Source organism: Brevundimonas sp. NPDC090276 (genome assembly GCF_044772165.1).
In the GTDB taxonomy this organism is placed as follows: Bacteria; Pseudomonadota; Alphaproteobacteria; order Caulobacterales; family Caulobacteraceae; genus Brevundimonas.
In genome coordinates this window covers 390,060-500,677 of sequence record NZ_JBIVYK010000001.1, presented here as the reverse complement: position 1 = coordinate 500,677, position 110,618 = coordinate 390,060, and the positions used below count along the sequence as shown (strand labels likewise).

Below are 110,618 nucleotides of genomic sequence, written 5' to 3'. Positions count from 1 at the left end.
CGGTCGGACTTGACTTCGCCTCCAATGACTATCTGGGACTGGCCGGGTCCAACCTGCTGAGACAGGCCGCGCTCGACGCCCTGAACCGGGGCGTGCCGGTGGGCTCGTCGGGGTCGCGGCTGCTGCGCGGCAACCACCCGGAACACGAAGCCCTCGAGCGCGAAGCCGCAGCCGTCTTCGGCGCCGAGGCCGCCCTCTTCATCGGCGGCGGCTTTCAGGGCAATCACGCCCTCTTCTCGGCTCTCCCCATGCAGGGCGATCTGGTCCTGTATGACGCCCTGATCCACGCCAGCGCCCACGACGGAATGCGGCTGGGCCGGGCCGAAACACGCGCCTTCATCCACAACGACGTCGCCGCCGCTGAGGCTGAAATCCTCTGCTGGCGCGCCGGAGGCGGAACGGGCCGCGTCTGGCTGGCGGTCGAGAGCCTCTATTCCATGGAAGGCGATCTCGCCCCGCTTGAGCAATTCTCAGAACTGGCTCGTCGCCACGACGCCGTCCTCGTGGTGGACGAGGCCCACGCCACCGGCCTGTTCGGCCGCATGGGCGCAGGCCGCGCGCTGAGCCAGTCGCACGACCCGAACCTTCTGACCCTGCACACCTGCGGCAAGGGACTGGGCGCGGTCGGCGCCCTGATCTGCGGCGACGCCGTGTTGATCGAGACCCTGGTCAACAAGGCTCGCCCCTTCATCTTCGCCACCGCCCCCTCGCCGCTGGACGCCGCCATCGTGCGCGCCGCTCTGGCGGCCCTGCGCCATCACCCCAGCATCCGCGAACGCGCCTGGGCCCGCATCGCCCACGCCCATGCCGAGGCCCGCCGCCTGTGCGGTCTGGAGGGCTTCAAAAGCCAGATACTGCCTGTGCGCATCGGCGCAGACGGCGAGGCCCTGGCCCTGGCCCGGGCGCTGCAATCGCGCGGCTATGACGTGCGCGCCGTGCGCCCGCCCACGGTGCCCAAGGGCACGGCGCGCCTGCGCATCTCGCTCACCGGCGCCGCGGATCAGGCCGCTGTCACGGGCCTGTTTGAAACCCTGTCAGACGTCGGATCCGCCTACCTATGAACACTGTCATCGTCACCGGCACCGACACCGGCATCGGCAAGACCGTCTTCAGCGCCGGACTGACCCGCGCGCTCGGCGCCACCTACTGGAAGCCGGTCCAGTCCGGGCTGGAAGAAGCCACTGACAGCGCGACCGTGGCGCACCTGTCGGGTCGACCGGTCCTGCCCGAGGCCTATCGCCTGCAACTGCCCGCCTCACCCCACCTGTCGGCGGAGGCTGAGGGTGTCGAGATCGACATCGCCCGCCTGACCCCGCCCCCGGTCGAGGGGCCGCTGGTCATCGAGGGCGCCGGCGGGCTGATGGTGCCGCTGACCCGTCAGCACCTCTTTCTCGATGTCATCGCCGGATGGACGGCTCCCGTGGTTCTGGTGGCGCGCACCAGCCTGGGCACCATCAACCACAGCCTGCTGTCATTGGCGGCTCTGCGAAGCATGGGCTGCACGGTGGCGGGCGTCGCCTTCGTCGGCGACGAGATGGCCGACAGCCGCCGCGCCATCACCGAGATGGGCCAGGTGCGCGATCTGGGCCGACTACCCTTCCTCGCCGACCTGACCCCTGGCGCCCTGGCCGCCGCCTTCGGCGCCATCGACATAGCTGCCATCCGCGAGACCCTGTGATGGACGACGCCATCACCTTCGACCGTCGCCACCTTTGGCGCCCCTACGCCGGGATGCGCGAGCCCGGCCCGGTCCATCACGTGGTCGAAGCCGAGGGCGTCTGGCTGAGCCTGGCCGATGGCGCCCGCATGATCGACGCCATGTCCTCCTGGTGGTGCGCCGCTCACGGCCATCGCCACCCGCAGATCGTCGCCGCCATGACGGCCCAGTTGAACCGCATGCCGCACGTCATGTTCGGCGGCCTGACCCACGATCCGGCCATCGATCTGGGGCGACGGCTGGTCGCGATGTTGCCCGAGGGGCTGAACCGCATCTTCTATTCCGACAGCGGCTCTGTCGCCGTCGAGGTGGCGCTGAAGATGGCGCTGCAGGCCCAGGTGGCGCGCGGCTTTTCCGCCCGCACCGCCTTCGCCACCGTGCGCGGCGGCTATCACGGCGACACCTGGAAGGCGATGAGCCTGTGCGACCCCGACACCGGCATGCATGGCCAGTACGGCCGGGCCCTGCAGATCGAGCACTTCGTCGCCGCCCCGCCGATCCCCTTCGACGCCGACTGGGACGAGGACCCGGGCCGCAATGGCCTGTCCGAGGTGGCGCAGCTGTTTCAGGACCACGGCGACCGGATCGCCGCCTTCATCCTCGAGCCCGTGGTTCAGGGCGCGGGCGGCATGCGTTTCTATCACCCCGCCTATCTGACCGGCCTGCGCGCCATGTGCGATGCACACGGCGTCCTGCTGATCTTCGACGAGATCGCCACGGGCTTTGGCCGCACCGGCCGGATGTTCGCCATGGATTTCGTCGACGTCGTTCCCGACATCCTCTGTCTCGGCAAGGCCCTGACTGGCGGCCACATCACCTTCGCCGCCACCGTGGCGCACGAAGCGGTGGCCGAGGCCATCTCGGCCGGATCGCCGGGCGTGCTGATGCACGGGCCCACCTTTATGGCCAATCCCCTGGCCTGCGCCGCGGCCAGCGCCAGCCTGGACCTGCTGCAAGACGACGCTTGGCGGGAGAACGTCCGCCGCATCGAGGCTCAGCTTCAGACCGAACTGGCCCCGGCCCGGTCGCTGGCCGGAGTGCAAGACGTCCGCGTCCTCGGCGCCATCGGGGTGATCGAGATGAAGGCTCCACTGGACACGGCCCGCGTTCACGCCTTCGCCCGAACCTCCGGCGTCTTTCTGCGCCCCTTCGGTCGGCTGCTCTACGCCATGCCGCCCTATGTGACCCGAGCCAACGAGCTGACGTGCATCACCACCGCCATGCGCGACATCGCCGGGTGGAGCGTATGAAGCCCCAATGGCTGCAACGCGACGGCGCCGACGCGTTGATCCTGGTCTTCGGCGGCTGGGCCCTGGGCGCCGCCCCCTTCGCCCATCTCAGCGGATCAGCGGACGTGCTGCTGCTAAGCGACCATCGCAACCTGGACTTCGACCTTGAACCGTTGCGCCCCTACGCCCGGCGCAGCCTGATCGCCTATTCCTTCGGCGTCGCCGCGGCGGGACACGTACTGGCCGCGACGACGCTCGACTTCGACCGAAAGGTCGCCGCCTGCGGCTCGCTACATCCCGCCGACGAGCGCCTCGGCATCCCGCCCGAGCGGGTGCGCCAGACCGCCGACCAGTTGGCCGAAACGAGCCTGCGCCAGTTCGTCCGCCGCGCCGGCAGTCCCCCGCCCGAAGACTGCGACCTCCCCGCCCTGCAAGAAGAACTCCTTGCCGTCATCGCGCGCGGTCCTGCTCCCGATCCCGGCTTCGACCGCGTCTGGCTGGGCCGCAACGATCGCATCTTCCCACCCGAGAACCTCACGGAGGCCTGGCGCAAGCAGGCGGATCAGGTGCGCTGGCTCGAGACCGGCCACAATCCCTTCCCCGCCTTCGCCGACTGGCGCGACCTCCTGGCATGAGCGCCGCCGCCCGCGTTCAGCGCAGCTTTCGCCGCGGATTCGCCACCTATGACGACAGCGCCCTGGTCCAGAAGCTGATCGCCCGAGGCCTGATTCGTCGCCTGCAGCGTCACGCCGTCGGCGCCCGCCTCGCCCACGTCTTCGAAGCGGGCTACGGCACCGGCCAGCTTACTCGCCTTCTATTGCAACGCCTGCCGATCGAGGCCCTGCACCTGAATGATCTGGCTGCCGAGCCTTTGGCCTTTGCGCCGGAGGCCGACTATCGCCCAGGCGACATCGAGTTCCTGTCCCTGCCAGAAGATCTCGACCTGGCCATCTCGGCCTCGATGATCCAGTGGATCGCCGATCCGCAGACCCTGATCCGCCGCCTGTGCGACGCCGTCCGACCCGGTGGCTGGCTGGCCCTGTCCGGCTTCGGCCCCGATCATTTCCCCGAGCTTCAGGCCCTGGGCAGTCAAGCCGCCGCCCCCTCGTTGCTGTCGGCTGACGCCATGGCCGGCCTTCTGCCGACCGGCTGGACCTTGCAGGAAAAGGGATCGCGCGCGCGATCTTTATGCTTCGCCTCGCCATGCGAGGCGCTGCGCCATCTACGCGACACCGGCGTCAACGGCCGCGCCAGCCGTCCCTGGACCCGCCGCGACCTCGACGCCTTCTGCCATGACTATGACGCGCAGTTCGGAAAGGCAGGGCGCGTCCCCCTGACCTATCAGCCCGTCTGGCTGATCGCGCAAAAGGCCTAGACCGCCCGTCCCAGATGGCGCTCGGCCGTGGCCAAAGCCGCCTTGACGTCGCGCGTGCGGATCGCCGCCATCAGGGCGCGATGGTCGGCGTCGGGTCGCGGCCTCCATCGGTCCTTGTATTGAACCAGCATATAGCGCGAGCCGTGCAGCTGCAGATTGCCGACGTCTTCGAGCAGCCTCGGCATCCCGCACGCCGCCATGGTCCCCAGATGGAAGGCGCGGTTGGCCGCCTCCCAGTCATGGATGTCAGCCGCCGCGTCACAGGCCAGCCGCAGGGCCTCCAGCCGCCCGATCTCATCCTGCGTCAGATTGGGCACTGAATGCATCAGGGCCAACGGCTCCAGCGCCGCGCGCATCAGCTTCACCTCGCGCTGCGCCGCCTGATCCAGCGGCGCGACCCTAACCCCGACATTTGGCTTGCTGACGGCCAGCCCCCTGGCGACCAGGCGCAGAAACGCCTCGCGCACCGGGACATGGCTGACCTGAAACTCTTCCGCGACATGGTCCTGCCGCAGCTTGGCGTCCGGCGCGAGATCTCCACGCACGATCCGAACCGTGAGCGCATCGGCGATAGCGTCAGGCGACAGGCCCGGAGTCTTTATGGTCACGCTGCTCAGCACCAAGGATTATCTATAATACAGACCCATCATTTATCGGCGATCGCACAAGTCACGCAAGACACCGATCGGGGAGCGGATCCCACGCCACTGACGGCGCGGCCTGGGATGAGCCGCGGCAAGCCCACGATCCCATTATCGAACACCCGGCGCGCCCGACCCTAACACGCGGACACCCCCGCCCCAGCCGCAGATGGTTAAGAAAACATTAATTTCACTTGATTTGAAAAGCCAAATTCGATCAACGGTGTCCCAAAATGGAATGGCTCAGCTTTTGAAAGCGTCATTTCTGAGATGTTCGCCGTGGGGGCGTTCGGTTGATTTGGGGAACAGGGCTTGTTCGCACGCTTCTGTAAATTGGCGACAATGTGCGTCGCCGCGTCGGCCTTCGCCGGAATCGCCTGCGCCCAGTCGACGGGCGGCGTCGAGATCGCGGTGAGCGCGACCGTGGCGGAGCGCTGCGGCTTTGCGCCGGGCGCCGCCTCGACGCTGGACGTCTCCGCCGACCTCGAAGGCGCACACTCCCAAAGCCTGGCTCTACGCCTCGACTGCAACACCCCCTTCCGGATCACCGCCAGATCCGAAGACGGCCACCTGACCAACCGCTCGGCCTCGGACGATCTGTCGGGCTACGCCTTCGCCAAGGTTTACGGCTTCAGCCTCGAACTCGACACCGACGCCGGCAAGGTCCGCAGCGGGCGCTGCCTGTCCTCCACGCTGATGGACGGCGGGAACTGCGTCCTTGCCCAGCCCGGCGGCCTCGGCTCCGGCGACGGCGTGGCCATCGGCCGCGACGCCACCCTGACGGTGGACTGGCCGTCCCAGACCTCGCTCGGACGCCGTCTGGCCGCCGGTGACTACAGCGACACCATCACCATCACCATCGCGGCGCGCTCTTGATGACGCCGCGGCCTCTCCATTCGCGCTGACGCCCCGGCGTCAGTCGAACCCTTCGGGACAGACCTGGCGTCTGGCTCGAGTATCCCGCCGGCCAAGGCCGGCTCTTATGTTCAGGATCCTACAATGAACCGCATCGCTTTCGTCGCCGCTTCGGCTGCCGCTCTCCTCGTCGCCGGCGCCGCTTCGGCCCAGGACTCGCAATCGGTCGCCATCAACGCTTCGGTCGCTCCGAAGTGCGGCGTCTCGGCCCAGCAAACCACCGTCACCCTGGCCGCCGACCTGACCGACGCTGACGCCAAGGTCCGCAGCGGCGTCACCACCGAAATCGCCAACGCCCTGAACGGCGCCCGCATCATCGCCTTCTGCAACGGCGTGAACAACAGCGTCGAAGTGAAGCGCGCCGTCCTGGCTCGCACCGGCGCCACCGGCAACGGCCTGGCCGACGGCGGCTTCGCCCAGTTCATCCGCTACAACCTGGACGCCTCGCTGAACGGCGTGGCCCTGGACTCGACCAGCACGGAGGGCGCCTCGACCGTCGCTTCGCGCTTTGGCGGCCACATCAGCCTGTCTGACTCCAACACGCACGTCCGCTTCGCCCAGGCCGCCAGCAGCGGCGCTCCGGTCGCCTCGTCGAACGGCTCGACCCCGACCGCCACGAACTGGTCGTCGCTGACCGACCGTCGTCTGGCCGCCGGCGCCTACACCGGCTCGGTCGAAGTGATCGTGACGCCGGGCGCCTGATCCAGGCCCGTTAATCCCGGTTTCACATGACCGGGATATCGCCGGACCGGCCAAGCTTGGCCGGTCCGGCGTCTTCTTTAGCCTTCAGTATGATTAGGAATGCCATGTTCGGTGGTGCGTTGCGGTCTGTAAAAGCCCTGTGTCTGGCCGGAGTCGCGCTTCTCGCCTCGGGCATTCCCGCCGCCGCGCTGAACGTGCAGCCGGTGGTTCTGGATCTACTGTCGTCGGGACGACGCAGCTCCGCAGTCGTCACCCTGCAGAACACCTTTACCACGACGGTCCCGGTCGAGCTGGTGGCCCGCCCTGTCGAACTGGTCGACGGCGAGTTCCGTGAAACCGAAGAAGAGAGCGAAGACCTGATGGTCTTCCCCGCCACCGCAACGGTCGAGCCCGGACAGTCCCAGGCCTTCCGCGTCCAGTGGGTCGGCGATCCGGCGCCCGCCGCCAGCCGCCACTACTACGTCTCGGTGGCGCAACTGCCCGTGCAACTGCCCGAGAACGAGAACGCCGTGCAGGTGCTCTACAATTTCAAGGTTCTGGTCAGCGTCGGCGCCAATGGCGCCAAGTCGGCCCTCAGCGTCGCCTCGGCGGCGGTTGAAACCGACAAGGACGGGCGCGCCTTCCCCGTGATCCACGTCAACAACAGCGGCGACACCTACGGCTATGTCGGCCGGGGCCGCCTGACCGTCACCCAGCGCGACGCCGCCGGCGCCGTCATCTTCCGCGAGTCGTTCGAGCCCGATGAAATCCAGCGCCGCATGGGCCTGGGCCTGATCCCGTCGGGGGCGACCCGCCGTCTGCCCATCAACCTGGACCTGCCGAGCGCCGAGGGTTCGGTCGTCGTGGATATCGCCCCGGTCGAAGGGCGCTGATCCGATGAAGCTCTGGCCCTTGGCCGTCGTCACCGCGGCGGCCGGCTCCATGACCCCGGCGTGGGCGGTGAGCTACGACGACGTCATCCAGACCGCCCCGGCGCCCCTGCCGGAGCGCCTCAATCCGTCCGGCCGCGACATTCCGCTGGGCGGCCCTCTGCGCGACGGTCCCTTCGTGCTGGGCGAGGTCGACTACATCCTGACGGCCGACGACCGCATTCTAATCCAGCTCGACACCCTGATGCCGCTCATCGAGCCGCGCGTGTCCGCCGAGGACCTGGCGCGCATCCGTCAGGCCATCGAGGGCCAGGACCGGCTGTCGACCGGGGACCTCGCGGCCCTGGGCCTGCCGCTGACCTATGATCCCGCAACCTTCGGCCTGGTGCTGACGCTGGACCCCGCCATGCGACCGCGTCAGGCGATCAGCATCGCCGGATCGAGCTACGGCATGATCGGACGCCTGGCCGAGCCGGCGCGCCTGTCGGCCTATGTCACGGCCTTCGCCACCGCCGACTATGTCCATCAGGGCCTGAGCGACGACACCGGCTTCGACACCCCGACCATCCTGCTGGACAGCGCCGTGCGCTATCGCGGTTTCGTCCTCGAGAACGAAGCCACCATCAGCAACAACTTCAGTCGCGACGGCACGCGGCTGGTCTATGACGATATGGCGCGCACCGCCCGCTATACGGCGGGTGATCTGGAGCCTGCGTCGCGCGGCTTTTCGGGCGCGACCTCGATGGCCGGCCTCTCGATCGTGCGCTCCTATGCTGAACTGGAGCCCCAGCGAAACGTCCAGCCGCGCGGCCAACGCACCTTCACGCTGGAGCGCCCGTCGACGGTCGAGACCTTCATCAACGGGCGTTCGGTCCAGCAGACGCGCCTGAACCCCGGCACCTACGACATTCGCGACTTTCCCTTCGCCCAGGGTGCCAACGACGTGCGCCTGGTGATCCGCGATGACACGGGCCGCGAGAACGTCATCAATTTCTCGCTGAACTTCGACCGCAGCCTGCTGGCGCGCGGCCTGACCGAGTTCGGCTTCTTCGGCGGCCTGGAAAGCAATCCGGGCGGCGACGGCATCGACTATTCCGACATCCTCGGGGCGTCCGGCTTCTATCGCCGGGGCCTGAGCGACGAACTGACGGCGGGCGGCAATTTCCGCGTCAACGAGAACGGCGGCGTCCTGGGCGCCGAAATGGTCTGGGCCTCGCCGATCGGCACCCTGGGCGGAGACGTCGCCGCCTCGTCGATCAACGGCATCGGCGAAGGTTACGCCGTCAACGCCAGCTTCGAACGCACCTTCGGCGACGGCTTCAGCGCCGCGCGCACCCTCACGGCCACCTTCCAGACGGTCAGCAAGGACTTCGCCACGCCGGGCACCCTCAGCGCCGACAACCGCTACGCCTGGGAAGCGGGCCTGACCTACGCCCACACCATCGGCGCCACCCAGTACATCACCACCGACGCCTTCTATTCGGCCGGCCGGGGCGCGGAGCCCGACCAACGCACGCTGCGCGCCACCTACGGCTGGCGGGCCAGCCCGCGCCTGATGTGGAGCCTGGAGGGGGTCTATGAGGATCGCCGCAACCAGGAAGAATACGGCGTCCGCCTGGCCCTGACCTATCGCTTCAGCCAGTTCTCCAGCGGCACGGCCGAGGTCGACACCCGTCGCGATCGGGCGCGCGTGGGGTATCAGACCTCGCGCGGACGCGGCGTTCATTCGTGGAGCGCGGCGGCCAATATCGATCGCTCGGAAACGGCGACCGGGGTCAACGCCTCGATCACCAATGTCCTCAACCGCGTCGAGATCGGCGGCAGCCACCAGACCTTCTTCGACTCGGACAGCGGCGACATCACCGACCAGCGCACCTCGCTGCGGGCCGGCGCCTCGCTGGCCTTCGCCGACGGCGCCTTCGGCGTCTCGCGCCCCATCTACGACAGCTTCGCCCTGGTGCGCTCGCACCGCTCGCTGAATGGCGCCGAGGTCTATGTCGAGCCGCGCGAAGAGTTCTTCTCGGCGCGCTCGGGCCCCTTGGGCGGGGCGGTCTCGCCCGAGCTCAGCGCCTATTCGCCGCGCGTCCTGACCTTCGACGTGCCGGAAGCGCCGCCCGGGTACGACCTGGGCGCGGGTTCGGCCCAGGTCCTGCCCCCCTATCGCTCCGGCTATCTGATCACCGTCGGCTCGGACTATTTCGTCTCGGCGGTCGGCCAGTTGCACGACGCAACAGGACAGCCGCTCAAGCTGTGGGTCGGTCAGGCCATCGAGCTGGCCCACCCCGAGCGTCCGCCGGTGCGGATGTTCACCAACGCCTCGGGTCGCTTCTCGATGCAGGGCCTGCGGCCCGGCCGCTGGCGGATCGAAGGCGCGTCCGCCTCCTCCGCCGTCTATATTCTCGACGTTCCCGCCGAGGCCGAGGGCCTGGTGCGGGTCGGTGTCCTTCGCCCGGAGAACCGCTGATGAAAACGCTTCTGCTCGCCGCCACCGCCGTTCTGGCCCTGGCCGCGCCCCATGTCGCCGCCGCCGGCTGCGCCGAATTCCAGATCACGGGCACGGATCTGTCGCTGTCCTACGATCCCTTCTCGGCGGCGCCGGTCGAGCGCAACTTCACCCTGCGGGTGCGCCGGATCGACAGTTCGGCCACGGCCGTCCGCTTCCTGCTGGCCGATACGGACTCCCCGGCAGCGGCCCCGCGCATCGGCACGGGTCCGGGCGGCTACGACATTCGCTGGAACCGCGACGCCTCGCGTCAGGTCTTCGTCGGCGGCGCGGAGCAGCCCAACGCCACCAACGGCGCTCTGGTCCACTTCGGCCAGGGCCCGTCCGGCGACGTCGTGACCGAGACCCTGCGCTTCAGCCTGCCCGCCGGTCAGGACGCCGCGGCCGGCGACTACTACGAGGCGCTGGAAGCGCGCTTCGTCTGCTATTCCGGCGATCAGATGCTGGGTTCGCCCGACTTTCAGCAGGGCGCCGGCCTGGCCGTTGACCTGAACGTGCCCGAGCGTATCTCGACCTACGTCGGCGCCGCGGGCATCCGGCGCGGCGAGATCGCCTTTGGGCCGCTGGACACCGCCGGCGGCGTAGCCACACGCGGGCTGGTCGTGACGACGCAATCCACCGTGCCCTATGACATCAACGTCGCGACCAAATGGGGACGGCTGCAGCGGCGCGAGGGCGATGCCTACGGCCTGAACTATGGAATGCGTCTGTCGGGCGTGCCGGTGCAGGCGGGTTCGGCCCTCAGCTGCACGCGCACCCCGGCGCCGTCGGGCCGCGCCCATCCCTTCCAGGTCGACCTGGCCCAGGCGCAAGCCGCCAGGGTTCCGGCGGGCGGCTACTCGGACGTGGTGACGCTGACCTTCACGCCGCGCGCCGGTCTGTCGTCGCCAGAAGGCTGCTCGAGCCGCCTCTAGGGTCGCCTCTGGATCAGAAGATCATGCCCTTGGGCTGGGCCTCGATGTTGACGGCCACCGGCTCGGCCCCTTCGGCCAGAACCAGGGTCAGATCACGCTCGCGATAGGCTGGACGATTGCTGTCGACGATGACCGTTCGGGTCGCATCGGCCGCGATCGGAATGCGCTCGCCGTCGAGGACCACGAAGGCGTCCTCCAGACCGGCGGGATGCAGCAGCACCAGGCGATAGCCGTCGACATTGTTGCACAGCTCGGTCAGGCGCCCGAGCATCTGCTCGCCCGGCTCGACCGTCGACGCACCGCCACCGGCGAGGGACACTCGGCAGACCGTGGCCACCCGGCCCATGATGTTGATCACCGGTCCCGCGGCAGCCGGCTCCGCCAGCAGCATGATCGCCGCCAGGGAAAACAGTACGCCTTTGGTTCGGTTGGCCGTCATCAGAACACCCTCATCTAGAAAACCGAAGCTAGACGATGAGTTTCAAGGGCCCTTTAAGCAGGATGGTGAACAGCGGTTATCCAATCGCGGCGGCCATCCGCAATCGGCCAGCCTACCCAACACGCCTTGTGTTTCACCCATGGCCGAAATGGCTTCGATGAAGCTGCGGTGGTTGGCGGAAAATCTCCCTTAGACCCACACCGGAGCGTGCCGCGGAGATTGCCGTACAAGGGCGTATTCTGGCGCGCGGCACAGTGTCCGCGTTCGACCCCATGCGGACGTTCAGTGGGCGCGTTCGCGGGCAAAGGCCAGAATGGCCAGCTTCCGGCAGTAAGGCGATGACCGCTATGAACCCCTAACTGATCTTAAGAGGGGCTAGATCATAGGGGATGGATGTGGCCGTCGATGTTTGTCTCGCACCGATTAGTCGACGCTGACCCCGACGCCGTACGTCCCTCGGATGCCGTCCAGGACCAAAACCCGATCGACGAACAGTTTGTTGCCCGTCATTCCCGCCATGCCGGATGCCTCCATAGCCCGGACCTGGGCGTCGCTCACCCCTTCCATGTAACTGACCTCTCCGAGCGGGATTTCCACCTCGCCGAACCGGACGACACTGTCCGTCGCGGTCGTGTGGGCGGTCAGAGTCCGGCCCCAGGAGTTCACGGAGAAGGTTGTCTCAGCCGCACCAGGTCGCGCCTTGGCCGCCCAGTCCGCCTGGCTCGTCAACAGGGAAAAGGCGCTGGAGCCTGTGTCCAGCATGATGTTCTTCGTCTGATTGTCGATGGCGACCCCGGTCAAGATCACTCCGGCCGGCGTCAGCATCAGCGGTTTCATGGCAAGGCCGGCCTGGGCGGCGGGCACCTCGCTGCCCACGAAGATCCGTTCACGCGGAAAGTCGATCACCAGCACCCGGTCTTTCAAAAGATCGGCTCCGATGGTCCCGATGATGTCGCGACGGTCGGGCTGGTCGCACGCCACCGTCGCTTCCGAGCCCGTGTCGACCAGACGGACGGGCCCGGCGACGGCGGGCACTTCGCCCATCATGAAGGTCAAGGACGGCACAGCGCCGTCCGGCTGGATCGTCAGGGCGGGCGTCTGCACCGCCAGACCTTCGGCCATGTTGCGCAACAGGACCGTGGAGGGCGCCCCCAGGTCGAACTGCATGAAGAGCTCCTTGCCGCAGCCCTCGATCCGCACCGGAATCAGCATGGCGGCATGCGGCTCCTCCCGATCGCCAAACCGGGCGGGTTCCCAATCGAAATCGAACGCCCGATCGGCGTTGGACAGGATCAGCGGACCGCTTTGCGCCGCCGCGAGAGAGGGCAAGGCCATAGCGCAGATGGCGATCGATAGGTTACGGATCATAAGGGCCCCTCCAGAGCCCCGACCTATACGGAGCGCCACGACCGCCCTCAAGCGCCAACGAGGGATGTGAAATAAAGACGCTCTGATAGGAGCAACCTTCGACTTGGGCAGCTTCGCCAGACTAGCAGGCGGAGGGACAAACGAGAGGCCGCTTGCCACCCATAGCGGACATTCCACGGGCCATGGCTGGAGCCCAGATCACTGTCAGTTCCAGGCAGTCGACGCTGCGCACAGACGTAGGGAAACCATCTGACGCTCCCTCGCCAAACGTCAAACAGTTGCTACAGCGCAGGAAAATCCGTGGTGGTTGGAGGCGGGATCGAACCGCCGACCTGTGGGTTATGAATCCACCGCTCTAACCATCTGAGCTACCCAACCCCTTACGGGACCTCGCGAAAGATCATGACGACCGTGCAGCGCGAGAGGCGTGCGTATATCGCCGCCTTCCCTCGGGTTCAAGCCGCTTCGACAGCTAAATCGCACGGGACGATCGGTCGCGGGCGGTTTCGGCTCGCGTAGGGAACTATGAGGCCTCATTCTGACGACAAACCTTTGCTGATCAGGAGAGCCCCATGCGTCCGATTATCCTCGCCGCGTCCGCCTCGCTTCTTGTTCTCGCCGCCGCCTGCGGGGCCAACGGTCAGGACGCGCCCGCCGCCTCCGGCGCCCCGGTCGAGACCCGTCCCGCCAACAACCCGGACCAGAAGCCGGCTTTCGAAGGCCAGACCCGCGCGCCGGGCGTCCGCACCGAGGCGGCGCTGAGCCACAGCGTCGTGGCGACCGGACTGGTCCATCCCTGGGGCCTGGCCCTGCTGCCGGACGGCGAGTGGCTGGCGACCGAGCGCCCCGGCCAGATGCGAGTGGTCAGCGCCCAGGGCCAGATCGGCGCCCCTATCGCCGGCCTGCCGCCCGTCGCCGCACGCGGCCAGGGCGGGCTGCTGGACGTCATTGTCGGGCCGACGTTCGGACAGGACCGACTGATCTACTGGTCCTATGCCGAGCCCCGTGACGGCGGCAACGGCACCGCCGTGGCGCGCGGCCGCCTGTCCGACGACCTGTCGAAGGTCGAGAACGTGCAGGTCATCTTCCACGCCCAGCCCACCTATGACGGCGACAAGCATTTCGGCTCGTCCCTGGCCTTTGCGCCGGACGGCAAGCTGTTCATCACGCTCGGCGAGCGTTCCGACAAACCGATGCGGCCGCAAGCCCAGGACCTGGGCTCGCATATGGGCAAGACCATCCGCATCAACGCCGACGGCAGCGTGCCCGCCGACAATCCCTTCGTCGGCCAGGCAGGGGCCCGGCCGGAAATCTGGTCGCTGGGCCACCGCAACATGCAGGGCATCGCCGTCCAGCCGGGCACAGGCGCCATCTGGACCGTCGAGCACGGCACGCGCGGCGGCGACGAGATCAATCTGGATCAGGCCGGCAAGAACTACGGCTGGCCCGGCGTCGCCTACGGCATCGAATACAACGGCCAGGCCATCCCCGACGCCGTCACGGCCAGGGAAGGCACGGAACAGCCGGTCTACTACTGGGACCCGGTCATCGCCCCGGGCGGTATGACCTTCTACAGCGGCGCCATGTTCCCCGGCTGGAACGGCAACCTGCTGGTCACCGGCATGGGCGGCAAGCAGCTGGCGCGACTGGTGATCGAGAACAACCGCGTCGTCGGCGAGGAGCGCCTGCTGACCGACCTGAACGCCCGCATCCGCGACGTCGCGATCGCCGCTGACGGCGCCGTCTGGGTCATCACTGACGAGGACGACGGCAAGCTGGTTCGACTGGCGAAACAGTAGAGGCTGAACGGCGGACGGAGGCCTCGCTTCCGTCCGCCAAGGGCCTCACGCGCCTTGTTACTTGACGTTGACGTAAACGTCGGGTTTCTACGCACCAAGTTTCAATTCCAGACCCGTCCCTCAAGCAGCGAGGCGCCGCGCGCCAAGCGACAGGGACCCTAGAAAATTCGATCTGTCCCTCATGCAGTGATCCGCCGTGCGGTGAGCGGTAGGGACCCAACAAAGAGAGATCTTTCATGGCCGACGCCTACATCTACGACGCCGTGCGCACCCCGCGCGGCAAGGGCAAGAAGGACGGCTCTCTGCACGAGATCACCGCCCTGTCGCTGGCCAGCCAGGTGCTGCAGGCCCTGCGCGACCGGAACGGTCTGGACACGTCCAAGGTCGACGACGTCATCCTCGGCTGCGTCTCGCCGGTGGGCGAGCAGGGCGCCGACATCGCCCGCACCGCCGTGCTGAACGCCGGCTGGGCCCAGACCACGGCGGGCGTGCAGATCAACCGCTTCTGCGCCTCAGGCCTGGAAGCCGTGAACATGGCGGCCGCCAAGGTGAAATCCGGCGAGGCCGACTTCGCCGTCGGCGGCGGCGTCGAGGCCATGAGCCGCGTGCCGATGGGTTCAGACGGCGGCGCCTGGCCGGTGGACCCGTCCTCGGCCTTCGCCACCTACTTCGTGCCGCAGGGCGTCTCGGCCGACATGATCGCCACCAAGTGGGGCTTCAGCCGCGCCGACGTGGACGCCTATTCGGTCGAGAGCCACAAGCGTTCGGCCAAGTCCTGGGCCGAGGGCCGCTTCAAGAAGTCGGTCATCCCGGTTCTCGACCAGCTGGGTCTGGTCCGCCTGGACCATGACGAGACCATTCGTCCGAACACGGACATGCAGACGCTCGGCGCGCTGAACGCCTCCTTCGCCATGATGGGCGAGATGGCCTTCGACAGCGTGATCAACCAGCGCTACCCCGAGGTCGAGCGCGTCAACCACGTCCACACGCCGGGCAACTCGTCGGGCATCGTCGACGGTTCGGCGGGCGTCCTGATCGGCTCGCTGGAGGCCGGCAAGGCCCTGGGCCTGAAGCCGCGCGCCAAGATCCGCGGCGCCGCCTCGATCGGCTCGGAGCCGTCGATCATGCTGACCGGCCCTGAGTTCGTGACCAACAAGCTGCTGGGTCGTCTGGGCATGAAGTCCACCGACATCGATCTCTATGAGCTGAACGAGGCCTTCGCCGCCGTCGTCCTGCGCTACATGCAGGCGCTCGACATTCCGCACGACAAGATCAACGTCTGCGGCGGCGCCATCGCCATGGGCCACCCGCTGGGCGCCACGGGCGCCATGATCACCGGCGTGGTGCTGGACGAGCTGGAACGCTCGGACAAGGAAACCGCCCTCATCACCCTGTGCATCGGCGGCGGCATGGGCACCGCCACCGTCATCGAACGCGTCTGATCGGGAGCGACTGACCATGGAAAACTTCAAGATCGACGTCGATGCCGACGGTATCGCCCTCATCACCTTCGACGTCCCCGGACGCTCGATGAACACCCTGACCTCGTCCGTCATGGCCGAGATTCCGCAGCTGGTGGAACGCATCAAGACCGACGACGCCATCAAGGGCGCGGTCCTGACCTCGGGCAAGACCTCGGGCTTCTGCGCCGGCGCCGACCTCGGCGACATCGCTGGCGGCATGATCGGCGGGGCCAGCCTGCAGGACGCCTATGACGCCGGCTGGAAGATGAACGGCGCCCTGCGCGCGCTGGAAACCTGCGGCAAGCCGGTGGCCGCGGCCATCAACGGCCTGGCGCTCGGCGGCGGTCTGGAACTGACGCTGGCCTGCCACTATCGCGTGGTCGAGAACGACAACAAGATCCAGCTGGGCCTGCCCGAGATCAAGGTCGGCCTCTTCCCCGGCGGCGGCGGCACCCAGCGCCTGACGCGCCTGATCGGCGTCCAGCCCGCCATGATGGCCATGACCGAGGGCAAGTCCTTCCGTCCCAACGACGCCAAGAGCGCGGGCATCGTCCACGAGATCGCCGAAAAGGGTCAGTCGGTCGAGGCCGCCAAGGCCTGGATCAGGAACGGCGGCAAGGCCGTGCAGCCGTGGGACGACAAGTCGTTCAAACTACCCGGCGGCGGCCCCTACCACCCGGCGGGCATCCAGAACTTCCTGGTCGGCAATGCGATGATCCGCAAGCAGACCTACGGCAACTATCCCGCCGCGACCAACCTGATGAAGGCCGTCTATGAGGGCGTTCAGGTGCCGATGGACGCGGCCCTGCGCATCGAGACCCGCTACTTCATCAAGACCCTGATGACGCCGCAGGCCCAGGCCATGATCCGCAGCCTCTTCCTGTCCAAGCAGGAACTGGACAAGGGCGCCGTGCGTCCGGCGGGCGTGCCGAAGTCGGATGCGAAAAAGGTCACCGTGCTGGGCGCCGGCATGATGGGCGCGGGCGTGGCCTATGTGCAGGTCATGGCCGGCATCGAGACCGTCCTGATCGACCAGACCCAGGAAGCCGCCGACAAGGGCAAGGCCCACGTCGAGGAACTGCTGAAGAAGCGTCTGTCGCGCGGTCAGATGACCCAGGAGAAGTTCGACGCCACCCTGGCCCTCGTCACCGCCACCACCGACTATGATCACATCAAGGGTTCGGACCTGGTCATCGAGGCCGTGTTCGAAAACCGCGAGATCAAGGCCGACGTGACCAAGCGCGCCGAGGCGCAACTGGCTGAAGGCGCCGTCTTCGGCTCCAACACCTCGACCCTGCCGATCACCGGCCTGGCCGAGGCCTCGGTCCGCCCCGAGGACTTCATCGGCATCCACTTCTTCTCGCCCGTCGATAAGATGATGCTGGTCGAGATCATCCTCGGCGAGAAGACCGGCCCGGCCGCCATCGCCAAGGCCATCGACTACGTCCTGAAGATCAAGAAGACCCCGATCGTCGTCAACGACAGCCGCGGCTTCTACACCTCGCGCTGCTTCTCCACCTTCCTGATGGAAGGCATGGCCATGCTCGAAGAGGGCTATGCCCCCGCCCTGATCGACAACGTCGGGCGCATGACCGGCATGCCGCGCGGCCCGCTGGAGATGCACGACGACGTCGCCCTGGACCTGTCCTACAAGATCGCCAAGCAGACGGCGATCGACCTGGGCGACGCCTATGTCCCGTCCGAGGGCGCCGACATCGTCGCCAGGATGGTCGAGGGCGGTCGCTATGGCCGCAAGAACGGCAAGGGCTTCTACGACTACGCTGCCAAGCCCAAGACCCTGTGGGCGGGCCTGTCGGAGCTGGCCCCGGTCAAGTTCGACGACTCGACCCCGGAACTGGTTGATGAACTGAAGACGCGCCTGCTCTATCGTCAGGCCGTCGAGGTCGCCCGCTGCTGGGCCGAGGGCGTCATCGACGACCCGCGTGAAGCCGACCTGGGCGCCATTCTGGGCTGGGGCTTCGCCCCCTGGTCAGGCGGCCCGATCACCCTGATCGACCAGACCGGCCTGAAAGCCTTCGTCGAGACCGCCGACCGTCTGACGGCGACCTACGGCGACCGCTTCAAGGTGCCGGAACTGCTGCGCGAGATGGCCGCCAAGGGCGAGACCTTCTACGGCCGTTTCGCCCCGGAGAAGAAGGCGGCCTGATCTTCATGACGGGCTGAAACGGAAAGGGCGGCTCCTCGGAGCCGCCCTTTTTCTTAGACACCACGGCGCTCAGGCAGCGAGCCGCCGCGTGGCGAGCGATAGCGCCCTAAAGCGCCCTACCTGCTCCTGAACACCCGCGACGCCGCATAGCCCGTCACAGCCGCAAGGATGACGCACAGCACGCCGTAGGACCACGGTCGACGATGGGCGAACTCATAGATGTCGCGCTCCAGCCCGACCTTCTCGACCGTCAGGGTCAGGTTGGACACCGAGACCGGCGCCCCTTCCTGAAACAGCCAGACCTCGGCGTAGTATTTGCCGGTCGGCGCCACGGTCGGCAGTTCGACCTCGGCGCGGAACAGGCCCTTGTCGACGAACTGGACCCCGTCGGGATCGGTGTTGTAGAGGGCCGCCGCCTCCTTCAACCGGATCACAGCGCGGCGCCAGTCGAGGTAGTTCTCGCCCAGACGGCTGACCACCACGTCGCGCACGCCGTAGCGGGTGACGGTGCGGCTTTCCTGCGGGGCGTCGATGCGCAGGTGATCGACGCCGACGCCGAGGCGGCGCAACTGACCAAAGTCGGCCACGTCCGACAGGGACCGGGTCGAGGCGGTCATGTAGAAGCCCGGCGCGCCCTCGAACAGGACCGGGCGGCTGTTCAGCCAGACGCCCATGTTTCGGGTCTTCTTGACCAGACGCACCGGGGCGTCGGGGCCGCGCACCACCACCACCACATCGGCAGGGATGTCGGTGGGATTGAACACCGCCCCATACAGAACGATGGAGGCGCCGCGGAAGCTGGAATCGACCTCGACCTGGGCGTCGGTCAGGGCGGCCGCGACGCGCACCTCGCCCTCGGTGGCGACCGAGCGCTCTATGACCCCCGGCGCAGTGGCGGGCGGCGCGGGCACGATGACGGGCGCGGGTTCGGGCGGCAGGGTCTGGAACATCAGTCCCCCACCCCCGGCGCCAGCAGGAAGAGGTCGCTGGGCCGCACGAAAAGCTCCAGCCCCATCTGGATGCCGACCAACAGGACGATCAGGCCGAGCGCCGCGCGCATCTCCTCGGCGCGGAAGCGACCCGAGAGTTTGGCTCCGAACTGGGCCCCCACGACCCCGCCCAGCAGCAGGATGGTCGACAGGACGATGTCCACCGTCTGGTTGCGCCCGGCCTGCAGGATGGTGGTGATAGCCGTGGTGATGATGATCTGGAACAGGCTGGTGCCGACCACGACGCCGGCCCGCATCCGCAGCACATAGAGCATGGCCGGGACCAGGATGAAGCCGCCGCCCACCCCCATGATGGCCGACAGGACGCCCGCAAAGACGCCCAGGCCGAAGGGCGGAATGGCGCTGATGTAGAGACCCGAACGTGGAAAGCGCATGCGGAAGGGCAGGCCGTACAGCCACAGCGGGCGGCGGCGCTCCTTGCGCGGCGGCGTCTCGCCGCGCACCCGGTGCAGGATCTGCGTCAGGCTTTCGTACAGCATCATGCTGCCGATCGAGCCGAGGAAGATCAGATAAGAGACAGCCACGACCAGATCGGCCTGACCCAGCAGGCGCAGGTAGCGGAACAGCTCGACCCCGACCAGCGCGCCCAGGCCCCCCCCCACGGCCATGATGCCGCCGATGCGGTAGTCGACCGCCTTCATGCCCGAGTAGCGGATGACCCCCGAGGTCGAGGAGGCGACGACGTGGCTGGCCTGGCTGGCGACGGCCACGGTCGGGGGGATGCCCATGAAGACGAGAACGGGCGCCATCAGGAAGCCGCCCCCGATGCCGAACAGGCCCGAGACAAAGCCTACCAGCGCCCCCAGCATCACCAGGAGCGGCCAGTTCACCGAAACCTCGGCGATCGGCAGGTAAATATCCACGGCACGCGCCTTCGGCTGGAAGGGAACGCAGAACAGCGCCGGAAAGGCGACTAGGCTTCTGGTCTTAGCGAGCGCCGCGACGAACCGCCACCCCCGCCGCCGCTTCGACGCGCTTCGTCAGGCGACCGGCTCGACCGTGAAGGCGTCGGCGGCCTCGCGCGCGACGCGGCGCGTCTCCGCCGAAGTCAGGGGCGTCAGCCGCTGCACCGCCGCCAGAGCCTGCTGGTCGCCGCGGCGAGCCGCGATCATGTACCACTTGAAGGCCTCGGTCGCATTGGCGGCCACGCCTACGTCGCCCTTCTCGTAGAGGTAGGCGACGTTGTACTGGCTGTCGACGCGGCCGGCCTCGGCCGCCTTCTTGAGCCAGGTCAGGGCCTCGGCGCGATTGCGCGCCCCGCCTTCGCCGTCGAATAACTGCATGGCGTAATAGTGCATGGCCCGGGGCTCGCCGCCCTCGGCCGCGCGTCGGGCCCAGACCCGCGCCTCCGCGGGGTCAGGCGTCAGACCCGCGCCGCCTTCCTGATAAAGGCTCGCCAAACGCATCTGGGCCGGGCCGTAGCCCAGGTTGGCCGCGCGCTTCAGCGGCTCCAGTCCGCTGTCGTCGCCGCTGTCGATCAACTGCACCGCGCGGGTGAACAGGGCCGCGCCCTCGGTCGCCGCCACGTCGGGCGACGGCACCGCCTCGGTCGGGGTCGCGCTCAGCGCCACCGCCGCGATCGGCGCCGGGTCGGCCTCGGTCTTCGCCGCAACCTCGCCCGTCAGACTCGCCATGTCCGGCAGGGCCAGGCCCGAGCCCTCGGCCAGTTGCAAGGAGGCGTAGCCGCCGCCCGTGGCCAGAGCCGCAACCGCCATGGCGCCCAGGGCCTTGCGCATGGTCGAGCCTTCGCGCGACGCCTGCTTGTCCAGCCGCTCCTGCAGCTTGGACTTGCCCCCGCGCTTCAGCCCGAAGCCCTTGCGCGGGACTTCATCGGCGTTGGACATGGCCGCGCGTGCGGCATCCAGGGCGTCACGGGTCGTGGCCCGGCCCGCGGCCGCGCCGGCCTTCAACGCATCAGGGTCGATGAAGTCGATGTCGGCTGAAAAGCCGTCGTCGCCGTCCTCTTCGGAGGGGCCGTCCACCAGCGGCGGCAGGCCCGCTACGGCGTCCAGCATCTCGTCGTCGACCAGGACGTCGCGCACGTCGGCGCCGCCGAAGTCGTCGGCGACAAAGTCGCTGACGGCGAACACAGGCTCTTCAGGCTCATCCAGCAGGTCGGTCGAAACGGCGCCGAACCGGGCGCGCTCGGGGCTTGAGCCGAACAGGGTCGTCGGCGTCGCCTCGGCCTCGTCCGCAGAGGCGTTCAGTTCGGCGTCCAGAGGATCCGAGAAGACAGGCTCGGGATCGCGCACCGTCGGCGACGGGAAGGGCGCGGCGTCCAGCACCCCGCCCATTACATCTTCGGACCAGATATCGTCAGCGAAGGCGGCGGCGCGCCAGTCCCCGCTGGGGCTCTCCGCCGGGCTCCACGGCGTCGGCTCAGGGCTTTCCAACGGGGGCTCGCGCCGCGCTGCGCGGGCGCCGCGCTGCTCGATGTTCTCGCGGGCTTCGGCCAGCAGGCGCGCAGTGCGCTCCTCGCTCTGACGCATCCGCTCGCCCAGTTCGCCTGAAGCGCGGTCGTGACGTTGCTCGATCTTGTCGGCGTTCTCGGTCAGACGGCGGCTGATGTCGTCCAGAGCCTGGGCCGAGCGACGTTCGGACTGGGCGATCCGCTCCGACAGGCGATCCGAGATGCGGGTGATCTCGCCGCCCAGCCGTTCCAGCGCCAGGGCGTGCTGGTCGTCGGAGCGGGTGAGGCGTTGATCCACGGCCTGGACATGACGCTGCATCTCGCGATCCAGCCTGTCGTTCAGTTCGCGGCCCAGTGTCTGGCCAAGCGCCTCAACGTCCGCCGCTGCGCCGCCGGCCTCGACCCTCTCGACGCGCACGTTCAGGTTCTGGGCGATGCGCAGGACCTCGCGGCCCATGGCCTCGACGGCGTCGGCCGAGCGCTGCTCGGAGGCGCGGGTCTGATCTCCGATCGCCGCCAGGGCGCGCTCGATGCGGTCCACCCGGCCTTCGGTCTCGGCCACATCGAGCCGGCGCATCATCTCGACGCGGCTGCCCTCGACCTGACGCGTCAGCGTCTCGGCCAGTTTCTCGAAGCGAGCGGCCTCGCGGGTGTCTTCAGGCTCGATGCGGCCTTCGGCGTCTCGCAGACGCTGGTCCAGGGCGGCGAACGACCGCTCCAGTCCCTTCAGGGCCTCGGAAGTGCGCTCCTGCGCCTCGTCCAGACGGGCGCCGACCTGGGCCAGGACGTCCGTGCCGGGGCCTGGGCCGGCGGCCTGCTCAACCGCCTCCATGCGCGCGCGCAGGTCGCCGACGGTGGTGCGCTGACGCTCGTCCAGATCGAACAGGCGGCTGGACACGGCCCCCAGGGCGGCGTCCAGGCGGGCGAAGCCCTCCTCGCTCCTCGGGCCGGCTTCCTGTTCGAAGCGGCGCAGACGTTTGTGGCCCTCGCGCAGTTCGTCGGCGATGTCGTCGATGCGGCGCGCGTAGCCCAGGCCGATCTCGTCCTGCTTCTCGAGCCGGCGCACCAGACCGGCCACGGCCTGGTCCACGCCCTGGATGGCGACGGTCGAGTGGCGCTCGACGGCTTCCAGACGGTCGGCGATGACCTCCAGAGACGCGCCGATGCGCGCGGACCGGTCGTCCTCGCGGCCATAGACGTCGTCGAGCCGGCGCGACCGGCTCCGGCGGTCATAGGGGTCGGGAATGGGCGTGCGACGCGGCAGGGGCGTAACGCCCTCGTCCTCGTCCGGCTCATCCATGATCATGGAATTCAACCACTCGCCCAGGGTCATGCCCGAGCGGCGCGCAAGGTCCTTGGCGATCTCGCGAGCCTTGGGGTCGATCCCCTTCACGCTCCACGGCGCTGCTGCGCTCACTGATTCGCCTCCCGAGCCTTTGTGGGACGCTACCGCTCCAGATCAAGCGTGTAAACGTGTCGTTAACCGCAATATCTGGCGCCTGGGTGAACGAATCACCGGCAACGCTTGACCGCGATTCAGCGCTTGTCACGCCGACATGGTTAACGCCCCGTTTAGATTCACCTTCTTACGAACCTCTGTCTTGCGAAGCGGCGCGGCAGGCGCCACCTGCCCTCGCCATGAGCCCTTCGCTGACCCTGACCCTGCTGGCCGCATCAAGCGCCGTCGCCGTCTTCTCCGGCTGGCGCGGGGCGCGTCCGCCGGACCTGTCGAAGGGCCCCCGCATGATGCCGTGGCGGTTCATCATGCTGCTGGCGGGCGCGTTGACCTTCCTGCTGCTGATCCACCTCGCCTCGGTGCTGGGCGGACGCACCTTCCCAACGCCCTACTGAGGCGTGGCAGAGTGGAGGTCTGGCGATGACTGAAACAGCCCCCTCCACTGCTATGCGGCCTTCAAGCAGCGCAAAGCGCGTTAGGGGCCCTTAAAGCCCTCAAGCAGCCTCACCCAACGGGCGAGGCGTTAGGGCCCCTTCTTAAACAGAGGCGACTTCAGTCGCCGCCGAAACACCAGGCCAGCACCGCCTTCTGGGCGTGGATGCGGTTCTCGGCCTCGTCCCAGATCAGCGAGCGCGGACCGTCGATGACTTCGTCCGTCACCTCTTCGCCGCGGTGCGCCGGCAGGCAGTGCAGGAAGACGGCGTCGTCGTTGGCCAGGCCCATCAGGGCCTCGTCGACCGTATAGGGCTCAAACGCCGCCAGACGGGCCTCATAGTCCTGATCGCCCATCGACACCCAGGTGTCGGTGACGACGACATCGGCGCCGACCACGGCCTCGCGCGGGTCGCTGGTCAGATGGACGTGGGCGCCGCCCTTCTCCAGATCACGCAGGTCGGGGTGGTATTCCGCCGGGCAGGCCACGTTCAGGCGGAAGCCGAACTTGGGCGCCGCGTGCATGAAGCTGTGGCAGACATTGTTGCCGTCGCCGACCCAGGCGACCGTCTTGCCCCGCACCGGGCCCAGATGCTCCTCGATCGTCAGCAGGTCTGCCAGGATCTGACAAGGGTGGCTGCGGTCGGTCAGGCCGTTGACCACCGGCACGGTCGAAACGCGGGCGAAGCGCTCGACGTCCTCGTGGTCGTTGGCGCGGATCATCACGGCGTCGACCATGCGCGACAGGACCTTGGCCGTATCCTCGACCGGCTCGCCGCGCCCCAGTTGCATGTCGGCGGCGGTGGCGATGATCCCCGAACCGCCCAGCTGACGAATGGCCGCGTCGAAGCTGAAGCGGGTGCGCGTCGAGTTCTTCTCGAAGATCATGGCCAGGACGCGGTCCTGACCCGGCGCATCGGCGTCGGGACGCCCCTTGGGCCAGCCCTTGCGCGCCTGCTTGCGGGCGTGGGCGTCGTCCAGGATGGCGCGCAGGTCGGCGGCGTCGAGCCGGTGAATATCGAGGAAGTGACGGACCATCTCAGGTCTCCGTAGTCAGAAGCGTCAGTCGGGCCGGGGCGATCAGGCCTCCAGCTTCGTCCGGGCGAACTCGCAGGCGATTTCAAACTTCTCGACGGCCTCGCGGGCCTCTTCGAGCGTGATGTTCAGCGGCGGCAGGATGCGGACCAGGTTGTCGCCGCCGCCGGCGACCAGCAGCCTGGCCTCGTCGCGGGCCCAGCCCATGAATTCACGGTTGTTGGGGACCAGCTTGACGCCGACCAGCAGGCCCTTGCCGCGCACCTCGACGATCACGTCGGGGAAGCGCTCGGCCAGGCCGTGAAGCTGCTGCTTCAGATAGCCAGAGACCTCGTTGACGTTGGCGATGACAGCGTCCGACGACACCTCGGCGAAGGCGGCCTGGCCGACAGCCATGGCCAGGGGGTTGCCGCCGAAGGTCGAGCCGTGGGCGCCGACCGTCATGCCCTTGGCCGCTTCGGCCGTCGACAGGCAGGCCCCGATGGGGAAGCCGCCACCCAGAGCCTTGGCGATGGCCATGATGTCCGGGGTCATGCCGGCCCATTCGTGGGCCCACAGCTTGCCGGTCCGGCCCATGCCGCACTGGACCTCGTCAAAGATGATCAGGACGCCGTACTGGTCGGCCATCTCGCGCATCCAGCGCAGGTCCTCTTCCGGCGTGGCGCGGCAGCCGCCCTCGCCCTGCACCGGCTCCAGGATGATCGCCGCCGTGGTCGGGTTCTCGAAGGCGGCGGTCAGGGCCTCCTTGTCGCCCCAGGTCAGCTGATGGAAGCCTTCCATCTTGGGCCCGAAGCCCTCGGTGTAGCTGGGGTTGGCGGCGGCGTTGATCGCGCCATAGGTGCGGCCGTGGAAGGAGCCGTCGAAACCGTAGATGTCGATGCGTTCCGGCTGGCCGTTGGCCGAGTGGAACTTGCGCGCCGTCTTCAGCGCGCACTCGACAGCTTCCGTGCCCGAGTTGGTGAAGAAGACCACGTCGGCGAACGACTTGGCGCACAGGGCGTCAGCCAGGGCGTCCTGGCCCGGAATCTTGAAGATGTTGGAGACGTGCCACAGCTTCTCGGCCTGATCCTTGACCGCCTGCACCAGCTTCGGGTGCGCATGGCCCAGAGCGTTGGTCGAGATGCCCGAGACGCAGTCCAGATACTCGGTCCCGTCGGTGGACCACAGGCGGACGCCCTGGCCGCGCTCCACTTCCAGCGGCGCGCGATTATAGACACCCATCAGATGACCGGACACAGGCAGACTCCATAAAGAGCGACGGTCCCGCAACCTTGGCTGCGGGACCGCTTTGAAAAAGGCGACGAACTTGTCGGGCGCTATTTGCGCTTAGTCAACACCGCGCCGACCGCAGTCAGCGCAGTTGTGCGTCCAGCTTCTGGATCAGGGCGGCGTAGGTGGCGCCGGCGAGCGCAATGGTCGCGCCCTCGACGGCCTCGACGGCGTCGTCGCTGGTGTGGATGACGCGGAAGACCTTGGGCGTAAAGCCCTCTGCCAGACCCTTGTCCTCGCCGCCGTTGAAGGCCAGCCACATCTGGTGGGCGCCGATTTCGTCCTGGAAGCCCAGCGACACCACCGGCGCGCCCGCCGCCGAGAAGGCGCGGTCGTCCGAGGGTGGATAGACAGGGAAGCCGACGCACTGCAAGGCGCGCTCGGCGCACACTTCCTGCGCAGCGCGAGTGACGAAGGCCGACTGCGCCCCGTTGTTCTGGCCGTACATCATGGTGTCGCCATAGGCGGCGACGTCAGAGTTCACCACGGCGGCGACATTGGCGATCCCGTGCGCCTCGATCCACTTCTTCGCGCCGACCAGGCCCAACTCTTCCTGGTCGAAGAAGATGACGCGGACGCGGTGCGACAGCGGCTTGTCCTTAAGGATCTTGGCGGCCTCGATCAGGGCCACCACCGAGCCGGCGTTGTCGACCACGCCCTGGGACATGGTCCCGTCGCGCAGCTTCACCGCGTCATAGTGGGCGGTCAGCAGGATTTCCTTCTCACCCTCGCCGATGGTGACGACGACGTTCGAGCCCTGCATCGGCCCGGCGCGGCCGCCGCCCTCGAAGGTCTCGACGGTCGGGTTGAAGCCCGCGGCGCGCAACTGGGCCACGAGGACGTTCATCCGCTCAGAATTTGACGGCTGGACGTAGGCGGCGACCTGGGCCTTCAGGGCTTCCGCGTCCTGAGCGGCAGCCGGCGTGGACAGAAGCGCGGCGACAGCAACAGCCGACGCCAGAACGGAACGAAACAGCATGGAAACCTCCCTGCCCCTCCCCAGGGGCGTTCGGTCCTGCGTAACGGCTCAGCTCTTCAGGCGCCAGCCTGAACGAAACACCAGCCAGCAGGCCGCGCCCATCAGCACCGTCAGCACGGCGCTCATGACCACGCCGATCATCAGATTCCCTTCGGCATGGCCGATGAAGCCCGCCCGGAAGCCATCGATCAGATAGAAAAAGGGATTGAAGCGGCTGATGCTGGCGAACGGCTCAGGCAGGCTGTCGATCAGGTAGAAGGTGCCCGACAGGAAGGTCATCGGCATGACGACGAAGTTCTGCACCGCCGACAGGTGGTCGAACTTCTCGGACCACAGACCCGCCAGCACGCCCGTCATCCCCATCAACAGCGAGGCGATCAGGCCGAACCAGACGATCAGCGCCACATTGGCCACGCCCAGCTTGGCGAACGGCAGGACGCACAGGGCCGTCACCAGACCGACCGCCACCCCGCGCGTCGCGGCGCCCAGGGTGAAGCCTATGGTCAGCTCCAGCGGGCTGAGCGGCGGGGTCAGGAAGTCGGTGGCCGTGCCCATGATCTTGGCCTGGATCAGGCTGGACGAGGCGTTGGCGAAGGCGTTCTGCAGGATGGCCATCATGATCAGGCCCGGCGCCACGAACTCGGCGAAGGGGGTGCCGTGCAACGGTGGCCGCGCCCCCTTCAGCGCCACCACGAACACCATCATGTAGAGCAGGGTCGTCACCACCGGCGCCGCCACGGTCTGGGCGCCCACCTTCCAGAAACGGCGCACCTCGCGCAGGTAAAGGGTGCGCAGGCCCACCCAGTTGATCCCGTCATAACGACGCGGTTGAGGCAGGCCGGAAGGGGCGGTGGAGGCGAGATCGGTCTTCATAGGCGCCCAGATGCGCCCGCTAAGCTGGTTTCGCAAGGCGCCCGGCGTTCGACGAAGGGACGCAAAACTGATTCAAAACGGGACGTTAACCACACTACATCTGGTTTCTGTGGACAGCTGAATTGCCACATCTTGCGTGTTTTAAGTGCTGCTTTACGATTAGTAGCAGGTCGAGACGGGGAAATTCGTCGGCGACCCAAGATATTGAATCCGATCCCCGGGAGGGTGGCCATGACCGCAGCAAGCTGGACTGAAGACCGCGTCGGCGCGTTGAAGAAGCTCTGGCTGGAAGGCCAGTCGGCCAGCCAGATCGCCAAGACCCTGGGCGGCGGCGTGACCCGCAACGCCGTGATCGGCAAGGTGCACCGCCTGGGCCTGTCGGGCCGCGCAGCGCCGTCGCAACCGGCCCGCACCACCTTCCCCCGCGCCGCAACCCGTCCGCGCCCGGCGGCTCCGGCCGCTCCGGTCCAGGCTCCCTCGGCCCCGCGCCGCATCGAGGCCGCCGCGCCGCGTCCGGTCATGGTCGCCCAGCCGGTCGCCCCGACTCCCGCCCCGGAACTGCCGGGCACGGCCACGGTGCTGACCCTCGGCGCCCACATGTGCAAATGGCCGATCGGCGACCCGTCGTCGCGCGAGTTCAGCTTCTGCGGTCGCCGCGCCTCGGAAGGCGTCTATTGCGGCGAGCACGCCCGCGTCGCCTACCAACCCCAGATCCGCAAGGGCGCGTCCAAGGACGGCGCCAGCGAACTGGCCCGCAGCCTGCGGCGCTATATCTAAGACCTAAGGGCGCTATCGCTCGCCGCGCGGCGGCTCGCTTGAGCGCGCGCGAAGCGCCAGGCCGCGTCGGGGCGAAAAGGCGGAGCCTTTTGACCGCGGCTCGCAAAGAAACTGATTTCGTCCGGCTTTCCGGATAAAATCAGGGGGCTGCGGTTCATCCGGGTTGACGCAGCCCTATCGCCCTCGCCCTTCAGGCGAGGGTTTTTTGTTGGCCTTGGCGCGCTTCGCGCGGCTTGAGGCCGCGCCGCTGCCTAGTTCAACACCCGCCGCGCATCCGGCACGTCCAGGCTGAAGGCCGGGATGGCCGCCTCGAACATCCGCCCGTCGACGTCGGTCATGTAGTAGGCCCCGACCATCGAGCCCGAAGGCGCGCTCAGCGGACAGCCCGAGGCGTAGGAATAGCTGTCGCCCGCCTCGATCACCGGCTGCTCGCCGACCACGCCCTGACCGCGCACTTCTTCCACGTGGCCATAGGCGTCGGTGATGGTCCAGCGCCGCGCCACCAGTTGCACCGGCGATCCGGTCAGGTTGACGATCTCGATCTGATAGGCCCAGACCCAGCGCCCGCCGTCGGGGTCAGACTGCGCCGCCAGATAGGAGGGGCGGACGCGGACGACGACGCCTTCGGTTTCGGCGGTATAGGCAGGAGGCGCGTGCATAGGCTATATGCAGTCCGCCGACCCCGGGGTTCAACCCGTCTGTCGCATCGGATGTCGCATTCCGAAGCGAGACAGATGGAAAAAACCGTGTGAGACAGGACGGCATGAGCATCTTCGAGATTCCCGCCCAGCCCGGCATTCTGCCCTTCCAGGGCATCGAGACCCTGATCGCGACCGGCGCGATCAAGTCCGACACCCCCTTCGATCAGGATCAGGTGCAGCCCGCGAGCCTGGACCTGCGCCTGTCGAACCAGGCCTGGCGCGTGCGCGCCTCCTTCCTGCCCGGCCAGCGCAAGGTCGAGGACCGCATCAACGACGTGGAGATGCACGCCATCGACCTGTCGGGCGGCGTGGTGCTGGAAAAGGGCTGCGTCTATATCGCCCGGCTGCAGGAACGCCTCAGCCTGCCGCGCGGCCTGAACGCCCGCGCCAACCCCAAGAGCTCGACCGGACGCGTGGACGTCTTCGTCCGCTTGCTGACCGACAAGGGCGGCAGCTTCGACGACGTGGACGAGGGCTATGACGGCCCCCTCTATCTCGAGATCGCGCCCCAGACCTTCTCCATCCTGGTCAAGCCGGGCACCCGTCTGAACCAGTTGCGCCTCAAGGCCGGCGAGCCGCCCAAGCTCGAGACCCGCAGCGTCGGCGTCGACCTGCGAGCGGGCGAGCAGGGCGTTGTCGGCTTCCGCGGCCGCCGCCACGCCGGGGTCGTCAATATGGACCACATCGACGGCCATGACCCGCGCGACTTCTGGGAGCCGCTGACGCTCCGCCGCGGCGAACTGCTGCTGGATCCGGGCGAGTTCTACATCCTGGCCTCATCGGACGACGTGGAAATCCCGGTCGATCAGGCTGCTGAGATGACTCCGATCGACCCCTCGGTCGGCGAATTCCGCGTCCACTACGCTGGCTTCTTCGACCCGGGCTTCGGCACAGACGAGGCCCACGGCGCCGGCTCCAAGGGCGTGCTGGAGGTTCGCACCCACGACACCCCCTTCCTGCTGGAACACGGCCAGATCGTCGCCCGACTGGTCTATGAGCCGCTGACGGAACGCCCCACCCGCCTCTATGGCGAAGGCGGCAGCCACTATCAGAGCCAGGGCCTGAAGCTGTCGAAACACTTCCGCCCCTGGGGCTGAGAAATGAAAAGCCCCGCGATCTGATCGCGGGGCTTTTTACTGGCACCGATCAGGTCAGCCGGTTCGCCTTCCTCAGGCTGGGGAAGACCTTGGCCCAAATCCCCGTCGCGGCCAGCGCTCCGACGCCCCCAAACACCGCCGCCCCCACGGGGCCGAGCAAGCGCACCATGACCCCCGAATAGGCCTCGCCCAGTTCATTCGACGCGCCGATGAACAGCATGGACACCGACGACACCCGCCCGCGCATATGATCGGGCGTGGCCAGCTGGATCAGGGTCTGGCGGATATTGACGCTGATCATGTCCGCCCCGCCGCCGATGAAGAGGGCCAGGGCGCTCAGCCAGACCCAGTGCGACAGGCCGAAGGTCAGGGTGGACAGGCCGAACACCGCCACCGCCGCAAACATCCAGCGCCCGCCATGCTTCACGATGGGGAAGCGGCTCAGATAGAGGGCCACCAGCAGGGCCCCTACCCCGAACGAGGCCCGCAACAGGCCGAAGCCCTGCGGCCCGACGTGCAGGATGTCGCGCGCGAAAATCGGCGTCAGCAGGGCGACCCCCGCCAGCAGCACCACCACCAGATCCAGCGAGATGGCGCCCAGAACGATCTTGGTCTTCCAGACATAGGACAGGCCCTCCTTGACCAGCTCCAGCGGCCCGACACCCGTCTCGACGAATTTCGGCTTACCCGAGGTGCGGATCAGCAGGAAGCAGCCGATGGCGACCAGGAACAACGCCATGGCTGAGGCGTAGGCCCAGGGCACCGCGAAGCCGACGATGACGCCGCCGAGCGCCGGCCCCGCAATCGCCCCGGTCTGGAAGGCGATGGACTGGGCCGCGATGGCCGGCGGCAGAGCCTTGCGTCCCACCACCATGGGCAGGAAGGCCTGACTGGCCGGGGCGAGGAAGGCGCGCGCCGCGCCAAAGACGGCGGCCACGGCCAGCAGCCCCCACAGCGGCGGCGCCCCGTGCAGGGCCATGGCGAGGAAGGCCAGGGCGCACAGGCTCTCGACCACGATGGACAGGGTCACGGTGTGCTTGCGGTCGCGCCGGTCGGCCATGGCCCCGGCGGGCAGGGTGAAGGCCAGCAGCGGCAGGAACTGACACAGGCCCACCAGCCCCAGATAGAGGCTGGCCTCGGCGATCGGATGGTCGCGCCGGGCGATCTCATAGACCTGCCACAAGAGGGCCGACGACTGGATCTGGATGCCCAGAACCGCCGCCACGCGGCCCAGCCACAGCAGACGAAAATCGCGAATGGCCCAGGGACTGGACGGCCCGCCATCGTGCGATTCAGGCGGCAAGGGCGGCTGGGGCGGAACCGTCGGGGCGGTGTCGATACTGTCTGTGGTCACGTTCTTCGGGGCGTCTTCGGATAGGGGGTTCCGTCGCGATGGAAATAGCGGTCGGCGCCCTTGGGGAGGATCATGTCGATGTCGGGATAGTCGCAGGCGTCTTCCGCGGGGCGGCGCGAGCCGACCTCCAGCAGGACCGCCTCACGGTCGCTGCGGTTCTCGATCTTGTGGCCATTGGCGACGCCCGCCTTGAAGCCGGCGCAGTCGCCGGGACGCAGCACCGTCTCGCCGTCCTCCTCGACCAGAACCACCTCGCCCTCAACCACCCAGACGAACTCGTCCTCGGCCGTGTGCCAGTGGCGCTGGCTGGACCAGGCCCCGGCGGGCAGACGCAACAGGTTGACCCCGAACTGGTCCAGACCGGCCGGATCGCCCAACCGCCAGCGTCGGCGCGGCTTGCAGGGCGCGGCGAAATCTTCGGGATATCCGGTGCCATGACCGGTGGGCGCAGTTTCGATGTCGATCTTCGGCACGGTTTCGGGCCTTCTCGCGGGTGCGGGATATGCCTAAAGCATAGAGCCCATGAGCGCCGCATCACATTCCGTCATTGATCCTGTCGAACTGACCCGCGACCTGATCCGCATTCCCTCTGTCACCCCCGCCGACGAAGGGGCCATGGACGTACTGGAACGCGCCCTGAGCGGCCTGGGCTTCACCTGCCGCCGCATGGTGTTCGAGGGCCCGACCGGCGTGGGTCACGACGCCCGCATCGAGAACCTCTACGCCCGACGCGGCGCGGCCTCGCCCAACCTCTGCTTCGCCGGCCACACCGACGTCGTGCCGACCGGGGACCTCGCCGCCTGGACCGCCGCCCCCTTCGAGGGCGAGACGCGCGACGGCATCCTCTATGGCCGCGGCGCCGTGGACATGAAGGGCGGCATCGCCGCCTGGGTCGCCGCCGTCTCGCGCGTTCTGTCGGAAGGCGACGTCCCCGGCTCGCTCTCCTTCCTGATCACCGGCGACGAGGAAGGCCCGGCCCTGCACGGCACCAAACGGGTGGTCGAGGCCCTGATGGCCGAAGGCGAGGTCATCGACGCCTGCGTGGTCGGCGAGCCCTCTTCGGCCCACCACCTCGGCGACATGATCAAGGTCGGACGGCGCGGCTCGCTCAACACCTGGATCACCGTCCACGGCAAGCAGGGCCACGTCGCCTATCCCGACCGCGCCGCCAACCCTGCCCCGGTCATCGCAAAACTTCTGGCCCGCCTCGACGCCCACGTTCTGGATGAGGGATACCCGGAGTTCCCGCCTTCCAACCTCGAGATCACCACCATCGACGTGGGCAATCCGGCGACCAACATCATCCCGGCCGAAGCCAAGGCGCGCCTCAACATCCGCTTCAATCCCACGCACACCGGCGACGGCCTGATCGACTGGCTGAACCGCGAGGCGGGCGCCCTGCAGGCCGAGACCGGCCTGCGCATCGAACTGGAGCACATGTGCTCGGGTGAGGCCTTCCTGACCGAGCCGGGCGTCTTCGTCAGCGCGGTGCAGGACGCGGTGGAGGCGACGCTGGGCCGCCGCCCCGAGGCCTCGACCACCGGCGGCACCTCGGACGCCCGCTTCATCCGCGCCCTGTGCCCGGTGCTGGAGCTGGGTCTGGTCGGCCAGACCATGCACCAGATCGACGAGCGCGTGCCCGAGGCCGAACTGCGCGCCCTGACCGACGCCTATCAGGCGGTCATCACGACCGTGTTTGCGCGGCTGGCCGACTGACGGGGAACGTCGAGGAAGCGCTGGCCGTTTAAGGGGGCGCCGAGGTCACGCACCAAGGCCCCCCGTAGCGAGCGTCAGGAGGACGCCATGGCCGACAGTGAAATCAAGGTCGCGAAATTCGAAACCCGCTCTCACGACAGCCCCGATGAACTGCGCACCCCCGACAAGACCCGTGTCGAGGTCGTGCGCCTGTCCGACGCCACGCTGGGCCGGTTCAGCTTCGAACCCGGCTGGAAATGGTCCGAATGCATCAAGCCCGTGGTCAAGACCGACAGCTGCCAGTTGGCGCACATTGGTCATGTCGTGTCCGGGCATCTGACCGTCCGCATGGACGACGGCACGCAGAAGACCCTCAGCCCGGGCACATCCTACGCCATCCCCCCCGGCCATGACGCCTGGGTGGAAGGCGACGAAGGCTTCGTCGGCATCGAGGTCCTGAGCGCCGGTCAGTACGCCAAGCCGACCTAGGCTTCGCCCGCCGCCTCCAGCCGCGCGATGCGGCGATCCATGTCGGCGACCTGATCCTTCAGACGCTGCTTTTCCGAGGCCATGTCGACCGGCGTGCCGTCCTCATAAGTCAGTTGCGCGCCCTTCTCGATCAGGTCGAGACGGAATAGGGCGGTGACGCGGGTCGCCTTGAACCGCTCCAGTTCGCTCGCCTTGTCGAGGGCCATCAGACCGCGGCCACGACGATGATCTCGACCAGGTATTCGGGCGAGGCCAGCTTGCCTTCGCTGGTGGCGCGGGCCGGCGGATTGGCCTTGTCGACCCAGGCGTCCCAGACGGCGTTCATGGCGTCGAAGTCGGCGATGTCAGCCAGCCAGATGGTGGCCATCAGGATCTTCGACTTGTCGGTGCCGGCCTGGGCCAGCAGGGCGTCGATCTCGGCCAGGGTGGTTTTGGTCTGGGCCGTGACGTCGTCGCCCGGCTCGCCGACCTGACCGGCCAGATAGACAGTGTTGCCGTGGATAACGGCCTCGCTCATGCGGGCGCCGGGCTGGATGCGGGTGATCATGGGGAGGCCTCCTGAAATCGAGCCTCCGGCTTACCCCAGCAGCAGGTCCATCACCAGCAGGGCGGCGATGAAGACCGCCGCGAAGGCGATGCAGAAGAAGACCGCGTCCCTCAGGCGGTTGCGCGCGGGGCGAACCGGGGCGGCGGACGGCAGATTGATCGGCAGGCGCGACATTGGCGGACCCTCGTCAGGAACAGCGAGGATGCGCCTTGATGCTTACCCCTTGATAAACAGAAACAATCAGTTTTTTCGGTGCGGTTTATGAAGTTCCTGTGGCGCAGCCGAACGCCGCTTGTGTCAGGCGTCGCGAACACCGATCTTCTGGCGCATGAGCAAGACGCCCAAACCCTTCAAGGTGTCGAAGACCCGCTGGAACGAGGTGGTTCTGGTGTGCCGCAAATGCTCGAAGAAGCTGGATGGCGGCTTTGGTCCCGACGGCGACAAGACGTTGAAGAAGGCGCTACGGCGCTACCTGCACGCAGGCAAGGGCCGCAAGGCGGACCTCGCGGTCGTCGGCGCCGACTGTTTCGACGTCTGCCCCAGGAACGCCGTGGTGGCGGTCAACACGCGCCGGCCCGAAGAACTTCTGATCGTCCCCGCCGGGGCCGACCTGTTCGAGGTCAAGGCGCGGCTGGGTCTGGACGACGGACGCCGCCTCAAGCCGGCTCTGCCGAAACCCGATCCGGTCGAGACGACTTCCTAAAGTCGAAAAGCCGTGTCAGAGGCAGATCATGGACACGACCCGTATCGAGAAGCGTATCGGCGTGCGCGCGCCGTCGGACCGCATCTGGGAGATCCTGTCGGATCTCGAGAACTGGCATAGCTGGAATCCCTATGAGACCGGCGTGACCGGCGCCCTGGCCTTCGGCGCGGGCATCAGCCTGACCGAGGCCCTGCCCGGCATGGCGGAACGCCAGGTTCAGGCCCGCCTCGGCGACTGGCAGCCCTACGCCCAGCTGGTCTGGGCCGAGAAGCGGGGCTTCATGTTCAACGCCATCCGCTACTACGAGATCGAGGAGTTGGAGCGCGGCAACTGCATCGTCTCCAACGGCGTGATCTTCTCAGGCCTGCGCGGCGAGCTGTTCCACGACAAGCACCGCAAGACGATCCGCAGCGCCTATGAGGACATCAGCGAGGCCCTGAGGCGCGCCGCCGAGGGCTGATCGCGGGTCTGCGCTCAGCCGCCGCCGTTCTTCATCATGTCCTGGATATTGATCAGCGCCGGGCCCAGGATGACCACGAACAGCACCGGCAGGAAAAACAGGATCATCGGCACGGTCAGTTGCGCGGGCAGGGCCGAAGCCTTCTTCTCGGCCGCAGACAGACGCAGGTCGCGGTTTTCCTTGGCCATCACCCGTAGCGCCGAACCCAGCGGCGTGCCGTAGGTCTCGGCCTGGGTCATGGCCGTCGCCACCGCCTTGATGCCGGGATGATTGGTCCGCCTGGCCATGCCGTCATAGGCCATGCGGCGCTCGGGCAGATAGCTCAGTTCAGCGGACAGCAGCGACAGTTCCTCGGCCAGTTCGATCGACTGGCTGCCGATCTCCTGACTGACCTTCTGGATCGCCGCCTCGATCGACATGCCGGATTCGACGCAGATCAGCAGCAGGTCCAGCGAATCCGGGAAGGCCGCAACGATCGATTGGCGTCGTTGGGCGATGCGGTTGGAGACATAGATGTTGGGCGCATAGAAGCCTGCGGCGACGGCCGCGCCGCAGATCGCCAAAATCATGGTCGGAGGCTGACCGAAATCATTGATGACCAGCAGGTAGAAGGACACGATCCCGCCGAGGACAAAGGGCATGGCGAAGCGGAAGAAGTAGAAGGTGTTCAGCGGTTTTGGCCCGCGCCACCCCGCCTGGATCATATTTTCCGCGACCTTGGGGTCTTCCAGCAGCTTGCTGAGGTTCAGCCGCTCGACCACGCGCTTCTTGAAGCTCTCGTCGCTGTGACGCAGGCTGGGTCCGGCCGCGCCGCCGCTCATGGCCTGACGCGACTTGCGGCGCAATTCCTCGCGGCGTTCGGCCACGGCCTGCATCCGCTTGCCCAGGGTCGCCCCGCCCGTAAAGGAGCTGAGCGTCGTCAGAACCGCTGCGAAGACGGCGATGCCGACCCCTATGCTGAGCAGGTTCTGGCCGTCGGTGATGAAGTGCATGAAGCCGTTCATGACGCCCTCCGCCTCAGAACTTGAACGAGATCATGCGCTTCATCGTGAAGACGCCAAGAGCCATCCAGATCGCCGAACCCAGCAGCATGACCTGGCCGCGCATGTCGGTGAACAAAAGCAGCATGTAACCTGGGCTGGAAAGGCTCACCAGGACCATCACCAGCGGCGGCAGGGAGGCGATGATGCCCGCCGAGGCCACGGCCTCGGAGGATAGAGCCTTGATCTTCTCGCCCATCAGCCGCCGGGCCCGAAGCACCGTCGTCAGATTGCTCAGAGCCTCGGCCAGATTGCCGCCGCTCTTCTGCTGGATGGCGATGACGATGGCGAAGAAGTTCAGTTCGGGCGTCGGCATGCGCTCGTACATCTTCTCCAGCGCCTGGCTCAGCGACAGGCCCACGCCCATGCTTTCAACCAGCCGCTGGAACTCGCCGGCCAAAGGCTCCGGGCTCTCGCGGGCGATGATCTTGAAGCAGTCATGGACCGGCAGACCCGTCTTGATGCCCCGCACCAGAATGTCGACGGCGTCGGCGAAGGCGAGAGAGAACTTCTTCATCCGCTTCTTGCCCAGGAAGCCGACGATCCAGCGCGGCAGGCCCAGACCCATGGCCAGACCGATGCCCAACGCCAGGAGGATGTGCACCCCAGCCACCAGTGCGATCAGGAAACCGACGACGCCGACGATGACGCTGATGATGATGAAGGTCCGCAGGCTCATCGACAGACCAGCCTGCTTCAGCTTGGCCGCTACGGTCATGCGCGCCTTGCGCTCGCGTCGTTCGACGTCCTGAAGCTGTGCCAGGATCTGCTTGCGGCGCGCCTCGGGCGTATTGGCGGCCGCCGCAGCCGTCCGTTTGGCCGCCTTGGCGTCGCGCGCGCCGCCCATGGCCTTGGCGCGCTTGACGGCCTGGGCCGTATCATCGTCGCCGCTGACCAGAACCCAGCCGACGCCGCCAATGGTGATGAAGGCCAGAAGGGCCGCGAGAATGGGAAGCATCAGGCCCTACTCCGCCGCGTCCAGGGCTTCGGCCAGTTCGCGCTCCAGCCCGTAATAACGGGCGCGGTCCCAGAAGCGGGGACGGGCGATGCCGGTCGAACGGTGGCGGCCGGTGATCTTGCCGTGAGCGTCCTCACCGGTGATCTCGTAGACGAACAGGTCCTGGGTCACGATGACGTCGCCTTCCAGCCCGACCACCTCGGTGATGTGGGTGATGCGGCGCGAGCCGTCGCGCAGACGCGCGGCCTGGATGATGACGTCGACCGAGCCGACGATCATCTCGCGGATGGTCTTGGACGGCAGGCCGTAGCCGCCCATGGTGATCATCGACTCCATCCGGCTGATGGCTTCGCGCGGGGAGTTGGCGTGCAGGGTGCCCATCGAGCCGTCGTGACCGGTGTTCATCGCCTGCAGCAGGTCGAAGGCCTCAGGCCCCCGAACTTCGCCGACGATGATGCGTTCAGGGCGCATCCGCAGACAGTTCTTCACCAGATCCCGCATGGTGATCTGGCCCTGGCCTTCGAGGTTGGGCGGACGGGTTTCCAGACGCACCACGTGCGGCTGCTGCAGCTGAAGTTCGGCCGCGTCCTCGCAGGTGATGACGCGCTCGGTCGGGTCGATGAAGGCTGTCAGGGTGTTGAGCAAGGTCGTCTTGCCCGAGCCCGTGCCGCCCGAGATGACCAGGTTGCATCGCGCCGCGCCGATGACGCCCAGGACGCGTGCGCCCTCGGGACTGATGGAGGCGTACTCCACCAGATTCTTCATCGTCAGCTTGTCTTTCTTGAACTTACGGATCGTCAGCGTCGGACCGTCGATCGCCAAGGGCGGGGCGATGACGTTGACGCGCGACCCGTCCGGCAGGCGGGCGTCGCAGATCGGGCTGGATTCATCGACCCGGCGGCCGACCTGGCTCACGATCCGCTGGCAGATGTTCATCAGCTGGGTGTTGTCGCGGAAACGGACGTTGGTCAGTTGCACCTTGCCGCTGACTTCGATGAAGACGCGCCCGGCGCCGTTGACCATGATGTCGGCGATGTCGTCGCGCGCCAGCAACGGCTCCAGCGGACCATAGCCCAGGACATCGTTGACGATGTCCTGAACCAGATGCTCCTGCTCGGCGACCGACATGGAGACATTCTTGATCGCCACCAGTTCAGCGACGATGTCGCGGATTTCCTCGGCCGCCGCCTTCTGGTCCAGCTGGGCCAGTTGCGACAGGTCGATGGTGTTCATCAACGCGTTGAAGATGGTGGTCTTCGTGGCGTGATAATAGTCGGACTGCTCGCGGACGATCTCGGCGACCGCCTGGGCCTTCTTCAGCTGTTCCAGACCGGCGGTGGCGCGCGGTCCCTTGGCCGGTCCGCCCGGCGTCGGCGCCGGGGCCTCGACACGCGGTCGCGCGGCCAGGGCGTCCAGTCGGTCGCCCGCCTCCAGCGAGGGTGCGGCGGGCGCAGGGGCTTCCAGTTCCTCAACGGAAAAGGCGTCGACGGCGTCCAGCGGGCGCGCCTCCGGCGGCGGCGCCGGGGCGAGGCGGGGCGCGACGGCGACCCCGGGCTGGGCTGAACGCTTACCGAACATGGCCTAGCGCTTCTTGCTGAACAGGGAGGCGAACAGGGAGCCGCCCTTGGCAGCCCCGCTCTTGGCCGCCCCGCCCTCGCCCGCCTTGCCGCGCGCAGGCGCGACGGTCGGCAATTCGCGCTGCGACACGATCTGAGCCAGAGTCTGGAAGGCCTCGGCGGCCTTGGTCTTGGCTCCGGCCTCGACGATCATCTGGCCGTTATTGGCGGCCGAGCCGAAGACCTTGGCGTCGAACGGGATGACCAGGCTGGGGTGGATGCCGAGCGCGGCCCCAAAGTCCTTGGTCGGGATTTCGGGACGGCCCGGCACCCCGACCTGGTTCAGCACCAGACGCGGCGGGGCGTCGTTGGGACGGCCCTGCTTGATCAGGTCGATCATGTTCTTGGCGTTGCGCAAGGAGGCCAGGTCCGGCGTCGCCACGATCACCACCTCGTCCGCCGAGATCAGCGTCTTGCGCATCCAGCCCGACCACAGGTGCGGCAGGTCCAGCACCACGAAGGGGGCGGTCGAACGGATACGGCTGGTCACCTCCTCAAAGGCGTCCGGCTGGATGTCCCAGTCGCCGTCCAGGGTGGCGGGCGCCGCAAACAGGCTCAGCTTGTCGGTGCAGCGGACCATCATCCGGTCCAGCAGGGTGGCGTCCAGACGGTCCGGCTGGCTCAGGGCGTCGGCGACGCCGCCCAGCGGGTCCTGGTTGAAGTCCAGCCCCGCCGTGCCGAACGGCAGGTCGTAGTCGACGATGACGGTGTTGACGCCGATCCGCTCGCTCATGGCGTAGGCGGTGTTGTGGGCCACGGCCGAGGCCCCGGCCCCGCCGCGGGCGCCGACGAAGGCGATCGAACGGCCGATGAAGGGCTGGGCCGGGTCAGCAAACAGGCCGCCGATGGCCGAGATCAGTTGCAGCGGCTGAACCGGCGCCACCAGATACTCGCTAACCCCGCGCCGCATCAGCTCGCGGAACAGCAGGATGTCGTTGGTCGCGCCGATGACCACCACCTTGGTGCCCGCGTCGCAGACCTCGGCCAGTTGGTCGATCTCCCACAGCAGGGTCTGCGGGTCCTTCAGGCACTCGACCACGATCAGCGGCGGGGTCGGTTCAGCCTGATAGGCCTCGATCGCCGCCGCCACGCCGCCGACGCGGATCTGGGTGGTGGCGCGCGACATGCGCCGGTCCTGTCCGGCGCGCTCGGCGGCGGCCAGGGTGTCTTGACGCTCGGCGAAGACATGGACCGCGATGCGCGGTATCGACACCTCGACCGTGGCCCCCGCCCCGACCGGCACGCCAGCGGCCTCCGCCAAGGCCGGCACATAGGGCTCGGCCGGCGTCGGAACCTCGAGCGGCGCGACAGGCGTCGTCGCGACCAGGGGCGCCACGGCCGCAGCCGCCGCTTCGGTCGCATCCACCAGACGCCCGACGGGATTATAGGGCTCGCCTTCCGCCTCGATCCATGCGTCCGGCGTTTCGTCGAGCGGGATCGCGACGGGTGCGGCGACAGCGTTCAGGTTCGGCTGGACATCCGGCGACCGGGGCGCGGCGTTGAGGAACTCATCGTCCAGATCGAAACCGTCCAAGGCGTCGAAATCCTGAGCAGCATGGGATTGGGTCATGATCAGTTCACCGCGCGCGAGATGCGCGCCTGGCTTATCAATTCTTCTCGCTCGGCCGCGGTCTGGTCGCCCTTGCGGTAGTCGTCGAACACTACGCTGCGGCGGCCGGAGTCGCTGGGCGTCATGGTGCGCGGCGAGACGATGTCGCGAGGATTGGCGATCTGGGCCGCCAGGTTGGCGTTGACCGCGCAGCCGAAGTTCGAGGCCGACTGATTGTCGCCGGTGCGGCCGAGACTGCCCCAGGCGGTTCCGCATTGGGGCACGACCGCACGAACCGTCTCGAACCCGACCAGGACCGGCGCGCGCGGGTCCGGCCCGGCGTAGCTGACCACGCGAACCCGATGATCGGGCGCTCCCGCGGCCACCAGGGCCGCCTTGACGTTCCAGGCCGCCTGATTGGCGACCGGATCCTCGCCGGCGGGAGCCTCGACCACCAGGGCCGAAGCGCCTTCGATGGCGAAGCGGCTGACCAGGGCGTTCAGCGCCGCCTGCTGGTTCGCCGACAGGCCGGTTTCGTGCACGGCCAGGGCGATGCGGTCCAGACCCGGCTCGACCTGAAGGCTGTAGCGCGAGGTCGGAATCAGCGGCGGCTCGCCGCCCAGGCTGGCGGGTGCGCCCATGCAGCCGGCCAGCGCCAGCCCGGCGAGCGCCAGGGCCGATGCCAGGGAGAGAAGGGATGGGGCGGAACGGGTCATGGCGTTCACTCGATCACATAGCCGACCGGCCCCTGCCATCCGGCGCCCGGCTGGGCGGAGGGGGCTGGCGAGCCATAGGCCTGGTTCAGTTGGCCGAAGAAGATTGTCTGAGCGTCGCTGGCGATGCGCAGACCGTCGGCGGGGGTCTGCAACCGGCCTGGCGCGGTGGGGTCGACCACATAGGCCTCCACGATGACCACCAGTTCCGTCTCGCCCATCAGATAGTCACGCGAGCGGAACAACTGGCCCAGCACCGGCAGGTTGGTGGCGCCCGGCAGGGCGTCCACCGTCTGGCGCGTCGATTCCTGAAGCAGGCCGGCGATCATCATCGATCCGCCCGACGGCAGTTCGACCGTATTCTCGCTGCGCCGCACCGAAAGGCCCGGCAGGGACACCGCCGACGGGGTGCCGGCGCCGATGGTCAGGCCGCCCTGCGGCGTCAACTCGGACACCTCGACCTTGACCTGCAGCGAGATGCGCCCCTCCGAAAGGACGATCGGACGGAAGCTGAGGCCGACGCCGAACGGCTTGTAGACGACCGTGATCTGGCCGTTCTGATCGCGCCCCGCCGGGACCGGAAACTCGCCGCCCGCCAGGAAGCTGGCGGCCTCACCGTTGACCGAGGTCAGGTTGGGCTCCGCCAGGGTGCGCACCAGGCCTACCCGTTCAAAGGCCTTGATCGTCGCCGACCCCCTGTTGAGCCCGTCAGAGCCGGGCTGCGTGCCGTTCAGTGTGGTGTCGCGCGAGACGCCGCCGGTGATCCCGCCCAACAGCCCGCCGTTCACGCCCCAGGTGGCGTTGTTGCCGAGCATGAAGCGCGTGTCGCCCAGCCGGCCGACGATGGCCTGGGTGTCGAAGCCCAGCTGTTTGATGGCGCTACGCTGCACCTCGACCACGCGAACCCTCAGGGTCACCTGGTCGGAACCGGCGACGCTGATCATGTTCATGACCTTGTCGGGGCTCGAGACGAAGGCGCGAGCGATCTGGGCGGCGCGGTCGGCCTCGGCCGGACTGGCGGCCGTGCCGGTCAGGATAATGCTGTCGTTGACGGCTTCGGCGCGCACGTTCGCGCCCGGCGCCACGCGGCTGAGCGTGTCCTGAAGCGCGCTGGTGCCGGCGTCGACGCGGACGCGCAAGGCCAGAATGGTGCGGCCGGCGGCGTCCAGGAAAACGGCGTCCGTCTCACCGGCCGCCAGGCCGATGACCGTGATGCGACGCGGCGAATGCAGCATGGCCTCGGCGACGCGAGGATTGGACACGATCACGTCGCGCGCGTCCGCCGGAAGGTCGACCGCAAAGGATGTTCCGCGCGGCAGGTTGATCATCCGCGGCGCCGAAGCGGCGACCTGGCCCTGAGCGTCCGCCTGCGGCGCCGAGGCGGCGGCGCCCAGCCCCAGTAGCGAGGCGCAGGCCACGGCGATCAGTCGGTTCATGGCAGGTTTCCTCATCGAACGACGACCGCCTCGGTCTGGCCTTCCCGATGGACGCGAACAATATTGGCGGCCTCGCTGCGGCGGGTCGCGGCCGCTGTCCGGCCCGACGGCCCGGCGGTGTCGGCGTAGGAGCGCAGCACCAGCGACAGGTCGCCCTCGGACTTGGCCAGGGCCAGAACCTCGGCGTCGGGACCGCTGACCTCCAGAGTGGCGGTTGCGCCGACCACGGCCTGAGCGTCGTCGGCCGCGCGCGTGGCCTGGTCAATGGCCAGAACCTTGACGTTCTGCATCACGGTGGCGGTGGCGAATTTCGCGGCGTCTCCGCCGCCAGGCGTCTTGACCTCGCGGGTCAGCAGCACGTCCGCGCGGTCACCAGGCAGGATGAAGCCGCCCGCGGCCGTCTCGACCGTGACGCGGATGGCCATGGCCCGCATGCCCGGTTCCAGATAGGCGGCCATGAAGCCGCTGTCGCCGGCGCGCACGATCTTGCGGGCGACGATGGGCTCTCCGGCCAGAATGGGTTCGCGAACAACGGCGCCGATGTAGTCGGCCTTGGCCCCGCCCGTCGCCATGTCGGTGGCGGCGCGGGTGACGCGCGCGGCGGCGTCCTCGGCCTTCTTGATCTTCTCGGCCTTGGCGTCCGCGGGCTTGGCCTCGGTTTCGCCTGCGGGCGCGGCGGCGCCCGGGACCGGCACGCTGCCGTCGGTGATGAAGACCGGATTGACCTCGGCGACCGGCCAATCCTTCCACGTCAGGTCAGCGTCGCTCAGGCGGCTGCCCGGCTCCAGATTCCTGGCGGCGACCAGGACCTTGGCCATAGGCACAGCCTCAACGGCGGCGACAGCGGTCGCGGCGGGCGCGCCGGACGACGAGCCCATGGCGCGAACCACCAGGGCCAGGCCAATGGCCGCTACGGCGGCGATACAGATGACGGCGATCTTGGCGGGCTTCATCGACGGTCTCCGGCGGGCGCGGCGACGTAAATTCGGTTGGTTCGCCCCTGCCGTTAACGATAGTGGCCGCCTTCGGTTAACACCCCCCTAAGCGCCGGGATGGCGCTCAGCCCCCGATGAAGGTCTGCACCAGGGGGCTGGCCGGGTAGGCCAGGGAAGCCCCGATCGCGATGGCCACGCCGTAGGGAACATCGCCCTTGGGCTCCATCAAGCGCGTCACCCAGATCGGGCCGTTGACGGCGTATACCTGCAGGTGAGCGCGGGCCAGGAGCAGCAGCAGGCACAGCCCCCCGCCCGCCATCGCCGTGAACAGCAAAAAGGGCGCAAGGCCCGACAGGCCCAGCCACAGGGTGACCGCAGCCATCAGCTTGGCGTCGCCGCCGCCCAGCCAGCGCAGGGCGAACAGGCCCGCCCCGACAAACAAGGCCACGACCGCCGCCCCAACGGACCAGCCCACGACCGACAGCGGCAATCCCACCGCCAGGGCCGCCGGAAAGAAGCCGAGGACCAGAAGCCCCGAAAGCCAGTTGGGGATCTTCATCGTGGTCAAGTCGTGCAGACCGGCGACGATCACCAGCACCGGCATGACGCCCAGGAGCGCAAAGGAAAGTTCGATCATGACGCGAGCATGGCCGCCATCCTTTAAGACCAGGTTTCCGGCCCTCGCCGTCTAGCGCGCAAAAAGAAATGGCCGGGCGTTTCCGCCCGGCCACCTCAAACAAAGCTGATTTCAGCCTATCAACCGCCGGCGGGCGGCGTTTCGGCCGGAGCCTCGCCGCCGATCATGTTGCCGATCGACGTGAACTTTTCACCCAGCTTGCCACCCACGGCGCCAATGCCGGCGATGATGACCACAGCCATCAGAGCAGCGATCAGGCCGTATTCAATGGCCGTAGCGCCGGATTCGTCTTGAGCGAAGTTCTTGATGAAGTTGCGCATGATATGTTTCCTTCGATTTCTAAGCGAGCAACAGTTCCACCACCAGGGTCACCGGTTTTGCCCGCTTGACCCCCGTTTGCATGACGAACATGCGCCAACGATCCTTAAGGTCGAGTAAAACGAAATATCCATCTCGGGATTATTGTTGGTTATTATACGTTTACTATGATTTTCACTCCTGCAAGCGCTGATCGCAAAGCCTTTCAGGAAATCTTGATCTTTAAAGTCGACCTTGCGTCCGTGCGATCACGCGCGCGCCTTTTCATGTCACCGGAGCTCTTCGCCATGCCCCGACACCTTCTACGCTCAGCCGCCGCGCTGCTGGCGGGCGCCGGCCTCGCCGTCGCGGCCTTCGCCGCCCAGGCCAGCCCGCTGAGCATCGAGGTCGACACCTCGACCCGGGTTCAACTGCGCGCGCCCGCCGGTTCGGTCATCGTGGCCAATCCCAAGATCGCCGACGTCACTGTGGTCGACGCCAATACGCTGTTCATCACCGGCAAGGGTTACGGCGTGACCGAGATCGTGGCGGTCGACACCCTCGGCCGGCCGCTGTTCCAGAGCCAGGTGGTGGTCAGCGCCGGCGCCACCGGCACGGTCCGGGTCTGGCGCGGCGCCGAGGCGACGGACATGGCCTGCGGCCTCAGTTGCTCGCCCAGCATCCGCACGCCTTCGGCGCCCTAGAAGACATGGCGCGCCGGCTTCAACGCGACACCAAGCGTCCGTCGTTCGCACGGCGGTTGATGCGCGCCCGCGACGGCTCCGCGGCGGTCGAGTTCGCCATGATCGCCCTGCCCTTCTTCATGTTGCTGTTCGCCATTCTCGAGATCGGCCTGATCTTGCTGCTCGACGCCGTGGTCGAGACCGCCGTGACTGACACCGGCCGCCTGGTCCGAACCGGCCAGGCCCAGATGCAGGCCGTGACCAAGGAGGCGATGATGAAGAAGTTCTGCTCCCAGATGAGCGTCTTCTCCGGCGACTGCCCGTCGCGCGCCTTCATGGACGTGCGCGTCGTCAATGGCTTCAGCAACCCGCTGGATGAGACCGATCCCCTGTTCACCGGCGCATTCGACGCCGGCAAGACCGACTTCAAGCCCGGCAAGCCGGGCGATCGCATCATGGTGCGCGTCTGGTACCGGCATCCGATCGTCACCCCCTTCCTGGCCCAAGCCCTATCTCGATCCAATGACGGCAAGATTCTGCTGACCACCACCATGGCCTTCCAGAACGAGCCATATCAATGACCCGGCGCGCTCCCGACATCCGTCCAGGCTTGATCCCGCGCCTGATCTCCGACCAGCGTGGCGTCTCGGCCGTCGAGTTCGCCCTGCTGGCCCCGCTCATGATCCTGATCTACTTCGGGCTGACCGAGTTCAGCCAAGCCTACATGGCCGAGCGCCGTGTCGGCCACACCGCGGCCATGGTCGCCGACCTGGTGGCGCAGAGCGGCAAGACCAGCACCGCGGATCTCGAGAGCGTAGCCGCCATCGGCCAGATGCTCATGAAACCCTTCCCCGCCGCCCCGCTGACGACGCGGATCTCCAGCGTGACCGTGGACGCCCAGGGCCGGGCCTGGGTCGACTGGAGCTACTCAAGCAACGCCAAGACCTTGAAGCCGCTCAGCAAGGCCGAGCCGATCACCGACCTGCCGTCCGGCCTGGCCAGCGACAAGGAAAGCCTGATCATCGGCGAAACTCGCTACGAGTATAAGTCGGCGTTCAAGGACGTCATACCTACGCTGACGACCTTCGGCCGCAAATACTACCTGCGCCCGCGCACCGTGAACCAGGTCATCTGCTCCGACTGCTAGACGCCGATCAGGGCCTCCTTCAGCGCCCGGACCTTGGCTTCGGTCTCCTCGCGCTCGGCGCGGGGATCGCTGTCGGCGACGATGCCGGCCCCCGCCAGGGCCCGCCAGCGCCAGCCCGCCCCATCCTGCTCGAATGAGGCCGTGCGGATCAGCACAGAGGCCGTCAGCGCCCCTTCTCCAGCCAGACCCAGGCCGAACAGCGAGCCACACCACGGCCCGCGCGGGGCCTCATGCCCGGCGATGACCTTCATGGCCTGATGCTTGGGGGCGCCGGTGATCGAGCCCGGCGGGAAGGTCGCCTCCAACACCTCGGCCGCCCCCACGCCGGGGGCCGCTGTCGCCGCTACGGTCGAGACCAGATGGTGCACGGTCGGGTGGCTCTCGACCGCGAACAACTGTTCGACCCGCACCGAGCCCGGGACCGCCGCCCTCGCCAGGTCGTTGCGCATCAGGTCGACGATCATCAGATTTTCGGCCCGGTCCTTGGCGCTGGCGACCAGCTCGGCGGCGCGCTCGGCATCGCGCGCGGGCTCCGCGTCGCGCGGCCGCGTGCCCTTGATCGGGCGCGTCTCGATACGGCCTGAGGCGGGATCGAAGGTCAGGAACAGCTCCGGCGAGTTCGACACCAGGGCCCGCCGCCCCAGCCGCCAGAAGGCGCCATAGGCCGCGCCGCGCTCGGCCGAGAGCCGCAGAAAGACCTCGAACGGGTCGCGCGTGGCCTCCAGCCGCCCGCTCCAGGCCCGGGCGATGTTGGCCTGAAACAGTTCGCCCGCCGCGATCCGGGCGACGACGTCAGCCACGGCGGTCTCATAGGCTTCGGGCGGGGCTTCGCCGGCAAAGGCGCCAGCCGGGGCGGAAGGGATCGACGGCGCGACCGCCTCGACCAGCCAACCTGCCGCGCGGCGCGCCTGCGTCTCCGCTTCTGCGGCATCCGCCCCGCGCCCGACCGCCAGCACCTCGCCCGCCGCATGATCAAAGCCCAGCAGGGCCGGATAACGGGCCAGCATCAGGTCGGGCCAGACCTCGGCCCGCGCCCCCGTCGCCGGCCGCGCCCCGGCGTCATAGCTCATCAGCCCGACCACCCCGCCGCCGAAAAAATCGGGATGGCGCAGGGCCTCGAAGGCCGCCGCGTCATCGACTGGGCCGACCCGCACCCGATCCGGCTCGCAGCCGACAAAGGACCAGCGCCCGCCGTGTGCGCCTGGATCGCCCGCCCCGGCCAGCAGGGCCAAAGCCCCCTCGCGCCGGTTCAGCCCGGCGGCGACCGCCAGCGGCTCGCTCCAGCCCAGCCGCGCAATATGGACGACCGGCAGGCTCATGCCGTCAGCCGCGCCCGGATACGCTCGGCCAGGGCCGCCTCCACGCCCAGGGCCTGTTCCAGATAGGCCGCGACCGAGCCATGTCGGGCCGTGATCTCGGCGAAGGCCCCGTCCAAATAATCAGCCTCCACGCCGAGGAAGGCGACCACCGCCCCGTGAGAGGCGGGGCGGCCCGTCATCTCGATCAGCTTCTTCGCGATGCCCTCGGCGCGGCCTTCCAGATCGACGGCGACATTGGTCAGCAGATAGTCGTTGATGAGGTCGTCGCGCGACACCCCCAGCAGGCTGTGGGTCAGCGCCGCCAGAAGGCCGGTGCGATCCTTGCCCGCCGCGCAGTGGATCAGCACCGGCCCCTCGCCCTCGGCCAGGGCGCGGAAATAGCGGGCGAACAGGTCCACATGCGCCGCCTCGAACGGCAGGCGGCGATAGGTGTCAGTCATGAAGGCCCGCCCCGAGGCCTCAGTCAGGTCGGCGGTCTTCAGGAAGGTGATATGCGGGGCCTCGCCGCCGTCGTCATGATGGCTCTCGATGACCTGCCCGGCCCAGCCGGCGGGTCGTCGCGACGGCTGGTCGCGCCGCTCGCTGGGCCGACGCAGATCGACCACGACAGCGAGGTTCAGCGCCGCCAGCGCCTCCAGATCAGCCCCCGTGGCCCGCGCCTGATGCGCCGAGCGATACAGGCGCCCGCGCGCGATCCGGGCGCCGCCGGCGGCGTAGCCCCCGTAGTCGCGAAAGTTGTCGATAGCCTGAAACGGCGAAAGGCGGTCGCTCATGACCGCCTTCCTTAGACTATTCACCGATCAAGGCTACCGGGCGCCGACCAGACCGGACATGGCGTCCAGATAGGCGACGAAGGCGTCGCGTCCAGCCTCGGTCATGGTCGCCCGCGTCAGGGGCTTTCGCCCCTGAAAACTCTTGGCCACCTCGACAAAGCCCGCCTCCTCCAGCTTGCGCAAGTGCACCGACAGATTGCCGTCCGTGGCCTGCAGCCGGGTCTTCAGTTCGTTGAAGTCGGCGGTCCCGACGCCCGACAGATAGGCCATGATCCCCAGACGCACGCGCCCATGGATCACCTCGTCGATGCGGCCGATGTCGAAGGCGTCAGCCGTATCCGAGGCCATCAGATCACCTCCGACGGTTCCTGTCGCACCAGCAGGACGCCGGGCAGCAGGGCGAACAGGAACAGTCCCGCCGCATAGGCCAGCCACATCAACGGACTGCCGGTCAGGAAGGCGATCAGGGGCGCAGCGATCCAGCAGGCGATGGCCAGTTTCCATTGCCATTTCTGGTCGCTCATGGTCGCCGATACCGCCCAGCCCGAGCCATAGAGAGCGAAGATCAGCGAGGGAAAGATCAGGGACGGGATGGAACTCTGCACCTTCCAACCGATCACCGCCATCGACAGCGCCATGACGAAGATGCCGAGACCGACGCCCATCCAGCCTGCGCCCGACGCCCGATTGGCGGCCGACTGGGCGCCAGGTTTGCGGTCGGTTTTCCGGATCCGCCAGGCGAGGATGACGAAGAAGATCAGCATCGCCCCGCCCCACAAGAAGGCATAGGCGACGGGCGGAACATTGAGGATTCCACTGTCGATGCCGTAGGCGACAATCGAAGCCAGGCCGAAAACTATGCCAGCAGAAATCAGGATCGACCCGCCCAGCAGCGGGGCCTGCCGCCCCTCCTGAGCCAGAGCCTTCATATAGGCGATGTCGTCGTGAACGGACTGCACTTGGTCGCGGGTCATGGCGTTTCTCCCTGCCTGTTGACCGGACAGTGCGCCAAGCACTTTACGTTGTAAAGTTCTTTTTCTGAGACGAAGCGCGCGACGCATGTCAGGCCTTGGCCATGCGAGTCGCCTTTCACCACATCGCCTACCGCCCCCTGATCGTCTGCAACGCCCTGTCGATCGACCGGCTGGAAGCAACCGTGCGTCAGGCCGGGCTGAAGCCGGGCGCGACGGTCATGGACATCGGCTGCGCCTATGGTGAGGTGTCGATGCATCTGGCCCGCGTACTCGACGCCGCCGTCACGGCCGTCGAACTGGACCCGGTCATGGCCGAGGGCGCAGAGACGCGGATCGCTTCGGCGGGGCTGACGGACCGGATCAGGGTGCGGCGCGAAACCTCGGCGGCGGCGCTGGCGGCGCTTCCGCCCCTCGACCTGATCATCGCCCTCGGCACAACCGAGCCAGCGGGCAAGGGCCTGCGCGAACCCGCCGCTGTCTTCGCCGCCCTGAGCCAGCACCTGACGCCGAATGGCTTCCTTCTATGGGGCGACCTGTTCTGGAAAGACGAACCGCCCGCCCCGCTGCGCCAACTCGTCGAGACCGGCGGCTACTACGTCAGCCATGACGAGTGGCAGACCGCCGCCCGCGAGACGGGGCTTGAGGTCGTCTCAGCGCAAATCTCCGATGACGCCGAATGGGCCGCCTATCGCACGGCGATGGAGACGGCCATCGCCGACTGGCTGGACGCCCATCCCGACCACGTCGACGCCCCGACGATCGCCGCCACCGCCCACCGCATCAAGATGATGCTCGACTTCGGCGCCGACTACCTCGGCTTCGGCCTCTACCTGTTCCGCAAGGGCTGACCCAACAGAAAAGGGCGCCCGGAGAAATCCCCTGACGCCCTTTCCACTATTCGCTGTCGCCCCGCGCTCAAGCAGCGAGCCGCCGCGCGGCGAGCGATAGCGCCCTTCTCTTCCTACCTGAAAGGCGGTTCGTCGAAGGCGCGCAGCTTGCGCGAGTGCAGCTTGGCGCCCTCGGCCCGCAGCAGGTCGACGGCCTGGATGCCGATCTGCAGGTGCTCCGAGATCGAGCCCTCATAGAAGCGGTTGGCCTGGCCCGGCAGCTTGATCTCGCCGTGCAGCGGCTTGTCCGAGACGCACAGAAGGGTCCCGTAGGGCACGCGGAAGCGATAGCCCTGGGCGGCGATGGTGGCCGATTCCATGTCGATGGCGACGGCGCGGCTCTGGTTGAACCGCAGGGCCGACTTGGAATAGCGCAGCTCCCAGTTGCGGTCGTCGGTGGTGACGACCGTGCCGGTGCGCAGCCGCTTCTTGACCTCTTCGCCCGGCGCGCCCGACACCAGCTTGGTCGCGTCGTAGAGGGCGCGCTGCACCTCGGCGATATTCGGCACCGGAATGTCGGCGGGCAGGACCGCGTCCAGCACGTGGTCGTCGCGCAGGTAGGCGTGAGCCAGGACATAGTCGCCGATGGTCTGGCTGGCGCGCAGGCCGCCGCAGTGGCCGATCATCATCCAGGCGTGCGGTCGGGTGACGGCCAGGTGGTCGCAGATGGTCTTGGCGTTCGACGGCCCAACCCCGATGTTGACCAGGGTGATGCCCTGACCGTCGGCGCGCGTCAGGTGGTAGGCGGGCATCTGGTGGCGACGCCAGGCGGCGTCCATGATGGCGACTTCGGGGTTCGGCGTGGCGCGATCGATGACCACGCCGCCGGCGCAGGACAGGGTCTCATAGGGGCTGTCCGGGTCGGCCAGTTGAGCGCAGGCCCAGCGCACGAACTCATCGACGTAGCGGTGATAGTTGGTGAACAGGACATAGGACTGCACGTCCTCGACCGGGGTGCCGGTGTAATGGCGCAGTCGGGCCAGCGAGAAGTCGGTGCGCAGGCCGTCGAACTGGGCCAGGGGGAAGTCCTCGCCCGGCTCGAACAGGCCGTCCGAGATCTCGTCGCCGATGTGGGCCAGGTCCGTGGTCGGGAACCAGCGGGCGATGGCCGCCGTCATGGTGCTGTCCAGCGCCACGCCGGACCCGTCCAGCACATAGGGGAAGGGGATTTCCTGATCCGACGGTTCGACCGTGATGGTGACGCCGAACTCGGTCGCCAGCAGGGTCAGCTGCTCCAGCAGATAGTCGCGGTACAGGTCAGGGCGGGTGACGGTGGTCGTATAAACGCCGGGCCGCGACAGGCGGGCGAAGGCCCGCATTTCCAGGTCGTGGGGACGGTCGCCGAACCAGCTGACGGTCAGTCGCGGATAGGCGAACAGGCCGGCGGCCCGCGCTTCGGGATCGGCGCGCTCGCCGGTCTCGAGGAAGCGCTTCACTGCGGTGCGCAGATTGGCGACGGATTGATTGTAGAGGGTTTCGAGGCGGTCCAGCGCCGCCTGGGGGGTCATCTTGTCTGTCATGACTTCCTCTAGCGGAAAACCGTGACCATGGCGAGACGGGGGAAACACAAGGATACGACTGTTGACCGGCGGCGTCAGACAGGGTTCCGCTGCCAGCAGGAGGATCATCCATGTCCAGACGCCTGATTTCCGTCGCCGCCGCCTTGCTGGCGCTCTGCGCCGCGCCCGCCCACGCCGAGGTCAAGTCGGCGACGCCCGGCGGTTTCGCGGTCGGCGGCGCGGTGACGATCAGCGCCCCGCCCGCCCGCGTCTGGGCCGTGCTGACCGCGCCCGACGCCTGGTGGAGCCGCGACCACCGCTGGTTCAAAAACTCGAGCCTGTCGCTGGACCTGTCGCCCGGCGGCTGCTGGTGCGAGACGGCGGCGGACGGTCGCGTCTCGCGTCATCTGGAAACGGCCCTGGTCGAGCCAGGGTCAAAGCTGGTCCTGCGCGGCGGGCTGGGGCCGCTGCAGGGTCAGGGCGCGGCCGGCGGCCTGACCTTCGACATCAAGGCCGAGGGCGAAGGCAGCGTCCTGACCTGGTCCTACATCGTCGGCGGCTATGCGCCCGGCGGGCTGGAACCCTGGGCGGCGCCGGTCGACGGCGTCCTGTCGGCGCAGATCGCCAGCCTCAAGACCCGCGCCGAGACCGCCGACTGAGGCCCTACTCCAGGGCGCCGCGCAGGAAGGCGATCGCGCCCGCCCTGTCGCCCGCCGCCCCGCGCCAGACCGGCGCCGCGTCGCTGGCCCCGCCATAGGCCGAAGGATCGGTGAAGGTGGCGTCCGGCCGTTCGGGCGCGCCCAGGGCCGCTGCGGCGCGCACGGCGCCGGGCGCTCCGGCCGCCGCCAGATAGCGCCGGTCCAGCGCCAGCATCAGGGCGGCGCGCCCGCCATCGCCCGCGCCCAGAACGCCGAGGCGCCGCGCGTCTCCGCCGAGGTCCTCGGCCCGCCACGCCGCCCAGGCGACGGCCGCCGCCGCATCAGTGATGAAGGCCGGATAGGGGCTGCCCGGCGCCGCGCGCCGGTCGGCCAGAACCACGACGAAGCCCTGCCCGGCCAGATCCCGCGCCGACCGCTCGTCGGACTCTCCAGGCGCGCCCTCGGGCAACAGGACCAGGATCGGCAGCCCCCGCGCCCGCGCCGGACGATGCAGGCTCAGCCTCTGGCGCGGATCGGCGCCATAGGCCGCACGCGCCGTGCGCCAACCGGGCGGCCCCAGCGGCGCAGGCGTCACGCCACCCGGCCCCACCAACGGGGCGCAGGCCGCCGTCGCCACGGTCGCCAGCAGGGGCGCCAGAAGCCCTCGTCGCGTCATCCTCACCCCCCCCAAAGCAGAAAGGGCGCGGCCCTTGCGAACCGCGCCCCGGAAGTCGTCCGACCTTACTTGGCCAGATACTTGTCCAGCCAGCCGAACACCTCGTTGTGCCATTGCAGGCTGTTGGCCGGCTTCAGCACCCAGTGGTTCTCATTGGGGAAGAAGACCAGTCGGCTGTCGATGCCGCGGCGTTGCAGGGCGGTATAGGTCGACAGGCCCTGGGCCGTCGGGATGCGGTAATCGAGGTCGCCCTGGACCACCAGCATCGGCGTCTTCCAGTTCTGCACGTGGTTGGCCGGATTGAACTTCTGATAGCCCTCCGGGTTTTCCCACGGCGTGCCGCCGTATTCCCACTCGGTGAACCACAGCTCCTCGGTCGAATAGCCCATGCCGAAGGTGTCGAAGACGCCGTCATGGTTGACCAGGCACTTGAACGCGTCCGACCAGTTGCCGGCGATCCAGTTGATCATGTAGCCGCCGTAGGAGGCGCCCAGAGCACAGGCGTTATTCCCATCGAGGAAGCCGTACTTGGCCTGGGCCGCGGCCCAGCCCTTCTGCAGGTCTTCCAGCGGGCGGTCGCCCCAGTGTTGGCTGATGGCGTCGGTGAATTCCTGACCGTAACCGGTCGAGCCGTGGAAATCGATCATCACCACCGCATAGCCCGCGCCCGCATAGGTCTCGGGGTTCCAGCGGTAGGACCAGCTATTGCCGAACGAGCCCTGCGGTCCGCCATGGATCAGGAAGGCGACCGGATACTTCTGACCCTCGACATAGTTGGCGGGCTTGATGACGAAGCCGTGGACCGTCTCGTCGTTCCAGCCGGGGAAGCTGAACTGCTCGGCTGCGCCAAAGGCCTTACCGGCCAATTGCGGGTTCACATTGGTCAGGCGGCGCGGCATCTCGCGACCGCGCCAGGTCTTGAAATAGAGGTCGGCGGGCGAGGTCAGGGTGTCGACCGACATGACGAAGCCCGCGGGCGTCTGCTGGAAGGCGCCGACATGGCCTTCGCCCGTCAGCGGCATGACCGAGCCGTTGCGCGTGTCGATGGCGAACAGGCGGGTCTGACCGACGTCGCCGGCGGTTGTGTAGAGGGTCTTGCCGTCCTTCGACCATTGCAGGCCGTCGGCCGAACGATCCCAGTTGGCCGCGATCTGGCGCGTCTGGCCGGTGGCCACGTCACGCAGGAAGATCGAATACTTGTCGGCCTCGAAGCCCGGACGGGCCATGGCGCGATAGGCCAGGGTCTGGCCGTCCGGCGAGAAGACCGGGCCGGTGTCCCAGGCCGGGTTGGATTCGGTCAGGTTGGTCAGTTGGCCGGGCGCCGAAACCGCGACGCTGTAGAGGTCGAAATTGGTGCTCCACGGCTCGCTCTTGCCCGCGTGACGCGCCGAGAAGACCAGCGACTTGCCGTCGGGAGCGAAGACGAACTCGCTCTCGTCGCCGAACGGCTTGGAGGGGGTGTCGCCGTCAAAGCCCTTGGTGACCCAGACCGGATCGCCGCCCGCCTTGCCGTCCGCGCCGATCGACTGGACGAAGAGGTGGTTCTGGGTGTGGTCGCTCCAGGTGTCCCAGTGGCGCACGAACATCCGGTCATAGACCTGACCCGTCGACTTCACCTCGGCGGCGGCCTTGGCGCGCTCGACCGAGGCGGTCAGGTTAGGCGCCTCGGGATAGACGGCCAGGGACACGGCCACCGCGTCGCCCGCGTCATTGACCCGGTAGGCGTTGACGTCGGTCGGCAGGTTGGTGACCTGGGTCGCCGTCGCGCCCTTGTCGGGCGAGACCCAGACCTGGCTCGAGCCCGAACGGCCCGACAGGAAGTAGAGCTTGCCGTCGGCGCCCCAGCGCGCGGTGTTGGCGCCGCCCTCGGAAATGGCCAGCTTCTGCGGCTGCCCCTCGCCCTTCAGGCTCAGGATGTAGAGGGCGCTGGAGCGACGGTTGGCCGTCACGTCCGTCTGGGTCAGCGAATAGACCACCCAGTCGCCGTCCGGCGACACCTGCGGATCACCCAGCCGGTTGGCCGAAATCATGTCCTGATAGGTGAAGGCGTTGCTGGCCGCTGGCGCCGAGACTGCGGCGGGCGCGGGTGCCTCGGCCAGGGCCGGCAGGGCCGAGGCCGTCAGCAGGGCGACGGCGCTGAGGCCGCTCAGAAGATGGGGCAGGTGACGCATGGGCGATGATCCTCTCGGGCTTCGCGGAATTCTTGGCCGCAGGCGTAGCACCGGCGGCGACGGCGTCAAACCCGCGATCATGGCCAGGACCGCTTGCCGCCATCGTCGCGAGCGGCGACAAGCAGGGCATGAGTCCCACCGCCCCTCATATCGTCGACGTGCTGATCGCCGAACGCGCGCCGCGCCTGACGCGCTCCGCCGCCTGGCCGCTGGTCCGCCCCGCTCTTTACGGCCTGCTGGACTACGCCAAGGCCCGGCGCATGGCCGACGCCATCGGCCCGATGGGCGGCCGCCAGGCGCTGGACTATGTCTCCGACCTGCTGGAGCTGACGGTCGAGACACAGAACCTCGACCGCCTGCCCGCCACGGGCCGCTGCCTGGTCATCTGCAACCACCCGACCGGCATCGCCGACGGCCTGGCCGTGCACGACGCCCTGCGCACCGTGCGGAACGACCTGATCTATTTCGCCAACGCCGACGCGCTTCGCGTCTCGCCGCGTCTGTCGGAAACCGTCGTCCCCGTCGAATGGGTCACGGCCAAGCGCACCCGCGAAAAGACCCGCGCCACCCTGCTGTCGGCGAAAGAAGCCTTCGAGGCCGAACGTTGCGTCGTCATGTTCCCCGCCGGGCGTCTGGCCCGTGTAGACGAGCAAGGCCGGCTGACCGATCCCGAATGGGCCACAACGGCGGCGTCGCTGGCGCGCAAGTACGAGGCCCCGGTCATCCCCATCCATGTCGCCGGGCCGTCCAGCCGCCTCTTCCACCTGTTCGACCGCTTCTCGCAGGAACTGCGCGACATCACCCTCTTCCACGAACTGCTGAACAAGCAGGGGCGCGAGTTCGACCTCAGCGTCGGCCATCCCATTCCGTCCGAACGGCTCGACATCGACGCCGCCCGCGCCACCGAGGCGCTCAAGACCTTTGTCGAGCGCGTCCTCTCGACCAACCCCGACGCGGTGTTCGCATGACGACCTTCGCCCTTCCTGACGCCGAGGCCACCACCCGTCTGGGCCAGGCCATCGCCCCCCTGCTGGAACCCGGCGAATCCGTCCTGCTCTACGGCCCGCTCGGCATGGGCAAGTCGACCCTGGCCCGCGGCCTGATCCGCGCCCTGACCTCGCCCGACGAGGACGTGCCCAGCCCCACCTTCACCCTGGTCCAGTTCTATGAGAGCGACCCGCCGGTCGCTCACTTCGACCTCTATCGCCTGACCCGCCCCGAAGAAGCCTTCGAGATCGGTCTGGACGAGGCCCTGGACGAAGGCTGCGCCCTGATCGAGTGGCCCGAGCGTCTGGGCGAAGACCCCGGCCGGATGCTGGGTCCCGACCGACTGCACATCACCATCGCCGAAGACGGCGAAGGCCGCCTTGCGACCGTATCTGGCGCAGGCGCGTGGGAAGCGAAACTGAAGGAAGTCCATGTCTGACCGCGAAGCCCTCCGTCTCGATTTTCTGCGCTCGGCCGGTCTGGCCGAGGCCGTCCGCGCGCCCTTGCCCGGCGACGCCTCGACGCGCCGCTATGAGCGGCTGACCACGGCCTCCGGCGCCACCCTGATGCTGATGGATCAGGCCCCCGCCGCCGAGAGCCAGCCCTGCGATCCGTCGTGGACGCCGGAACAACGCCACGCCCACGGCTGGAACGCCGTCGCCCGCCTGTCCGCCGGCCGCATCGAGGCCTTCGCCGCCGTCGCCGCCCATCTTAAGTCGCTGGGCCTGTCGGCGCCCGAGATCGTCGCCGTCGATGCGCCGAACGGTCTGGCCGTGATCGAGGACTTCGGCGACGCCCTGTTCGCCAACGTGATCGCTAAAGGCGCCGAGGAGGCCCCGCTTTATCGCGCCGCTATCGAGGTCCTGGCCGTCCTGCACGCCGCCCCGACGCCGGAAGTCCTGACGGGAGCGGCGGGCGACTGGCCCCTGCTGACCTATGACCAGACGGCGCTGCAAGGCGGGGCCGACCTGTTCGTCGAATGGCTGCCGAAACTGATCCCGTCGCTGGCCTTCAATGATGACGCCGTCGCCGAATGGCGCGCCGTCTGGGCCCCGATCACGGCGGCGGGCGAGGCGGGCGCCGCTGTCATGGCTCACCGCGACTATCACGCCGAGAACCTGATCCGCCTGGACGGCAAGACGGGCGCCGCCTCGGTCGGCCTGATCGACTTCCAGGACGCGGTGAAGGCCCACCCGTCATGGGACCTCCACTCCCTGTTGCAGGACGCCCGCCGAGACGTCTCGCCCGAGTTGGAAGCCCTCGCGCTCAACCACTATTTCGCCCTGCGCCCCGAAACCGACCGCGAGGCCTTCATGGCCGCCTACGCCGGTCTGGCTGCGCTGAACGAGGCGCGCATCCTCGGCATCTTCGCCCGCCTGATCGCCCGCGACGCCAAGCCGAAGTACGCCGCCTTCATGCCCCGCATGTGGGCTCACCTGAACGCCAACCTGAAGGCGCCGGGCCTCGAAGCCGTCGCCGCCTGGATGGACCGCCATGTGCCGGAGGATGTGCGTCGATGACCGCCCCTGCCACCGCCCCCAAGACCGCCATGGTCCTCGCCGCCGGGCTCGGCACGCGGATGCGCCCCCTGACCAACGACCGGCCCAAGGCCCTGGTCGAGGTGGCTGGCCGCGCCCTGATCGACCACGTCCTCGACCGGCTGGCCGAGGCGGGCGTCACCCAGGCCGTGGTCAATGTCCACTGGTTCGCCGACCGGCTGGAAAGCCATCTGGCCGCCCGCACCCGTCCCGCCATCGCCATCTCAGATGAACGCGCCGAACTGCTGGAAACCGGCGGTGGGCTGAAGAAGGCGCAGCCCCTCCTCGGCGACGAGCCCGTCTTCGTGGCCAATATCGACAGCGTCTGGATCGACCGCGGCGACGCCCTCGCAGACCTGATCCGCCTGTGGGACCCCGAGCGCATGGACGCCGCCCTGCTGCTGGCTCGCCGCGAGGGTTCCATCGGCTTCGAGGGCGGCGGCGACTTCTTCCTGGCCGACGACGGCCAACTGACCTTCCGGGGCGAGGCCGCCTCCGCCCCCTTCGCCTATATGGGCGTCCACATCACCCGCCCCGACTACGCCGATGCCGGTCCCGACGGCGCCTTCTCGCTCAGCCCCCTGTGGCGCCGATCCGCCGCCGAGGGCCGCCTGTACGGCTGCGTGCTGGACGGCGACTGGATGCACGTCGGCGATCCACAGGCCCGCGACGAGGCCGAAGCGCGACTGAAGGACGAAGGCTGACCATGTCCACGGGGGGCCGCTTCGATCCGTTCGCCGGAACCGGGCCGCGCTGGCGCGCCGTGCCCGCCTGGCGGCCCTTCCTCGAAGACCTCGCCGCCGGGGTGCTCGACTGGCTGGGCGATCAGACGCCCGAGACCCTGACCGACGCCACCATCCTGCTGCCCAACCGCCGCGCCGCCCGCGCCTTCTCCTCGGCGCTCGGCAAGCTGGCCGGCGACCGCCCCGTCCTGCTGCCTCAGGTCCGTCCGCTCGGCGATCTGGAAGAGGACGAGCCGCCCTTCGCCCCCGGCGAACTGGGTCTGGACCTGCCCCCCGCCATCGCCCCCCTGACCCGCCGGTTCGAGATGGCGCGGATGATCGTTGAAGAGTTCGAGCCGGGTATGAAGCCCCTGCGCGCCCTGGAAATGGCCGACGCCCTCGGCGGTTTCCTCGATTCCTGCCAGCTGGAGGAGGTCCCGGACCTGTCGCGCATCGCCGGGCTGGCTGAACAGGATCTGGCCGCCCACTGGCAGGACAGCGCACGCTTCCTCGGCCTCGCCGTCGAGGCCTGGCCCAAACGGCTGGAAGCCCTCGGCCTCGTCGATTCCGCCTGGCGCCGTGCTGCGCTGCTGCGCCGTCTGGCCGAGGCCTGGGACGCCCGCGCGCCGTCGCAACCCGTCATCGCCGCCGGCTCCACCGGCACTGTCCCCGCCGCCGCCGACGTTCTGGCCGCCGTGGCCCGCGCGCCCCAGGGCGTGGTCGTCCTGCCCGGCCTCGACCTCGATCTGGCCGACGGCGTCTGGGACCGCATCGACGACCAGCATCCGCAGGCGGCGCTGAAGGCCCTGCTGACCCGCGCCGACATCTCGCGCGATCAGGTCCGCCCCTGGTTCAAACCTGTCGTCGAGCCCCGCATCGAGGCGCGCGGTCTGGCCCGCCAGCGCCTGATCAACGAGGCCCTGCGCCCCGCCGAGGCCACCGACGACTGGCGCGCCGAGATCGCCCGCCTGCGCGCCGACGCCGCCGAAGCGGGACAGGCCGCGGATCCCATCGCCGAAGGTCTGAAGGGTCTGTCGGCCCTCAGTGTCCGCGCCGAGGAAGAGGCCGCCACGGCCATCGCCCTGCTGATGCGCGAGACGCTGGAAACCCCCGGCCAGACCTGCGCCCTCGTCACCCCCGACCTGGACCTGTCGCGCCGCGTCGAGGCCCGGCTGGCGCGCTGGAACATCATCCCCGACGCCTCGACCGGCGCCCCCCTGTCGCGGATGAGCGCTGGCGTCCTGGTCGATCTCTGCGCCCGTTTCATCGAGACCCCGCTCAAGCCCCAGACCCTGCTGGGCCTGATCAAGCACCCCCTGACCCGCCTCGATCTCGGCGACACCTCCTTGGCTGACGCCGCCTCGGCGCTGGAGGAACACGCCCTGCGCGGCCCGCGTCCGCGCGACTGGGCCGAGATCCAGACCCGCCTGTTGAAGGCCGCCGAGCCCGGTCGCGGCGGCCAGCCCCTGCCCGAATGGAAGGCCGCCCGCCTGTCCGGCGCCCGCGCCCTCGCCGCCCGGCTGCAAGCCCTCGCCGCCGAGGCCCTGTCGGTCTTCGCACCAAACGCTTCCAGGGCCGCCCCCCCCGACGCCGCCGCCCGAGCCCTGACCGCCCTGATCGAGGCCCTGGCCGGTCAGAACGCCTGGGCCGGTCCCGATGGCGAGGCCGCCGCCGCCCTGCTGTCGGCCCTGATCGACGGCGGCGGGTCGCTGGGCGCCGTCAGCCGCGCCGACTTCGCCGCCCTGACCGCCGGTCTGCTGGGCGAGGAGACAGTCCGCACCGGCGGCGCCACCCACCCGCGCCTGCGCATTCTCGGCGCCATCGAGGCCCGTCTGACCCGCGCCGACCGCATGATTTTGGCCGGGCTGGAGGAAGGCGTCTGGCCCCGCCCCGCCCCCGTCGATCCCTTCCTGTCGCGCCCGATGAGGAAGACCTTGGGTCTGCCCACGCCCGAGCGGCGACTGGGCCAGACGGCGCAGGACTTCGTTCAGGCCGCCTGCGCCGACGAGGCCGTCCTGATCCACTGCGAGCGGCGCGGCGGCCAGCCCGCCGTGCGCTCGCGCTGGCTGTGGCGCATGGAGATGCTGACGCGCGGCGCTAATGCCGAGAAGACGCCCGTCGCCATCCCAGCCTCCGCCGGTCTGGCCGACTGGACCCGCGCGCTCGACACCCCGCCGCCCGGCGCCGCCCGCTTCGCACCGCGTCCCATGCCGCGTCCGCCGGTTAAGCGCCGCCCACGCAGCCTCTATGTCACCCGCATCGAGCGCTGGGTGCGCGACCCCTACGCCATCTACGCCCAATGGGTGCTGGGCCTGAACATCATGGACCGGCCCGGAGCCTCGGCCGAGGCGATGGCGCGCGGCAATGCGGTGCACAAGGCCATCGAGCGCATGACCCTGATGTGGCCCCACGTCCTGCCCGACGACTGCGAAAAGCAGATCGAACAGCTGCTGATCGAGGAACTGACCGCCCACGGTTTCGAGGACGCCGCCATGGCGCGCGAGACCCCGCTGGCCCGCAACTGCGCCCGCTGGCTGGCCGGGTTCGAGGCTGAACGCCGGGCGCGCGGCGTCACCCTGCTGATCGAACAGCAGGGGACCATGACCTTCGACGCCCCGGCCGGCCCCTTCACCATGAAGGCCTATGCCGACCGCATCGAGGTGGGCGCCAGCGGCGCCGCCATCATGGACTTCAAGACCGGCGGCGTGCCTTCGGGCAAGCAGGTCAAGGCGGGCTTCGCGCCCCAGCTGACCCTGACCGCCGCCATCCTCGCCGACGGCGGCTTCAAGGACACCAACGGCCCCGTCCCCGCCGACGAACTGACCTATGTCCGCGTCGTCGGGCGCAAGAAGGCGGGCGAGGTCGCGGTGCGCGCCTCCGGCCCCGAAGCGGCGGCGCTGGGCGAAGCGGCGCTGGAGGGACTGAAGAAGCGCGTGGCCCGCTTCGACCACCCCGACACGCCCTACGTCTCCTGGGCCGCGCCCCAGTTCATGGGCAATTACGGCGGCAACTACGACCATCTGGCCCGCGTCTGGGAATGGCACGTCGTCGGCGGCGAAGAAGGCGACAGCGAATGAACATCGCCGCTCCACAGATGCGCCCTGATCCGCAGATCCGCGCCGCCGATCCCGCCCTGTCGGTCTTCGTCACCGCCAACGCCGGCTCGGGCAAGACCACCACCCTGGTCAGCCGCGTGGCCCGCCTGCTGCTGGGCGGGGCCGGCGCCTCGGCCATCCTCTGCGTCACCTACACCAAGGCCGCCGCCGCCGAGATGCAGGCCCGCCTGTTCGAGACCCTGGGCAAGTGGGCGGTCATGGACGACGCCGCCCTGTCCGCCGAACTGGCCAGACTGGACGCCAGCGACCCCGCCGGCCTCAACCCCGCTCGCCTGTCCGAGGCCCGTCGCCTGTTCGCCCGCGCGCTGGAGACGCCCGGCGGGCTGAAGATCCAGACCATCCACGCCTTCTGCGAAAAGCTGCTGCGCCGCTTCCCCATCGAGGCCGGCGTCTCGCCGCGCTTCACCGTGCTGGAAAACGAGGCCGCCATCGCCCTCAGCCACGCCGCGCGCGAAGAACTGGCTCGCGCCGCGCTGAAGGACCTGGACGGTCCGGTCGGTCAGGCCTACAGTCATTTCGCCGTCGAGCTGGACTGGGGTCGCTTCGAGAGCCTGTTGGCCATGATCGAGGCCAGACGCGCCGACCTGACCGACTATGTCGCTCGCGTCGGCGACGGCTCGGCCCCCGGTCCCTACGTCCTGACCGGCGCCGATCCCGACCAGACGCCCGACGCGATCGAGGCCGACTTCATCCGCTGGCTGGACCGGGGCGAAGTCCGCCGCATGGCCGAGTTGATGGCGACCGGCGGCAAGACCGACAAGGACCGCGCCGCCGAGTTGATCCACGCGCTCGATCACGAGTGGAGCTTCCACGGCCTCGGCGTCGTCTTCCTCACGGGAACAGGCTCGCCGCGCAAATCGATGGCCACCAAGCAGGCCCCGCCCGACGCGGGCGGCTGGCTGACCGATCTGCAGGACAAGTATCTGGCCACGCTGGACGTGGTGCGCGCCGCCAAGGTGGCCGCCGACACCATCAAGCTGCTGACGCTGGCCGTGGCCCACGCCGCCTTCTACGAGGCCGCCAAGGCCGAGCGCGGGGCGCTGGACTTCTCCGATCTGGTGGCGAAAACCGTCGACCTGCTGACCCAACGCTCGACCGCCGCCTGGGTGCTGTACAAGCTGGACGGCGGCATCGACCACGTCCTGATCGACGAGGCCCAGGACACAGCGCCCGAGCAATGGGCCATCATGCGCGCCCTGACCGGCGAGTTCTTCTCGGGCGAGGAAACCGACCGCACCGTCTTCGCCGTCGGCGACGAGAAGCAGTCCATCTACTCCTTCCAGGGCGCCCGGCCCGAACGGCTGCGTCAGGAATCCCAGGTCTATGACGCCCTGATCCGGGCCTCCGGTTCCGCCTTCGAGGGCGTGCCGCTGGAGACCTCCTACCGCTCGACCGAGGACGTGCTGGCCTTCGTTGATCACGCCTTCAATGATCCCGAGCGCACCCGCGCCCTGGTCGGCGAGGCGGGCGACATTCCCCGCCACCTGCCCGCCCGCGTCGGCCAGCGCGGCAGCGTCGACCTCTGGCCCCTGTTCATGGACGAGGCCCCACCCGAGCGCGACGCCTGGGACGATCCCGTCGATCAGGAAGGCGTCGCGAGCGCGCGCAAACGCATGGCCGCCGCCCTGGCCCAGGAGATCAGGCGTCAGGTCGAAACCGGAGCCACGGTCTTCGACCGCTCGACCCGCCAGCCGCGCGCCAGCGGCTACGGCGACTTCCTCATCCTGGTGCGCCGCCGCGACGCCACCTTCGAGGAGATCATCCGCGCCCTGAAGAGCGCGGGCGTGCCCGTCGCCGGGGCCGACCGGCTGAAGCTGTCCAGCCACATCGTCTTTGACGACCTCAAGGCCCTGGCCCGCTTCGCCCTCTTCCCCGGCGACGACCTGTCGCTGGCCGAGGTGCTGCGCAGCCCCTTCTGCGACGTGGACGAGGCCTCGCTCTATGATCTGGCCGGCCGCGAAAAACGTCAGGGCCTGTGGCGCGAACTGAAGAGCCGCGCCGATGAACGCCCCGAATGGCGCCGCGCGCTGGACCTCTGCCTGACCGCCCGCGCCGCGCGCGACAGCGCCCCCTTCGCCTTCTTCTCCACCCTGCTCAATCGCGTCGACGACACCGGCGTCTCGGGCCGCGCCCGCGTCCTGACCCGGCTGGGGCGCGAGGCCGAAGAAGCCATCGACGAGACCCTCAATCAGGTCCTGGCCGCCGAGAACCGCGGCGGGGTCGATCTGGAGACCTGCCTCGCCCTGCTGGAAGCCGCCGACGTCGAGGTAAAGCGCGAGCTCGAGGGCCCGCGCGGCGAGGTCCGCGTCATGACCGTCCACGGCGCCAAGGGGCTGGAGGCGCCCGTCGTCATCCTGCCCGACACCACCATGAAGGCGAAAGCCCAGGGGCCGAGCCTGATGCCGGTCGCGCTGGAGGCCATCGGCATGGGCGACGGCGAGGCCTGGCTGATGTGCCCCGGCTCGTCCAAGGAAGACTGCGCCGCCTCCGAGGCAGCCCGCGCCGCGCGCGAGGCCCGCGTCAGCGACGAATCCCTGCGTCTGCTCTACGTCGCCCTGACCCGCGCCCGCGACCGCGTCATCGTCATGGGTCGCGGCTCCAAGCGCTCGCCCGAGCCGGGCGACTGGTGGTCGGTCATCGAAGAGACCTTCAACCGTCTCGGCGACGAGGTGCGGACGCTGGCTGACAACGTCCGTCGCTACGGCGTCGATCTCGACGTCCTGCCCGCCGTCGCCGGCTCGACGGAGCACCGCCCCGAAGCCCCCGCGTGGTCGCGCATCACGCCCGCCCGCGACGACGCCGCCCGCTTCGCCTCCCCGTCGCAGATGCAGGAGCAGAAGCGCATCCCCGCGCCATCGCCCCTGGCGCGCGGCGAGGGCCCCGGCGCGGGTCTCGGCCGCTTCCGGCGCGGCGACCTGATCCACCGCCTGCTGGAACGCCTGCCTGACATCGCCCCCCCCGACCGGCCCGACGCCGCCGTGCGGATGTTGGCCCGCGAACGCGACCTGTCAGACGATCAGCGCGCCGAGATGATCGGCGCCGCCTTCGCCGTGCTGGACGACGCCCGCTTCGCGCCCGTCTTCGGCGCAGGCTCCCGCGCCGAGGTGGCCGTGACCGGCTCCTCGCCCGACCTGCCGCCCGGCGTCTCCATCTCGGGCCGCATCGACCGGCTGGTCGTCACCCCTGAACGGGTGCTGGTGGTGGACTTCAAGTCCAACCGCCCGGCCCCCGATCATGTCGAGGACGCCGACCCCGCCTATGTGCTGCAGATAGCGGTCTATACGGCGGTGCTGCGTCGCCTCTACCCCGACCGCGCGGTCGAGGCGGCCCTGGTCTGGACCGACGGGCCGAAACTGATGGCCGTGCCGCAAGCCCTGATGGACGCCGCCCTTTCAAATGCGCGTTGATTTGTGCGGGAATCGCTCCCACATCTGCGACTGAACGCTGACCGATCCTCAGCGCGCCACTTATTTGGTGCTCAAACAACGAGGCCTCGCGGGCCGAGCGATAGCACCCCTAAAGGAGAGCCATTCATGGCGACCGTGAAAGTCACCGACGAAAGCTTCGACGCCGACGTCCTGAAGTCCTCGACCCCCGTCCTGGTGGACTTCTGGGCTGAGTGGTGCGGACCCTGCAAGCAGATCGGCCCCGCGCTGGAGCAGATCTCGGACGAATTGTCGGGCAAGGTGACGATCGCCAAGGTCAACATCGACGACAGCCCCATGACCCCGTCCAAGATGGGCGTCAAAGGCATCCCGACCCTGATGCTGTTCAAGGACGGCCAGTTGGCCTCGATGAAGGTCGGCGCCATGCCCAAGGGCAAGATCGTCGAATGGCTGGCCGAAGCCGGCGTCAAGGCCGACTGACGATCGTCGTCCGCGAAGACTGACAAGGGCGGCGCATCCCAGGGTGCGCCGCCTTTTTCATGCGCGCCGGGTGGGGTCGCGTGCTATCGCCCCTCCTCCAGAGGGGACGACCATGAAGATCATGACCTGCGCCGTAGCGGCGTCCATGCTGCTGGCCGGCGCGGCCCAGGCGGGCGAATGGCGCATTATCGGAGCGGATCAGGCCACCGCGACCTTCCTGGACACCAGCACCATCCGCATCCCGGCCCAGGGCGCGAAGAAGACCGCCTGGTTGGCGCACGGCCTGGCCGCGACCGATGCGCAGGGCATCGACTACTTCATGACCCAGATCGAATTCGACTGCGCCGCCATGACGCTCGCCGAGCAGTCCGTCCACGCTTACAGCCTGGCGGGACAGGTCGTGGAGTCCTCCACGACGCGCAAGCCCGCCGAGCCGGTCATCCCGGACACGCGCGGACAGCAGATGCATCGCGCGGTCTGCGACGGCACCGACGTTGCCGCGTCGGAGCGCGTGACCGAGGTGCTGGCCCTCTATCGCCAGATCCTGGCCGAGGACGACTGACGGCGCCTCTGCCCTAGCCCCGCAGTTCGCGCCGCAGCACCTTGCCCACCGGCGTCTTGGGCAGGGGCTCCGTTCGGAACTCGACCAGGCGCGGCACCTTGTAGGCCGTCAGCTGCCCCCGGCAGTGGGCGATCAGCATCTCCGCCGTCAGCTCCGGCGAGCGCGGCACGACCATGATCTTTATCCGCTCGCCCTGCACGGGATCGGGCACGCCGACCGCCGCCACCTCCTCGACCAAAGGATGAGACGCCACCACGTCCTCGATCTCGCCAGGATAGACGTTGAAGCCCGAGACCAGGATCATGTCCTTGATCCGGTCCACCAGCCGCACCCGGCCATTGGCCTGCATCACGCCGACGTCGCCGGTGGCCAGCCAGCCGTCCGCCGAAATCGCTTTCGTCGTCTCATCCGGCCGCTTCCAGTAGCCCAGCATGACCTGCGGCCCGCGCACGCACAGCTCGCCCGGCTCGTCAATCCCGGCCCAGCCGCCGTCGTCGCGACGCATCCGCACCTCGGTCGAGGGCACCGGCAGGCCGACCGTCCCGTCAAAGCCCATGGCCTCGGGATGCTCCAGATCGACCCTCCCGATGCAGACCACCGGCGAGGTCTCGGTGAGGCCGTAGCCGTCGACCAGGGGCGCGCCCGTCACCGCCTCCCATTCCTCGGCCACCACCTTCTGCGTCGCCATGCCCCCGGCGATGGTCAACTTCAGGTCCGAGAAGTCGCGGTTTCGAAACGCCTCGGTCTTCAGCAGGCTGGAGAACAGGGTATTCAGCCCCGTCATGCCGACGAAGCGCTCCTTGCGCAGGATCCACTCCACCCGCTTGGCGTCGCGCGGATTGGCGATCAGGATGTTCCTGCCCCCCGCCCCGGTGAACATCATCAGGTTCGCCGTCAGGGAGAAGATATGATAGAGCGGCAGCATGGTGACGTTGCCGATCACCTCGCCCTGATCGATCTGATCCAGCACCCAGGCGCGGCCCTGCAGCGTATTGGCCAGGATGTTGCGGTGGGTCAGCATGGCCCCCTTGGCCACCCCCGAAGTCCCCCCGGTATATTGCAGGAAGGCGATGTCCTCAGGCTTGATCTCGACCGGCTGCAGCGTCAGACGGCGCGCCCGCCGCATCAGCGGCTTCCAGCGATGCGCGTCCGGCAGGCGCCAGGCCGGGACCAGCTTCTGCACATGGCACATCATGGCGCTGACGGCGGCGCCCTTCAGGCCCGGCATCATGTCGCCCATCGCCGTCACCACGACGTGGCGAACCTCGGTCCCCTCGCGCGCCTGCTCCAGCGTGCGCGCGAACATGTCCATCACCACGATGGCCACCGCGCCGCTGTCCTTCAGCTGGTGATGCAGCTCGCGCGGCGTGTAGAGCGGGTTGACGTTGACCACCACCGCCCCGGCGAACAGCACCCCGAACAGGGCCGTCGGATATTGCAGGCTGTTGGGCATCATCAGCGCCACCCGGTCGCCGGGCTGGACGCCGATGGATTGCAGCCAGGCCCCGAAGGCCTGGGCCGCCGTCAGCACCTGGCCATAGGTCAGGGCCGTGCCGAGGCTGACATAGCCGGGCCGCTCGGCGAACCGACGCGAGTCCGCCTCGAACATCTGCTGCACTGAGGTCCAGCGCGCCAACTCGTCGTCGATGCGCGCCGGAACCCCCGGACGGTAATGGGCGGTCCAGAACCGCTCGTCCCAAAGCCGATCCATCTCGGCCGAGTCAGCGGCGTTTTCGATGGCCAGATCGGTCATTTTTCCACCACCGCCACGACACCCTGACCGCCCGCCGCGCAGATCGAGATCAAACCGCGTCCGCCGCCGCGTCGGTCGATCATGGTCGCCAGATTGGCCAGGATGCGCCCGCCGGTCGCCGCGAACGGATGCCCCGCCGCCAGCGACCCGCCATTGACGTTCAGCCGGCTCATGTCGATGGCCCCCGGCGCCCGATCGAGCCCCAGACGGGTCCTGGCGTAGTCGTCATCCTGCCAGGCCTTCAGCGTGCACAGGACCTGAGCCGCAAAGGCCTCGTGGATTTCATAGAGATCAAATTCCTGAAGCGTCAGACCGAGCTTGGCCAGCATCCGCGGCACGGCGTAGGCGGGCGCCATCAGCAGGCCCTCGTCTCCCTTGACGAAGTCCACCGCCGCCGCCTCGCCCGTACGCAAGTAAGCCAGAACCGGCAGGCCGCGCGCCTTGGCCCAGTCCTCGCTGGCCAGCAGCACGGTCGAGGCCCCGTCGGTCAGGGGCGTGGAATTGGCCGCCGTCAGGGTGCCATTCACACGGTCGAACACCGGCTTCATCGTCGCCAGCCTGGCCGGATCGATATCGGGCCTCAGGTTGTTATCGCGCTTCAGCCCCCGGAAGGGCGTGACCAGATCGTCGAACAGCCCGGCCTCCCAGGCGGCGGCGGCGTTGCGGTGGCTGGCCACGGCCAGGGCGTCCTGATCCTCGCGCGGGATGGCCCAGCGCTTGGCCATCTGCTCGCAGCTTTCGCCCATCGACAGGCCGGTGCGCGGCTCGGCGTTGCGCGGCGGTTCGGGCTTGAAGGGGGCCGTTAGGCCGGCGCCCAGAAGGGCCTTGATCCGCCCGCCTGTGGTCTTCTCACGGTTGGCCGCCAGCAGGGCCTTCCTGAACTTCTCGTTCAGCCCGATGGGCGCGTCCGAGGTGGTGTCCACCCCGCCGGCGACGCCGACCTCGATCTGGCCCAGGGCGATCTTGTTGGCCACCAGGATGGCCGCCTCCAGCCCGGTGCCGCAGGCCTGGCTGACGTCATAGGTCGGGGTGTCGTGGCCGATGGTGGTGTCCAGCAGGCTCTCGCGCGTCAGGGAGATATCACGCGACAGCTTCAGCACCGCCCCCGCCGCCACCTCGCCCAGCCTCAGGCCATGCAGGTCGTAGCGGTCGGCCAGACCTTGCAGCGCCGCCGTCAGCATCTCCTGATTGGAGGCCTCGGCATAGGCGGTGTTGGACCGGGCGAAGGGAATGCGGGCGCCGCCCAGAATGGCGACCCGGCGCGGCGCGGAAGCGGTCAGCATACAAGACTATCCTCAGGCGAAAGGGTCAGCCGACCCCGCAGATGGGCGCGCGCCCCGGCAGCGTCACGCACCTCGAAATCACGGATGTCGTCCGCAGGTCCGGCGTAGAGCCCGACCTGTCCCGGCAGGAAGAGCGGCGCACGAAAGGCGACCTCGACCTCGGCGGCGTCCAGCGACGCCGGCGGCGACAGGGCGGCCACGGCCCGCGCCTTGGTCCACATCCCATGGGCGATGGCCCGGCGAAAGCCGAACAGCCGCGCCCCCAGGGCCGAGGTATGGATGGGATTGGCGTCGCCCGAGACGCGGGCGTAGCGACGGCCCAGATCGGCGGGAAGGGTCCAGGTCCCGACCAACCGATCGGCCGCGTCGCCGTTCAAAACCGGGGCCGGATCGCCCCGTCCGGGACGCCCCAGCCGCAGATAGACACTCGTTCCTTGCCACACCGTCGCGCCGTCGCGCGTCGCCGTGGTCTCCAGCGTAAAGGCCTGCCCCTTATCGTGGGCCAGAAATCGCCCGGCCTTCGCCGTCAGCGTCAGCCGGTCGCCGATGTTCAACCGGCCGTGCTGGCGGATGCGGTTGTGCAGATGCACCAGCCCCATCGCCGGGTAAGGGAAGTCCGCCCCGAGCATCAGCCGCATCTGCAGCGGAAAGGCCAGGATATGCGGCGCGGTGATCGGCACGCCCTGTTCGGGCGCAAAGCCGCACAGCCGGGCGTAGGCGCCGACCGCCCCGGCTTCCAGCGTCACGTCGCGTTGCAGCACCCGGCGCGGCAGGATCGCCTCGGCCGGCCTGGCTCGCAACATCCCCCGCAGGGCTCCGCCGACCACAGCAGCCCCCGACAGCGGCGCGTCGAAGCGCTCGATCGCCTCCGCCGCCGTCATGCGCCCAGCAGGCTCTGGCCGCAGACGCGCACCACCTGGCCATTGACTCCGCTTGATGCCGGATCGGCCAGCCAGGCGATGGTCTCGGCCACATCGACCGGGCGCCCGCCCTGACCCATGCTGTTCATGCGCCGTCCGGCCTCGCGGATGGCGAAGGGAATGGCGGCGGTCATCTGCGTCTCGATAAAGCCGGGGGCCACGGCGTTGATGGTGATCCCCTGCGCCGCCAGCTGCGGCGCCAACCGCCGGACCGCCCCAATCCAGGCGGCTTTCGACAGGGCGTAGTTGCTCTGCCCCATGTTTCCCGCGATGCCGCTCAGCGAGGACACAGCGACGATGCGGCCATTGGCGCGCATCCCCCCGCCCTCGACCAGGGCGCGGGTGATGGCCAGGGGCGCCGACAGATTGACCGCCATGACGCTGTCCCACTCGCGCGGCTCCATGCGCGCCAGGGTGCGGTCGCGGGTGATGCCCGCATTGTGGATCACCACGTCGTAGCCGCCGCGCGCCAGCGCGTCGGCCAGCAGGGTCTCGGCGGCGTCGGTCGCCGTGATGTCCAGCGCCAGCGCCTCGACGCCCAGTTCCGCCGACAGGGCCGACAAGCCCTCGCTCGCCCCCGCTACGTCCAGGGCGACCACCTGCGCCCCCTCGGCGACGAACAGGCGGGTGATGGCCTCACCGATGCCGCGCGAGGCGCCGGTGACCAGGACGCGTCGCCCCGCGTGCCCCGCCTGAGCGACGCCGGCCACGGCGGCGCTCACCCGGATCGGCTGGCCCGAGACATAGGCCGAACGCGGCGACAGCAGGAAGGCCAGGGTGCCTTCCGCGGCGTCTTCCGCCCCCGGCGCGACATAGAGCATGTGGACGGCGATGCTGCGCCGCGCCTCCTTGGCAAGAGATCTGACAAAGCCCTCCAGCCCGCGCTGGATCGCCTCGCCCTCGGCGTCGGCCATCAACTCGGGCGGGGTGCCGATCAGCACGATGCGGCCATGTTCGGCCACCGACCGGATCGCCTGATGAAAGAAGCGATAGAGGCCCTGGGCCGAGGCCGTGTCGGCATAGGTCGAGGCGTCGAACGCCAGCCCGCCATAGCGCACGTCCGGCGACCATTCCGCGTGGAGCGTCTGCCCCGACGCCTTGGCCAGCTTCTCCAGCGTCGCCGCCATGCGCCCGCCGCCCTCTCCGCCATGGGCAGGCCCCAGCAGCAGAGGCCCGACCATGCCCGCCCCTGCCTCGGCGCGGCGGCGCAGAGGCGTGGGACGCGGCAGACCCAGCGCCCCCGTCAGCCAGCCGCCGACGCCCGAGTTGGCGAAATCCAGATACCGGTCGCTCATCAGGCCGCCTTCTGCGTCGTCTTGCGGAGCGCGGCCTCAGCCGCCTGCCGTCGCTCCAGCCCGGCGGCCATGTCGAAGTCGGCGGGGAAGTCGTCCACCTGGATCGCCTGATCGGCATAGGTCGCGAAGCGAGCAATCACCGCGCGCTCAGCAGCGTCGATCAGCCCTAGCTCTTCAGCCTTGGCGGCCCAGGCGTTCAGCAGGGTCAGATTCTGCGGCGCGCGGGCGATGCGGCCCGCACGGATGGCGTCCTTCAGCCGCCGCTCGATGGCCTCGACCTGCGGATAGAGATCAAAGGCGACGATGGTGGCAGCGATGGGATCGACCTCGATCCGCGCCGACCAGGAATCGGCCGTCAGGCGGTCGCGCGCCGGGCCGTGCGTCTGGATCAGTCCGGCGACAGCGGCGGCGCACCGGTCGTCCGGTGCGGGCGTCCGCAACCCGAACGGCGCACCGACCAGCTTCAGGAACAGGGCTGCGCCCCGGTTCGGATGGTTGGCCAGCAGGTCGCGCCACGCCGTCCCGGCCCGCGCCAGAGCGTCCTGCGCCGCCCAGTGGACGAAGGGCAGGTCCTCGACCGGGCGGCCCTCGTCCTCGAACCGCTTCAGCACGCTGGACAGGATGAAGAGCTGGGACAGGATGTCGCCCATCCGCCCGGTCATGGCGCCCTTGCGCTTCAAGGCCCCGCCGACCGTGGCCATCGACAGATCCGAAGCCAGGGCCAGCAGGGTCGAGAACCGCGTCGCCGAACGGTAATAGCGCCTCAGCTGCGGCGACGCCCCCGACGGCGCGGCGATCAGCAGCCCGCCCGTCAGGCTGAAGGTCAGGGCCCGCGCCATGTTGCGGAACAGGAAGCCGACATAGCCGAACAGGGCCGCATCGAACGCCTTGATCTCGCCCGCCCCCGCCGTCCGCATCAGCGTCAGGACATAGGGATGGCAGCGGATGGCGCCCTGACCATAGATGATCAGGGTCCGCGTCATGATGTTGGCGCCCTCGACGGTGATGGCGACCGGGATCTGCTGATAGGCGCGGGCCAGGAAGTTGCCCGGCCCCATGCAGACGCCCTTGCCGCCGACCACGTCCATGCCCTCGTTGATGACAATGCGGGCGCGCTCGGTGACATGATATTTGGCGATGGCCGAGACGACCGAGGGCTTCTCGCCCTGATCCAGCGCCGCCGCCGCCAGACGCCGCACAGCGTCCGAGGCGTAGAGGTGCCCCGCCATCCGGGCCAGAGCCTCCTGCACCCCCTCGAAGGCGCCGATGGGCTGGTTGAACTGGCGTCGGATGGCGACGTAGGCCCCGACCATGCCGACGGCCAGCTTGGACATGCCGACATTGGACGACGGCAGAGAGATGGCCCGGCCCGCGGCCAGACACTCCATCAGCATCCGCCAGCCGTTCCCGACCTGCTCGCGCCCGCCGATGACCATGTCCATGGGCACAAAGACGTCGTCGCCGCTGGTCGGGCCGTTCTGGAAGACGGCGTTCAGCGGCCAGTGACGCCGTCCGATATTCACGCCCGGATGGTCGCGCGGGATCAGGACGCAGGTGATGCCCGGCTCCGCCTCACCGCCCAGCAGGCCGTCGGGATCGGTCGCCCGGAAAGCCAGCCCCAGCACGGTCGCGACCGGGGCCAGGGTGATGTAGCGCTTTCGCCAGCTGATGCGGAAGCCGAGGGTCTCCTCGCCCTTCCACATCGCCTTGCAGACCACCCCGGTATCGGTGATCGAAGCGGCGTCGGACCCCGCATAGGGGTTGGTCAGGGCGAAGCACGGAATTTCCTCGCCGCGCGCCAGGCGCGGCAGATAGTGGTCCTTCTGCGCTTCCGTGCCGTAGTGCAGGAGCAGCTCCGCCGGGCCCAGGGAGTTCGGCACCATGACCGAGACCGCCGCCGCCGAGCAGCGCGTCGACAGCTTCTGGATCACCTGGCTGTGACCATAGGCCGAGAAGCCCCGGCCGCCGTAGGCCTTGGGAATGATCATCCCCAGGAAGCCCTTGTCCTTGGCGTAGGCCCAGGCCTCGGGCGACAGGTCCTGCCAGACGGAGGTGGTCTCCCAGTCGTTGGCCAGATCGCACAGATGCTCGGTCTCATTGTCGAGGAAGCTCTGCTCCTCGGCGGTCAGCCCCGGCGCGGGCGTAGCCAGCAGCCGTTTCCAGTCGGGCCTGCCAGCGAACAGTTCGGCGTCCCACCAGACATTGCCCGCCTCGACCGCCGCCTGTTCGGTCGGGCTCATCCTCGGCATGATCTGACGGAAGCCCGCCATGGCCGGGCGAGACAGAATGGCCCGGCGCAGGGGCTTGACGGTCAGCAGCAACAAAACCGGCGCAAGCACCGCCGCCATGATCCCCGCCGTCGTCGGCGTGATCACTTGCGCGCCCCAGCCCGCCGCGATCCAGGCGGCGACGGCCAGCGTCCACGCCGCCATCCGCGCCTGAACGAAGGTCAGGATGAAGACCCCGAGGGCCAGCGCGCCAATCCAGATCAGCATGGTTCTTTCCTCACGGCCGACACGGTCCCCCCGACGGCCTCTCTCGATTACAAGCGTCGTCCGTCAGGCCGGGTTGCGCTCAGCGCGCCCGCGTCCAGGTCTGGGTCCGGCACAGCATCCGGGCGATGCAGCCCCGCACCGCCAGCCGATCGGGCTCGATCAGGGTCAGCGTCCCCGTGGCCGCCCCCTGGCCGCTATCCGGGTCATAGAGGGGCCCGGCGCTCCATACGCGCGGCCCGCCGGACGCCGCCCGAACCACCGTCAGCCCCTTGACCGGACGGCTCCGCAGGGCCGGATCACGATTACGCACGTCGCGCTGATCCGGGTTCACCCGCAGGGCAGCGGCGTCCGCCACCCTGGCGCACAGCCCCCCGCCACAGCGCTCGATCACGACCACCCCGTTCTGGGCCGGGGTGCGCCAGCGCCCCAGCAGGGCCTCATCCTGCGCCATGACCGGAGAGGCGAGCGAAACCGCCACAATGGCCCCCAGGACCCATACGCCTCGCCTCATCCCTTGCCGCCCTGATAGGCGTTGCGCACCGAGGCGGGCACGCGCTGATAGACGGTCGGCGTCGGGATCTTCAGTCGGCGACGCGCGACCTCCAGCGGCTCGGCGAACAGACGCTCATAGTCCTCGCCCGGCAGCCAGGCGGCGCGACGCCCGTCCCGCCAGGCCTGGAACACGGCCCGGGCGCAGGGATAGCCGGTGCGGGCGCGCATGAACTGGACGGCGATCCCCGAGGCGATCAGGCCAAAGCCCGCGCTGCGCGTCTGCGGCAGCGAAAACGCCACAAGGCAGGCCTCGCCCAGGGCATCGGCCTGATAGCCGGTGAGGACGTGCCAGACGTCGTGCACGTCGCGCATCCGCCGCGCGAACCAGGCGCGCGGGTGCGCCGCCTCAATCTCGGTGTCAGCGATCTTGCGGCTCTCGTCGGCCAGGCCATAGGCCGAGAAGTTCTGCGCGTCGATAAAGTCGCGATAGGCCGCGCCGACCGATCCCGGCGCGAACTGCTCCAGCCAGACGCGGTCCTGCAGCCGGTCCACCAGCTCGATGCGGCGATAGGCCTGCACCCCGCCTTCGGGCGTCGCCAGCAGACGACTGTAGCCCCAGTCAGGCGAGCGCCCCGACAGGGCGTTCATGATTTCGAACACCTGTTCGGTGTCGTCCTTGTCCGCCACCAGGCGGCGCATGGCGCGTAGCGCGCGAATCGGCTGGACGCGATGGGCGGTCAGCTGCGAAGGCTGACGAGCAGTCGCGCGGGCGGACAGATCAAAAGCGGGGAGGCTTGAGACGGCTTGCACTTGCGGGTTCCTCTACGGAAGCCTAGAACGACGAACTATCTACATGAATGTCATTTACACACATGTCAATTGCCAAGATCGAAAAACCGCGCCGTCGCCGTCGCTCGCCTGATGAAGCGCGCCGCGAGGCGGTGGAGGCCGCGCGCGCCCTGCTGCTGTCGGGCGGCCCCAATGCGGTGACCCTGTCGGCGGTCGCGGCGGACATCGGCGTGACCCACGCCAATCTGATCCACCACTTCGGCTCGGCCGCCGGGTTGCAGTCGGCGCTGATGGGCTCGATGGTGGCGGATCTGGATCAGGCTCTGGAAGCCGCCGTGGCGCGACTGCGCACCGACGACGCCGCGCCGATGGAGCTGATCAACGCCGTCTTCGACGCCTTCGCCGAGGGCGGCGCCGGGCGGCTGGCGGCCTGGATCGCCCTGTCGGGCGACCTGACCCATCTGGAGCCGGTGCGCAACGCCGTGCTCAACCTGGTCAACGCCATCGCCGAAAAAATGGGCGACGACGGCGAGGCGCGCGAACGCATCGGCTCGGCCGTCCTGTTCATCGCCCTCAGCGCCTTCGGCGAGGCCCTGATCGGCCCGCCCCTGCGCGCCATGCTGGACCAGCCCGACGACGCCGGCCGCAAGGTGGTGGCCAGCCTGCTGCCCCAGTTCATCAAGAAGCCCTAGGTCGGCGCGGCCATTGCAACCCATTGCATAATGCCGAGACCGCGATACTAGTTATGCAACTGATTGCATAACTAGGCCGCCGCCATGCCCTACCCCGAACTGCTCAAGCCCCTCGACCTCGGTTTCACCACACTCAAGAACCGGGTGCTGATGGGCTCGATGCACGTCGGGCTGGAGGAGGTCGAGAACGGCTTCGAGCGCATGGCCGCCTTCTACGCCGAACGGGCGCGCGGCGAGGTCGGGCTGATCGTCACCGGCGGCATCTCGCCCAATGAACGCGGCCGTCCCATGCCCTGGGGCGCCAAGCTGACCACTGAGGAAGAGGCCGACCACCACCGCCTGGTCACCGCCGCCGTCCACGCCGAGGGCGGCAAGATCGCCCTGCAGATCCTGCATTTCGGCCGCTACGCCTACCACCCGGATCTGGTCGCGCCCTCGGCCATCCAGGCCCCGATCACCCCCTTCGCCCCCCACGCCCTGACCGGCGAGGAGGTCGAGCAGACCATCGAGGACTTCGTGCGCTGCGCCGCCCTGGCCCAGTCCGCCGGCTATGACGGCGTCGAGGTCATGGGGTCCGAGGGCTATCTGATCAACGAGTTCATCGCCGCCCGCACCAACCAGCGCGACGACGAATGGGGCGGCTCCTATGAGAACCGCATCCGTCTGCCGCTCGAGATCGTGCGCCGCACGCGCGAGAAGGTCGGACCCAACTTCATCATCATCTACCGCCTGTCGATGCTGGATCTGGTCGAGGGCGGCTCGACCGCCGACGAGGTGCTGCAACTGGCCAAGGCCATCGAGGCGGCGGGCGCCACCATCCTCAACACCGGCATCGGCTGGCACGAGGCCCGCATCCCCACCATCGCCACCAGCGTCCCGCGCGCCGCCTTCGCCTGGGTGACCAAGCGGCTGAAGGGCGAGGTCTCCATCCCCCTGGTCGCCACCAACCGCATCAATACGCCGGAGGTGGCCGAGAGCCTGCTGGCCGAAGGCTATTGCGACATGGTGTCGATGGCCCGGCCCCTGCTGGCCGACGCCGCCTTTGTGCAGAAGGCGCGCGAGAACCGCGCCGACGAGATCAACACCTGCATCGGCTGCAACCAGGCCTGCCTGGACCACACCTTTGCCGGCAAGATCACCTCCTGCCTGGTCAATCCGCGCGCCTGCCACGAGACCGAACTGATCATTGCCCCGGCTGAAACGCCCAGGAAGATCGCCGTCGTCGGCGCCGGCCCCGCCGGCCTCGCCTTCGCCGTGACCGCCGCCGAGCGCGGCCATGCCGTCACCCTGATCGAGGCCGCGAACGAAGTCGGAGGCCAGTTCAACATCGCCCGGAAGATCCCCGGCAAGGAGGAGTTCGGAGAGACCCTGCGCTACTTCCGCAAGCAGTTGGAACTGACCGGGGTCAAGGTCCGCCTGAACACCCGCGCCGAGGCGAACGCCCTGGCCGACGAGGGCTTCGACGAAATCATCCTGGCCACCGGCGTCAACCCGCGCACGCCCGAGATCGACGGCGTGGACCACCCCAAGACCCTGTCCTACCTCGACGTCCTGCGCGACGAGGTTCCGGTCGGCAAGACTGTGGCCGTCATCGGCGCCGGCGGCATCGGCCACGATGTCAGCGAATATCTGGTCGAGCGGCATGAAGCCCCGTCCATCGACCGCTTCTTCCGCACCTGGGGCGTCGATCCCGACTACAAGACCGCCGGGGGCCGCACCGCGCCGCAGGTCGAACCGGCCGAGCGTCAGGTCTTCCTGATGCAGCGCTCGACCGGCAAGGTCGGCGAGCGTCTGGGCCGCACCACCGGCTGGATTCACCGCGCCGCGCTGAAGATGCACGGCGTCGTCACCGCCAGCGGCGTCGCCTATCGCCGCATCGACGATGACGGTCTGCACGTAACCATCGACGGCGCCGACAAGACCCTGCCGGTCGATCACGTCGTCATCTGCGCCGGGCAGGAGCCCCTGCGCGATCTGCACGACGACCTGGTCGCGCGCGGCTGCTCGGTTCATCTGATCGGCGGGGCCGACGTGGCCGCCGAACTGGACGCCAAACGCGCCATCGACCAGGGCGTGCGCCTGGCCGCCGCCATCTAAAGGAGGAAAGCCCATGACGACGCTGACCCTGCACCCCGCCGCCGCCGCTTCGCTCGCCAGGTGGCACGCCATGGTCACAGCCCAGGACCTGAGCGGCCTTCGCGCCATCACCCATCCCGACGCCGTCTTCCGCTCGCCGGTCGCCTACAAGGCCTATCACAGCGCCGACGCCGTGGTTCTGGCGGTCAGCACCGCCGCCAGCGTCTTCACCGACTTCGCCTACCACCGCGAAGCCGCCACCGCCGACGGCCTCAGCGTGGTGCTGGAGTTCAGCGCCAAGGTCGGGGACAAGGGCGTCAAGGGCATCGACTTCATCCGCTTCAACGAAGACGGCCAGATCGTCGATTTCGAGGTCATGATGCGCCCCCTCAACGGGGTTCAGGCCATGGCCGAGGAAATGGGAAAACGCCTCGGCGCCCTGCTGCCCGCCTTCAAGGCCCAGGGCTAAGCAGGGCTAGACGGGCCAGGTCTCGGGGCTGGCGCCCAGCACCTCGCCGGCCAGATACAGCGAACCGCAGATGACGATGCGGCCCGCGCCCAGCGCCAGCGCCCGGTCCAGCGCCTCGTCGACTGATCCAGCCGGCAGGGCGCCGAAGCCGCGCCCCTGGGCCACGGCGGCCAAGGCCGTCGGATCGGCGGCCGCGCCGTCGAAGGACACGGTGAAAACCTGGGCGTCGAGCCCCTTCAGCGCCTCGAAGAAGCCGCCCGCGTCCTTGTTGACCAGCATGGCGACGATCAGGGCGGTGGGTCGCGGCGCCCGCGACTGACGCTCAGCCAACGACCGGGCCAGGGCCCGTCCGGCGTGGGGATTGTGCCCGCCGTCCAGCCACAGTTCGGCGTCAGCCTTTTGCGCTTTCTCGGCATAGGGACCGACGGTCAGCCGCTGCATCCGCGCGGGCCAGCGCACGGCCTTCAGCCCCGCCGCGATGGCGGCTTCGGGCAGGTCCAGCTCCAGCGCGGCGGCCACGGCCACCCCGGCGTTGTCGAACTGGTGCGGCCCGCTCAGCGCCGGGGCCGGCAGGTCGAGGAAGCGTTCCTGATCCTGATAAACCAGCCCGCCGCGCTCGGCCCAGGCGTCAAAGTCCACGCCCATGACGGTCAGGGGCGAATGGACCTCGGCCGCACGACGCTCGATCACGGCCATGACGGCCTCCGACTGACGGGCGATGACGCCCCGCGCCCCGGCTTTCAGGATGCCCGCCTTCTCGGCGGCGACGCCCTCGAGCCGGTCGCCCAGGAACTCGGCGTGATCCAGATCGACCGGGGTGATGACGCTCAGCAGCGGCCGGTCGATGACATTGGTGGCGTCCAGCGATCCGCCCAGACCGACCTCGATGATGGCCAGGTCGGCGGGGGTCTCGCTCATGGCCAGGAAGGCGGCGGCGGTCGTGCTTTCGAACACGGTGGCCTCGCCCGCCACAGCCTCGATGCGATCGAGGATGGCGTTCAGCTGATCGTCGCTGATCAGGCTCCCGGCCAAGCGGATGCGCTCGTTGAAGCGCACCAGATGCGGCGAGGTGTAGGCGTGGACCCGCAGGCCCGCCGCTTCAGCAATGGCCCGGATCAGGGATACCGTCGAGCCCTTGCCGTTGGTGCCGGCGACATGGACCACCGGCGGGAGCCGATCCTGCGGATCGCCCAGGGCGGCGCACAGGGCCCGCATCCGGTCCAGCGACAGGTCGATGCGCTGGGGATGGCGGGCGCGCAGGCGTTCCGAGATCGGGTCCATAGACGCCCTTAGGCCGCCTTGCGCTTGCCGCCCATCAGCATGGACAGGATCTGGCCCAGGACGGTCGGCAGATCGCCGCGCGCCACCACCTTGTCGACCATGCCCTTGCCCTGCAGATATTCGGCGCGCTGGAAGCCCGGCGGCAGCTTCTCGCGGATGGTGGTCTCGATCACGCGCGGGCCGGCGAAGCCGATCAGGGCGCCCGGCTCGGCCAGGTGGACGTCGCCCAGCATGGCGTAGGAGGCGGTCACGCCCCCCGTGGTCGGGTCGGTCAGGACCACGACGTAGGGCAGTTGCGCCGCCTTCACCTCCTGCACCGCCAGGGTGGTGCGGGCCATCTGCATCAGGCTGAGGGCGCCTTCCTGCATCCGCGCGCCGCCGGCGGCGGTGAAGCAGACGAAGGGCACGCCACGCTTCACGGCTTCACGGGCGGCGGCGACGAACGCCTCGCCCGCCGCCATGCCCAGCGACCCGCCCATGAAGGTGAAGTCCTGAACGATGACGACCGCGGCCACGCCGTCGATCTCGCCATAGCCGATCGCCATGGTGTCCTTGCGGCCCGCCGCCTTACGGGCCGCATTCAGGCGGTCCTTATAGGACTTGCCGTCCGAGAATTTCAGCGGATCTTCCGGCACGTCCGGCGTGTCGATGCTCTCGAACACGCCGCCGTCGAAGGTGGCCTTCAGACGGGTCGGCGCATTGATGCGCATGTGACGGCCCGACGGCGTCACCCACAGGGCCGCCTCCAGGTCCGTGCGGAACAGCATCTCGCCGCTGTCCGGGTCCTTGACCCACAGGTTGTCGGGCGTATCGCGCCGGCTGACGATCTTGCGCACGCCCGGAGCGAAGCGGGACAGCCAGCCGCCGCGCGGCTTGTTCTCGGTGTTCTTGTCGACCATGGGCGCGCCTTTAGACGGTTTCCGCGACGGAAGCACTAGTTCTGGCGGTTTTCACCGCATCGGCCAGGGCCTTCACCTTGGCCAGAACGCGGGGGACGGCGGGTTCGTTCGCCGCCAGAGCGGCGGCCACTTCATCCACGAAGACCGACCCGGCCACCACCGCATCGGCCACGCGGGCGATCTCGGCGGCGCGCTCAGGCGTCTTGACGCCGAAGCCGACGGCGACCGGCAGGTTGGCGGCCTTGCGGACCCGCTCCACAGCGGGGGCGACGGCGGCGGCCTGCGCCTCCTTCACGCCCGTCACGCCAGCAACGGAGACATAATAGACAAAGCCCGAGGTGCCCTGAGCGATGACCTTCAACCGGTCGTCGTCCGAGGTCGGCGTGGCCAGACGGATCAGCGACACCGACTGGGCGTCCAGCGCCGCCGCCAGAGGCCCGGCCTCTTCCGGCGGGCAGTCGACCACGATCAGACCGTCCACGCCCGCCGCCGCTGCGTCGCGCGCGAAGGCTTCGTAGCCATAACTTTCAACCGGGTTCAGATAGCCCATCAAAATAACCGGGGTAGCGTCGTCGCCTTTGCGGAAATCCGCCACCAGATCGAGCGTGCCGCGCAGGGTCATCCCCGCCGCAAGTCCACGCAGAGCGGCGCGCTGGATCGGCGGCCCCTCGGCCATGGGGTCCGAGAAAGCCAGACCCAGTTCGATCAGATCGGCCCCCGCGCCGGGCAGGCCGCGCAGGATCTCCAGCGCCTCGTCGCGGCTGGGATCGCCGGTCATGACATAGGGGATGAAGCCGGCCCGGCCCTCGGCCTTCAGCGCGGCGAAGCGGGCGTCGATACGTGCCGTCGTCACTGGGGCGTCACTCCGGCGGCCGGTTGGCCCGTGCAGACGTCGCCGGGGATGGCGGCGAAGCCGAGGTAGCCGGGTGCGGTCGCTTCGGCGGGCTTGGACTCGTCGTAGAAGGCGATCATCTGCATCCCGTCGCAGCCGCCGTTCTCGCGGCGCCGGACGAAGATGATGCGATTATCGTCGCCGTCGGCGGCCAGCCAGCCAAGCCCCTTCAAGTGTTCTTCGTAAGCAGTCCCAAGGGCGGCGATCTGATCCAGTCGAGCCGTGACGCAAACGGCAGGAGAACGCAGCAAGCCCCCGCAATCCGAAGACGCCTGGGCCGGCGCCAGAACCGGAAAATCAGATGCGGTCAGGTCGGCGGCAGACGCCTCGGCCTGAACCGGCGACGGCGCGGCGGGCGCCGCCTGGGCATTGGCCATCGTCAGGGTCGGCGAAACGGCGACAGCCAGGGCCGCGATCAGAAGATTGTTCATGCTCAAAGCTCCACGCCCAGATGCTTGGCTACGGTAAAGATGTCCTTGTCGCCCCGGCCCGACAGGACCAGCACGACGTCGCCGTCCTTGCCGACGTCCTTGGCGACTTCGCCGATGCGGGCGAGGGCGTGCGAGGGCTCCAGCGCCGGAATGATGCCTTCCAGTTTCGACAGCAGCTGGAAGGCCTCCAGGGCCTCATCGTCGGTGGCCGACAGGTACTCGCCGCGACCGAGGTCGTTCAGCCAGGCGTGCTCCGGCCCGATGCCCGGATAGTCGAGACCGGCCGAGATGGAGTGGCCTTCCAGAATCTGGCCATCGGCGTCCTGCAGCAGATAGGTGCGGTTGCCGTGCAGCACGCCGGGGCGGCCGCCCTTCAGGCTGGCGGCGTGCTCGGGCGTGTCCAAACCATGACCCGCCGCCTCGACGCCGATCAGGCGCACGCCCTCGTCCTCGATGAAGGGGTGCATGGCGCCGATGGCGTTGGAGCCGCCGCCGATGCAGGCCACCACGGCGTCGGGCAGACGCCCGATCTGGGCCAGCGACTGACGCTTGATCTCCTTGCCGATCACTGACTGGAAGTCCCGCACCATGGCCGGATAGGGGGCCGGGCCCGCCGCCGTGCCGATGATGTAATAGGTGTCCTCGACGTTGGTGACCCAGTCACGCATCGCCTCGTTCATGGCGTCCTTCAGCGTCGCCGCCCCCGCCGTCACCGCCGCGACCTCGGCCCCCAGCAGCTTCATGCGGAAGACGTTGGGTTGCTGACGCTCGACGTCGACCGCGCCCATATAGACGGTGCAGGGTAGGCCGAAACGGGCGCAGACGGTGGCGGAGGCCACGCCGTGCTGACCGGCGCCGGTCTCGGCGATGATCCGCGTCTTGCCCATGCGGCGGGCCAGCAGGATCTGGCCCATGCAGTTGTTGATCTTGTGCGCGCCCGTGTGGTTCAGGTCCTCGCGCTTCAGCCAGATCTTGGCCCCGCCGAAGTGGTCGGTCAGGCGCTCGGCGAAATAGAGCGGGCTCTCGCGACCGACATAGTGGGTCAGGAAGCCGTCCAGCTCGGCCTGGAAGCTGGGGTCGGCCCTGGCCGCCTCATAGGCCGCGTTCAGCTCGTGAATGAGCGGCATCAGGGTTTCGGGCACGAAGCGGCCGCCATAGGGACCGAAGCGGCCCTCGGCGTCAGGCCAGGCGTAGGTATTGGACAGGTTTGCGTTCACGAGCGGCAGTCTTTCGCGGGAAGGCGACGAAATCAGGACCGGGATACGGCCTCGAGGAAGGCGCGGATGCGGTCAGGGTCCTTAACACCGGGTTTGCTTTCGACGCCAGAGGAGACATCGACCAAAGGCGCCCCCGAAATCCGCACCGCCTCGGTGACATTTTGCGGATCCAGCCCGCCTGCGAGGAACCAGTTTGCCGGAAGCGCCCTGTTCTGCATCAGCGCCCAGTCGAACGAGGCTCCTACCCCGCCCGGCAAGTCCGAGCCCTCAGGTGGCCTGGCGTCGAACAGCAGATGATCGGCCACGTCGGCCCAGTCCGGCACGGACGCAAAGTCGACCTCGCTGCGGATCGGCAGGGCCTTGATGATCCCCGCCCCGGTTAGCCGCCGCACCTCGACAGCGCGCTGCGGCGTCTCATGACCATGCAACTGGATCAGGTCGGGCCGCAGGATCAGCCCCACCTCGGTCAAAAGGGCGTCGTCGGGATCGACCAGCACCGCCACGATCTTCGCCCGCTTCCGCGCCCGGTCGAACAGGGTCGCCGCGTGCAGTGGCGGAATGTGGCGCGGGCTCTTTTCAAACACCACCGCCCCGACGAAGGCCGCGCCGCCCTGCAGCGCCGCCTCCAGCGTCTCGGGCGTCGTCAGTCCGCAAATCTTGGCCAGGGTCATGAGAGGGAGGTGCGCGAGACGACGCCCGGGGTCAAGATCAGGCGAAGATCAGCTCAATCTCTTCCGGCGTCAGCAGCCGCCACTCGCCCGGCGCCAGATCGTCCGGCAGCACCAGCCCGCCCAGCCGCTCGCGGTGCAGGGCCTCGACGTGGTTGCCCGCCGCAGCAAACATCCGGCGCACCTGATGATAGCGGCCCTCGGTCACCGTCAGCAGGGCCTCGGTCGGCGACACGACCTCGAGGATGGCGGGCGACAGCGGCTTGTCCTCGCCCTCCAGCACCAGATCGCCCGAGGCGAACAGCGCGCCTTCGGTCCCAGTCAGGGGCCGCGCCAAGGTCGCGCGATAGACCTTGGCCACATGACGCTTGGGCGAGATCACCCGGTGCAGCAGGTCGCCGTCGTCGGTCAGCAGCAGCAGGCCCGAGGTCTGCTTGTCCAGCCGCCCGATGGTCGAGATGGCCGGGTCACGACGCTTCCACCGGTCCGGCAGGATGTCATAGACCAGCGCCCCGTCTTCCTTGCGCGAACAGGTCATGCCCAGCGGCTTGTTCAGCAACATGACCAGACCGGCCACCGGGTCCAGCGGCTCGCCGTCGATCTCCATCCGCGTCGGCAGGTCGGGCGTCACCGGGATACGCCTGGACACATCTGTCAGGTCAGCGCCGTCCAGCACGATGCCGCCCGCCTTGCCCAGCCGCGCCATCTCGGCCCGCGAGCCGTAGCCCATCGAGCCCAGCAGCTTGTCGACACGCGAAGTGGGAGTTTTGGCGGCCACTACTTCACCGCCTCGAAGATCTTGTAGCCGCCTTGATCGGCGACCATCCGCACCCGCTTGAAGGCGGCGTTCAGTTCGGCCTCGTAGGGCAGGTGCCGGTTGGCCACCAGCCACAGTACGCCGCCGGTCTTCAGCAGGGCCGCCGCCTGACGGATGAAGTTCTGGCCCAGACGGCGATCCTCGGTCCCGCCGTCGTGGAAGGGCGGATTGCTGACGATGAAGTTCAGCTCGCCCGCCGTCGACAGGGTGCGCACGTCGGCCCACTCGAAACTGACGCGCGGATCTTCAACATTCTTCCTCGCCGCCGCCACGGCGCGCCTGTCGAGGTCGATCAGACGCAGGGATGTCACCGCCGGCGAGCGCAGCGCCACCAGCGACAGGGCCCCGAAGCCGCAGCCCAGATCGGCGCCCGCGCCTTTCAGCGGCGGCATGACCCCGGCCAGCAGGGCCGTGCCCGGATCGACCCGATCCCAGGCGAAGACGCCCGGCTGCGACCAGGCGTCCAGACCCTCGACCTGTTGCAGGACGCCCGCGTCGATCGCCGCGTCCAGTCCCTCGATCGTCTCCGGACGGGTGACGACGCAGCGGCGATGGTGGGCCTTGGCCGTCTCGCCGAATTCGAGGCCGAAGCTCTTCAGTTCCTTGGCCAAACGCGAGCCGCCCTTGCTCTTGTGCGCCATGACATCGAGGCGTCCGCCGGCCTTCAGCGCCCGCAGCGCCATCGCCAGGGTATAGCGCCGCTCCACCACGCCGGGCGGGGCGTAGATCATGGCCTCGTCCACCGAACCGGGGGCGAGGTCTTCCAGCGCGATCGCGCCGGGGATCAGGGGCGAGGTCTGCACCGCGCCGGTCGGAACGTCGAACACCGCCGGCGGGCGGCCATAGAGGATCATGGTCATGGGGCGCCCCATACCCTTTTCCTGCCTCTTCGCGAAGGGCGAGCCGTGACACCCCGGAACGGATCAGGCACAACCCGCCGATGCTCGCTGACCCCCGCCGTTCCGCCCTGCCCGCTCCGCTTGACCTGAGCGCCGCGCGCGAGGTTCTGGGCCGGGTCTGGGGCCACGCCGATTTTCGCGGCCTGCAAGCCCATGTCGTGGCCGAGGTTCTGGCCGGGCGCGACGTCATGGCCGTGCTGCCGACCGGCGGCGGCAAGAGCGTCTGCTATCAGATCCCGGCCATCCTGCGCCGCGGGGTCGGTCTGGTGGTGTCGCCGCTGATCGCCCTGATGACCGATCAGGTCGAGGCCCTGAAGCAACAGGGCGTGGCCGCCGCCCGCCTCGATTCCGGCGTGCCGATGGAGGAGCGCTCGGCCATCTGGCGCGCCGCCCGCTCCGGCGAACTGGACCTGCTCTACGTCTCGCCCGAAGGCCTGGCCGCAGGCTCCATGCTGGAACGCCTGTCCGAGATCGACCTCAGCCTGATCGCCATCGACGAGGCCCACTGCGTCTCCCAGTGGGGCCACGACTTCCGCCCTGACTACCGCTCGCTGGGCCGTCTGGCCGAGATCTTCCCCGGCGTGCCGCGCATCGCCGTCACCGCCACCGCCGACGCCCGCACCCGCGAAGACATTCTGGCGTCGCTGCGGCTGGGCGAGGCCCGCGTCTTCGTCGACAGCTTCGCCCGCCCCAATCTGCAGCTGTCCGCCGAGCGCAAGATCAACGGCAGCCGCGCCCGCACCGACGCCGCCGTGGTCGAACTGGTGCGCGAGCGGCGCGGCAAGTCGGGCGTGGTCTATTGCGGCAGCCGCGACGGCTGCGAGCGCGTGGCGCAAACCTTGCGCGACGGGGGCGTCAACGCCATCGCCTATCACGCCGGCTTCGACGCCAAGGACCGCGACCGGCGGCTGGAGCGGTTCCTGGCCGAGGACGGCGCCGTCATGGTCGCCACCATCGCCTTCGGCATGGGGGTGGACAAGCCCGACGTCCGCTTCGTCATCCACGCCGATCCGCCCGGCAGCCTTGAGGCCTACTGGCAGGAGATCGGTCGCGCCGGACGCGACGGCGAACCCGCCGAGGGCATCACCCTCTATGGCCCCTCCGACATCGCCTGGTCCCTGCGCCGCCTCGAAGGCCGCCCGATGGCCGAGGAGATCAAACAGGTCCAGACGCGCAAGGTGCGCCAGCTGTTCGCCATGCTGGACGGCGCCGTCTGCCGCCCTCAGGCCGTGCGCCGTTACTTCGGCGAGACCGACGCCCAGCCCTGCGGCGTCTGCGACATCTGCGGCGACCCGCCCGCCACCTTCGACGCCGTGGTCCCGGCGCAAAAGGCCCTGGCGGCGGTGCAACGCCTCGGTGAACGCTTCGGCCGGACCCGCGTCGTCGACCACCTGCTGGGCAAGACCAAGGACGTCCAGAACTGGGAGTCGAACCTGTCCACCTGGGGCATCGGCGCCGACCTGTCGCTAACCGCCTGGCGCGACGTCATCGACCACCTGCTGTTCGAGGGCCTGCTGGTCGAGGACCCGAACGAGGGCAAGCCCATCATCCAACTGGGCGATGCCGAGGCCGTCCGCGCCGTCTATCGCGGCGAGCGTCCCATTCAGGTGCGCAAGGCTCCGGTCCGCGTCGTCGAGGCCGAACGCCCGCGCCGCAACGCCGGTCGCAACCTCGCCGCCGAGGCGCTGGACACCGACGTGCGCGCCCGTTTCGAGGTCCTGCGCGCCTGGCGCCGCGACCGCGCCGCCGAGCAGCACGTCCCGCCCTATGTCATCTTCCAGGACAAGACCCTGGTCGAGATCGCCCTCAGCGAGCCGCGCGACCTCGACGCCCTGGGCCGCATCTCCGGCGTCGGCGCCGGCAAGCTGGAACGCTACGGCAAGGGCGTGCTGGAGGCCCTGGCCTCGGCCGGCTGAGCCTCCCGCGCGATCACCGCCGGATCGTCGCCCAGACCCGGCGCCACCTGCACCGGCCAGCGGCAGGCGCTGGCGGGCGCGGAACCGCCCTCGACCACGGTCGTCAGCGGCTGCAACGCGCCGCTCATCCGCCGCGTGAGATGGTCGCGCACCACGGCGTCCGAGGGGCGGGCGTCGAAATGGGCCAGGCTGGATCGACCGTCGCAGCGATACTCGTCGAGGAACCAGGCGGCCTTTCCATTGAGGACGTTCTCGCGCCTGGTCAGCCAGAAGCCGCGCGGCGGCGCCCGCTCGTCAGCGGGCGTCAGGACCCCTACCATCAGGCCTTCCAGCCCGTCGAAGACCTCGCCCGGACGCGCGAACAGCGTCACCGATCCCCCCTCGACGGCGAAGGTTTCGACCAGCTGCGTCTGCGGTTCGGCGCGCAGCGCGGCCAGCGAAGCCGCCAGCATGGCGTCACGTTCTCGGCGATAGCCGACCCAGTCCTCGCGCATGGCCTCGGCGGCCATCGCCACCTGGCTGGCGAAGGCGCCGATCGGGGCCGGCGCCGGGCGCGGCACGGGCCCGATCACCGCCAGGGCCGCATCCGGCTCGCTGGCGTCGAGATGAATCTGGGCGCGCATGACCCGCGCATGCCAGGAGTCTCGCCCTTCGCCGCACAGGGCGATGATCCGGTTTGTGGCGAGCGCGGCGGTCGCCTGATCGCCGGTCGCCATGCGGAAGGCGGCGTCGCCCCACAGCGCCGTGGTGTCTTCGCAATCCAGCACCGAGGCCGGATCGACGCGCACGACCCCGCCCATCACCCGTCGCATCATGTCTTGTCGCAGGCCCGCGCCGCCGGGCAGCAGATCGATATAGGCCTCCGGCGAACCGCACACCATCGCCCCCAGGGCCGGTTCGCCCAGCAGCAGGGTCAGGCCGCAGGCGTCCAGCCGACGCGCCTCGGCGTCGCTGACGCCCGGCGAGGTGATCGGCACCAGCATCGTCGTGCCCGGCTTGCCGTTGACGCCGGGCATATAGACCGCCGTCGACGTCGTGCGGTTCTCACCCGCCCGCGCCCGCAAGGCCTCCGCCCCCAGGGCGTCCTTCTCGACCCCGCGCAGGCCCGTCTGCATCAGGAAGGACAGGGCGTACTGGGCGGGCCGATCTCCTTCGTCGCTCTTCTTGCGCAGGGCGTCGACCGACTCGTTCAAGGCCAGCTTGAGCGGCGCATTGCGGGTGATCGGATCCACCGCCGTCGCACAGCCGGAGAGCGTGATCGCCGCAACGACCAGCATCGCAACACTCCGTTGAACTCGCATGACCGCGCCTCCCCCTGATCGCACCCTTCCCTGCCCTCAAGACCGAACAAGGTCCAGCGAACAGGCGTCATGACCAAAGCTTAACTGGTGGAAACCCGCACGACGCGACACATTTTCACGACAGATCGAAAGGTGAGGCATGAAACGATTTCTGGCTGCGGGCGTCGCCTGTCTGGCGATGGCGGGCGCGACGCAGACTCTCGCCCAGGACGCGGCGACGACTGACATGTCCAAGCCCATGCTTCAGCCGCGCGACTGGTCCGCGACCCTGGTTCGGGACGCGACCGCCCTGCATGACATCATGATCGACAGCCACCCCGGCACGCATGATCCGCTCAATCCCCAGTTCCGCGCCCGCCTGGATCAGGGGCTGGCGGCGGCGCTGGAGCGGGCCAAGACGACCACCGACGCCGGTGGCTGGTGGTGGGCGCTGCGCGCCTATGTCGCCAGCTTCCAGGACGGCCACGTCCAGATCAGCATGACCCAGAGGGACTTCGGCTTCCCGACCCGCTGGCCCGGCTTCCTGACCGTCTATCGCGGCGCCGATCAGGTGGTGGCCAACCGCGACGAGGCCGACGCCGCCGCCCCGCCGCTGGGCGCCAAGCTGATCGACTGCGACGGCGTGAGCGCCGCCACCCTGTCCGAGCAGCGCATCGGCCAGTTCAGGGGGCGTTGGTTCCTGGAGGCGATCCAGACCCGTTTCGGCGACTGGTTGTTCATCAGCGCCGAAAACCCCTGGCAGACCGAAATGAAATCCTGCCGCTTCGAGGCGGACGGCGCCACCAAGACCTACGCCCTCGACTGGCGCGCCACGCCCGATGATCTGAGCGATCGCCGCACGAAGCTGGCGCCGAGCGCCCGGCCCGACTTCGCCCTGAAGCATTTCGACGATGGCGGCTTCTGGATCTCGACCCCCACCTTCAACGGCGACCCCTCCAGCGAGAACTACGCCGAGCTGACGGCCCTGGTCGCCGACATGAAGGCCAAGCAGGACGCCCTGCGCGCCGCTCCCTATGTGGTGCTGGACCTGCGCGGCAACGGCGGCGGCTCCTCGCACTGGAGCCAGCTGATGGCCCAGGTCCTGTGGGGCGACGCCTGGATGGCCGCCCACCCCGAACCGGCGATCGAAGCCGTCGAATGGCGCGCCTCGGACGGCAATATCGCCGAAATCTCCGCCTTCCTGGACAAGCTGCGCGCCACGAACGGCCAGCCGGAGCTGATCACCTGGGCCGAAGACGCCATCAACGGCATGAAGGCGGCCCAGGCCGCCGGCCAGATCTACTGGCGCAGCGCCAATGATGAAAAGCCGACCGACGCCGCCCCGCCGCCGCCCGCGCCGCAACTGATGGCGGGCCGGGTCTATGTCCTGACCGATTCCAGCTGCGGCTCGGCCTGCCTCGACGCCGTCGATCTGTGGAAGACCGTCGGCGCCCTCCAGGTCGGTCGCGAAACCTCGGCCGACACCGTCTACATGGAGATCCGCGAACCCGTCCTGCCCAGCGGCCTGGCCGAAATCGCCGTGCCGATGAAGGTCTATCGCGGCCGCGCACGCGGCAACAACGAGCCGCAGCGCCCCCAGTATGTCATCGAAGGCGACATGACCGACGACGCGGGCCTTCTGGCTTCGATCCGCGCGCTTCAGCCGCGCTGAAACCTCAGCGCAGGAAGCGTTCGACCGCTGCCTGGAAACGGCGCGGCTGGTCGATCATGACCATGTGCTCGGCCCCTTCGATCCGTTCGAAGGCGGCCGGCGTGCGCAGCGAGCGGTAGCCGGCGCGGAACAGGCCGTCGATCTGGCTGCGCGGGCTGCGATCGTCGGCGCTCCAACCGTAGACCACCGTGACCGGCGCGGTGATGGCGGGCAAGCGCGCGCGCAAGTCGACCGTCATCACCTCGTATAGACCCTGCGCCAGGGTGCGGCGGTCGCCGCCCTGCCAGCCCAGGGAGCCGAACAGATTGTCCGCCGCTCCACCCATGTCCGCCCCCAGGCTTGCCGCATGGGTCTTCAGCGCCTCGTCTCCGAACAGCAGGATGCCCTGATAGGCCAGTCGCGCCAGAGGCTCGACGTCGCCCGTGGTCGCCCCCGCATTGATCAGAGACGGAAAGAAGGGGGAGGCGTCTACCACCATGACCCGGCCCACGCGCGGCCCCGCGTCGGCGGCGACCCGCAGGGCGATCTGCCCGCCCATGGAATGGCCGATGACGGCGGGCCGCGTCAGGCCCTTCTCGACGATATAGCGCCGGATCTCCGCCGCGGCCGGTCCGCCGACCAGGCCTTCGGCGTTCCCGCCCGGCGGGATCGCCCCGAAGCCGCGCACAGTCACCAGATGCACCCGATACCGCCCCTCCAGGGCGCTGGCCGTCCGCGCCCAGACCGCCGAGGTCGAGGCCAGACCGGGAATCAGGATCACGTCCGCCCCCTCGCCCCGCGCTTCGACGACGATCCGATCCGAGATGAAGGGCGCCGGGGCCCGCGCCGCCCAGGCCATCGACGCAGGTAGCCCCAAGACGAGCGTGAGGACGAGAAGGAAGAATCTCATCCAAACAACCTAGGCGACGATAACGACAATTCATCGACAGACCGCGGCAGTTGAATTTTCACCGGCGCGGGTGTGAAGTCCTCCCATCCTGGGGAGGAAAAAATGAAATACCTTATCGCCCTGCCTATTGTTCTCGCCGCGACCGCCCTCAGCTTCAGCGCGACCGCCGCCGAAGAATGGAACGGCGTTTCGTCCAGCGCGCGTTTCGCCTATCTCGCCGACATCTCCAGCATAAGCACTGTCGGCGACGACACTACCGTCAACGTCGCCCGGGTGCCCGTTCAGGGAACGGCCGGAGACTACAGCCACAAGATCGACGCCTACGCCTTCCGCTGCAGCGCCAATCAGGCCCGCATCACGGAAGAGGCGCAGTTCGGTCCCGACGGCGCAGTCACGGACCGCTTCCCCGATCCCGAAGCCGCCTGGGAAGACGTTCCAGCCGACAGCCTGGTCGCCTACATCAGGGGCGTAGCCTGCGAAAGCATGCGCTCGGACCGCACATCGCCGTCGATCCAGGCCTTTATCGATGGCGGACGGGGCAAGTAGCCTCGACGTCCACGCGCTGAACAAAAAGGGCGGGGGATCCACTCCCCCGCCCTTTTCACAACTCGAGCCCCTCGAAGAACACCGTCAAACGTCGACGGCGGCGTCCAGGGCGTTGTCCTGGATGAACTCGCGGCGAGGCTCGACCACGTCGCCCATCAGCTTGGCGAACAGGTCGTCGGCGTCGTCGCCGTGCTCGACCTTGACCTGCAACAGGGTGCGGGCGTTGACGTCCAGCGTCGTCTCCCACAGTTGCTCGGGGTTCATCTCGCCCAGACCCTTGTAGCGCTGGATGGCCATGCCCTTCTTGCCGGCGTCCAGCACGGCGTTCAGCAGGTCCAGGGGCCCGCGGATCGTCGTCGACTTGTCCTTGCGGCGATAGACGCCGGGCTGGTCGAACAGGCCCTCGAAGGTGGCGGCGCGTTCGGCCAGACGGCGGGCGTCCAGCGAGCGGCCCAGTTGCTCGTCGAGGACGATGGTCTCGCTGACGGCGCGGCGGACGCGGCTGAACACCACCCCGCCCTGCTCGGCGCGATCGCCCGACCACGGGCCGTCGCCTTCTTCGGCGTAGAGGTTCAGGCGCGTCGCCGCGTTGGCGGCGCGCGTCTCCAGTTCGCCGGCGCTCTCGGTGAACAGGCCGGCCAGGGCCCCCTGCTCGATGGCGAAGGCGGGAGCGCGGGCGGCCAGACGGTCGACCAGGGCCTTGAAGGCCTTGGCTTCGCGCACCAGACTCTGCAGGTCCAGACCCATGCGGCGCTCGCCGTTGGACAGGTCCAGCTCGGCGTCGGCGCAGCCTTCCTCGATCAGGTAGGCGTCCATCTCCGCCTGATCCTTGACGTAGCGGTGCTGCTTGCCCTTCGACACCTTATAGAGCGGCGGCTGGGCGATGTAGACGTGGCCGCGTTCGATCAGCTCCGGCATCTGACGATAGAAGAAGGTCAGCAGCAGGGTGCGGATGTGGGCGCCGTCGACGTCGGCGTCGGCCATCAGGATGATCTTGTGATAGCGCAGCTTGTCGGCGTTGAAGTCGTCGCGACCGATGCCGGTGCCCAGCGCCAGAATGAGCGTGCCGATCAGGTCCGACGACAGCATCCGGTCGAAGCGCGCGCGCTCGACGTTCAGGATCTTGCCGCGCAGGGGCAGGACGGCCTGGTTCTCGCGGTTGCGCGCCTGCTTGGCCGAGCCGCCTGCGGAATCGCCCTCGACGATGAACAGTTCGGACTTGGCCGGATCGCGTTCCTGACAGTCGGCCAGCTTGCCGGGCAGGCTCGAGATTTCCAGCGCCGACTTGCGGCGGGTCAGGTCGCGCGCCTTGCGGGCGGCTTCGCGCGCCGAGGCGGCCTCGATGATCTTGGACACGATCATCTTGGCTTCGACCGGGTGCTCCTCGAACCAGGTCGACAGGCCCTCCGAGCACAGGTTCTCGACCGCCGGGCGCACCTCGCTTGAGACCAGCTTGTCCTTGGTCTGCGAGCTGAACTTGGGATCCGGCACCTTGACCGACAGGACGCAGGTCAGGCCTTCGCGGGCGTCCTCGCCGGTCGGCGCGACCTTCTCCTTCTTGGCCAGGCCCGAGCTCTCGATATAGCTGCCCATGACGCGGGTCAGGCTGGCGCGGAAGGCCGACAGGTGGGTGCCCCCATCCCGCTGCGGGATGTTGTTGGTGAAGCACAGCATGGTCTCGTGGTAGCTGTCGTTCCACCACAGGGCCAGGTCCAGCTCGATGCCGTCCTTCTGGCCGCGAATGACGATGACGTCCTTCAGGATCGGGGTCTTGGACTTGTCGAGGTGGCGCACGAAGGCTTCGACGCCGCCCTCATAGTGCAGCAGGATCTCGACCGGCTCGGCGCCGCGATGATCCGACAGCTTGATGACCACGCCAGAGTTCAGGAAGGCCAGCTCGCGCAGGCGATGCTCCAGCGTCTTCAGGTCGAAGTCGATGTGACTGAAGGTGGTGACGGACGGGTAGAAGGTGACCTCGGTGCCGGTCAGCAGACGACCCTTGTCCTCGCGCATCGGCGCGACGCCGACTTCCGCGAGCGAGCGCACCGTCTCGCCGCGCTCGAAGCGGACGCTGTGCTTCTTGCCGTCGCGATAGATGACCAGTTCCAGCCAGTCGGACAGGGCGTTGACCACGGACACGCCCACGCCGTGCAGGCCGCCGGACACCTTGTAGGAGTTCTGGTCGAACTTACCGCCGGCGTGCAGCTGGGTCATGATGACCTCGGCGGCGGAAATGCCTTCCTCGGCGTGGATGGCGGTCGGGATGCCCCGCCCGTTGTCGGTCACGGTGACCGAGCCGTCCTCGTTCAAGGTGACCGTCACCAGGTCAGCGTGGCCGGCCAGGGCCTCGTCGATGGCGTTATCGACCACCTCATAGACCATGTGGTGCAGGCCCGAGCCGTCGTCGGTGTCGCCGATGTACATGCCGGGGCGCTTGCGCACTGCGTCCAGGCCTTTGAGAACCTTGATGGAATCGGCGCCGTATTCCGGCGAAGTCTCAGTCTGGTCGGTCATGAAAACGTCGGCTCAGGGTCCGCGGACGGACGGGGAAAAGACGGCCTTCCAGCCGTCCGCGTCAGATCGCAAATCACCGCGTCCCGACGCCGATAACATATAGGAAATTTGACGGGAAAAGCGAGCCTTTAGGGTCAGCCGGACAGGCCGCCGCCTTCCACCGAAACGAACTGCGCCCGCCCCTCCAGCGCGGCGAACAGGCTGCGCTCGGTGCCGGTCATGAAGGCCTGCAACTGCAAGGCCTCGATCTCGTCGAACAGGGCGGCGCGGCGGGCTTCGTCCAGATGGGCCGGGGCCTCGTCCAGCAGCAGGACGGGCTGCGCCTTCTGGCCCGAGAGGCGCCCGACCTGGGCCAGGATCAGGTTCAGCACCAGGGCCTTCTGCTCGCCGGAGGACCCTTCGGCGGCGGGCCGGTTCTTCTCGCGGTGGATGGCTGTCAGGTCCGAGCGATGCGGCCCGAACAGGCTGCGTCCCGCCGCCGCGTCGCGCCCTCGCGCCCGCATGAAGCCCTCGCCCAGCATGGCCAGAATATCCCCCTCGTCCGCCCCCGTCGCCGCCATCTCCTCGGCCGCGCCGGTCAGGCCCAGGTCGGCCTGAGGGAAGGGCCGATCGTCGCGCGCATCGATGCCCGCCTGCAGCGCCGCCAGAGCCCGCGTCCGCGCCATGGCGGCTCGCGCCCCGGCCTCGGACAGCCGCGCCTCCAGGGCGTCCAGCCACAGGGGATCGGCGGGCCGGCCCTCAGCCCCGTCGGTCAGCAGCTTCAGCCGCTCTCGCAGGGCCTTTTCATAGGTCGAGACCGTCGCCGCATGATCGGGATCGGCGGCGAAGACCAGCCGATCGAAAAACCGCAATCGCCCCGCTCGCGCATCGGAGAACAGCCGGTCCTGCTCGGGCGTGGCCCAGACCGGACGCAGATGGTCCAGCAGCCGTCCAGGCGGCGCCGTCTCGCCGTCGATGCGAACGATGCGCCGCGCGGCGCCCGGCATCTGAACCCCCGTGCCCAGGCGCACCTCTTCGCCGTCTTCATCCAGCGTGACCATGACCGCCCAGGCCCGGCCCACGGCCTCGCCCGGCTCGCGCCGCCCCATCTCCTGCGCCGTCGCGCCGCGCAGCCCCTTGCCGGGGGTCAGCAGGCTGATGGCCTCCAGCAGATTGGTCTTGCCCGCCCCGTTCGGCCCATGCAGCACCACGGCCCCGCCGGAAACCGGCAGGCTGGCGCTCGCATAAGAACGGAAGTCGGTGAGGGCGAGAGAGCGGATCAAGCGCTCGAGCCGGGACAATCACCCCCGACCCATTCGGCAAGGCGACGCCCGCGAACTGAAGAAATGATACCCACGGTTCTGCCGCCATGCCGGACAGACACGTCGGCCAAAACCAGTCGGTTCTGCACGACCACGCCTTTGGTTCGGCCTTTTTGGTCACGCACGCGCGCTATCAATGAACCCAGAGGCGGCGTCATGACTTCTCTGACCTCAACGATGTCCGCGCGCTCAAAACGTCTCTCTTTGCCGAGCACAGGTCGAATGACCATGCACTCCGACTGGAGAGACACCTGCCTCGGCCGCACAAGGCCAAGCACGCCGTAACCCGCGATCACCGACGGGCCGACAAAGGCGAAAGCGAAAGACGCGGGAGCCAGCGGTGCAAGAAAGGAAATCACGCCGGCCAAAAGGGCGGCGAGCAGGAGCATCAGCCCGTACTCGAACGGGCTGCTGCTCCAGGCAAGACCTTCGGCGTGAGCGGCGCTTTCGATCATACCCTCAGCGGCATGAGCACGTACTGCACGCCCACGTCGGCCGGATCGAGCACCAGGGTCGGGCTGGCCGGATCGGCGAATTTGAAGTGAGCGGTCTCGCCGGTGATCTGACCGGCGACGTCCAGCAGGTAGCGGGCGTTGAAGCCGATCTCGAACGGCTCCTCGGAATAGCCGATCTCGACCTCTTCCTCGGCCTGGCCGGCTTCCATGTTGCGGACCGTCAGCTTCACCCGGTCGTTGTCGAAGGCCAGCTTCACCGAGCGGCTCTTCTCCGCCGAGATGGTGGCCACGCGGTCGACCGCCTTGGCGAACAGGGCGTTGTCGATGTCGGCCTGCTTGTCGTTGCCCTTGGGAATGACGCGCAGATAGTCGGGGAAGGCGCCGTCGATGACCTTGGAGGTCAGGCTGGCGTGGCCGAACTCGAAGCGGATCTTCTGGGCCGAAACCTGGACCTCGACCGAACCGGCGCCGTCGTCCAGCAGGCGACGGACCTGATCGACCGTCTTGCGCGGCACGATGACGCCGGGGCCGCCCGCCGCGCCTTCCGGCGCCGGGGTCTCGGCCAGGGCCAGGCGGTGGCCGTCGGTGGCCACGGCGCGCAGCAGGGGAATCCCGCCGTCGGACACCGTGTGCAGATAGAGGCCGTTCAGATAATAGCGCGTCTCTTCGGTCGAGACGGCGAAACGGGTCTTGTCGATCAGGCGGGCCAGGTCTTCCTTGGGCAGGCTATAGCGCGCGCCCGAGGTTTCCGTCGACATGACCGGGAAATCGCCGGCCGGCAGCACCGGCAGGTTGAAGCGCGAACGCCCGGCCGAGATCACCAGACGCGGATCGTCGCCCGAATAGGTCAGGGAGACCTCGGCGCCGTCCGGCAGCTTCTTGACGATTTCATACAGGGTATGGGCGGGGGCCGTGATCTGCCCCTCGACGTTCACCTGGGCCTCGGCCTCGTCGACCATCTCCATGTCGAGATCGGTGGCGGCGAAGGACAGGCGGTCGCGCCCGGCGCTCAGCAGCACGTTCGACAGGATCGGAATGGTGTTGCGGCGCTCGACCACGCTCTGAACGTGCCCGAGGGCTTTCAGGAGCGCGGAACGTTCGATGGTCAGCTGCATGTGGTCTCGCCCGGGCCGCGACGCCTTTTCAGCGTCGCCGTAAGGATGGGCTGGAACACTAGCGCATTGAGCGGCGGGGGCAACGGGGGGCCGACATCCGACGACGTCTGCCCCCGCTATCCACAGGCCCTCAGTGGAAGCTTTAGCCGCGCAGTTTGCGCGACGCTTCCCCGATCATCCGCGCAGTTTGCGCGTCAGGGCCTCGACGTCGCGGGCGATCTGCTCTTCCTTCGGCATCAGCTCCTCGATCTTGCGCACGCCGTGCAGGACGGTCGTGTGATCGCGTCCGCCGAAGCGACGGCCGATGTCGGGATAGGAGCGGGTCGTGTGCTGCTTGCACAGGTACATGGCGATCTGGCGCGGGCGGGCGATGGCGCGGGTGCGGCGCTCGCTCAGCAGATCGGCCTGCTTCAGGTTGAAGTGGTCGGCGACCGTCTTCTGGATTTCATCGACCGTGATGCGGCGCTCGGGACCGCCGCGCAGGGCGACGCCCAGCAGGCTCTGGGCCTCGTCGACGGTCAGAGCCGACAGGCGGGCGCCGGCGACGGCGGCCAGGGTGTTCACGGCGCCTTCCAGCTCACGCATCGAGCCGGGGGTGCGGTCCACCAGATGCTCCAGCACGTCGGTCCGGGCCTCGCCCGAGACGACGCCCAGCCGGGCCAGGGCGCTCAGACGCGACTGGGCCACGGCGACCTTCAGGCTGCGGTCGGCGGCTTCGACCGGGCAGGTCAGGCCGGCGGCCAGGTGGCTGCGCAGGCGCGGCTCGACGTCGCTCAGGGCGGTCGGGGCGCGGTCGGCCGACAGAACGATGCGTTTGCCGTCCTCGATCAGCGAGGTCAGGGTGTTGAGCAGCTCTTCCTGGGTGCTCGTCTTGCCGCCGACGAACTGGACGTCGTCCAGCAGCAGCATGTCGGCCGAGCGCAGGCTTTCCTTGAAGGCCGCGGTCGAGCGGTCCTGCATGGCGCGCACGAAGGTCGACAGGAAGCGTTCCGCGGTCAGATAGACCACCTTGGCGTCGGGGCGCAGGCGCTGCGCCTCCCAGGCGATGGCGTTCAGCAGGTGGGTCTTGCCGTAGCCGTAGGGTCCGCAGAAGAAGACCGGGTTGAAGTGGCCGTCGGCCCAGCTGGCGACCTGCTTGGCGATGGCGAGCGCAAAGGCGTTGCCCTGGCCCTCGACGAAGCTGTCGAAGGTCAGGCGTTCCTGCAGGCCGGCGGCGCGGACCGCGCGAGCGCCGTCCGTCGCCGGGGCGAAGGCGGAGGCGGCCATGGCGGCGGCCTGGACCGACATCGGAGCGGGAGCGATCACGCCGCCCACCGAGGCCAGGCGCGGGGCCTCGCCGGCGGGGAAGGCGGTCGCCGGGGCGGGCGAGCCCACCTCGGCGCGGCAGCGCACGTCCAGACGGCGCGACAGGCCGTCCAGGCCCAGCCACAGCTCGTTCATGCGACGCAGGGCGTTCTTGCGCACCCAGTCCCGCGCATAGGCGGTCGGCGTCACCAGGATCAGATTGCCGCTCGCATCCAGGCGCACGGCCGAGGGCGCGATGTAGCTGCTGAAGGGCCCGTCGCCGATCTCAGCCTTCAGGCGGCCCGCCGCCTCGGACCAGATACGGTCAGGATCCGTCATGCCCGTCATTACTGCGCCCCCGATCATCTCAGACACCCGCCAGAGTTAAGTTTAGTCCACCGAACGAACGCCCTTCGAAGCGGCCAAATCCGGGACGACTTCTCCTGTCCCGCGAAGCCAGGCTTCGCGAGTGGGGTCGTACTCACAGACAGACATCTCCCGCCGAGGGAAACCTTTGATTTCCCTCGCCTTCATCCAGATTGGATGGAAGTGCGTTACCCCTCGAACTTACGCACAGCGGAGCGGAGATCAACGCTGATTCGAGTCGAGATTCGCACTTAAATTGTTTGACTCCGGCAAACCCCGGCAGCGCTTGGGAAAATGGCGATTTCGCCCCATTCGCTAACGCTGGATTCCGTCGGATTTCGCTCGAGACTTAGCGCCGAACAGCAAGACGGCGAGGGAGCTTGCGCTTCCTCGCCGTTGAAATCGTTAGATTTTCTTGCGACAACCCCGTTACGGGTCATCCGAACGCCTCAGATGACGTCGTTTGACAAAGCCGTGAAAGCCCGTCCGCGACGCCGTCTAAATCAGGCGGCCGACAGCTTCTTCAGCTGGGCGGCCAGGCGCGAGACCTTGCGCGAGCCGGTGTTCTTGTGAACCACGCCCTTCGACACGGCGCGCATCAGTTCCGACTGAGCCGTGATGAAGGCGCCCTTGGCGGCTTCGACGTCGCCGCCGGCCAGAGCTTCCTGGAACTTGCGGAGGTAGGTGCGAACGCGCGTACGGCGGGCCTTGTTCACTTCGGTCCGCGCTTCGATCTTGCGGATCGCCTTGCGGGCGCCTGCATTGTTGGCCATCGGGTAAAAACCTTCGAACGAAAACGCCGCGAACCCACGTCCACGGCGAGGAAATCTCAAGAGCGGGCGGCTATAGCGGAAAGGCTCCGGCCGGTCAACGCGACACGGCCGGAATTGAATCAGGGCCTGGGTTTCAGCGCCCCGTGAAGGCGGGTTTGCGCTTCTCGACGAAGGCCGCCATCCCCTCCTTCTGGTCCTCAAAGGCGAACAGGGAGTGGAACAGGCGGCGCTCGAACACCACCCCTTGCGTCAGGGTGGTCTCGAAGGCGGCGTTGACCAGCTCCTTGTTGGCCATGACCGCCAGGATCGACTGGCCGGCGATCTTCGCCGCCGCCGCCCGCGCCTCGTCCAGCAGGACATCGGAGGCCACCACCCGCGACACCAGACCGGCACGCTCGGCCTCGGCCGCGTCCATCATCCGCCCCGTCAAACACATGTCCATCGCCTTGGCCTTGCCCACGGCCCGGGTCAGGCGCTGCGAGCCGCCGATGCCCGGCGCCACGCCCAGGTTGATCTCGGGCTGACCGAACCTGGCCGTCTCCGAGGCGATGATGAAGTCGCACAGCATGGCCAGCTCGCAGCCGCCGCCAAGCGCATAGCCCGATACCGCCGCGATGATCGGCTTCCTGAACCCGGCCACCCGGTCATGGGCGCGAGCGAAGAAGTTGCCGCGATACATGTCGGCATAGGCCTGATCCGCCATCTCCTTGATGTCGGCGCCGGCGGCGAAAGCCTTCACCGAGCCGGTCAGGACCACGCAACGCACGCTGTCATCGTCGGCCACGCTCTCGAGGAAATCGCCCAGCTCGCCCGTCAGGGTCGTGTTCAGCGCGTTCAGCGCCTCTGGCCGGTTCAGGGTGACGACCGCATAGCCGTCGGCGTGGCGTTCGATCAGCAGGGTGGAATAGGCGTCGGCCATCGGGCGCTCCTCATTATATCTGTTCGCAGGAGGTCTAGCGCCTCAGCCCTCCCACTGGAACACCTCGCCGATCTCGACGCCAAAGACCTGGGCGATGCGGAAGGCGGCCTCCAGACTGGGCGAGTACTTGCCCTGCTCCATGGCCACGATGGTCTGACGCGTCATGCCGATGCGCGCGGCCAGATCGGCCTGGGTCATCTCGTTGGCGTGAAAGCGCAGTTCGCGGATGCGGTTCTTTATAGGTGGCGGCGCCTTGCCCATCACCGCCCCCGCTTCAGCAGGGCCAGCGACAGGGCCCAGCGCGCCAGTTCCGACAGCATGATGCAGCCCAGCACCGCATTGGCGACCAGCACCAGACCATTGCCGGGGATCATCCACCGCGCCAGCCCCTCGGGCTTCACGCTGCCCCAGAAGCCGACGCCGTAGGCGACCGCCGAGACCGTGACCAGAAGGCCGATCAGCAGCATCAGCGAGACATGGCTGGCCTGCAGGGTCGCCAGCCCTTCGCGCTCGTCGCGCGCCCGCCGCTCGGCCTTGGACGTCGTCAGCATGGCCAGGGCCGTCAGCCCCGTCTCCAGCACCACCACTGCGACCAGACCCAGAATGAACAGCCCGCCCATGTCGGCGGCGAAGTCGGCCTGCTTCAAGCCCCCCGCCAGCACCCGCTCAAAAAACTTCCAGCCATAGGCGCCCCAGACCGCAAGCCCGGCGACGATGGCCACCCACAGATGCTTCTCGCGAAAGCTCATGACGCGCTCCTTTTCATGGCCGGCTCAACCAACCCGGCGCAGCAGGGTGATCTGGGTGGCGTGACGCACCACCTCGGACAGGGCCAGGGCGAAGATCACCCCATTGGCCGCCAGCAACATGGCAGGCGCCAGCGCCTCCGCCCCCAGCAGGTCCGGATGCTTGCGGGCATAGGCATAGGCGAAGGCCGCCAGCCCGCCGAGCACCGCGCTCATGGTCAGGAACGCCGCCTGGCTGGCCCGCAAGGCCACGCCCTGCTCGCGCTCATCGACGACGCCGCGCTCCGCCCTGGAGGTGCTGACCGCCGCCAGAATAGAAAAGCCGACATGGGCCGCGAGGCTGAAGCCGATGCAGACCCCCATGGTCCACAGCACCAGTTCCTGGGTCAGCAGGCCGTCGGCCGCCCTCAGCCCCAGGCGGACGAAATAGAAGCTCCACACCGCCGAGGTGGTCAGCAACACGCCCCACGACAGTTTTTCCCTGAACGACATTGCCGCCTCCTCCTTGATCCAAGCGATGAGGCGATGTCGCATGGCGCAGACATGATGTCTATTATTTTTTACATCGCGTCGGTTTTTTTCGACACATCACTTCTTCTGGCAGACCGGGCAGAAGAAGGTCGAGCGCCCGCCCTGGACCACGCGGGCCACGACGCCGGAACAGCCTTCGGTCCGGCACGGCTCGCCCTCGCGGCCATAGACGTCGAAGCGATGCTGAAAATAGCCCTGACCGCCCTCGACATTGGCGAAGTCCTTCAGGGTCGAACCGCCCGCCGTGATGGCGTCGGCCAGGACATTGCGGACCTCGGTCGCCAACCGTTCCAGCCGGGGCCGACTGACCTTGCCCGCCGGGGTCAGCGGCGAGATGCGCGCCCGATAGAGCGCCTCGCAGACATAGATATTACCCAAGCCCGCCACGATGCTCTGATCCAGCAGCGAGACCTTGATGTTTTGCGCCTTGCCCGCAAAGGCCTCGGCCAGATGGGCCGCGGAAAAGGCATTGCCCAGGGGCTCGGGCCCCAGGTTGGCGAACCAGGCATGGCCCTCGACCGCCTCGGTCGGGATCAACCCCATAAAGCCGAACCGCCGCGCATCGGCATAGCCCAACCGGGTCAGCACCCCGGCCCGCTCCGCCGTCAAACTCATATGCTCGTGCTTGCCGACCACCGGCGCATCGGTCTCGAACATCCCCGGCGCCACGCCCTCCAGGGTGAAACGCCCGGTCATGCCCAGATGCGTCACCCAGGTCTCGCCGGTTGACAGCAGGAACAGCAGATACTTGGCCCGCCGGTCCAGCCGCAGCACCGTCGCCCCGTCCAGCCGTTCGACGAACCGCTCGGGAAAGGGAAAGCGCAGGTCCGGCCGGTTCTGACGCGCCGCGCTCAACCGCGCTCCCTCCAGCACCGGCTCCAGACCACGCCGCACGGTTTCGACTTCGGGTAATTCAGGCATGGGGGAAGCCTAATCCTTCTCCCCTTGCGGGAGAAGGAAAACGCGTGCGCTTTCACATCCCGCCCCGTCGCAAGGGAGGGCTCGCTCGGCCGGCGAACCGAAGCGGCGGCGGGAGCGGAGAGAACGGGGGTCTTGTCGGACTGTTCGCCCTCCATCGCGCGCGCCGGGCAAGGGAGCGCCCAGCGGAAAGCGGCGACGGATCGGGCGGGCGGTTCAGGATGCTTCGCGAGCGATGAAACGGGACGAACGCCTCGCTTGTCGTTCCGTGGTCTCAAGTAGCCCGAAGGGCGATAGACCACAGCATCATGCCAAGACATCGATGGGGCCTAGCGACGGGGCGTTCGACCCGTCCGTCAGAGAGGTTCCGGTCAGGGTCGCGGGGGTTACGCGGACCGTTCCAGGACTGCACGCCGGTGCGGCCTGCCCGTCATGGGCGCCGGGGGTAGCCGATAAGACCGGCGCCTGCCCCGAGCTCATGAACAACTCTTCGCGCGGGGCGCTGCGTCTTCGTCGAAACGGTAAACTCCATCCTCTCCGGGCGAAGGCCCGGCGTCCCGCCCGGCCCTTCCACCGCCCGCGTTCACGCGAGGCGGACGTCGGCGTTCTCGCCGCGACCCGTTGTCACGGCCATGCTTTCGGGCTTACCTCCGGCGCGACAACGGAAAGAACCGCCCATGACAGACAAACCCGCCGGCGCCGGCAAACGCATCGAATTGACCATCCGCGCCCTGATCCTGGGCTGTTTGCTGGCGGCGGTCTTCACGGCGGCCAACACCTATCTGGGCCTGAAGGTCGGCCTGACCTTCGCCTCGGCCATTCCGGCGGCGGTCATCTCGATGGCCCTGCTGCGCGCCTTCAAGGGTTCGACCATCTGGGAGAACATGACGGTTCAGACCGTCGCCTCGGTCGGCGGCGCCATGAGCTCCATCATCTTCGTTCTGCCCGGTCTGGTCATGATCGGCTGGTGGATGAACTTCCCCTTCTGGGAGTCGGTGGCCATCTGCGTGCTCGGCGGCGTGCTGGGCGTGACCTTCTCCATTCCGCTGCGCCGGACGCTCGTGGTGCAGGGCGGCCTGCCCTACCCCGAGGGCGTCGCCGCCGCCGAGGTGCTCAAGGTCGGCTCGCCGGGCGCCGATGAATCCGCCGAGGCCGTGCGCGAGAACCGCTCGGGCCTGTTCGTGGTCATCGGCAGCGCCATCGCCTCGGCCTTCTTCGCCTTCCTGGCCGCCGCGCGCGTCTTCGCCGCTGAAACCACAGCCTTCCTGCGCCTGCCGGCTGCTCTGGGCGGCGGCGCCACCGGCGTCGGCTTCTCCATGCAGTTCGCGCTTCTGGGCGCCGGTCACCTGATCGGTCTGGCCGTGGGCCTGACCCAGCTGTTCGGCCTGGTTCTGGCCTGGCTGATCTTCGTCCCCATCCTGACCTCGCCCGAGTTCGTCGCCTGGGCCGCGGCCCACGGCATCCCCTCGATCGCCGCCAGCCTGCCCGCCGGCGCCCCGGCCGAGGAACTGGCCATGACCGTCTGGGCCAAGGAAGTCCGCTTCATCGGCGCAGGCGTCATCGGCGTGGCCGCCCTGTGGACCCTGGCCAAGCTGGCCGCCCCCCTGGTCGCCGGCCTGACCTCGGCCATCGCCGCCCAGACCAGGCGCGCCCACGGCGAGGTTCTGGACCGCACCGAGCAGGACATCCCGATCAAGATCGTCGGCCTGTTGTCGGTCGCCGCCCTGGTCGGCATCGCCGTCCTGCTGGCCGTCTTCGCCCAGGGCACGGCCTTGGCCGGCTCCACCCCGCTGCTGGTCATCGGCGGCCTGATCTATGTCGTGGTCATCGGCTTCGCCGTGGCCGCCATCTGCGGCTACATGGCCGGCCTGATCGGTTCGTCGAACAGCCCCGTCTCCGGCGTCGGCATCCTGGCCATCATCATCGCCTCCCTGCTGATGCTGGGGGTCATGGCCATCGCCGGCGTGCCCGCCGATCCGTCGATCATCGCCTTCGCCCTGATCGTCACGGCCGTGGTCTTCGCCGTGGCCGTCATCTCCAACGACAACCTGCAGGACCTCAAGACCGGCCAGTTGGTCGAAGCCACGCCCTGGCGTCAGCAGACGGCCCTGCTGGTCGGCGTCGTCGCCGGCGCCCTGGTCATCCCCTTTGTCCTGGACATGATGAATCAGGCCTTCGGCTTCGAAGGCGGCCCGCCCGCCATCGTCGAAGGTTCGCAGACCCTGGCCGCCCCGCAGGCCACCCTGATCTCGGCCCTGGCCAAGGGCGTCATCAGCGGCGAACTGCGCTGGGACCTGATCGGCATCGGCGCCGTGGTCGGCGTGCTGGTCATCATCCTCGACGTCGTCCTGCGCGGCGCCACCAAGGACAAGGTCAAGCTGCCGCCTCTGGCCGCCGGCATCGGCGTCTATCTGCCGGCCGCCGTCACCACCATGCTGGTCGTCGGCGCCGTCTGCGGCTGGGCCTACGACAAATGGATCGCCACGACCCGCTTCGCCGACGTGGGCCGCCGCATGGGCGTGCTTCTGGCGTCCGGCCTGATCGTGGGCGAAAGCCTGTTCGGCGTCTTCACCGCCGCCGTCATCGTCAGCACCCGCAACGAGGCGCCGTTCGCGCTTCTGCCCAAGGACACGATGTGGCCCGCCATGTGGGCCGGTCTGATCGCCTTCGCGGTCCTCACCGGCGCCCTCTATTCCTGGATCCGCAGCCGCTCGGCCAAGGTCTAGGACTTCTAAAGCGCGGAGGCGAAAGCCCCCGTCCTTTCCTAGAGAGCGGAAGCGAAAGCTTCCGCCGCCCGGCTAGGCCGCCGCTCGCGGTGGCGCAGCAGATGAAACGGCCGCTCGGGCAGATCGAGCGGCAGACGGACCAGCCGCCCCGCCTCGATCAGGGGCTGGGCGGCCAGTTCCGAAATCGCCGTGACCAGCCCGCCCGCCGCCACCGCCGACAGGATGGCCTCGTTGGACGGCAGCGTCAGGACGGCCCGCAGTCCCGCCGCCACGCCGCGCGGCAAGGCCGCCTCAAACTCGCTGCGCGTCCCCGACCCCTCCTCCCGCAAGGCCCAGTCCAGCCCCTTCAACTCCGCCGCCGACAGGGGCGCGTCCCGCCCCGCGAACGGATGCCCCGGCGCCGCCACAACGACCAGCCGATCCGCGTCCATCCGCACCTTCTCGACCCGCGACGCCTCGAACGCCCCCTCGATCAGACCCAGCTCGGCCTCGCCCGCCAGCACGGCCTCGATCACCCGATGGGTGTTGCCGATGTCCAGATGCAGGTCGATCGTCGGATAGCTGCGCGCAAAGGCCGCCATGCGCGGCGGCAGCCAGTAGGCGGCGATGGTCTGGCTGGCGAACAGTCGCACCGTGCCCCGCTTCAGCCCGGCCAGATCGTCCAGCACTCGTTCCGCCGCCTCGGCCTGAGCCAGCACAGCCCGCGCCTCGGGCAGAAAGGCCGCCCCGGTGGCGTTCAGGGCCAGCCCCCGGCCCACCCGGTCGAACAACTGGGTCCCGTGCCGCGCTTCCAGCGCCGCCACCGCCGCGCTGACTGCCGACTGGGTCAGGTTCAGCGCCTCGGCCGCCCGCGTCATGTGCAGGCGCTCGGCCACGGCGACAAAGATGCGGAGCTGTTCCAGCGTCATGGGCAATCAATCGCTTTTATCGATCATTAAATCCAGAACAATCCGTTGGATCGATCAGAGGCCGGAGCAGATGATGCAGAGCTATGACAACCGCCCATCACCCAGCCCACGCCCACTCCAGCCAGTCCGCCCCCCTGCGCGGCCTGGCCCGTCTGCTGCCCGGCGTCCTGCTGAGCGCCGGGGTCGGCGCGGTCGCCTTCGGCCTGCAACTGATCGAGACCTCACTGTTCGGCCACCCCTGGGTCGAGGGTCTGGTCATCGCCATCCTGATGGGCGCGGCCATTCGCCTGTTCTGGACCCCGTCCAACGTCTGGACGCCCGGCGTCCAGTTCAGCGCCAAGACCCTGCTGGAGGTCGCCGTCGCCCTGCTGGGCGCCACAGTCTCCGGCGCCGCCGTCATGGCGCTGGGGCCCGTCCTGCTGCTGGCCATCGTCGGCGTGGTCGTTCTGGCCATTATCGGCGGCTACGCCCTGGGCCGTGCCTTCGGCCTGCCGCCGGCCATGGCCCTGCTGGTGGCCTGCGGCAACGCCATCTGCGGCAACTCGGCCATCGCCGCCGTCGCCCCGGTCATCGAGGCCGAGGGCGAGGACGTGGCCGCCGCCATCGGCTTCACCGCCGTCCTGGGCATCGCCGTGGTCCTGCTGGTCCCGGTCGTCGGGGCTCTGATGGGCTTTGACGCCGTCAAGGTCGGGGTCCTGGCCGGCCTGACCGTCTACGCCGTGCCCCAGGTTCTGGCCGCCGCCGCCCCCGCCGGGCTGCTGGCCGTACAGACCGGCGCCGTGGTCAAGCTGGTGCGCGTCCTGATGCTGGGCCCCATCTGTCTGGTTCTGGGCCTGCTGCGTTCCGGCAAGGTGGAAGGCGCTAAGCGCCCCAAGCTGCACCATATGGCCCCCTGGTTCATCCTCGTCTTCCTGATCCTGATGGGTCTGCGCTCGGCCAACCTGATCCCCGAGGTCGTCCTGCCCCCGCTGCAAGCCAGCGTCACGGCCATGACCCTGATCGCCATGGCCGGACTGGGCCTGATGGTCGATCCGCGCGCCGTGGTCCGCGCCGGGCCGCGCGTGGCCGCCGTCGCCGCCCTGTCGGCCCTGTTGATCGGCGGCCTTGCGCTGGCCACGATCGTGCTCATTTTACCCGCCTGACGCACAATCGAACCGCCCCGCTGGTCTTTCCGACGATAGGGCTGTAAGAGGCGCCGCTTCCTTCCTGCTTTCCGCATCTTGCAGCGGCCCGGACTTCCGAGGCCGAACACAGTCCGCCCGAGCCCGAAATGAACCTTCGTAACGTCGCTATCATCGCCCACGTTGACCACGGCAAGACCACCATGGTTGACGCCCTGCTGGCTCAGTCCGGCGTCTTCCGAGCCAACGAAGCCACCACTGAGCGCGCCATGGACTCCGGCGACCAGGAAAAAGAGCGCGGCATCACCATCCTGGCCAAGTGCACCTCGGTGCTGTGGAACGGCAAGGCCGGCGAAACTCGCATCAACATCATCGACACCCCCGGCCACGCCGACTTCGGCGGCGAAGTCGAGCGCATCCTGGGCATGGTGGACGGCTGCGTCATCCTGGTCGACGCTGAAGAGGGCGTCATGCCCCAGACCAAGTTCGTGCTGACCAAGGCGCTGAAGATGGGCCTCAAGCCCATCCTCTGCATCAACAAGGTCGACCGCGCCCACGCCGACCCGGACCGCGTCCACAACGAGACCTTCGACCTGTTCGCCGCCATCGGCGCGACCGACGAGCAACTGGACTTCCCGCATATCTACGCCTCGGGCCGTTCGGGCTGGGCGACGCTGGACCTGAACACCCCCAACGACAACCTGGCCCCGCTGTTCGACCTGATCGTCGAGCACGTCCCGGCGCCCAAGGTTCAGGAAAACCGCGACAAGCCGTTCCAGATGCTGAACGTCCTGATCGAAAGCGACCCCTTCCTGGGCCGCCTGCTGACCGGCCGCATCCAGAGCGGCAAGGCCGTGCCCGGCATGGCCATCCACGCCCTGGACCGTGACGGCAAGGAAATCGAGCGCGGCCGCATCACCAAGGTTCTGGCCTTCCGCGGCCTGAAGCGTCAGGCCCTGGACGAGGGTTCGGAAGCAGGCGACATCGTCGCCATCGCCGGCATGTCCAAGGCCACCGTGGCCGACACCCTGTGCGCCATGGAAGTCGTCGACGCCCTGCCGGCCCAGCCGATCGACCCGCCGACCATCTCGATGACCGTCTCGGTCAACGACAGCCCGCTGGCCGGTCGCGAAGGCGACAAGGTCCAGTCGCGCGTCATCCGCGACCGCCTGCTGAAGGAAGCCGAAGCCAACGTCGCCATCCGCGTCACCACCACCGAAGGCGGCGACGCCTATGAAGTCGCCGGCCGCGGCGAACTCCAGCTGGGCGTTCTGATCGAGAACATGCGTCGCGAAGGCTTCGAAGTTTCGATCTCGCGTCCGCGCGTGGTCTTCCAGACCGGCGAGAACGGCGAAAAGCTGGAGCCGATCGAAGACGTCATGGTCGACGTCGACGACGAGTTCTCGGGCATCGTCATCGAGAAGCTGTCGGCCCGTAAGGCCGAAATGACCGACATGGGCCCCTCGGGCGCCGGCAAGACCCGCATCCAGCTGAAGTGCCCGTCGCGTTCGCTGATCGGCTATCAGGGCGAGTTCCTGACCGACACGCGCGGCTCGGGCGTTCTGAACCGCGTCTTCTCGCACTATGAGCCGCACAAGGGCGCCATCGAGGGCCGCCTGAAGGGCGTGCTGATCTCGAACTCGGACGGTGAAACCGCCGCCTTCGCCCTTTGGAACCTGGAAGACCGCGGCGTCATGTTCGTCGGCGCCGGCGAAAAGACCTACCAGGGCATGATCATCGGCGAGAACAGCCGCTGGGACGACCTCGACGTCAACCCGATCAAGGGCAAGCAGCTGACCAACGTCCGCGCCGCAGGCAAGGACGAGTCGGTTCGCCTGACCCCGCCGCGCCAGATGTCGCTGGAACAGGCCATCGCCTACATCGAGGAAGACGAACTGGTCGAAGTCACGCCCAAGTCGATCCGCCTGCGCAAGCAGACGCTGAACCCCTCGTTCCGCAAGAAGCGCGTCCGCCCCGAATAGGACTGACGAGCGGACCAAACGAAGAAGGCGACCCTCGCGGGTCGCCTTTTTTGTTGGGGCGTCTTGTCTTGGACCTATCGCCATTCGAGCTGCTTGAGACCGTTTCCCTATACGTCATCCCCGCTGCAGCGCACGGAGAGCCGGGACCGCTCACACTGAACGGCCATAGCTTCCTGCGGTCCCGGATCGACCCTTCAGATCGTCCGGGGATGACGGGAGGAGTTGAGCTACTTCCTCAGCCCCAACAGCCCCAGCCAGCCACCGCTGGTCAGCAGGGCCACGTCCAGCAGGGCTAGGGCCAGCGGAGTGCTGGTGGAAGCGGCGATGAATTTCGGCCGCCAGACGGGTCCGAACTTGGACTTGTAGGCGCGCAGGCCCTGGAAGCCGTAAACCGCCCCGCCCTCCTCGAACACCAGGGCGCCGACCCGGGCGAAGACGGGAGCCAGACGCCGGTCCTCCAGCCCCGAGAGGGGGGCCATCCCGAGGTCAAAACGCTTGAAGCCTTCAGCGCGCGCCCACTGGGCGGTGCGAGTGAACAGATAGTCCATGATCCCGTGCGGCCCTTCCGGGTCGTGGCGCATCAGGTCGATCATCGCCTCTTCGCCGCGTGCGCCCGTCAACAGATTGGCGAAGGCGACGATACGTCCGCCCTCGCGGGCCACGGCGACCGGCGAACGGTCGAGATAGTCGATGTCGAACCGCCCCAGAGAGAAGGCCTTTTCCGATCCGTTGTGGTGATCCAGCCAGGCGTCCGACACGGCTCGCAACTCGGCCTCCAGCGGCCGGACAGCGCCGGGCGCCAACACTTCAAAGGTCGCGCCCTCGCGTTCGGCCCGATTCACGGCGGTGCGCAGGTTTTGCTTGCCCTTGCCCTCGGTCGAGAAATGCTCGGCGTCGATGACGGCGGCCTCGCCCACCTTGCGCACAGCCAGACCGAGGGTCGCCAGATCGGCCAGCATGCCTTCGTCGACCGAATAGAAGACCGGCGCTCCGCCATAGCTGTCCGCCATCTCGGCAAAGGCCCATAGCAGGTCCAGCCGCTCCGCCCTCAACCCCGCCGGTTCGCCCATGGCGATCCAGCGCCGCCCCCGCACCCGATAGGCGATAAAGCTTTGCCCGGACGGGCTGAACAACAGGGCCTTGTCGCCCAGTAGGGCCAGA

At 68.5% G+C, this 110,618-nt stretch carries 104 protein-coding genes and 1 tRNA gene (2 of these 105 cut by a window edge); 42 read left to right on the top strand and 63 right to left on the bottom strand.

Going from position 1 to position 110,618, the window contains the following annotated elements; genetic code table 11:
* The 5 genes in view from ACIQTU_RS02360 to ACIQTU_RS02340 are tightly spaced (each overlapping or abutting the next) and all read left to right on the top strand, a layout consistent with a single transcriptional unit that may run on beyond the window.
* Nucleotides 1-1,061, top strand: partial view of an 8-amino-7-oxononanoate synthase gene (locus ACIQTU_RS02360; RefSeq protein WP_400541756.1) — the 3' portion only. Its footprint begins 76 nt before the window's first position; only the last 1,061 of its 1,137 coding nucleotides appear in the window; its start codon lies off the left edge, out of view; it ends in the stop codon at nucleotides 1,059-1,061.
* Entirely contained in the window at nucleotides 1,058-1,678 is a 621-nt protein-coding gene (bioD, locus tag ACIQTU_RS02355) for a dethiobiotin synthase (protein WP_400541753.1), read from the top strand. Before ACIQTU_RS02360 ends, bioD begins: the two co-directional genes overlap by 4 nt.
* The gene (gene bioA, locus ACIQTU_RS02350) at nucleotides 1,678-2,967 is read left to right on the top strand and encodes an adenosylmethionine--8-amino-7-oxononanoate transaminase (RefSeq protein WP_400541750.1); all 1,290 of its coding nucleotides are present in this window, start codon (nucleotides 1,678-1,680) and stop codon (nucleotides 2,965-2,967) included. The genes bioD and bioA overlap by 1 nt, the downstream gene beginning before the upstream one ends.
* Nucleotides 2,964-3,581, top strand: a complete 618-nt coding sequence (locus ACIQTU_RS02345) for a pimeloyl-ACP methyl esterase BioG family protein (protein WP_400541747.1) — start codon at nucleotides 2,964-2,966, stop codon at nucleotides 3,579-3,581. Before bioA ends, ACIQTU_RS02345 begins: the two co-directional genes overlap by 4 nt.
* The gene (locus ACIQTU_RS02340) at nucleotides 3,578-4,321 is read left to right on the top strand and encodes a methyltransferase domain-containing protein (protein WP_400541744.1); all 744 of its coding nucleotides are present in this window, start codon (nucleotides 3,578-3,580) and stop codon (nucleotides 4,319-4,321) included. Before ACIQTU_RS02345 ends, ACIQTU_RS02340 begins: the two co-directional genes overlap by 4 nt.
* On the opposite strand, the gene ACIQTU_RS02335 is transcribed toward ACIQTU_RS02340, so the two are convergent.
* Nucleotides 4,318-4,929 carry a GntR family transcriptional regulator gene (locus tag ACIQTU_RS02335; RefSeq protein ID WP_400541741.1) on the bottom strand — a complete coding sequence of 204 codons (612 nt, stop codon included), beginning with the start codon at nucleotides 4,927-4,929 and terminating at the stop codon, nucleotides 4,318-4,320. The genes ACIQTU_RS02340 and ACIQTU_RS02335 overlap by 4 nt on opposite strands.
* 375 nt (nucleotides 4,930-5,304) lie before the next feature.
* Here ACIQTU_RS02335 and ACIQTU_RS02330 point away from each other — a divergent pair, with 375 nt between their 5' ends.
* The 5 genes from ACIQTU_RS02330 (at nucleotide 5,305) to ACIQTU_RS02310 (ending at nucleotide 10,865) form a co-directional block, all read left to right on the top strand.
* Nucleotides 5,305-5,838, top strand: a complete 534-nt coding sequence (locus ACIQTU_RS02330; protein ID WP_400541738.1) for a hypothetical protein — start codon at nucleotides 5,305-5,307, stop codon at nucleotides 5,836-5,838.
* Between the two features lie 123 nt (nucleotides 5,839-5,961).
* Nucleotides 5,962-6,579, top strand: coding sequence for a hypothetical protein (locus ACIQTU_RS02325; protein ID WP_400541735.1), 618 nt, complete (start codon nucleotides 5,962-5,964; stop codon nucleotides 6,577-6,579).
* Nucleotides 6,580-6,683: 104 nt separating this feature from the next.
* Nucleotides 6,684-7,451 carry a fimbria/pilus periplasmic chaperone gene (locus tag ACIQTU_RS02320; RefSeq protein ID WP_400541732.1) on the top strand — a complete coding sequence of 256 codons (768 nt, stop codon included), beginning with the start codon at nucleotides 6,684-6,686 and terminating at the stop codon, nucleotides 7,449-7,451.
* Nucleotides 7,452-7,455: 4 nt separating this feature from the next.
* Entirely contained in the window at nucleotides 7,456-9,912 is a 2,457-nt protein-coding gene (locus ACIQTU_RS02315) for a fimbrial biogenesis outer membrane usher protein (protein ID WP_400541729.1), read from the top strand.
* On the top strand, nucleotides 9,912-10,865 hold the full coding sequence (locus ACIQTU_RS02310; protein WP_400541726.1) for a hypothetical protein: 954 nt from the start codon (nucleotides 9,912-9,914) through the stop codon (nucleotides 10,863-10,865). The genes ACIQTU_RS02315 and ACIQTU_RS02310 overlap by 1 nt, the downstream gene beginning before the upstream one ends.
* A gap of 13 nt (nucleotides 10,866-10,878) precedes the next feature.
* On the opposite strand, the gene ACIQTU_RS02305 is transcribed toward ACIQTU_RS02310, so the two are convergent.
* From ACIQTU_RS02305 to ACIQTU_RS02295, 3 genes are all read right to left on the bottom strand, one after another.
* A complete protein-coding gene (locus ACIQTU_RS02305) occupies nucleotides 10,879-11,304 on the bottom strand; it encodes a hypothetical protein (RefSeq protein ID WP_400541723.1) in 426 nt (141 codons plus the stop codon).
* A 423-nt stretch (nucleotides 11,305-11,727) separates the two neighbouring features.
* Entirely contained in the window at nucleotides 11,728-12,639 is a 912-nt protein-coding gene (locus tag ACIQTU_RS02300; protein ID WP_400541720.1) for a hypothetical protein, read from the bottom strand.
* A 334-nt stretch (nucleotides 12,640-12,973) separates the two neighbouring features.
* Nucleotides 12,974-13,050, bottom strand: a tRNA-Met gene (locus ACIQTU_RS02295).
* Nucleotides 13,051-13,244: 194 nt separating this feature from the next.
* Here ACIQTU_RS02295 and ACIQTU_RS02290 point away from each other — a divergent pair.
* The 3 genes from ACIQTU_RS02290 to ACIQTU_RS02280 all read left to right on the top strand — a co-directional run bounded on the left by ACIQTU_RS02290 (nucleotide 13,245) and on the right by ACIQTU_RS02280 (nucleotide 18,101).
* A complete protein-coding gene (locus ACIQTU_RS02290; protein ID WP_400541717.1) occupies nucleotides 13,245-14,471 on the top strand; it encodes a PQQ-dependent sugar dehydrogenase in 1,227 nt (408 codons plus the stop codon).
* Nucleotides 14,472-14,707: 236 nt separating this feature from the next.
* A complete protein-coding gene (locus ACIQTU_RS02285; RefSeq protein WP_400541714.1) occupies nucleotides 14,708-15,913 on the top strand; it encodes an acetyl-CoA C-acetyltransferase in 1,206 nt (401 codons plus the stop codon).
* A 16-nt stretch (nucleotides 15,914-15,929) separates the two neighbouring features.
* On the top strand, nucleotides 15,930-18,101 hold the full coding sequence (locus ACIQTU_RS02280; RefSeq protein ID WP_400541711.1) for a 3-hydroxyacyl-CoA dehydrogenase NAD-binding domain-containing protein: 2,172 nt from the start codon (nucleotides 15,930-15,932) through the stop codon (nucleotides 18,099-18,101).
* A gap of 116 nt (nucleotides 18,102-18,217) precedes the next feature.
* Here the strand turns inward: ACIQTU_RS02280 and ACIQTU_RS02275 are convergent, their stop codons facing one another.
* The 3 genes from ACIQTU_RS02275 to ACIQTU_RS02265 form a co-directional block, all read right to left on the bottom strand.
* Nucleotides 18,218-19,051: a TIGR02186 family protein gene (locus tag ACIQTU_RS02275; protein WP_400541708.1), complete on the bottom strand. Its 834-nt coding sequence runs from the start codon at nucleotides 19,049-19,051 to the stop codon at nucleotides 18,218-18,220.
* On the bottom strand, nucleotides 19,051-19,974 hold the full coding sequence (locus tag ACIQTU_RS02270) for a sulfite exporter TauE/SafE family protein (protein WP_400541705.1): 924 nt from the start codon (nucleotides 19,972-19,974) through the stop codon (nucleotides 19,051-19,053). Before ACIQTU_RS02270 ends, ACIQTU_RS02275 begins: the two co-directional genes overlap by 1 nt.
* A gap of 117 nt (nucleotides 19,975-20,091) precedes the next feature.
* The gene (locus ACIQTU_RS02265; protein WP_400541702.1) at nucleotides 20,092-22,938 is read right to left on the bottom strand and encodes a hypothetical protein; all 2,847 of its coding nucleotides are present in this window, start codon (nucleotides 22,936-22,938) and stop codon (nucleotides 20,092-20,094) included.
* Between the two features lie 221 nt (nucleotides 22,939-23,159).
* On the opposite strand from ACIQTU_RS02265, the gene ACIQTU_RS02260 reads away from it, so the two are divergent.
* Nucleotides 23,160-23,372 carry a hypothetical protein gene (locus ACIQTU_RS02260; RefSeq protein WP_400541699.1) on the top strand — a complete coding sequence of 71 codons (213 nt, stop codon included), beginning with the start codon at nucleotides 23,160-23,162 and terminating at the stop codon, nucleotides 23,370-23,372.
* Between the two features lie 157 nt (nucleotides 23,373-23,529).
* Here ACIQTU_RS02260 and argF read toward each other — a convergent pair whose 3' ends face one another.
* From argF to ACIQTU_RS02240, 4 genes are all read right to left on the bottom strand, one after another.
* Nucleotides 23,530-24,447 (bottom strand): ornithine carbamoyltransferase, encoded by a 918-nt coding sequence (argF, locus tag ACIQTU_RS02255; protein WP_400541696.1) that lies wholly within the window; start codon nucleotides 24,445-24,447, stop codon nucleotides 23,530-23,532.
* 42 nt (nucleotides 24,448-24,489) lie between these two features.
* Entirely contained in the window at nucleotides 24,490-25,665 is a 1,176-nt protein-coding gene (locus tag ACIQTU_RS02250) for an aspartate aminotransferase family protein (RefSeq protein ID WP_400543736.1), read from the bottom strand.
* Between the two features lie 130 nt (nucleotides 25,666-25,795).
* On the bottom strand, nucleotides 25,796-26,692 hold the full coding sequence (locus ACIQTU_RS02245) for a M20/M25/M40 family metallo-hydrolase (RefSeq protein ID WP_400541693.1): 897 nt from the start codon (nucleotides 26,690-26,692) through the stop codon (nucleotides 25,796-25,798).
* 48 nt (nucleotides 26,693-26,740) lie between these two features.
* A complete protein-coding gene (locus ACIQTU_RS02240) occupies nucleotides 26,741-27,565 on the bottom strand; it encodes an ABC transporter permease (RefSeq protein WP_400541690.1) in 825 nt (274 codons plus the stop codon).
* A gap of 231 nt (nucleotides 27,566-27,796) precedes the next feature.
* Here ACIQTU_RS02240 and ACIQTU_RS02235 point away from each other — a divergent pair, with 231 nt between their 5' ends.
* A complete protein-coding gene (locus ACIQTU_RS02235) occupies nucleotides 27,797-28,342 on the top strand; it encodes a GcrA family cell cycle regulator (protein ID WP_400541687.1) in 546 nt (181 codons plus the stop codon).
* A 251-nt stretch (nucleotides 28,343-28,593) separates the two neighbouring features.
* Here ACIQTU_RS02235 and apaG read toward each other — a convergent pair whose 3' ends face one another.
* Nucleotides 28,594-29,001 (bottom strand): Co2+/Mg2+ efflux protein ApaG, encoded by a 408-nt coding sequence (apaG, locus tag ACIQTU_RS02230; RefSeq protein WP_400541684.1) that lies wholly within the window; start codon nucleotides 28,999-29,001, stop codon nucleotides 28,594-28,596.
* Nucleotides 29,002-29,105: 104 nt separating this feature from the next.
* Between apaG and ACIQTU_RS02225 the strand changes: the two genes are divergently transcribed.
* Nucleotides 29,106-30,140: a 2'-deoxycytidine 5'-triphosphate deaminase gene (locus tag ACIQTU_RS02225; RefSeq protein WP_400541681.1), complete on the top strand. Its 1,035-nt coding sequence runs from the start codon at nucleotides 29,106-29,108 to the stop codon at nucleotides 30,138-30,140.
* A 49-nt stretch (nucleotides 30,141-30,189) separates the two neighbouring features.
* Here ACIQTU_RS02225 and ACIQTU_RS02220 read toward each other — a convergent pair whose 3' ends face one another.
* Both ACIQTU_RS02220 and ACIQTU_RS02215 read right to left on the bottom strand, forming a co-directional pair.
* Complete coding sequence (locus ACIQTU_RS02220) at nucleotides 30,190-31,443, bottom strand: MFS transporter (RefSeq protein ID WP_400543733.1); 1,254 nt, start codon at nucleotides 31,441-31,443, stop codon at nucleotides 30,190-30,192.
* A 47-nt stretch (nucleotides 31,444-31,490) separates the two neighbouring features.
* A complete protein-coding gene (locus tag ACIQTU_RS02215; protein ID WP_400541678.1) occupies nucleotides 31,491-31,967 on the bottom strand; it encodes a cupin domain-containing protein in 477 nt (158 codons plus the stop codon).
* Between the two features lie 49 nt (nucleotides 31,968-32,016).
* On the opposite strand from ACIQTU_RS02215, the gene dapE reads away from it, so the two are divergent.
* Together dapE and ACIQTU_RS02205 are read left to right on the top strand one after the other, a co-directional pair.
* The gene (gene dapE, locus ACIQTU_RS02210; RefSeq protein WP_400541675.1) at nucleotides 32,017-33,210 is read left to right on the top strand and encodes a succinyl-diaminopimelate desuccinylase; all 1,194 of its coding nucleotides are present in this window, start codon (nucleotides 32,017-32,019) and stop codon (nucleotides 33,208-33,210) included.
* An 87-nt stretch (nucleotides 33,211-33,297) separates the two neighbouring features.
* Nucleotides 33,298-33,678, top strand: coding sequence for a cupin domain-containing protein (locus ACIQTU_RS02205; protein ID WP_400541672.1), 381 nt, complete (start codon nucleotides 33,298-33,300; stop codon nucleotides 33,676-33,678).
* On the opposite strand, the gene ACIQTU_RS02200 is transcribed toward ACIQTU_RS02205, so the two are convergent.
* The 3 genes from ACIQTU_RS02200 to ACIQTU_RS02190 are packed head-to-tail and all read right to left on the bottom strand — an operon-like array spanning nucleotide 33,675 to nucleotide 34,399.
* Complete coding sequence (locus tag ACIQTU_RS02200; RefSeq protein ID WP_400541670.1) at nucleotides 33,675-33,884, bottom strand: hypothetical protein; 210 nt, start codon at nucleotides 33,882-33,884, stop codon at nucleotides 33,675-33,677. The two genes, ACIQTU_RS02205 and ACIQTU_RS02200, sit on opposite strands and share 4 nt — an antisense overlap.
* Complete coding sequence (locus tag ACIQTU_RS02195; protein ID WP_400541667.1) at nucleotides 33,884-34,225, bottom strand: RidA family protein; 342 nt, start codon at nucleotides 34,223-34,225, stop codon at nucleotides 33,884-33,886. The genes ACIQTU_RS02200 and ACIQTU_RS02195 overlap by 1 nt, the downstream gene beginning before the upstream one ends.
* Before the next feature lie 30 nt (nucleotides 34,226-34,255).
* A complete protein-coding gene (locus ACIQTU_RS02190; RefSeq protein WP_400541664.1) occupies nucleotides 34,256-34,399 on the bottom strand; it encodes a hypothetical protein in 144 nt (47 codons plus the stop codon).
* Between the two features lie 154 nt (nucleotides 34,400-34,553).
* Here ACIQTU_RS02190 and ACIQTU_RS02185 point away from each other — a divergent pair, with 154 nt between their 5' ends.
* Both ACIQTU_RS02185 and ACIQTU_RS02180 read left to right on the top strand, forming a co-directional pair.
* Entirely contained in the window at nucleotides 34,554-34,928 is a 375-nt protein-coding gene (locus ACIQTU_RS02185) for a hypothetical protein (RefSeq protein ID WP_400541661.1), read from the top strand.
* A gap of 28 nt (nucleotides 34,929-34,956) precedes the next feature.
* Entirely contained in the window at nucleotides 34,957-35,388 is a 432-nt protein-coding gene (locus ACIQTU_RS02180; protein WP_400541658.1) for an SRPBCC family protein, read from the top strand.
* Between the two features lie 14 nt (nucleotides 35,389-35,402).
* On the opposite strand, the gene ACIQTU_RS02175 is transcribed toward ACIQTU_RS02180, so the two are convergent.
* The 9 genes from ACIQTU_RS02175 to ACIQTU_RS02135 form a co-directional block, all read right to left on the bottom strand.
* Entirely contained in the window at nucleotides 35,403-36,392 is a 990-nt protein-coding gene (locus ACIQTU_RS02175) for a type II secretion system F family protein (protein ID WP_400541655.1), read from the bottom strand.
* Between the two features lie 13 nt (nucleotides 36,393-36,405).
* Nucleotides 36,406-37,386, bottom strand: coding sequence for a type II secretion system F family protein (locus ACIQTU_RS02170; protein ID WP_400541652.1), 981 nt, complete (start codon nucleotides 37,384-37,386; stop codon nucleotides 36,406-36,408).
* A 6-nt stretch (nucleotides 37,387-37,392) separates the two neighbouring features.
* On the bottom strand, nucleotides 37,393-38,964 hold the full coding sequence (locus ACIQTU_RS02165; protein WP_400541649.1) for a CpaF family protein: 1,572 nt from the start codon (nucleotides 38,962-38,964) through the stop codon (nucleotides 37,393-37,395).
* Between the two features lie 3 nt (nucleotides 38,965-38,967).
* Nucleotides 38,968-40,572, bottom strand: a complete 1,605-nt coding sequence (locus ACIQTU_RS02160) for a CpaE family protein (RefSeq protein ID WP_400541646.1) — start codon at nucleotides 40,570-40,572, stop codon at nucleotides 38,968-38,970.
* A gap of 2 nt (nucleotides 40,573-40,574) precedes the next feature.
* Nucleotides 40,575-41,267 carry a CpaD family pilus assembly protein gene (locus ACIQTU_RS02155; protein ID WP_400541643.1) on the bottom strand — a complete coding sequence of 231 codons (693 nt, stop codon included), beginning with the start codon at nucleotides 41,265-41,267 and terminating at the stop codon, nucleotides 40,575-40,577.
* A gap of 5 nt (nucleotides 41,268-41,272) precedes the next feature.
* Nucleotides 41,273-42,700, bottom strand: coding sequence for a type II and III secretion system protein family protein (locus ACIQTU_RS02150; protein ID WP_400541640.1), 1,428 nt, complete (start codon nucleotides 42,698-42,700; stop codon nucleotides 41,273-41,275).
* Nucleotides 42,701-42,711: 11 nt separating this feature from the next.
* Nucleotides 42,712-43,653 carry a Flp pilus assembly protein CpaB gene (cpaB, locus tag ACIQTU_RS02145; RefSeq protein ID WP_400541637.1) on the bottom strand — a complete coding sequence of 314 codons (942 nt, stop codon included), beginning with the start codon at nucleotides 43,651-43,653 and terminating at the stop codon, nucleotides 42,712-42,714.
* A gap of 106 nt (nucleotides 43,654-43,759) precedes the next feature.
* Nucleotides 43,760-44,272, bottom strand: a complete 513-nt coding sequence (locus tag ACIQTU_RS02140) for a prepilin peptidase (RefSeq protein ID WP_400541634.1) — start codon at nucleotides 44,270-44,272, stop codon at nucleotides 43,760-43,762.
* Between the two features lie 119 nt (nucleotides 44,273-44,391).
* Nucleotides 44,392-44,592 carry a Flp family type IVb pilin gene (locus tag ACIQTU_RS02135; RefSeq protein WP_400541631.1) on the bottom strand — a complete coding sequence of 67 codons (201 nt, stop codon included), beginning with the start codon at nucleotides 44,590-44,592 and terminating at the stop codon, nucleotides 44,392-44,394.
* A gap of 285 nt (nucleotides 44,593-44,877) precedes the next feature.
* Here ACIQTU_RS02135 and ACIQTU_RS02130 point away from each other — a divergent pair, with 285 nt between their 5' ends.
* Genes ACIQTU_RS02130 through ACIQTU_RS02120 form a run of 3 tightly spaced genes read left to right on the top strand, consistent with a single transcriptional unit; the run spans nucleotide 44,878 to nucleotide 46,399 of the window.
* Nucleotides 44,878-45,273 carry a pilus assembly protein N-terminal domain-containing protein gene (locus ACIQTU_RS02130; protein ID WP_400541628.1) on the top strand — a complete coding sequence of 132 codons (396 nt, stop codon included), beginning with the start codon at nucleotides 44,878-44,880 and terminating at the stop codon, nucleotides 45,271-45,273.
* Between the two features lie 5 nt (nucleotides 45,274-45,278).
* Nucleotides 45,279-45,833, top strand: coding sequence for a TadE/TadG family type IV pilus assembly protein (locus ACIQTU_RS02125; RefSeq protein ID WP_400541625.1), 555 nt, complete (start codon nucleotides 45,279-45,281; stop codon nucleotides 45,831-45,833).
* Entirely contained in the window at nucleotides 45,830-46,399 is a 570-nt protein-coding gene (locus ACIQTU_RS02120; protein WP_400541622.1) for a TadE/TadG family type IV pilus assembly protein, read from the top strand. The genes ACIQTU_RS02125 and ACIQTU_RS02120 overlap by 4 nt, the downstream gene beginning before the upstream one ends.
* Here ACIQTU_RS02120 and ACIQTU_RS02115 read toward each other — a convergent pair.
* Genes ACIQTU_RS02115 through ACIQTU_RS02100 form a run of 4 tightly spaced genes read right to left on the bottom strand, consistent with a single transcriptional unit; the run spans nucleotide 46,396 to nucleotide 49,465 of the window.
* Entirely contained in the window at nucleotides 46,396-47,718 is a 1,323-nt protein-coding gene (locus ACIQTU_RS02115; protein ID WP_400541619.1) for an anthranilate synthase component I family protein, read from the bottom strand. The two genes, ACIQTU_RS02120 and ACIQTU_RS02115, sit on opposite strands and share 4 nt — an antisense overlap.
* Nucleotides 47,715-48,491: a tyrosine-protein phosphatase gene (locus ACIQTU_RS02110; RefSeq protein ID WP_400541616.1), complete on the bottom strand. Its 777-nt coding sequence runs from the start codon at nucleotides 48,489-48,491 to the stop codon at nucleotides 47,715-47,717. Before ACIQTU_RS02110 ends, ACIQTU_RS02115 begins: the two co-directional genes overlap by 4 nt.
* A 33-nt stretch (nucleotides 48,492-48,524) precedes the next feature.
* Nucleotides 48,525-48,839, bottom strand: a complete 315-nt coding sequence (locus ACIQTU_RS02105; RefSeq protein WP_400541613.1) for a winged helix-turn-helix domain-containing protein — start codon at nucleotides 48,837-48,839, stop codon at nucleotides 48,525-48,527.
* Complete coding sequence (locus ACIQTU_RS02100; protein WP_400541610.1) at nucleotides 48,839-49,465, bottom strand: hypothetical protein; 627 nt, start codon at nucleotides 49,463-49,465, stop codon at nucleotides 48,839-48,841. The genes ACIQTU_RS02105 and ACIQTU_RS02100 overlap by 1 nt, the downstream gene beginning before the upstream one ends.
* Before the next feature lie 101 nt (nucleotides 49,466-49,566).
* Here ACIQTU_RS02100 and ACIQTU_RS02095 point away from each other — a divergent pair, with 101 nt between their 5' ends.
* Nucleotides 49,567-50,313, top strand: coding sequence for an SAM-dependent methyltransferase (locus tag ACIQTU_RS02095; protein ID WP_400541607.1), 747 nt, complete (start codon nucleotides 49,567-49,569; stop codon nucleotides 50,311-50,313).
* 113 nt (nucleotides 50,314-50,426) lie between these two features.
* Here ACIQTU_RS02095 and ACIQTU_RS02090 read toward each other — a convergent pair whose 3' ends face one another.
* Nucleotides 50,427-51,872 carry an AMP nucleosidase gene (locus ACIQTU_RS02090; RefSeq protein ID WP_400541604.1) on the bottom strand — a complete coding sequence of 482 codons (1,446 nt, stop codon included), beginning with the start codon at nucleotides 51,870-51,872 and terminating at the stop codon, nucleotides 50,427-50,429.
* 110 nt (nucleotides 51,873-51,982) lie between these two features.
* Between ACIQTU_RS02090 and ACIQTU_RS02085 the strand changes: the two genes are divergently transcribed.
* Nucleotides 51,983-52,510, top strand: coding sequence for an SRPBCC domain-containing protein (locus ACIQTU_RS02085; RefSeq protein ID WP_400541601.1), 528 nt, complete (start codon nucleotides 51,983-51,985; stop codon nucleotides 52,508-52,510).
* A 4-nt stretch (nucleotides 52,511-52,514) separates the two neighbouring features.
* Here ACIQTU_RS02085 and ACIQTU_RS02080 read toward each other — a convergent pair whose 3' ends face one another.
* Nucleotides 52,515-53,165, bottom strand: a complete 651-nt coding sequence (locus ACIQTU_RS02080; protein ID WP_400541598.1) for an alpha/beta hydrolase fold domain-containing protein — start codon at nucleotides 53,163-53,165, stop codon at nucleotides 52,515-52,517.
* Nucleotides 53,166-53,230: 65 nt separating this feature from the next.
* A complete protein-coding gene (locus tag ACIQTU_RS02075) occupies nucleotides 53,231-55,336 on the bottom strand; it encodes a prolyl oligopeptidase family serine peptidase (protein WP_400541595.1) in 2,106 nt (701 codons plus the stop codon).
* Nucleotides 55,337-55,464: 128 nt separating this feature from the next.
* Between ACIQTU_RS02075 and ACIQTU_RS02070 the strand changes: the two genes are divergently transcribed.
* The 8 genes from ACIQTU_RS02070 to ACIQTU_RS02035 all read left to right on the top strand — a co-directional run bounded on the left by ACIQTU_RS02070 (nucleotide 55,465) and on the right by ACIQTU_RS02035 (nucleotide 66,127).
* Nucleotides 55,465-56,304 carry a GNAT family N-acetyltransferase gene (locus ACIQTU_RS02070; protein ID WP_400541592.1) on the top strand — a complete coding sequence of 280 codons (840 nt, stop codon included), beginning with the start codon at nucleotides 55,465-55,467 and terminating at the stop codon, nucleotides 56,302-56,304.
* Nucleotides 56,301-56,762 (top strand): tRNA (adenosine(37)-N6)-threonylcarbamoyltransferase complex ATPase subunit type 1 TsaE, encoded by a 462-nt coding sequence (tsaE, locus tag ACIQTU_RS02065; RefSeq protein ID WP_400541589.1) that lies wholly within the window; start codon nucleotides 56,301-56,303, stop codon nucleotides 56,760-56,762. Before ACIQTU_RS02070 ends, tsaE begins: the two co-directional genes overlap by 4 nt.
* Nucleotides 56,755-57,843, top strand: a complete 1,089-nt coding sequence (gene amgK, locus ACIQTU_RS02060; protein WP_400541586.1) for an N-acetylmuramate/N-acetylglucosamine kinase AmgK — start codon at nucleotides 56,755-56,757, stop codon at nucleotides 57,841-57,843. Before tsaE ends, amgK begins: the two co-directional genes overlap by 8 nt.
* 29 nt (nucleotides 57,844-57,872) lie before the next feature.
* The gene (gene murU, locus ACIQTU_RS02055; RefSeq protein WP_400543730.1) at nucleotides 57,873-58,565 is read left to right on the top strand and encodes an N-acetylmuramate alpha-1-phosphate uridylyltransferase MurU; all 693 of its coding nucleotides are present in this window, start codon (nucleotides 57,873-57,875) and stop codon (nucleotides 58,563-58,565) included.
* Nucleotides 58,566-58,567: 2 nt separating this feature from the next.
* Nucleotides 58,568-61,660 carry a double-strand break repair protein AddB gene (gene addB / locus ACIQTU_RS02050; protein ID WP_400541583.1) on the top strand — a complete coding sequence of 1,031 codons (3,093 nt, stop codon included), beginning with the start codon at nucleotides 58,568-58,570 and terminating at the stop codon, nucleotides 61,658-61,660.
* Nucleotides 61,657-65,106 (top strand): double-strand break repair helicase AddA, encoded by a 3,450-nt coding sequence (gene addA / locus ACIQTU_RS02045; RefSeq protein ID WP_400541580.1) that lies wholly within the window; start codon nucleotides 61,657-61,659, stop codon nucleotides 65,104-65,106. Before addB ends, addA begins: the two co-directional genes overlap by 4 nt.
* Before the next feature lie 126 nt (nucleotides 65,107-65,232).
* Nucleotides 65,233-65,565 carry a thioredoxin gene (trxA, locus tag ACIQTU_RS02040; RefSeq protein ID WP_400541577.1) on the top strand — a complete coding sequence of 111 codons (333 nt, stop codon included), beginning with the start codon at nucleotides 65,233-65,235 and terminating at the stop codon, nucleotides 65,563-65,565.
* 112 nt (nucleotides 65,566-65,677) lie between these two features.
* Nucleotides 65,678-66,127, top strand: coding sequence for a surface-adhesin E family protein (locus ACIQTU_RS02035; RefSeq protein ID WP_400541574.1), 450 nt, complete (start codon nucleotides 65,678-65,680; stop codon nucleotides 66,125-66,127).
* Between the two features lie 13 nt (nucleotides 66,128-66,140).
* Here ACIQTU_RS02035 and ACIQTU_RS02030 read toward each other — a convergent pair whose 3' ends face one another.
* The 7 genes from ACIQTU_RS02030 to ACIQTU_RS02000 form a co-directional block, all read right to left on the bottom strand.
* Nucleotides 66,141-67,880 (bottom strand): AMP-binding protein, encoded by a 1,740-nt coding sequence (locus ACIQTU_RS02030; protein WP_400541571.1) that lies wholly within the window; start codon nucleotides 67,878-67,880, stop codon nucleotides 66,141-66,143.
* On the bottom strand, nucleotides 67,877-69,163 hold the full coding sequence (locus tag ACIQTU_RS02025; protein WP_400541569.1) for an acetyl-CoA C-acetyltransferase: 1,287 nt from the start codon (nucleotides 69,161-69,163) through the stop codon (nucleotides 67,877-67,879). Before ACIQTU_RS02025 ends, ACIQTU_RS02030 begins: the two co-directional genes overlap by 4 nt.
* Nucleotides 69,157-70,044, bottom strand: a complete 888-nt coding sequence (locus tag ACIQTU_RS02020; protein WP_400541566.1) for a MaoC family dehydratase — start codon at nucleotides 70,042-70,044, stop codon at nucleotides 69,157-69,159. The genes ACIQTU_RS02025 and ACIQTU_RS02020 overlap by 7 nt, the downstream gene beginning before the upstream one ends.
* Nucleotides 70,041-71,378, bottom strand: a complete 1,338-nt coding sequence (locus ACIQTU_RS02015; protein ID WP_400541563.1) for a 3-oxoacyl-ACP reductase — start codon at nucleotides 71,376-71,378, stop codon at nucleotides 70,041-70,043. Before ACIQTU_RS02015 ends, ACIQTU_RS02020 begins: the two co-directional genes overlap by 4 nt.
* Nucleotides 71,378-73,873 carry an acyl-CoA dehydrogenase gene (locus tag ACIQTU_RS02010; RefSeq protein ID WP_400541560.1) on the bottom strand — a complete coding sequence of 832 codons (2,496 nt, stop codon included), beginning with the start codon at nucleotides 73,871-73,873 and terminating at the stop codon, nucleotides 71,378-71,380. Before ACIQTU_RS02010 ends, ACIQTU_RS02015 begins: the two co-directional genes overlap by 1 nt.
* 79 nt (nucleotides 73,874-73,952) lie before the next feature.
* Nucleotides 73,953-74,351, bottom strand: coding sequence for a DUF2147 domain-containing protein (locus ACIQTU_RS02005; protein WP_400541557.1), 399 nt, complete (start codon nucleotides 74,349-74,351; stop codon nucleotides 73,953-73,955).
* 29 nt (nucleotides 74,352-74,380) lie between these two features.
* A complete protein-coding gene (locus tag ACIQTU_RS02000; protein WP_400541554.1) occupies nucleotides 74,381-75,064 on the bottom strand; it encodes a Coq4 family protein in 684 nt (227 codons plus the stop codon).
* A 173-nt stretch (nucleotides 75,065-75,237) separates the two neighbouring features.
* Here ACIQTU_RS02000 and ACIQTU_RS01995 point away from each other — a divergent pair, with 173 nt between their 5' ends.
* The 3 genes from ACIQTU_RS01995 to ACIQTU_RS01985 all read left to right on the top strand — a co-directional run bounded on the left by ACIQTU_RS01995 (nucleotide 75,238) and on the right by ACIQTU_RS01985 (nucleotide 78,391).
* The gene (locus ACIQTU_RS01995) at nucleotides 75,238-75,846 is read left to right on the top strand and encodes a TetR/AcrR family transcriptional regulator (RefSeq protein ID WP_400541551.1); all 609 of its coding nucleotides are present in this window, start codon (nucleotides 75,238-75,240) and stop codon (nucleotides 75,844-75,846) included.
* An 84-nt stretch (nucleotides 75,847-75,930) separates the two neighbouring features.
* Nucleotides 75,931-77,943 carry an FAD-dependent oxidoreductase gene (locus ACIQTU_RS01990; RefSeq protein WP_400541548.1) on the top strand — a complete coding sequence of 671 codons (2,013 nt, stop codon included), beginning with the start codon at nucleotides 75,931-75,933 and terminating at the stop codon, nucleotides 77,941-77,943.
* Nucleotides 77,944-77,956: 13 nt separating this feature from the next.
* A complete protein-coding gene (locus tag ACIQTU_RS01985) occupies nucleotides 77,957-78,391 on the top strand; it encodes a nuclear transport factor 2 family protein (protein ID WP_400541545.1) in 435 nt (144 codons plus the stop codon).
* Nucleotides 78,392-78,397: 6 nt separating this feature from the next.
* Here the strand turns inward: ACIQTU_RS01985 and ACIQTU_RS01980 are convergent, their stop codons facing one another.
* Genes ACIQTU_RS01980 through ACIQTU_RS01945 form a run of 8 tightly spaced genes read right to left on the bottom strand, consistent with a single transcriptional unit; the run spans nucleotide 78,398 to nucleotide 85,456 of the window.
* Nucleotides 78,398-79,672 carry a bifunctional folylpolyglutamate synthase/dihydrofolate synthase gene (locus ACIQTU_RS01980; protein WP_400541542.1) on the bottom strand — a complete coding sequence of 425 codons (1,275 nt, stop codon included), beginning with the start codon at nucleotides 79,670-79,672 and terminating at the stop codon, nucleotides 78,398-78,400.
* An 8-nt stretch (nucleotides 79,673-79,680) separates the two neighbouring features.
* Nucleotides 79,681-80,571: an acetyl-CoA carboxylase carboxyltransferase subunit beta gene (locus ACIQTU_RS01975; protein WP_400541539.1), complete on the bottom strand. Its 891-nt coding sequence runs from the start codon at nucleotides 80,569-80,571 to the stop codon at nucleotides 79,681-79,683.
* 10 nt (nucleotides 80,572-80,581) lie between these two features.
* Nucleotides 80,582-81,424, bottom strand: coding sequence for a tryptophan synthase subunit alpha (gene trpA, locus ACIQTU_RS01970; protein WP_400541536.1), 843 nt, complete (start codon nucleotides 81,422-81,424; stop codon nucleotides 80,582-80,584).
* Nucleotides 81,421-81,894, bottom strand: a complete 474-nt coding sequence (locus ACIQTU_RS01965; protein WP_400541533.1) for a hypothetical protein — start codon at nucleotides 81,892-81,894, stop codon at nucleotides 81,421-81,423. The genes trpA and ACIQTU_RS01965 overlap by 4 nt, the downstream gene beginning before the upstream one ends.
* Before the next feature lie 2 nt (nucleotides 81,895-81,896).
* Nucleotides 81,897-83,111 (bottom strand): tryptophan synthase subunit beta, encoded by a 1,215-nt coding sequence (trpB, locus tag ACIQTU_RS01960; RefSeq protein ID WP_400541530.1) that lies wholly within the window; start codon nucleotides 83,109-83,111, stop codon nucleotides 81,897-81,899.
* Between the two features lie 32 nt (nucleotides 83,112-83,143).
* Nucleotides 83,144-83,782, bottom strand: a complete 639-nt coding sequence (locus ACIQTU_RS01955; RefSeq protein WP_400541527.1) for a phosphoribosylanthranilate isomerase — start codon at nucleotides 83,780-83,782, stop codon at nucleotides 83,144-83,146.
* 37 nt (nucleotides 83,783-83,819) lie between these two features.
* A complete protein-coding gene (locus tag ACIQTU_RS01950; RefSeq protein WP_400541524.1) occupies nucleotides 83,820-84,557 on the bottom strand; it encodes a pseudouridine synthase in 738 nt (245 codons plus the stop codon).
* Complete coding sequence (locus ACIQTU_RS01945; protein WP_400541521.1) at nucleotides 84,557-85,456, bottom strand: class I SAM-dependent methyltransferase; 900 nt, start codon at nucleotides 85,454-85,456, stop codon at nucleotides 84,557-84,559. Before ACIQTU_RS01945 ends, ACIQTU_RS01950 begins: the two co-directional genes overlap by 1 nt.
* A gap of 80 nt (nucleotides 85,457-85,536) precedes the next feature.
* Between ACIQTU_RS01945 and recQ the strand changes: the two genes are divergently transcribed.
* Entirely contained in the window at nucleotides 85,537-87,411 is a 1,875-nt protein-coding gene (gene recQ / locus ACIQTU_RS01940) for a DNA helicase RecQ (protein WP_400541518.1), read from the top strand.
* Here the strand turns inward: recQ and ACIQTU_RS01935 are convergent.
* Nucleotides 87,369-88,688, bottom strand: coding sequence for a hypothetical protein (locus ACIQTU_RS01935; protein WP_400541515.1), 1,320 nt, complete (start codon nucleotides 88,686-88,688; stop codon nucleotides 87,369-87,371). The two genes, recQ and ACIQTU_RS01935, sit on opposite strands and share 43 nt — an antisense overlap.
* A gap of 163 nt (nucleotides 88,689-88,851) precedes the next feature.
* On the opposite strand from ACIQTU_RS01935, the gene ACIQTU_RS01930 reads away from it, so the two are divergent.
* On the top strand, nucleotides 88,852-90,363 hold the full coding sequence (locus ACIQTU_RS01930; RefSeq protein WP_400541512.1) for a peptidase S41: 1,512 nt from the start codon (nucleotides 88,852-88,854) through the stop codon (nucleotides 90,361-90,363).
* Between the two features lie 4 nt (nucleotides 90,364-90,367).
* On the opposite strand, the gene ACIQTU_RS01925 is transcribed toward ACIQTU_RS01930, so the two are convergent.
* A complete protein-coding gene (locus ACIQTU_RS01925; RefSeq protein WP_400541509.1) occupies nucleotides 90,368-91,123 on the bottom strand; it encodes an alpha/beta fold hydrolase in 756 nt (251 codons plus the stop codon).
* Nucleotides 91,124-91,354: 231 nt separating this feature from the next.
* Between ACIQTU_RS01925 and ACIQTU_RS01920 the strand changes: the two genes are divergently transcribed.
* Nucleotides 91,355-91,798, top strand: a complete 444-nt coding sequence (locus ACIQTU_RS01920; RefSeq protein WP_400541506.1) for a surface-adhesin E family protein — start codon at nucleotides 91,355-91,357, stop codon at nucleotides 91,796-91,798.
* Between the two features lie 84 nt (nucleotides 91,799-91,882).
* Here ACIQTU_RS01920 and gyrB read toward each other — a convergent pair whose 3' ends face one another.
* The 11 genes from gyrB to mutM all read right to left on the bottom strand — a co-directional run bounded on the left by gyrB (nucleotide 91,883) and on the right by mutM (nucleotide 102,723).
* The gene (gene gyrB, locus ACIQTU_RS01915; RefSeq protein ID WP_400541503.1) at nucleotides 91,883-94,312 is read right to left on the bottom strand and encodes a DNA topoisomerase (ATP-hydrolyzing) subunit B; all 2,430 of its coding nucleotides are present in this window, start codon (nucleotides 94,310-94,312) and stop codon (nucleotides 91,883-91,885) included.
* A gap of 134 nt (nucleotides 94,313-94,446) precedes the next feature.
* Nucleotides 94,447-95,574, bottom strand: a complete 1,128-nt coding sequence (recF, locus tag ACIQTU_RS01910) for a DNA replication/repair protein RecF (RefSeq protein WP_400541500.1) — start codon at nucleotides 95,572-95,574, stop codon at nucleotides 94,447-94,449.
* Nucleotides 95,571-96,068: a hypothetical protein gene (locus ACIQTU_RS01905; protein ID WP_400541497.1), complete on the bottom strand. Its 498-nt coding sequence runs from the start codon at nucleotides 96,066-96,068 to the stop codon at nucleotides 95,571-95,573. Before ACIQTU_RS01905 ends, recF begins: the two co-directional genes overlap by 4 nt.
* Entirely contained in the window at nucleotides 96,065-97,183 is a 1,119-nt protein-coding gene (gene dnaN, locus ACIQTU_RS01900; RefSeq protein ID WP_400541494.1) for a DNA polymerase III subunit beta, read from the bottom strand. Before dnaN ends, ACIQTU_RS01905 begins: the two co-directional genes overlap by 4 nt.
* A gap of 174 nt (nucleotides 97,184-97,357) precedes the next feature.
* Nucleotides 97,358-98,815, bottom strand: coding sequence for a chromosomal replication initiator protein DnaA (gene dnaA / locus ACIQTU_RS01895; RefSeq protein ID WP_400541492.1), 1,458 nt, complete (start codon nucleotides 98,813-98,815; stop codon nucleotides 97,358-97,360).
* A gap of 521 nt (nucleotides 98,816-99,336) precedes the next feature.
* A complete protein-coding gene (gene rpsT, locus ACIQTU_RS01890) occupies nucleotides 99,337-99,606 on the bottom strand; it encodes a 30S ribosomal protein S20 (RefSeq protein ID WP_292085084.1) in 270 nt (89 codons plus the stop codon).
* Between the two features lie 133 nt (nucleotides 99,607-99,739).
* Complete coding sequence (locus tag ACIQTU_RS01885; RefSeq protein ID WP_400541489.1) at nucleotides 99,740-100,525, bottom strand: enoyl-CoA hydratase; 786 nt, start codon at nucleotides 100,523-100,525, stop codon at nucleotides 99,740-99,742.
* A gap of 42 nt (nucleotides 100,526-100,567) precedes the next feature.
* On the bottom strand, nucleotides 100,568-100,786 hold the full coding sequence (locus ACIQTU_RS01880; protein WP_400541486.1) for a helix-turn-helix transcriptional regulator: 219 nt from the start codon (nucleotides 100,784-100,786) through the stop codon (nucleotides 100,568-100,570).
* Complete coding sequence (locus ACIQTU_RS01875) at nucleotides 100,786-101,274, bottom strand: hypothetical protein (protein WP_400541484.1); 489 nt, start codon at nucleotides 101,272-101,274, stop codon at nucleotides 100,786-100,788. Before ACIQTU_RS01875 ends, ACIQTU_RS01880 begins: the two co-directional genes overlap by 1 nt.
* A gap of 24 nt (nucleotides 101,275-101,298) precedes the next feature.
* Nucleotides 101,299-101,763 (bottom strand): hypothetical protein, encoded by a 465-nt coding sequence (locus tag ACIQTU_RS01870; protein ID WP_400541481.1) that lies wholly within the window; start codon nucleotides 101,761-101,763, stop codon nucleotides 101,299-101,301.
* A gap of 96 nt (nucleotides 101,764-101,859) precedes the next feature.
* A complete protein-coding gene (gene mutM / locus ACIQTU_RS01865) occupies nucleotides 101,860-102,723 on the bottom strand; it encodes a bifunctional DNA-formamidopyrimidine glycosylase/DNA-(apurinic or apyrimidinic site) lyase (protein ID WP_400541478.1) in 864 nt (287 codons plus the stop codon).
* A gap of 674 nt (nucleotides 102,724-103,397) precedes the next feature.
* Between mutM and ACIQTU_RS01860 the strand changes: the two genes are divergently transcribed.
* Complete coding sequence (locus ACIQTU_RS01860) at nucleotides 103,398-105,446, top strand: OPT family oligopeptide transporter (protein ID WP_400541475.1); 2,049 nt, start codon at nucleotides 103,398-103,400, stop codon at nucleotides 105,444-105,446.
* Between the two features lie 38 nt (nucleotides 105,447-105,484).
* Here the strand turns inward: ACIQTU_RS01860 and ACIQTU_RS01855 are convergent, their stop codons facing one another.
* Nucleotides 105,485-106,354: a LysR family transcriptional regulator gene (locus ACIQTU_RS01855; RefSeq protein ID WP_400541472.1), complete on the bottom strand. Its 870-nt coding sequence runs from the start codon at nucleotides 106,352-106,354 to the stop codon at nucleotides 105,485-105,487.
* An 83-nt stretch (nucleotides 106,355-106,437) separates the two neighbouring features.
* On the opposite strand from ACIQTU_RS01855, the gene ACIQTU_RS01850 reads away from it, so the two are divergent.
* Nucleotides 106,438-107,496 (top strand): YeiH family protein, encoded by a 1,059-nt coding sequence (locus tag ACIQTU_RS01850; protein ID WP_400541469.1) that lies wholly within the window; start codon nucleotides 106,438-106,440, stop codon nucleotides 107,494-107,496.
* Nucleotides 107,497-107,624: 128 nt separating this feature from the next.
* Nucleotides 107,625-109,457: a translational GTPase TypA gene (gene typA, locus ACIQTU_RS01845; protein ID WP_400541466.1), complete on the top strand. Its 1,833-nt coding sequence runs from the start codon at nucleotides 107,625-107,627 to the stop codon at nucleotides 109,455-109,457.
* 227 nt (nucleotides 109,458-109,684) lie between these two features.
* Here the strand turns inward: typA and ACIQTU_RS01840 are convergent, their stop codons facing one another.
* Nucleotides 109,685-110,618 carry the 3' portion of a phosphatidylglycerol lysyltransferase domain-containing protein gene (locus ACIQTU_RS01840; protein ID WP_400541463.1) on the bottom strand. Its footprint extends 731 nt past the window's final position, so 934 of the gene's 1,665 nt are visible here — the last part of the coding sequence; the start codon falls outside the window, past its right edge; its stop codon occupies nucleotides 109,685-109,687.

Excerpts from the sequence above, each read along its gene's own strand:
- ACIQTU_RS02085 (WP_400541601.1), top strand. The coding sequence starts at position 51,983 with ATGTCCAGACGCCTGATTTCCGTCGCCGCCGCCTTGCTGGCGCTCTGC.
- ACIQTU_RS02020 (WP_400541566.1), bottom strand. The coding sequence starts at position 70,044 with ATGACGGCGGCGGAGGCGATCGAGCGCTTCGACGCGCCGCTGTCGGGG.
- ACIQTU_RS02225 (WP_400541681.1), top strand. The coding sequence starts at position 29,106 with ATGAGCATCTTCGAGATTCCCGCCCAGCCCGGCATTCTGCCCTTCCAG.
- ACIQTU_RS02120 (WP_400541622.1), top strand. The coding sequence starts at position 45,830 with ATGACCCGGCGCGCTCCCGACATCCGTCCAGGCTTGATCCCGCGCCTG.
- ACIQTU_RS02275 (WP_400541708.1), bottom strand. The coding sequence starts at position 19,051 with ATGTTCCAGACCCTGCCGCCCGAACCCGCGCCCGTCATCGTGCCCGCG.
- dapE (WP_400541675.1), top strand. The coding sequence starts at position 32,017 with ATGAGCGCCGCATCACATTCCGTCATTGATCCTGTCGAACTGACCCGC.
- ACIQTU_RS02125 (WP_400541625.1), top strand. The coding sequence starts at position 45,279 with ATGGCGCGCCGGCTTCAACGCGACACCAAGCGTCCGTCGTTCGCACGG.
- ACIQTU_RS02325 (WP_400541735.1), top strand. The coding sequence starts at position 5,962 with ATGAACCGCATCGCTTTCGTCGCCGCTTCGGCTGCCGCTCTCCTCGTC.
- ACIQTU_RS02025 (WP_400541569.1), bottom strand. The coding sequence starts at position 69,163 with ATGCTGACCGCTTCCGCGCCGCGCCGGGTCGCCATTCTGGGCGGCGCC.
- ACIQTU_RS02080 (WP_400541598.1), bottom strand. The coding sequence starts at position 53,165 with ATGACGCGACGAGGGCTTCTGGCGCCCCTGCTGGCGACCGTGGCGACG.
- ACIQTU_RS02115 (WP_400541619.1), bottom strand. The coding sequence starts at position 47,718 with ATGAGCCTGCCGGTCGTCCATATTGCGCGGCTGGGCTGGAGCGAGCCG.
- ACIQTU_RS02340 (WP_400541744.1), top strand. The coding sequence starts at position 3,578 with ATGAGCGCCGCCGCCCGCGTTCAGCGCAGCTTTCGCCGCGGATTCGCC.
- ACIQTU_RS02320 (WP_400541732.1), top strand. The coding sequence starts at position 6,684 with ATGTTCGGTGGTGCGTTGCGGTCTGTAAAAGCCCTGTGTCTGGCCGGA.
- ACIQTU_RS02100 (WP_400541610.1), bottom strand. The coding sequence starts at position 49,465 with ATGACCCGCGACCAAGTGCAGTCCGTTCACGACGACATCGCCTATATG.
- addB (WP_400541583.1), top strand. The coding sequence starts at position 58,568 with ATGTCCACGGGGGGCCGCTTCGATCCGTTCGCCGGAACCGGGCCGCGC.
- ACIQTU_RS02035 (WP_400541574.1), top strand. The coding sequence starts at position 65,678 with ATGAAGATCATGACCTGCGCCGTAGCGGCGTCCATGCTGCTGGCCGGC.
- ACIQTU_RS02285 (WP_400541714.1), top strand. The coding sequence starts at position 14,708 with ATGGCCGACGCCTACATCTACGACGCCGTGCGCACCCCGCGCGGCAAG.
- ACIQTU_RS02260 (WP_400541699.1), top strand. The coding sequence starts at position 23,160 with ATGAGCCCTTCGCTGACCCTGACCCTGCTGGCCGCATCAAGCGCCGTC.
- ACIQTU_RS01860 (WP_400541475.1), top strand. The coding sequence starts at position 103,398 with ATGACAGACAAACCCGCCGGCGCCGGCAAACGCATCGAATTGACCATC.
- ACIQTU_RS02305 (WP_400541723.1), bottom strand. The coding sequence starts at position 11,304 with ATGACGGCCAACCGAACCAAAGGCGTACTGTTTTCCCTGGCGGCGATC.
- ACIQTU_RS01955 (WP_400541527.1), bottom strand. The coding sequence starts at position 83,782 with ATGACCCTGGCCAAGATTTGCGGACTGACGACGCCCGAGACGCTGGAG.
- bioA (WP_400541750.1), top strand. The coding sequence starts at position 1,678 with ATGGACGACGCCATCACCTTCGACCGTCGCCACCTTTGGCGCCCCTAC.
- ACIQTU_RS01870 (WP_400541481.1), bottom strand. The coding sequence starts at position 101,763 with ATGTCGTTCAGGGAAAAACTGTCGTGGGGCGTGTTGCTGACCACCTCG.
- amgK (WP_400541586.1), top strand. The coding sequence starts at position 56,755 with ATGTCTGACCGCGAAGCCCTCCGTCTCGATTTTCTGCGCTCGGCCGGT.
- ACIQTU_RS01995 (WP_400541551.1), top strand. The coding sequence starts at position 75,238 with ATGTCAATTGCCAAGATCGAAAAACCGCGCCGTCGCCGTCGCTCGCCT.
- ACIQTU_RS02070 (WP_400541592.1), top strand. The coding sequence starts at position 55,465 with ATGAGTCCCACCGCCCCTCATATCGTCGACGTGCTGATCGCCGAACGC.
- rpsT (WP_292085084.1), bottom strand. The coding sequence starts at position 99,606 with ATGGCCAACAATGCAGGCGCCCGCAAGGCGATCCGCAAGATCGAAGCG.
- ACIQTU_RS02345 (WP_400541747.1), top strand. The coding sequence starts at position 2,964 with ATGAAGCCCCAATGGCTGCAACGCGACGGCGCCGACGCGTTGATCCTG.
- ACIQTU_RS02185 (WP_400541661.1), top strand. The coding sequence starts at position 34,554 with ATGAGCAAGACGCCCAAACCCTTCAAGGTGTCGAAGACCCGCTGGAAC.
- ACIQTU_RS01905 (WP_400541497.1), bottom strand. The coding sequence starts at position 96,068 with ATGATCGAAAGCGCCGCTCACGCCGAAGGTCTTGCCTGGAGCAGCAGC.
- ACIQTU_RS02010 (WP_400541560.1), bottom strand. The coding sequence starts at position 73,873 with ATGCTGATCTGGATTGGCGCGCTGGCCCTCGGGGTCTTCATCCTGACC.
- trxA (WP_400541577.1), top strand. The coding sequence starts at position 65,233 with ATGGCGACCGTGAAAGTCACCGACGAAAGCTTCGACGCCGACGTCCTG.
- ACIQTU_RS01990 (WP_400541548.1), top strand. The coding sequence starts at position 75,931 with ATGCCCTACCCCGAACTGCTCAAGCCCCTCGACCTCGGTTTCACCACA.
- ACIQTU_RS01875 (WP_400541484.1), bottom strand. The coding sequence starts at position 101,274 with ATGAGCTTTCGCGAGAAGCATCTGTGGGTGGCCATCGTCGCCGGGCTT.
- ACIQTU_RS01980 (WP_400541542.1), bottom strand. The coding sequence starts at position 79,672 with ATGGACCCGATCTCGGAACGCCTGCGCGCCCGCCATCCCCAGCGCATC.
- ACIQTU_RS02105 (WP_400541613.1), bottom strand. The coding sequence starts at position 48,839 with ATGGCCTCGGATACGGCTGACGCCTTCGACATCGGCCGCATCGACGAG.
- mutM (WP_400541478.1), bottom strand. The coding sequence starts at position 102,723 with ATGCCTGAATTACCCGAAGTCGAAACCGTGCGGCGTGGTCTGGAGCCG.
- ACIQTU_RS02150 (WP_400541640.1), bottom strand. The coding sequence starts at position 42,700 with ATGAACCGACTGATCGCCGTGGCCTGCGCCTCGCTACTGGGGCTGGGC.
- ACIQTU_RS01885 (WP_400541489.1), bottom strand. The coding sequence starts at position 100,525 with ATGGCCGACGCCTATTCCACCCTGCTGATCGAACGCCACGCCGACGGC.
- ACIQTU_RS01935 (WP_400541515.1), bottom strand. The coding sequence starts at position 88,688 with ATGCTGGTCGTTGCGGCGATCACGCTCTCCGGCTGTGCGACGGCGGTG.
- ACIQTU_RS02095 (WP_400541607.1), top strand. The coding sequence starts at position 49,567 with ATGCGAGTCGCCTTTCACCACATCGCCTACCGCCCCCTGATCGTCTGC.
- recQ (WP_400541518.1), top strand. The coding sequence starts at position 85,537 with ATGCTCGCTGACCCCCGCCGTTCCGCCCTGCCCGCTCCGCTTGACCTG.
- ACIQTU_RS02280 (WP_400541711.1), top strand. The coding sequence starts at position 15,930 with ATGGAAAACTTCAAGATCGACGTCGATGCCGACGGTATCGCCCTCATC.
- ACIQTU_RS02310 (WP_400541726.1), top strand. The coding sequence starts at position 9,912 with ATGAAAACGCTTCTGCTCGCCGCCACCGCCGTTCTGGCCCTGGCCGCG.
- ACIQTU_RS02200 (WP_400541670.1), bottom strand. The coding sequence starts at position 33,884 with ATGGCCCTCGACAAGGCGAGCGAACTGGAGCGGTTCAAGGCGACCCGC.
- ACIQTU_RS01975 (WP_400541539.1), bottom strand. The coding sequence starts at position 80,571 with ATGGTCGACAAGAACACCGAGAACAAGCCGCGCGGCGGCTGGCTGTCC.
- argF (WP_400541696.1), bottom strand. The coding sequence starts at position 24,447 with ATGGTCCGTCACTTCCTCGATATTCACCGGCTCGACGCCGCCGACCTG.
- tsaE (WP_400541589.1), top strand. The coding sequence starts at position 56,301 with ATGACGACCTTCGCCCTTCCTGACGCCGAGGCCACCACCCGTCTGGGC.
- typA (WP_400541466.1), top strand. The coding sequence starts at position 107,625 with ATGAACCTTCGTAACGTCGCTATCATCGCCCACGTTGACCACGGCAAG.
- murU (WP_400543730.1), top strand. The coding sequence starts at position 57,873 with ATGGTCCTCGCCGCCGGGCTCGGCACGCGGATGCGCCCCCTGACCAAC.
- dnaA (WP_400541492.1), bottom strand. The coding sequence starts at position 98,815 with ATGACGGGCATGACGGATCCTGACCGTATCTGGTCCGAGGCGGCGGGC.
- ACIQTU_RS02240 (WP_400541690.1), bottom strand. The coding sequence starts at position 27,565 with ATGAAGACCGATCTCGCCTCCACCGCCCCTTCCGGCCTGCCTCAACCG.
- ACIQTU_RS02205 (WP_400541672.1), top strand. The coding sequence starts at position 33,298 with ATGGCCGACAGTGAAATCAAGGTCGCGAAATTCGAAACCCGCTCTCAC.
- ACIQTU_RS02110 (WP_400541616.1), bottom strand. The coding sequence starts at position 48,491 with ATGAGCGACCGCCTTTCGCCGTTTCAGGCTATCGACAACTTTCGCGAC.
- ACIQTU_RS02195 (WP_400541667.1), bottom strand. The coding sequence starts at position 34,225 with ATGATCACCCGCATCCAGCCCGGCGCCCGCATGAGCGAGGCCGTTATC.
- ACIQTU_RS02245 (WP_400541693.1), bottom strand. The coding sequence starts at position 26,692 with ATGCTGTTTCGTTCCGTTCTGGCGTCGGCTGTTGCTGTCGCCGCGCTT.
- ACIQTU_RS02175 (WP_400541655.1), bottom strand. The coding sequence starts at position 36,392 with ATGAACGGCTTCATGCACTTCATCACCGACGGCCAGAACCTGCTCAGC.
- ACIQTU_RS01930 (WP_400541512.1), top strand. The coding sequence starts at position 88,852 with ATGAAACGATTTCTGGCTGCGGGCGTCGCCTGTCTGGCGATGGCGGGC.
- ACIQTU_RS02165 (WP_400541649.1), bottom strand. The coding sequence starts at position 38,964 with ATGTTCGGTAAGCGTTCAGCCCAGCCCGGGGTCGCCGTCGCGCCCCGC.
- ACIQTU_RS02180 (WP_400541658.1), top strand. The coding sequence starts at position 34,957 with ATGGACACGACCCGTATCGAGAAGCGTATCGGCGTGCGCGCGCCGTCG.
- ACIQTU_RS02250 (WP_400543736.1), bottom strand. The coding sequence starts at position 25,665 with ATGGGTGTCTATAATCGCGCGCCGCTGGAAGTGGAGCGCGGCCAGGGC.
- bioD (WP_400541753.1), top strand. The coding sequence starts at position 1,058 with ATGAACACTGTCATCGTCACCGGCACCGACACCGGCATCGGCAAGACC.
- ACIQTU_RS01965 (WP_400541533.1), bottom strand. The coding sequence starts at position 81,894 with ATGAACAATCTTCTGATCGCGGCCCTGGCTGTCGCCGTTTCGCCGACC.
- ACIQTU_RS02000 (WP_400541554.1), bottom strand. The coding sequence starts at position 75,064 with ATGCGCCGCCTGGTGGCGGACAAGGACGACACCGAACAGGTGTTCGAA.
- ACIQTU_RS02155 (WP_400541643.1), bottom strand. The coding sequence starts at position 41,267 with ATGACCCGTTCCGCCCCATCCCTTCTCTCCCTGGCATCGGCCCTGGCG.
- ACIQTU_RS02170 (WP_400541652.1), bottom strand. The coding sequence starts at position 37,386 with ATGCTTCCCATTCTCGCGGCCCTTCTGGCCTTCATCACCATTGGCGGC.
- ACIQTU_RS02135 (WP_400541631.1), bottom strand. The coding sequence starts at position 44,592 with ATGCGCAACTTCATCAAGAACTTCGCTCAAGACGAATCCGGCGCTACG.
- ACIQTU_RS02160 (WP_400541646.1), bottom strand. The coding sequence starts at position 40,572 with ATGACCCAATCCCATGCTGCTCAGGATTTCGACGCCTTGGACGGTTTC.
- apaG (WP_400541684.1), bottom strand. The coding sequence starts at position 29,001 with ATGCACGCGCCTCCTGCCTATACCGCCGAAACCGAAGGCGTCGTCGTC.
- ACIQTU_RS01920 (WP_400541506.1), top strand. The coding sequence starts at position 91,355 with ATGAAATACCTTATCGCCCTGCCTATTGTTCTCGCCGCGACCGCCCTC.
- ACIQTU_RS02075 (WP_400541595.1), bottom strand. The coding sequence starts at position 55,336 with ATGCGTCACCTGCCCCATCTTCTGAGCGGCCTCAGCGCCGTCGCCCTG.
- ACIQTU_RS02030 (WP_400541571.1), bottom strand. The coding sequence starts at position 67,880 with ATGACCGATCTGGCCATCGAAAACGCCGCTGACTCGGCCGAGATGGAT.
- ACIQTU_RS02140 (WP_400541634.1), bottom strand. The coding sequence starts at position 44,272 with ATGATCGAACTTTCCTTTGCGCTCCTGGGCGTCATGCCGGTGCTGGTG.
- ACIQTU_RS01945 (WP_400541521.1), bottom strand. The coding sequence starts at position 85,456 with ATGACCATGATCCTCTATGGCCGCCCGCCGGCGGTGTTCGACGTTCCG.
- dnaN (WP_400541494.1), bottom strand. The coding sequence starts at position 97,183 with ATGCAGCTGACCATCGAACGTTCCGCGCTCCTGAAAGCCCTCGGGCAC.
- ACIQTU_RS02015 (WP_400541563.1), bottom strand. The coding sequence starts at position 71,378 with ATGAGCGACCGGTATCTGGATTTCGCCAACTCGGGCGTCGGCGGCTGG.
- ACIQTU_RS02330 (WP_400541738.1), top strand. The coding sequence starts at position 5,305 with ATGTGCGTCGCCGCGTCGGCCTTCGCCGGAATCGCCTGCGCCCAGTCG.
- ACIQTU_RS01850 (WP_400541469.1), top strand. The coding sequence starts at position 106,438 with ATGACAACCGCCCATCACCCAGCCCACGCCCACTCCAGCCAGTCCGCC.
- addA (WP_400541580.1), top strand. The coding sequence starts at position 61,657 with ATGAACATCGCCGCTCCACAGATGCGCCCTGATCCGCAGATCCGCGCC.
- ACIQTU_RS01855 (WP_400541472.1), bottom strand. The coding sequence starts at position 106,354 with ATGACGCTGGAACAGCTCCGCATCTTTGTCGCCGTGGCCGAGCGCCTG.
- ACIQTU_RS02235 (WP_400541687.1), top strand. The coding sequence starts at position 27,797 with ATGACCGCAGCAAGCTGGACTGAAGACCGCGTCGGCGCGTTGAAGAAG.
- gyrB (WP_400541503.1), bottom strand. The coding sequence starts at position 94,312 with ATGACCGACCAGACTGAGACTTCGCCGGAATACGGCGCCGATTCCATC.
- ACIQTU_RS02315 (WP_400541729.1), top strand. The coding sequence starts at position 7,456 with ATGAAGCTCTGGCCCTTGGCCGTCGTCACCGCGGCGGCCGGCTCCATG.
- ACIQTU_RS01880 (WP_400541486.1), bottom strand. The coding sequence starts at position 100,786 with ATGGGCAAGGCGCCGCCACCTATAAAGAACCGCATCCGCGAACTGCGC.
- cpaB (WP_400541637.1), bottom strand. The coding sequence starts at position 43,653 with ATGAAGCCCGCCAAGATCGCCGTCATCTGTATCGCCGCCGTAGCGGCC.
- ACIQTU_RS02190 (WP_400541664.1), bottom strand. The coding sequence starts at position 34,399 with ATGTCGCGCCTGCCGATCAATCTGCCGTCCGCCGCCCCGGTTCGCCCC.
- ACIQTU_RS02290 (WP_400541717.1), top strand. The coding sequence starts at position 13,245 with ATGCGTCCGATTATCCTCGCCGCGTCCGCCTCGCTTCTTGTTCTCGCC.
- ACIQTU_RS01985 (WP_400541545.1), top strand. The coding sequence starts at position 77,957 with ATGACGACGCTGACCCTGCACCCCGCCGCCGCCGCTTCGCTCGCCAGG.
- ACIQTU_RS02130 (WP_400541628.1), top strand. The coding sequence starts at position 44,878 with ATGCCCCGACACCTTCTACGCTCAGCCGCCGCGCTGCTGGCGGGCGCC.
- ACIQTU_RS02090 (WP_400541604.1), bottom strand. The coding sequence starts at position 51,872 with ATGACAGACAAGATGACCCCCCAGGCGGCGCTGGACCGCCTCGAAACC.
- ACIQTU_RS02300 (WP_400541720.1), bottom strand. The coding sequence starts at position 12,639 with ATGGCCTTGCCCTCTCTCGCGGCGGCGCAAAGCGGTCCGCTGATCCTG.